Origin of the sequence: Sphingobacterium psychroaquaticum (genome assembly GCF_004421025.1) — a bacterium.
Lineage (GTDB): Bacteria > Bacteroidota > Bacteroidia > Sphingobacteriales > Sphingobacteriaceae > Sphingobacterium > Sphingobacterium psychroaquaticum.
Genome location: NZ_CP038029.1, coordinates 1,614,800 through 1,730,142 on the forward strand (window position 1 = coordinate 1,614,800; position 115,343 = coordinate 1,730,142).

Annotated in this window: 105 protein-coding genes, 4 tRNA genes and 1 riboswitch (2 of these 110 running past the window's edge); of the genes, 60 read left to right on the top strand and 49 right to left on the bottom strand. The window is 41.6% G+C overall.

The genetic code is table 11. From position 1 onward, the window contains the following. On the top strand, positions 1-159 hold the 3' portion of the coding sequence (locus tag E2P86_RS06615) for an aminotransferase-like domain-containing protein (RefSeq protein WP_085472656.1). 1,317 nt of this gene lie to the left of the window's left edge; the window shows 159 of its 1,476 coding nt (coding positions 1,318-1,476); its start codon lies off the left edge, out of view; it ends in the stop codon at positions 157-159. 2 nt (positions 160-161) lie between these two features. Here the strand turns inward: E2P86_RS06615 and E2P86_RS06620 are convergent, their stop codons facing one another. After that, on the bottom strand, positions 162-1,100 hold the full coding sequence (locus E2P86_RS06620) for a zinc dependent phospholipase C family protein (protein WP_134431738.1): 939 nt from the start codon (positions 1,098-1,100) through the stop codon (positions 162-164). Positions 1,101-1,242: 142 nt separating this feature from the next. Here E2P86_RS06620 and E2P86_RS06625 point away from each other — a divergent pair, with 142 nt between their 5' ends. The 4 genes from E2P86_RS06625 to E2P86_RS06640 all read left to right on the top strand — a co-directional run bounded on the left by E2P86_RS06625 (position 1,243) and on the right by E2P86_RS06640 (position 4,974). After that, entirely contained in the window at positions 1,243-2,229 is a 987-nt protein-coding gene (locus tag E2P86_RS06625; RefSeq protein WP_134431741.1) for a glycosyltransferase family protein, read from the top strand. Continuing rightward, positions 2,229-2,963 carry an FKBP-type peptidyl-prolyl cis-trans isomerase gene (locus E2P86_RS06630; protein WP_134431744.1) on the top strand — a complete coding sequence of 245 codons (735 nt, stop codon included), beginning with the start codon at positions 2,229-2,231 and terminating at the stop codon, positions 2,961-2,963. The genes E2P86_RS06625 and E2P86_RS06630 overlap by 1 nt, the downstream gene beginning before the upstream one ends. After that, positions 2,950-3,855 (top strand): aldo/keto reductase, encoded by a 906-nt coding sequence (locus E2P86_RS06635; protein ID WP_134431747.1) that lies wholly within the window; start codon positions 2,950-2,952, stop codon positions 3,853-3,855. The genes E2P86_RS06630 and E2P86_RS06635 overlap by 14 nt, the downstream gene beginning before the upstream one ends. A gap of 402 nt (positions 3,856-4,257) precedes the next feature. Then, positions 4,258-4,974 (top strand): pirin family protein, encoded by a 717-nt coding sequence (locus E2P86_RS06640; RefSeq protein WP_134431750.1) that lies wholly within the window; start codon positions 4,258-4,260, stop codon positions 4,972-4,974. Between the two features lie 50 nt (positions 4,975-5,024). Here the strand turns inward: E2P86_RS06640 and E2P86_RS06645 are convergent, their stop codons facing one another. Continuing rightward, on the bottom strand, positions 5,025-7,031 hold the full coding sequence (locus tag E2P86_RS06645) for a M13 family metallopeptidase (RefSeq protein WP_085472661.1): 2,007 nt from the start codon (positions 7,029-7,031) through the stop codon (positions 5,025-5,027). Between the two features lie 107 nt (positions 7,032-7,138). On the opposite strand from E2P86_RS06645, the gene E2P86_RS06650 reads away from it, so the two are divergent. The 3 genes from E2P86_RS06650 to E2P86_RS06660 are packed head-to-tail and all read left to right on the top strand — an operon-like array spanning position 7,139 to position 9,322. After that, positions 7,139-7,801 carry a hypothetical protein gene (locus E2P86_RS06650; RefSeq protein WP_085472662.1) on the top strand — a complete coding sequence of 221 codons (663 nt, stop codon included), beginning with the start codon at positions 7,139-7,141 and terminating at the stop codon, positions 7,799-7,801. Beyond that, positions 7,758-8,129, top strand: a complete 372-nt coding sequence (locus tag E2P86_RS06655) for a hypothetical protein (protein ID WP_134431753.1) — start codon at positions 7,758-7,760, stop codon at positions 8,127-8,129. Before E2P86_RS06650 ends, E2P86_RS06655 begins: the two co-directional genes overlap by 44 nt. A 29-nt stretch (positions 8,130-8,158) precedes the next feature. Beyond that, positions 8,159-9,322, top strand: coding sequence for an oxygenase MpaB family protein (locus tag E2P86_RS06660; RefSeq protein WP_134431757.1), 1,164 nt, complete (start codon positions 8,159-8,161; stop codon positions 9,320-9,322). 338 nt (positions 9,323-9,660) lie between these two features. Here the strand turns inward: E2P86_RS06660 and E2P86_RS06665 are convergent, their stop codons facing one another. Genes E2P86_RS06665 through E2P86_RS06685 form a run of 5 tightly spaced genes read right to left on the bottom strand, consistent with a single transcriptional unit; the run spans position 9,661 to position 16,164 of the window. Continuing rightward, on the bottom strand, positions 9,661-10,989 hold the full coding sequence (locus E2P86_RS06665) for a TolC family protein (RefSeq protein WP_134431760.1): 1,329 nt from the start codon (positions 10,987-10,989) through the stop codon (positions 9,661-9,663). Next, positions 10,982-13,396 carry an ABC transporter permease gene (locus tag E2P86_RS06670; protein ID WP_134431763.1) on the bottom strand — a complete coding sequence of 805 codons (2,415 nt, stop codon included), beginning with the start codon at positions 13,394-13,396 and terminating at the stop codon, positions 10,982-10,984. The genes E2P86_RS06665 and E2P86_RS06670 overlap by 8 nt, the downstream gene beginning before the upstream one ends. A gap of 24 nt (positions 13,397-13,420) precedes the next feature. Next, positions 13,421-14,170 (bottom strand): head GIN domain-containing protein, encoded by a 750-nt coding sequence (locus E2P86_RS06675; RefSeq protein WP_134431766.1) that lies wholly within the window; start codon positions 14,168-14,170, stop codon positions 13,421-13,423. Between the two features lie 13 nt (positions 14,171-14,183). After that, on the bottom strand, positions 14,184-14,885 hold the full coding sequence (locus E2P86_RS06680) for an ABC transporter ATP-binding protein (protein WP_085472668.1): 702 nt from the start codon (positions 14,883-14,885) through the stop codon (positions 14,184-14,186). A gap of 40 nt (positions 14,886-14,925) precedes the next feature. After that, positions 14,926-16,164, bottom strand: coding sequence for an efflux RND transporter periplasmic adaptor subunit (locus tag E2P86_RS06685; protein ID WP_134431769.1), 1,239 nt, complete (start codon positions 16,162-16,164; stop codon positions 14,926-14,928). 159 nt (positions 16,165-16,323) lie between these two features. On the opposite strand from E2P86_RS06685, the gene E2P86_RS06690 reads away from it, so the two are divergent. Both E2P86_RS06690 and E2P86_RS06695 read left to right on the top strand, forming a co-directional pair. Further along, positions 16,324-17,661 (top strand): sigma-54-dependent transcriptional regulator, encoded by a 1,338-nt coding sequence (locus E2P86_RS06690; protein WP_134431772.1) that lies wholly within the window; start codon positions 16,324-16,326, stop codon positions 17,659-17,661. Positions 17,662-17,667: 6 nt separating this feature from the next. After that, entirely contained in the window at positions 17,668-18,999 is a 1,332-nt protein-coding gene (locus tag E2P86_RS06695) for a sensor histidine kinase (protein WP_134431776.1), read from the top strand. A 48-nt stretch (positions 19,000-19,047) separates the two neighbouring features. Here the strand turns inward: E2P86_RS06695 and E2P86_RS06700 are convergent, their stop codons facing one another. From E2P86_RS06700 to E2P86_RS06720, 5 genes are all read right to left on the bottom strand, one after another. Continuing rightward, positions 19,048-19,857 carry a murein L,D-transpeptidase catalytic domain family protein gene (locus E2P86_RS06700; RefSeq protein WP_234991183.1) on the bottom strand — a complete coding sequence of 270 codons (810 nt, stop codon included), beginning with the start codon at positions 19,855-19,857 and terminating at the stop codon, positions 19,048-19,050. Positions 19,858-19,974: 117 nt separating this feature from the next. Further along, the gene (locus E2P86_RS06705; protein WP_134431779.1) at positions 19,975-20,919 is read right to left on the bottom strand and encodes a L,D-transpeptidase; all 945 of its coding nucleotides are present in this window, start codon (positions 20,917-20,919) and stop codon (positions 19,975-19,977) included. 248 nt (positions 20,920-21,167) lie between these two features. After that, on the bottom strand, positions 21,168-21,749 hold the full coding sequence (locus E2P86_RS06710; protein ID WP_085472673.1) for a Crp/Fnr family transcriptional regulator: 582 nt from the start codon (positions 21,747-21,749) through the stop codon (positions 21,168-21,170). 71 nt (positions 21,750-21,820) lie between these two features. Next, positions 21,821-22,618, bottom strand: coding sequence for a S1/P1 nuclease (locus E2P86_RS06715; protein WP_085472674.1), 798 nt, complete (start codon positions 22,616-22,618; stop codon positions 21,821-21,823). 29 nt (positions 22,619-22,647) lie between these two features. Then, on the bottom strand, positions 22,648-23,112 hold the full coding sequence (locus E2P86_RS06720; protein ID WP_240775585.1) for a DUF4268 domain-containing protein: 465 nt from the start codon (positions 23,110-23,112) through the stop codon (positions 22,648-22,650). A 163-nt stretch (positions 23,113-23,275) separates the two neighbouring features. On the opposite strand from E2P86_RS06720, the gene E2P86_RS06725 reads away from it, so the two are divergent. Then, positions 23,276-23,812, top strand: coding sequence for a lipocalin family protein (locus E2P86_RS06725; RefSeq protein WP_085472675.1), 537 nt, complete (start codon positions 23,276-23,278; stop codon positions 23,810-23,812). A gap of 40 nt (positions 23,813-23,852) precedes the next feature. On the opposite strand, the gene E2P86_RS06730 is transcribed toward E2P86_RS06725, so the two are convergent. From E2P86_RS06730 to E2P86_RS06740, 3 genes are all read right to left on the bottom strand, one after another. Then, positions 23,853-23,926, bottom strand: a tRNA-Ala gene (locus tag E2P86_RS06730). Beyond that, positions 23,917-24,237: a hypothetical protein gene (locus tag E2P86_RS06735; protein WP_134431782.1), complete on the bottom strand. Its 321-nt coding sequence runs from the start codon at positions 24,235-24,237 to the stop codon at positions 23,917-23,919. The genes E2P86_RS06730 and E2P86_RS06735 overlap by 10 nt, the downstream gene beginning before the upstream one ends. Positions 24,238-24,311: 74 nt before the next feature. Beyond that, positions 24,312-25,586: an OmpA family protein gene (locus E2P86_RS06740; RefSeq protein WP_085472677.1), complete on the bottom strand. Its 1,275-nt coding sequence runs from the start codon at positions 25,584-25,586 to the stop codon at positions 24,312-24,314. A 258-nt stretch (positions 25,587-25,844) separates the two neighbouring features. Here E2P86_RS06740 and E2P86_RS06745 point away from each other — a divergent pair, with 258 nt between their 5' ends. After that, entirely contained in the window at positions 25,845-27,251 is a 1,407-nt protein-coding gene (locus E2P86_RS06745; protein WP_134431785.1) for an alkaline phosphatase, read from the top strand. A gap of 353 nt (positions 27,252-27,604) precedes the next feature. Here the strand turns inward: E2P86_RS06745 and E2P86_RS06750 are convergent, their stop codons facing one another. Then, positions 27,605-27,970 (bottom strand): single-stranded DNA-binding protein, encoded by a 366-nt coding sequence (locus tag E2P86_RS06750; RefSeq protein WP_085472679.1) that lies wholly within the window; start codon positions 27,968-27,970, stop codon positions 27,605-27,607. Between the two features lie 167 nt (positions 27,971-28,137). Here E2P86_RS06750 and E2P86_RS06755 point away from each other — a divergent pair, with 167 nt between their 5' ends. Then, a complete protein-coding gene (locus E2P86_RS06755; RefSeq protein ID WP_134431788.1) occupies positions 28,138-28,494 on the top strand; it encodes a hypothetical protein in 357 nt (118 codons plus the stop codon). Positions 28,495-28,955: 461 nt separating this feature from the next. Next, a complete protein-coding gene (locus E2P86_RS06760; RefSeq protein WP_085472680.1) occupies positions 28,956-29,264 on the top strand; it encodes a hypothetical protein in 309 nt (102 codons plus the stop codon). Between the two features lie 123 nt (positions 29,265-29,387). Here E2P86_RS06760 and E2P86_RS06765 read toward each other — a convergent pair whose 3' ends face one another. Then, positions 29,388-31,301, bottom strand: a complete 1,914-nt coding sequence (locus E2P86_RS06765; protein WP_134431790.1) for an ABC-F family ATP-binding cassette domain-containing protein — start codon at positions 31,299-31,301, stop codon at positions 29,388-29,390. 51 nt (positions 31,302-31,352) lie between these two features. On the opposite strand from E2P86_RS06765, the gene E2P86_RS06770 reads away from it, so the two are divergent. Beyond that, the gene (locus E2P86_RS06770; RefSeq protein WP_085473032.1) at positions 31,353-32,381 is read left to right on the top strand and encodes a quinone-dependent dihydroorotate dehydrogenase; all 1,029 of its coding nucleotides are present in this window, start codon (positions 31,353-31,355) and stop codon (positions 32,379-32,381) included. Positions 32,382-32,423: 42 nt separating this feature from the next. On the opposite strand, the gene lysS is transcribed toward E2P86_RS06770, so the two are convergent. Beyond that, positions 32,424-34,130: a lysine--tRNA ligase gene (lysS, locus tag E2P86_RS06775; RefSeq protein ID WP_134431793.1), complete on the bottom strand. Its 1,707-nt coding sequence runs from the start codon at positions 34,128-34,130 to the stop codon at positions 32,424-32,426. A gap of 298 nt (positions 34,131-34,428) precedes the next feature. Here lysS and E2P86_RS06780 point away from each other — a divergent pair, with 298 nt between their 5' ends. From E2P86_RS06780 to E2P86_RS06805, 6 genes are all read left to right on the top strand, one after another. Then, entirely contained in the window at positions 34,429-34,677 is a 249-nt protein-coding gene (locus tag E2P86_RS06780) for a type B 50S ribosomal protein L31 (RefSeq protein WP_085472683.1), read from the top strand. 84 nt (positions 34,678-34,761) lie between these two features. After that, entirely contained in the window at positions 34,762-35,967 is a 1,206-nt protein-coding gene (locus tag E2P86_RS06785; protein ID WP_134431796.1) for a putative sugar nucleotidyl transferase, read from the top strand. 7 nt (positions 35,968-35,974) lie between these two features. Beyond that, positions 35,975-36,739 (top strand): triose-phosphate isomerase, encoded by a 765-nt coding sequence (tpiA, locus tag E2P86_RS06790; protein WP_134431799.1) that lies wholly within the window; start codon positions 35,975-35,977, stop codon positions 36,737-36,739. Next, positions 36,739-37,581, top strand: a complete 843-nt coding sequence (gene prmA, locus E2P86_RS06795; RefSeq protein WP_134431802.1) for a 50S ribosomal protein L11 methyltransferase — start codon at positions 36,739-36,741, stop codon at positions 37,579-37,581. Before tpiA ends, prmA begins: the two co-directional genes overlap by 1 nt. Before the next feature lies 1 nt (position 37,582). Then, positions 37,583-38,953 carry a Mur ligase domain-containing protein gene (locus E2P86_RS06800; protein ID WP_085472687.1) on the top strand — a complete coding sequence of 457 codons (1,371 nt, stop codon included), beginning with the start codon at positions 37,583-37,585 and terminating at the stop codon, positions 38,951-38,953. Positions 38,954-39,020: 67 nt separating this feature from the next. Then, positions 39,021-39,353: a helix-turn-helix domain-containing protein gene (locus tag E2P86_RS06805; RefSeq protein ID WP_085472688.1), complete on the top strand. Its 333-nt coding sequence runs from the start codon at positions 39,021-39,023 to the stop codon at positions 39,351-39,353. Between the two features lie 113 nt (positions 39,354-39,466). On the opposite strand, the gene E2P86_RS18135 is transcribed toward E2P86_RS06805, so the two are convergent. The 3 genes from E2P86_RS18135 to E2P86_RS06815 form a co-directional block, all read right to left on the bottom strand. After that, positions 39,467-39,622 (bottom strand): hypothetical protein, encoded by a 156-nt coding sequence (locus E2P86_RS18135; protein WP_166785158.1) that lies wholly within the window; start codon positions 39,620-39,622, stop codon positions 39,467-39,469. 131 nt (positions 39,623-39,753) lie between these two features. Continuing rightward, positions 39,754-40,314 carry an SMC-Scp complex subunit ScpB gene (gene scpB / locus E2P86_RS06810; RefSeq protein ID WP_085472689.1) on the bottom strand — a complete coding sequence of 187 codons (561 nt, stop codon included), beginning with the start codon at positions 40,312-40,314 and terminating at the stop codon, positions 39,754-39,756. An 11-nt stretch (positions 40,315-40,325) separates the two neighbouring features. After that, complete coding sequence (locus tag E2P86_RS06815) at positions 40,326-41,447, bottom strand: CofH family radical SAM protein (protein WP_134431805.1); 1,122 nt, start codon at positions 41,445-41,447, stop codon at positions 40,326-40,328. Between the two features lie 154 nt (positions 41,448-41,601). Between E2P86_RS06815 and ispE the strand changes: the two genes are divergently transcribed. Next, a complete protein-coding gene (ispE, locus tag E2P86_RS06820; RefSeq protein WP_134431807.1) occupies positions 41,602-42,414 on the top strand; it encodes a 4-(cytidine 5'-diphospho)-2-C-methyl-D-erythritol kinase in 813 nt (270 codons plus the stop codon). Positions 42,415-42,737: 323 nt separating this feature from the next. On the opposite strand, the gene E2P86_RS06825 is transcribed toward ispE, so the two are convergent. The 5 genes from E2P86_RS06825 to E2P86_RS06845 all read right to left on the bottom strand — a co-directional run bounded on the left by E2P86_RS06825 (position 42,738) and on the right by E2P86_RS06845 (position 47,035). Continuing rightward, positions 42,738-43,919 carry a homoserine dehydrogenase gene (locus E2P86_RS06825; RefSeq protein WP_134431810.1) on the bottom strand — a complete coding sequence of 394 codons (1,182 nt, stop codon included), beginning with the start codon at positions 43,917-43,919 and terminating at the stop codon, positions 42,738-42,740. A 9-nt stretch (positions 43,920-43,928) separates the two neighbouring features. Beyond that, positions 43,929-44,987, bottom strand: coding sequence for a homoserine O-acetyltransferase family protein (locus E2P86_RS06830; protein WP_085472693.1), 1,059 nt, complete (start codon positions 44,985-44,987; stop codon positions 43,929-43,931). A gap of 43 nt (positions 44,988-45,030) precedes the next feature. Next, the gene (locus E2P86_RS06835; RefSeq protein ID WP_134431813.1) at positions 45,031-46,341 is read right to left on the bottom strand and encodes an O-acetylhomoserine aminocarboxypropyltransferase/cysteine synthase family protein; all 1,311 of its coding nucleotides are present in this window, start codon (positions 46,339-46,341) and stop codon (positions 45,031-45,033) included. 241 nt (positions 46,342-46,582) lie between these two features. Next, a riboswitch (SAM riboswitch) is annotated at positions 46,583-46,696 on the bottom strand. Between the two features lie 150 nt (positions 46,697-46,846). Next, positions 46,847-46,922, bottom strand: a tRNA-Phe gene (locus tag E2P86_RS06840). A gap of 40 nt (positions 46,923-46,962) precedes the next feature. Continuing rightward, positions 46,963-47,035: transfer RNA gene (locus tag E2P86_RS06845), tRNA-Phe, on the bottom strand. 185 nt (positions 47,036-47,220) lie between these two features. Here E2P86_RS06845 and mnmA point away from each other — a divergent pair. Continuing rightward, complete coding sequence (gene mnmA, locus E2P86_RS06850) at positions 47,221-48,312, top strand: tRNA 2-thiouridine(34) synthase MnmA (protein WP_085472695.1); 1,092 nt, start codon at positions 47,221-47,223, stop codon at positions 48,310-48,312. Positions 48,313-48,353: 41 nt separating this feature from the next. Here mnmA and gap (E2P86_RS06855) read toward each other — a convergent pair whose 3' ends face one another. The 3 genes from gap (E2P86_RS06855) to pfkA are packed head-to-tail and all read right to left on the bottom strand — an operon-like array spanning position 48,354 to position 51,208. Then, entirely contained in the window at positions 48,354-49,349 is a 996-nt protein-coding gene (gap, locus tag E2P86_RS06855; protein ID WP_085472696.1) for a type I glyceraldehyde-3-phosphate dehydrogenase, read from the bottom strand. A gap of 4 nt (positions 49,350-49,353) precedes the next feature. Further along, entirely contained in the window at positions 49,354-50,202 is an 849-nt protein-coding gene (locus tag E2P86_RS06860; protein WP_085472697.1) for a hypothetical protein, read from the bottom strand. A gap of 10 nt (positions 50,203-50,212) precedes the next feature. Continuing rightward, on the bottom strand, positions 50,213-51,208 hold the full coding sequence (gene pfkA, locus E2P86_RS06865) for a 6-phosphofructokinase (protein WP_085472698.1): 996 nt from the start codon (positions 51,206-51,208) through the stop codon (positions 50,213-50,215). A 138-nt stretch (positions 51,209-51,346) separates the two neighbouring features. Between pfkA and E2P86_RS06870 the strand changes: the two genes are divergently transcribed. The 8 genes from E2P86_RS06870 to E2P86_RS06905 all read left to right on the top strand — a co-directional run bounded on the left by E2P86_RS06870 (position 51,347) and on the right by E2P86_RS06905 (position 62,550). Continuing rightward, positions 51,347-52,009 carry an NUDIX hydrolase gene (locus tag E2P86_RS06870; protein ID WP_085472699.1) on the top strand — a complete coding sequence of 221 codons (663 nt, stop codon included), beginning with the start codon at positions 51,347-51,349 and terminating at the stop codon, positions 52,007-52,009. Between the two features lie 134 nt (positions 52,010-52,143). Further along, positions 52,144-52,749 carry a TetR/AcrR family transcriptional regulator gene (locus E2P86_RS06875; RefSeq protein ID WP_085472700.1) on the top strand — a complete coding sequence of 202 codons (606 nt, stop codon included), beginning with the start codon at positions 52,144-52,146 and terminating at the stop codon, positions 52,747-52,749. 21 nt (positions 52,750-52,770) lie between these two features. Continuing rightward, positions 52,771-54,114, top strand: coding sequence for a TolC family protein (locus E2P86_RS06880; RefSeq protein ID WP_085472701.1), 1,344 nt, complete (start codon positions 52,771-52,773; stop codon positions 54,112-54,114). Positions 54,115-54,153: 39 nt separating this feature from the next. Further along, positions 54,154-55,212, top strand: a complete 1,059-nt coding sequence (locus E2P86_RS06885) for an efflux RND transporter periplasmic adaptor subunit (RefSeq protein WP_085472702.1) — start codon at positions 54,154-54,156, stop codon at positions 55,210-55,212. A 15-nt stretch (positions 55,213-55,227) separates the two neighbouring features. After that, on the top strand, positions 55,228-58,401 hold the full coding sequence (locus tag E2P86_RS06890; protein WP_134431816.1) for an efflux RND transporter permease subunit: 3,174 nt from the start codon (positions 55,228-55,230) through the stop codon (positions 58,399-58,401). Between the two features lie 153 nt (positions 58,402-58,554). After that, entirely contained in the window at positions 58,555-60,105 is a 1,551-nt protein-coding gene (gene guaA, locus E2P86_RS06895; RefSeq protein WP_134431819.1) for a glutamine-hydrolyzing GMP synthase, read from the top strand. Continuing rightward, positions 60,062-61,366, top strand: a complete 1,305-nt coding sequence (locus E2P86_RS06900; protein WP_234991188.1) for an ABC transporter substrate-binding protein — start codon at positions 60,062-60,064, stop codon at positions 61,364-61,366. The genes guaA and E2P86_RS06900 overlap by 44 nt, the downstream gene beginning before the upstream one ends. Further along, the gene (locus tag E2P86_RS06905) at positions 61,366-62,550 is read left to right on the top strand and encodes an RsmB/NOP family class I SAM-dependent RNA methyltransferase (protein WP_134431822.1); all 1,185 of its coding nucleotides are present in this window, start codon (positions 61,366-61,368) and stop codon (positions 62,548-62,550) included. Before E2P86_RS06900 ends, E2P86_RS06905 begins: the two co-directional genes overlap by 1 nt. Here the strand turns inward: E2P86_RS06905 and E2P86_RS06910 are convergent. Continuing rightward, on the bottom strand, positions 62,547-63,014 hold the full coding sequence (locus tag E2P86_RS06910) for a universal stress protein (RefSeq protein WP_085472706.1): 468 nt from the start codon (positions 63,012-63,014) through the stop codon (positions 62,547-62,549). The two genes, E2P86_RS06905 and E2P86_RS06910, sit on opposite strands and share 4 nt — an antisense overlap. A gap of 72 nt (positions 63,015-63,086) precedes the next feature. Between E2P86_RS06910 and E2P86_RS06915 the strand changes: the two genes are divergently transcribed. Further along, entirely contained in the window at positions 63,087-63,860 is a 774-nt protein-coding gene (locus E2P86_RS06915; RefSeq protein ID WP_240775586.1) for a C40 family peptidase, read from the top strand. 298 nt (positions 63,861-64,158) lie between these two features. After that, entirely contained in the window at positions 64,159-65,151 is a 993-nt protein-coding gene (locus E2P86_RS06920) for a tetratricopeptide repeat protein (protein WP_134431825.1), read from the top strand. A 38-nt stretch (positions 65,152-65,189) separates the two neighbouring features. Here the strand turns inward: E2P86_RS06920 and E2P86_RS06925 are convergent, their stop codons facing one another. From E2P86_RS06925 to E2P86_RS06935, 3 genes are read right to left on the bottom strand one after another with little or no spacing between them, the layout of a single operon-like run. Then, a complete protein-coding gene (locus tag E2P86_RS06925) occupies positions 65,190-65,339 on the bottom strand; it encodes a FeoB-associated Cys-rich membrane protein (RefSeq protein ID WP_085472708.1) in 150 nt (49 codons plus the stop codon). A 7-nt stretch (positions 65,340-65,346) separates the two neighbouring features. Further along, a complete protein-coding gene (feoB, locus tag E2P86_RS06930) occupies positions 65,347-67,449 on the bottom strand; it encodes a ferrous iron transport protein B (RefSeq protein WP_134431828.1) in 2,103 nt (700 codons plus the stop codon). Further along, positions 67,446-67,691 carry a FeoA family protein gene (locus E2P86_RS06935; RefSeq protein ID WP_085472710.1) on the bottom strand — a complete coding sequence of 82 codons (246 nt, stop codon included), beginning with the start codon at positions 67,689-67,691 and terminating at the stop codon, positions 67,446-67,448. Before E2P86_RS06935 ends, feoB begins: the two co-directional genes overlap by 4 nt. A gap of 127 nt (positions 67,692-67,818) precedes the next feature. On the opposite strand from E2P86_RS06935, the gene E2P86_RS06940 reads away from it, so the two are divergent. Continuing rightward, entirely contained in the window at positions 67,819-68,289 is a 471-nt protein-coding gene (locus tag E2P86_RS06940) for a MarR family winged helix-turn-helix transcriptional regulator (protein WP_085472711.1), read from the top strand. 6 nt (positions 68,290-68,295) lie between these two features. Here E2P86_RS06940 and E2P86_RS06945 read toward each other — a convergent pair whose 3' ends face one another. Both E2P86_RS06945 and E2P86_RS06950 read right to left on the bottom strand, forming a co-directional pair. Next, positions 68,296-69,117, bottom strand: a complete 822-nt coding sequence (locus tag E2P86_RS06945; RefSeq protein WP_085472712.1) for a ZIP family metal transporter — start codon at positions 69,115-69,117, stop codon at positions 68,296-68,298. Next, positions 69,114-69,710, bottom strand: a complete 597-nt coding sequence (locus E2P86_RS06950; RefSeq protein ID WP_085472713.1) for a phosphatase PAP2 family protein — start codon at positions 69,708-69,710, stop codon at positions 69,114-69,116. Before E2P86_RS06950 ends, E2P86_RS06945 begins: the two co-directional genes overlap by 4 nt. Positions 69,711-70,018: 308 nt before the next feature. Here E2P86_RS06950 and glmM point away from each other — a divergent pair, with 308 nt between their 5' ends. Next, complete coding sequence (gene glmM / locus E2P86_RS06955) at positions 70,019-71,401, top strand: phosphoglucosamine mutase (RefSeq protein WP_085472714.1); 1,383 nt, start codon at positions 70,019-70,021, stop codon at positions 71,399-71,401. A gap of 44 nt (positions 71,402-71,445) precedes the next feature. Here glmM and rlmF read toward each other — a convergent pair whose 3' ends face one another. Next, the gene (gene rlmF / locus E2P86_RS06960; RefSeq protein WP_085472715.1) at positions 71,446-72,351 is read right to left on the bottom strand and encodes a 23S rRNA (adenine(1618)-N(6))-methyltransferase RlmF; all 906 of its coding nucleotides are present in this window, start codon (positions 72,349-72,351) and stop codon (positions 71,446-71,448) included. A gap of 110 nt (positions 72,352-72,461) precedes the next feature. Between rlmF and E2P86_RS06965 the strand changes: the two genes are divergently transcribed. Next, positions 72,462-73,241 (top strand): TIGR02757 family protein, encoded by a 780-nt coding sequence (locus tag E2P86_RS06965; RefSeq protein WP_085472716.1) that lies wholly within the window; start codon positions 72,462-72,464, stop codon positions 73,239-73,241. Here the strand turns inward: E2P86_RS06965 and gap (E2P86_RS06970) are convergent. The 4 genes from gap (E2P86_RS06970) to E2P86_RS06985 all read right to left on the bottom strand — a co-directional run bounded on the left by gap (E2P86_RS06970) (position 73,218) and on the right by E2P86_RS06985 (position 78,756). After that, positions 73,218-74,228 carry a type I glyceraldehyde-3-phosphate dehydrogenase gene (gene gap / locus E2P86_RS06970; protein WP_206367998.1) on the bottom strand — a complete coding sequence of 337 codons (1,011 nt, stop codon included), beginning with the start codon at positions 74,226-74,228 and terminating at the stop codon, positions 73,218-73,220. The genes E2P86_RS06965 and gap (E2P86_RS06970) overlap by 24 nt on opposite strands. Further along, on the bottom strand, positions 74,228-74,833 hold the full coding sequence (locus E2P86_RS06975; protein WP_085472718.1) for a TlpA family protein disulfide reductase: 606 nt from the start codon (positions 74,831-74,833) through the stop codon (positions 74,228-74,230). Before E2P86_RS06975 ends, gap (E2P86_RS06970) begins: the two co-directional genes overlap by 1 nt. A gap of 156 nt (positions 74,834-74,989) precedes the next feature. Further along, the gene (secDF, locus tag E2P86_RS06980) at positions 74,990-77,980 is read right to left on the bottom strand and encodes a protein translocase subunit SecDF (protein ID WP_134431834.1); all 2,991 of its coding nucleotides are present in this window, start codon (positions 77,978-77,980) and stop codon (positions 74,990-74,992) included. A gap of 296 nt (positions 77,981-78,276) precedes the next feature. Further along, complete coding sequence (locus tag E2P86_RS06985; RefSeq protein ID WP_134431837.1) at positions 78,277-78,756, bottom strand: hypothetical protein; 480 nt, start codon at positions 78,754-78,756, stop codon at positions 78,277-78,279. Positions 78,757-78,969: 213 nt separating this feature from the next. Between E2P86_RS06985 and guaB the strand changes: the two genes are divergently transcribed. Further along, positions 78,970-80,445, top strand: coding sequence for an IMP dehydrogenase (guaB, locus tag E2P86_RS06990; protein WP_085472721.1), 1,476 nt, complete (start codon positions 78,970-78,972; stop codon positions 80,443-80,445). Positions 80,446-80,604: 159 nt separating this feature from the next. Here guaB and E2P86_RS06995 read toward each other — a convergent pair whose 3' ends face one another. Genes E2P86_RS06995 through E2P86_RS07015 form a run of 5 tightly spaced genes read right to left on the bottom strand, consistent with a single transcriptional unit; the run spans position 80,605 to position 86,577 of the window. Then, complete coding sequence (locus tag E2P86_RS06995; protein ID WP_134431840.1) at positions 80,605-81,357, bottom strand: succinate dehydrogenase/fumarate reductase iron-sulfur subunit; 753 nt, start codon at positions 81,355-81,357, stop codon at positions 80,605-80,607. A gap of 9 nt (positions 81,358-81,366) precedes the next feature. Then, positions 81,367-83,283, bottom strand: a complete 1,917-nt coding sequence (locus E2P86_RS07000; RefSeq protein WP_085472723.1) for a fumarate reductase/succinate dehydrogenase flavoprotein subunit — start codon at positions 83,281-83,283, stop codon at positions 81,367-81,369. A gap of 12 nt (positions 83,284-83,295) precedes the next feature. Then, entirely contained in the window at positions 83,296-83,949 is a 654-nt protein-coding gene (locus tag E2P86_RS07005) for a succinate dehydrogenase cytochrome b subunit (RefSeq protein ID WP_085473035.1), read from the bottom strand. A gap of 11 nt (positions 83,950-83,960) precedes the next feature. Then, positions 83,961-85,391, bottom strand: coding sequence for an anion permease (locus tag E2P86_RS07010; protein WP_134431843.1), 1,431 nt, complete (start codon positions 85,389-85,391; stop codon positions 83,961-83,963). 25 nt (positions 85,392-85,416) lie between these two features. Next, entirely contained in the window at positions 85,417-86,577 is a 1,161-nt protein-coding gene (locus E2P86_RS07015) for a porin family protein (RefSeq protein ID WP_134431846.1), read from the bottom strand. Positions 86,578-86,714: 137 nt separating this feature from the next. Here E2P86_RS07015 and E2P86_RS07020 point away from each other — a divergent pair, with 137 nt between their 5' ends. Both E2P86_RS07020 and E2P86_RS07025 read left to right on the top strand, forming a co-directional pair. Then, on the top strand, positions 86,715-87,290 hold the full coding sequence (locus E2P86_RS07020) for a Crp/Fnr family transcriptional regulator (RefSeq protein WP_085472726.1): 576 nt from the start codon (positions 86,715-86,717) through the stop codon (positions 87,288-87,290). Positions 87,291-87,350: 60 nt separating this feature from the next. After that, positions 87,351-87,794, top strand: coding sequence for a carboxymuconolactone decarboxylase family protein (locus E2P86_RS07025; RefSeq protein WP_085472727.1), 444 nt, complete (start codon positions 87,351-87,353; stop codon positions 87,792-87,794). A gap of 13 nt (positions 87,795-87,807) precedes the next feature. On the opposite strand, the gene E2P86_RS07030 is transcribed toward E2P86_RS07025, so the two are convergent. Together E2P86_RS07030 and E2P86_RS07035 are read right to left on the bottom strand one after the other, a co-directional pair. Continuing rightward, entirely contained in the window at positions 87,808-88,434 is a 627-nt protein-coding gene (locus tag E2P86_RS07030) for a chloramphenicol acetyltransferase (protein ID WP_134431849.1), read from the bottom strand. A gap of 4 nt (positions 88,435-88,438) precedes the next feature. Then, positions 88,439-89,128: an HAD family hydrolase gene (locus tag E2P86_RS07035; protein WP_200811775.1), complete on the bottom strand. Its 690-nt coding sequence runs from the start codon at positions 89,126-89,128 to the stop codon at positions 88,439-88,441. A 79-nt stretch (positions 89,129-89,207) separates the two neighbouring features. Between E2P86_RS07035 and E2P86_RS07040 the strand changes: the two genes are divergently transcribed. After that, the gene (locus E2P86_RS07040) at positions 89,208-89,792 is read left to right on the top strand and encodes a Crp/Fnr family transcriptional regulator (RefSeq protein WP_085472730.1); all 585 of its coding nucleotides are present in this window, start codon (positions 89,208-89,210) and stop codon (positions 89,790-89,792) included. Here the strand turns inward: E2P86_RS07040 and E2P86_RS07045 are convergent. Continuing rightward, positions 89,776-90,240, bottom strand: coding sequence for a hypothetical protein (locus E2P86_RS07045; protein ID WP_134431852.1), 465 nt, complete (start codon positions 90,238-90,240; stop codon positions 89,776-89,778). The two genes, E2P86_RS07040 and E2P86_RS07045, sit on opposite strands and share 17 nt — an antisense overlap. Before the next feature lie 162 nt (positions 90,241-90,402). Here E2P86_RS07045 and E2P86_RS07050 point away from each other — a divergent pair, with 162 nt between their 5' ends. From E2P86_RS07050 to E2P86_RS07135, 18 genes are all read left to right on the top strand, one after another. Further along, positions 90,403-91,575, top strand: coding sequence for a Pycsar system effector family protein (locus E2P86_RS07050; protein ID WP_134431855.1), 1,173 nt, complete (start codon positions 90,403-90,405; stop codon positions 91,573-91,575). 105 nt (positions 91,576-91,680) lie between these two features. Beyond that, positions 91,681-92,577 (top strand): SdiA-regulated domain-containing protein, encoded by an 897-nt coding sequence (locus tag E2P86_RS07055; protein WP_166785159.1) that lies wholly within the window; start codon positions 91,681-91,683, stop codon positions 92,575-92,577. Next, positions 92,577-93,659 (top strand): metallophosphoesterase, encoded by a 1,083-nt coding sequence (locus E2P86_RS07060; RefSeq protein ID WP_134431861.1) that lies wholly within the window; start codon positions 92,577-92,579, stop codon positions 93,657-93,659. The genes E2P86_RS07055 and E2P86_RS07060 overlap by 1 nt, the downstream gene beginning before the upstream one ends. A gap of 54 nt (positions 93,660-93,713) precedes the next feature. Continuing rightward, positions 93,714-96,032, top strand: coding sequence for a hypothetical protein (locus tag E2P86_RS07065; RefSeq protein ID WP_134431864.1), 2,319 nt, complete (start codon positions 93,714-93,716; stop codon positions 96,030-96,032). A 14-nt stretch (positions 96,033-96,046) separates the two neighbouring features. After that, complete coding sequence (locus E2P86_RS07070) at positions 96,047-98,608, top strand: BamA/TamA family outer membrane protein (RefSeq protein WP_134431867.1); 2,562 nt, start codon at positions 96,047-96,049, stop codon at positions 98,606-98,608. Positions 98,609-98,725: 117 nt separating this feature from the next. Beyond that, positions 98,726-99,622 carry a helix-turn-helix domain-containing protein gene (locus tag E2P86_RS07075; protein WP_085472737.1) on the top strand — a complete coding sequence of 299 codons (897 nt, stop codon included), beginning with the start codon at positions 98,726-98,728 and terminating at the stop codon, positions 99,620-99,622. Positions 99,623-99,776: 154 nt separating this feature from the next. Beyond that, positions 99,777-100,928 (top strand): efflux RND transporter periplasmic adaptor subunit, encoded by a 1,152-nt coding sequence (locus E2P86_RS07080; protein ID WP_085473036.1) that lies wholly within the window; start codon positions 99,777-99,779, stop codon positions 100,926-100,928. 32 nt (positions 100,929-100,960) lie between these two features. Continuing rightward, complete coding sequence (locus E2P86_RS07085; RefSeq protein WP_085472738.1) at positions 100,961-104,113, top strand: efflux RND transporter permease subunit; 3,153 nt, start codon at positions 100,961-100,963, stop codon at positions 104,111-104,113. Positions 104,114-104,123: 10 nt separating this feature from the next. Continuing rightward, entirely contained in the window at positions 104,124-105,557 is a 1,434-nt protein-coding gene (locus tag E2P86_RS07090; RefSeq protein ID WP_206367999.1) for an efflux transporter outer membrane subunit, read from the top strand. A gap of 96 nt (positions 105,558-105,653) precedes the next feature. Beyond that, on the top strand, positions 105,654-105,926 hold the full coding sequence (locus E2P86_RS07095) for a hypothetical protein (RefSeq protein WP_134431870.1): 273 nt from the start codon (positions 105,654-105,656) through the stop codon (positions 105,924-105,926). Between the two features lie 519 nt (positions 105,927-106,445). Beyond that, a complete protein-coding gene (locus E2P86_RS07100) occupies positions 106,446-106,724 on the top strand; it encodes a GNAT family N-acetyltransferase (RefSeq protein WP_085472740.1) in 279 nt (92 codons plus the stop codon). Positions 106,725-106,775: 51 nt separating this feature from the next. Further along, positions 106,776-107,519, top strand: coding sequence for a 3-deoxy-manno-octulosonate cytidylyltransferase (kdsB, locus tag E2P86_RS07105; RefSeq protein ID WP_134431873.1), 744 nt, complete (start codon positions 106,776-106,778; stop codon positions 107,517-107,519). 61 nt (positions 107,520-107,580) lie between these two features. Beyond that, positions 107,581-108,240 (top strand): HAD family hydrolase, encoded by a 660-nt coding sequence (locus E2P86_RS07110; protein ID WP_134431876.1) that lies wholly within the window; start codon positions 107,581-107,583, stop codon positions 108,238-108,240. A 9-nt stretch (positions 108,241-108,249) separates the two neighbouring features. Then, a complete protein-coding gene (locus tag E2P86_RS07115; protein ID WP_085472743.1) occupies positions 108,250-109,014 on the top strand; it encodes a sulfite exporter TauE/SafE family protein in 765 nt (254 codons plus the stop codon). Between the two features lie 73 nt (positions 109,015-109,087). Continuing rightward, positions 109,088-110,434, top strand: coding sequence for a sigma-54-dependent transcriptional regulator (locus E2P86_RS07120; RefSeq protein WP_134431879.1), 1,347 nt, complete (start codon positions 109,088-109,090; stop codon positions 110,432-110,434). A 180-nt stretch (positions 110,435-110,614) separates the two neighbouring features. Further along, positions 110,615-111,139, top strand: coding sequence for a YceI family protein (locus E2P86_RS07125; RefSeq protein ID WP_134431882.1), 525 nt, complete (start codon positions 110,615-110,617; stop codon positions 111,137-111,139). Between the two features lie 90 nt (positions 111,140-111,229). Next, positions 111,230-111,314, top strand: a tRNA-Ser gene (locus E2P86_RS07130). Positions 111,315-111,486: 172 nt separating this feature from the next. Beyond that, positions 111,487-112,413 carry a DUF6268 family outer membrane beta-barrel protein gene (locus E2P86_RS07135; protein ID WP_134431885.1) on the top strand — a complete coding sequence of 309 codons (927 nt, stop codon included), beginning with the start codon at positions 111,487-111,489 and terminating at the stop codon, positions 112,411-112,413. Here the strand turns inward: E2P86_RS07135 and E2P86_RS07140 are convergent. Continuing rightward, positions 112,410-113,207: a helix-turn-helix transcriptional regulator gene (locus tag E2P86_RS07140; protein ID WP_134431888.1), complete on the bottom strand. Its 798-nt coding sequence runs from the start codon at positions 113,205-113,207 to the stop codon at positions 112,410-112,412. The genes E2P86_RS07135 and E2P86_RS07140 overlap by 4 nt on opposite strands. A gap of 80 nt (positions 113,208-113,287) precedes the next feature. Between E2P86_RS07140 and E2P86_RS07145 the strand changes: the two genes are divergently transcribed. Together E2P86_RS07145 and E2P86_RS07150 are read left to right on the top strand one after the other, a co-directional pair. Further along, positions 113,288-114,430: an Atu1372/SO_1960 family protein gene (locus E2P86_RS07145; protein ID WP_134431891.1), complete on the top strand. Its 1,143-nt coding sequence runs from the start codon at positions 113,288-113,290 to the stop codon at positions 114,428-114,430. A gap of 8 nt (positions 114,431-114,438) precedes the next feature. Continuing rightward, positions 114,439-115,343, top strand: the 5' portion of a protein-coding gene (locus tag E2P86_RS07150; protein WP_134431894.1) for an MFS transporter. Its footprint extends 280 nt past the window's final position; the window shows 905 of its 1,185 coding nt (coding positions 1-905); it begins with the start codon at positions 114,439-114,441; its stop codon lies off the right edge, out of view.

Consider the following 115,343-nt stretch of genomic DNA (forward strand, 5'->3'; position numbering starts at 1 on the left):
CTCTTGCGAGTAGCGGGTCAATGTGCTAAAAATGATCTCTTGATTCCTAAGACGCTGCTCTATCAAAATCAAACGGTATCTGCTATGCGAATCGGTTTTGGGCATCTTAGCGTAGCCGAAATGGAGGTCGCCGTAGGCATCTTAAAGCAAAGTATCTGAGGTTAGTGCCATTCTTCACGTCCGATGATCTTGTGCTCTTTTAAGGTAGGACTATCGCCGAGGTTTACTTTTTTTAATGGTGCAAGCGTCGGCTGTCCCGCAGCGACCCACGCCGAGAACCAATAAGATCCCAAGCGTTGGATGGATTGCCGCATCCGTGCTTCTACCATACCGTTCATGTTGTTATGATAGGCCGTTGCATAGGGATCCGAATAGGTGTAGGTCAGTATATGCTTTCTATTGATGTAGCCTTTTTGTTGGTGCTTGGGGAAGGTTTGGGATAGTTCTTTTTCAATAAGCAGCACACTATCTACGTGGGCATTGCTCTCTCGAACGATCTGCCATGCCATAGCTAAAGGGTCACTGATGTATTTTGCTTTACCAACATGGAGATTGTAGGTCTCGCTAAACATTTCAGGAAGCCGACTTTCCCAAAACGCATGAATGCCTATTTGATCGCTGTACTGTCCGTTGTAGTTCGCGGTGGTGTGCAGGGGGACATGCGCATCCGCAACATAGTGCCCCAGGTCGGCGGCATACCTAATGATCCGTTCGGGATGCTTATCATAGAAAGCTTGAACTAGTTTTTGGTAAGTCAAGTAAATTTGCCATGGCACAACGCCACGAGCCAGCAGCTTGCGTTCGCCATATTTTTCCTTGGCGTTGCTCCAGTGTACCGGGATAGGGCCGCCCGATTCTTCGCTATATCGGTCTATGTCGATGTAATGCCGAGGAGACTCCGCGCTGTCGACATAACAACGCTTGTCGGCATCGACCGCTTTTTCTGTAATGTGATGGATATGCATTTTGTAAAAACCGGATAGGGGTGCAGGGAGCGTAAAAACAGCCGACTTATTAATAACGCGATGCGCGTAAAAGCCCCAGGAACAACACAACATCCAGATACCAAAGCATAAAGCAAATGGTTTTCTGGCTTTCATATCTTTTTAAATTACAGTTTATTGTTTAGAATCCCATGGAAAAGCGGTTAAATTTGAAATTGAAGGAAGAATGAATCACGAAATAAACATTACAATTCGATAAAATTTACTATTTTAGGCAGGCAAAATGAGCTAATTCAATATGAAGATTTTGTATGCTGTGCAGGGAACCGGAAACGGTCATTTATGTCGGGCCCTCGATATTATCCCAATACTCAGAGAAATGGGAAGTGTGGACGTCTTGGTGAGTGGTATACAAGCCGATATTGGCTTACCTTTTGAGGTGAAGTATAAGCTCCATGGGCTTAGTTTTATTTTCGGTAAGTCCGGTGGGGTAGATCTATGGCGCACTTTTATGAGTTCCACCGTGCGTAAATTCATGCAGGAAATAAACAGTTTGCCTATAGAAGCGTATGACTTAATCATTAATGACTTCGAACCCATCTCGGCGTGGGCTTGTCAAACGAAGGATATTCCATGTATTGGATTAAGCCACCAGATAGCAGCTTTGGATGCAGCCAGCCCAAAGCCCGATGAATCGGATATGCTGGGTAAATTTATCATGAAGAATTATGCACCCACCAGTAGTTCGTACGGATTTCACTTTAAGTCGTATAGCAATCAGATATTTACACCTGTCATTCGGCAGTCTATTCGGGAATTGGAACCGCAAGACAAAGGGCATTATACGGTATACTTACCTTCCTACGATGATGCGCACCTTCTGAAGAATCTATCTAAATTTCCAGATGTACGGTGGGATGTTTATTCCAAGCACAATAAAAAACCGTTTACCGTAAAGAATGTGTCTATTAATCCGATCCAGAGCGAGACTTTTGTGAAAAGCATGGCGACTTCGTCTGGTGTTTTATGTGGTGCAGGTTTTGAGACGCCTGCGGAAGCTTTATACCTAGGCAAGAAGTTGTTGGTTATCCCGATGAAGAATCAATACGAACAACATTTAAATGCAGCCGCCTTAGAACAAATGGGCGTCCCTGTTATCAACAGCTTAAAACGTAAGTTTGACTACGCAATTGAATCGTGGTTGAATAGTAAAAATACAGTCCATGTAGATTATCCGGATATCACCCGTGCGGTGGTATCTTCTATTGTAGAAAACCATAAATAATGAATAAATATTGTAAAATAGCGGCAGCATTGTTGTTTGTAACAGGAATGTATACCCTGCCGACCTATGCCCAAGCAAAGAAAATGGCTGCAAAGCCGGCAGCGAAGGCAGCTGTTAAAACCGCGCCTAAAACGGTCGTGGATTCTGTTTCCTACGCCGTGGGGATGGATGTGGCCAAATCATTGGCCTCGAGCGGTGTGAAAATACAATCAGCGAGTTTTATGAAAGGGTTGGAAGATGTGTTGCAAAGTAAAACAGCGCTCTTTGGAGTAGAAGAGAAAATGCGTATCATAAAAGATGCATTTAATAAAGCAGCAGATCTGAAAATGGAAGCCCTGAAGAAAGAAGAGAATGCTTTTTTTGCTACCCTAAAGACCAAACCTAATGTAAAGCATTTGCAGGATGGCTTGTATTACGAGGTGATAGCGGAAGGGAATGGACCTAAGCCCACTGTCGATGATGAGGTAAATGTACACTATAAAGGTACGTTAGCCAATGGTAAGGTTTTTGATAGCTCTTATGATCGGGGAACACCTTTGGATCTGTCATTGGCACGCGTTATCCGTGGCTGGCAACTGGGGATCCCATTGATGTCGGTAGGTGCGAAATATAGATTGTATATTCCTTCAGACTTGGGTTACGGAGAGCGTGGTGCGGGAGAGATTCCTCCTTTCAGTGCGTTGGTATTTGATATTGAATTATTAGGAATAAAAGCAAAAGATGCAACAAATTAAACTTGGAAAAAGCGACCTCCAACTTTCGGCAATTAGCCTGGGAACGATGTCTGTGCGGGGAGGAGCGACCAAGTTAAATATTGATATTATACGAGAGGCCGTCGATTTAGGCATGACCTATTTCGATACGGCCGATCTGTATGAACGGGGTTTGAATGAAGCATTGGTCGGACGTGCCCTGCAAGGTGTACGTTCTCAGGTCGTATTGGCGACCAAGGTAGGGAACCAGTGGAACTCTGATGGGACCACGTGGAGTTGGAAGGCTTCTAAGCCGTATATTTTAAAAACAGTAGAGTCTTCACTTTCTCGCTTAAAGACAGATTATATCGACCTCTATCAGTTGCATGGGGGCATGATCGAAGATCCCATCGATGAGATTATTGAAGCCTTTGAGTTGCTTCAACGGGCGGGGAAGATTCGGTATTATGGGTTGTCTTCAATTCGTCCAAACGTAATCAAGGCGTATGCTGAGCGTTCGAACATAACCAGTGTCATGATGCAATACAGCTTATTGGATCGTAGACCGGAATCGCTTTTTAAAACCTTATCGCAGCAGGGGATTTCTGTGATTGCACGTGGTGCCTTGGCGCAAGGTTTGTTGCTGGATAAACCGGCGCAGAATTATCTGCAGCTTCGCTCTAGTGAGGTGGCGCATGCCAATAGAAATGTGGAACGTTTGGCCAATAAGTTGGGCATTAATAAGCTGACATTAATTTTGGCCTATGTCCTGTCGAACCCCGTTGTGGCGACTGCAGTGCTAGGTGTACGCACCTTAGCGCAACTACATGAGGTAAAAGAATCGATTGTGTCCTTCCGTAAGTTAACCGCTGAAGAAAAGGAGATCCTCGAGCAAGGGTTGCGCGCTTTGGTTTACACAGACCACCTTGTCTAGGTTATAAAGTAAGTGCTATAGATATAGTTCCGCATCTCGCTGAACCCTTCAAGGTTTGTGACTCTACAAAACCCTTGCTGGCCTCTTGCTGGCGCGAGCCTTCGGCTAGTGTCCTGCTTAGGTTAGCTATATCTAAAGTAAGTGCTTTAGATATAGTTCTAAATAAAAGTCTGAGCTACAATATTTAGCTTCTAGCAATCAGCCACAAGATCTTGTGCCTCTACTTCGTACTTCCTACACTCTACTACGAACCAAGAACTCCCCACTAGGAACTCCCCACTACAAACTAAACCACTACTTACCATACATCAATGTTTTTCATGTTCTAATTGAGCACCTTTGTCAAACATTGTTTACACCAAGTTGTTGTTTTAGACAGTTTGGGCTTAAAATTATATGATTATGGCAAATTTTGTTTTTCATGCAGCAGATTCTAGAGGCGATGCAAACCACGGGTGGTTACATTCGAGACATACATTCAGTTTTGCTGGATACTTTGATGCAGAACGTATGCATTTTGGAGCGTTACGTGTTCTGAACGATGATGTCGTCGCTGCCGGCATGGGTTTTGGCAAACACCCGCACGATAATATGGAGATTATCTCTATCCCGTTGGAGGGAGACTTGGAGCATAAGGATAGTATGAATAATGTTGCTGTTATTCGTCATGGTGATGTGCAAGTGATGAGTGCGGGGACAGGAATTACACACAGTGAGTACAACAAAAATAGCGACCGTCCGGTTAAGTTTCTCCAAATATGGGTGATTCCAAACAAGGGGAACGTCGAGCCCCGTTACGACCAGATTACATTGAATCCGGCAGATCACGTGAATACATTTCAACAAATTATTTCACCAAATCCCGATGATGCGGGGGTGTGGATTCATCAGGATGCTTGGTTCCACTTGGCTAAATTTGATGCTGGGCACGAAGATACATATACCTTTAAAAGAGAAGGAAATGGTTTGTATATCTTCAACCTAAAAGGAAAAATTACGGTTGAAGGAAAAGAGATGGTAGACCGGGATGGCCTAGGGATTTCTGATACAAATGCGGTAACAATTAAGGCAGAGAGCGATGCCGAGTTCCTGTTGATGGAAGTACCGATGTTAAAATAAAACCATAAAAAAACGAGGATGATTTCATCCTCGTTTTTTTATGGTTAACCTTACCAGATTTTGATACGATCTGCTTTTGGTTTGTATAATTTATCTCCCGGTTTGGTTTGGAATGCTTCATGAAAGGCGTCCAAATTGATAATCGGTGCGAAAGCACGATACTGAGCCGGTGAGTGAGGGTCTGTTTTAACTTGATTCACAACAAACTCATCTGTTGTTTTCGTTCTCCAGATTGTCGCCCAAGAAAGGAAGAAACGTTGCTCTGGTGTAAATCCATCGATTAAGCCTGGTGTTCCTTTATCTTTTAGGTACATTTTCAAGGCATCAAAAGCAACGGACGAACCACCCAAGTCACCAATGTTTTCACCCAATGTAAATCGGCCGTTCACAAATACACCTGGTACAGGTTCATACGATTCAAACTGCGCAACCAATGCATTTGCTGCTGCTTCAAATTTCTCTTTGTCCGCAGGCGTCCACCAGTTGTTTAAGTTTCCATTTCCATCGTATTGCGACCCTTGGTCATCGAAACCATGAGATAATTCATGCCCGATCACAGCACCGATACCACCGAAATTAACCGCAGCATCTGCTTTATAATCGTAGAAAGGAACCTGTAAGATTGCAGCAGGGAAAACGATCTCGTTGAATAACGGACTGTAATATGCGTTTACAGTTTGCGGCGTCATGCCCCACTCTGATTTATCAACCGGTTTATCTTGTTTTGCTAAGTTTTCGTTGAAAGCCCAGTGGTTTGCATTTTTGATGTTTTCAAATAATGAAGTTCCCACTTTTAGTTGTGAATAATCTTTCCATTTGTCTGGGTATCCGATTTTCACTTTAAACTTAGAAAGCTTTTCAATAGCTTTTACTTTTGTCTCATCCGACATCCAGTCTAAATCCTGGATATGAACATGAAAGGATTTAACTAAGTATTGTACCATCTCCTCACAAGCGGCTTTCGCTTCAGGAGGGAATGTTTCCTTTACATATAGTTTACCCAATAATTCACCTACGGAACCATTTACAAATTCTAAACCACGTTTGTCGAGCGCACGTTGCTCTTGTTGGCCGCGCAGTTTACGTCCGTAAAAGTCAAACGATAACTCATCCAGCTCCTTCGTTAAGTAGCTTGTTCCATCGTTCATGATATTGAACTTTAAGTATTCCTTAATCTGTGGAAGATTTTTAGGCGAAAGAATCTTGTCTAGATTTTGGTAATACTTTAATTCGCTGATAATCACAGTGTCGGCTTTGAAGCCTAGTTGTTTGATGTACTTCGCGATATCAATGTTTTTTACCATCTTGCCTAAGTCAGCTACAGCTACCGGGTTATATCTTTTTTGTGCATCACGCGACTCTTCGATTGTTTTCAGATAGGAAGCAATCTCTTTTTCGAAAGCAAGGATCTTCGGTCCCTTAAGATCACGCGTACGCGGATCTACTTTACTATAAAGGGTTGAAATAAAAGTCGCATATTGCCCAAGTGTTTCCGTGTTTTTTTCGTCTACTTTTTGGTAATAGGAACGACCTAATCCAAGTCCACCACCACCGAGATAAACCGCGTTTTTATCGCTGTTTTTCATGTGCGAGTACACATATCCGCCAAAGAATGGATTTCCCCCTTCGGGACCTACTTCCAGTAGATAATTGTATAGGTCATTAAAGTTTTGGATGGCATCAATCTTCTTGAGGTACGGTTGGATTGGTGCTAAACCGAGTTTGTTGCGCGTGTCGAAGTCTACATAAGATTTATATAGATCAGCGATTTTTTGGCCGTCGCTTCCAGCTTCAAATTTTTGATTTAACGATTCGTGAAGAATTTTTAGAACGGCGATGTCCGTGTTTTCTCTTAACTCATCAAACGAGCCCCAACGTGCTTTATCTGAAGGTATTTTAACCGTTTTCATCCAGTTCCCGTTCACATAATTGTAGAAGTCATCTTGTGGACGAACACTGTTGTCCATGTAGGATAGGTTTATTGCTTGGTGGGTCTGTGCAATTCCATATCCTCCCGTTGCAACCAGCATAGTGGCCATGGCAAGAATTTTTTTCATTTGTTATAAATTTTAGTCATTACAAACATAAGAAAAGTAGCGCGGAAAAACGGTTACTGAGGAAGAAGGATAAGAAAAGCTCGCTTTTTTTTCATTATTTTGGCGGCATGGTATGGGAAATCGATGGCTTTGAGGTTGAGATCCTTCTGCAGGCGGAAGAGGGGATTCGAATTGCACGCTGGGATGAAACGGTGAAGCAGGTTTATGTACAAGCGACACTTCCGCAGCAAGAGGCTATTTGGAGTATCCGACGCTTATGTGAAGGCGATAGGGGTACAACCGAGGAATCGTTGTATGATACCTTAGAGCTTTTTGATCGCTCTTGGCCGGTAAAGATCGAAAGACAGAAAATTAGACCTTATATCGATAAAAATATAGTACATTGCTATGTGCTAAAAGGACCGCTTACCGCACGTCAACGGGTATCCTTACAAGAGGAATTATTACGGAGTACAATGCTTCGGTTTGTAGGGGTCTGGGAAGAGCGATTAAATGTCTTGATTTCGGAGATTGGTTTTCGCAAATTAAAAACAAAACCATTTTCTGTTTGTCTTAGAAAGAGTGGGATAACTTTTGACAAGAACCTGCATCGGTTGAAACTTGAGGTGTTGGAATATAGCGTCTTTAACGCTTTATCTACTTATGTTAATTTGGAAGAAAATGTATATCTGTCGCTGCGCGATCGATGGTTTCTTGCCTATAAAAATTGTGATAGAATTTTAAACTATGAATACAGATTCAGCGATAGCAATAACAGTGCATTTACCTGATTTCCTGTTTCAGTCGATTGTAGAGAGACCGCAGCTTTTATTTGAACTGTTCGCCACACGGCAACAGGAGGATTTGAAAGCTTTTCTGTTCGAACAATTAGTGGATAAGGATGGAGCGCCAGATTTTGAAGATTTTCAGGTGCACTTGTTTCGATATAACAATTTAGCAAGAAAGGGAACTTTCAGGCTTAAATTTGCTATTAAAAGACAATTTTGTTGCGCCGATACAGAATCCTGCAGTTTTGATTATTTAGATTTTGACTTTGTTTACGAACATGAGCGAATCGTTGCGCAAGCACATTACTTTAATTGGAACCTTGATAATTGATTGAAACCTTGGTAGTACCGTATAGATATATGCATAATACTTCTTCCTTTGCGCATTATTGGCGTGAAGGTATCGGTGTTACGCTATTGGCGAAGCTCGGTAAGGCACTCGATTTGGAACAAGCCGAACAACACATTCCCTTGTTTTATCAGGCCGATCGTGAGGGAGATCAGTTAGTTACTGATGTTCATCTAAAGTTTGGCTTCGCGGCAGGAAATCGGATGCTTGCCGATTATCTGGGTAATCGTGGCCTGTCTCAGCATGTTCGTCTTATTTTTGATGACTTCTTTGCCAAGATTGATGTTAATCCGACGTGGTTGGATTGGGACTTATTACAAGTAGGGCAGGAGCTTTGTCAGCGACCTGGTTTAACGTCACTTATTGTCTTGCGAGACTATTGCCTAATGGGCGGTTATGAATCCGCCGCGATCAACAAACCCCTGGTTTATACCGGGGCGCTGAAGAAAGGTGCGGTGAAACGACTAACGGATACGGTTGAGTTTTGGGTGAATATTACTAAACCAGGAAATCTTGGGTTTCGAGAAAATGGATTTCAGGAAATCATATTGACACGTTTCATTCACTCTTTTTCACGAATCAAAATTCTAGAGAAGACGGAATGGGAAACGGAAAAATGGGGGGTGCCACTTAATACCTGGGATATGTTGGCGACCCATTTGGGGTTTACGCAGGTTTTCTTGGTGGGGTTACGTAAAATGGGGATCAATCCGACGGCTCGAGAAGTGGCGGGGTTATTTCATTTTTGGAAATACGTTGGTTACCTTTTGGGGATCCCTTTGAGCCTGTTACCGGCTAACGAAGCTGAAGCGATCGAACAGCTATATTACTGGACGATGACGCAGCGCGATGGGGATGAAGATAGTCGTAATTTGGCACATGCCTTACAGGAGGAGCCTGTGCATGCATTCTACCCAAAGACGGCTCTCATGCGCAAGATGATGCGTGAAATACATCTCTTTTATAATCATTATTTGTTGGGTGATTTTTCGTGTGAGGTCCTTGGACTCGCCAAAACAACGGTTGGTCGATTGGCTATGGCCAATGTATGGCGTAATCGGAGACAGGAGCGTGCTATCCAGTCGGAACAGGATCGTGTACAATTTGTGAAAAAGGGAGCGGCAGAGCAAGAGCATGTCCGACAGATCTATCAACAGTATAATAAGAGTACCTAGACTCCTTTAACATTTCTTTTGACTTATTACATACGTGTTATGAAGCATTTCATATGAGGTACACTTTATGTGGTATCATTCGCATGGTGTTTTAAACGAAGGATAGCGTATGCGACATATGAAATGCTGTAGTTAATAGTACTAATAGACTATTTGTTATATAAGATGTTGCGATTTGTATGGAAGATGCTGTAGTTTGTTTGCAAGATATTGTTGTTCCGTTTTAGAAACAAGCCTATTTAATACCAAATGCATTATTCTGATTCTAGGTTCTCCTATTCTTAATAAGAAACGCATCGTTTTACATTTAAAATAGAGCGGCCGTTTTTAAGAGTGCCCTAGTTTGAAGCTGTTTCGTTCGACTTCGTATCCATCTCTTTCAATAATGAATTACTCATGGCATAATAGAGGTTGTTTTTAAGTAAATCGTAAGAGGCAACGAGCACCTGATTCTTCGCCATCCGATACGCGGATATATCGATACGTCCAAATTCAAACTTGGCCTGTGTTGTTTGTAACGATTTTTCTGCAACTTCCAATCCTTCTCGTAAAGTTGGTGCCAGCATCTCATACTGTCTTTTTTTCTGTTTCTCCAAGCTGTAGCTGTTTTCAAAGTCGACACGTGTTTTTTCTACCAACTGTTGCTGCTCCTGGATCTCGATTGTTTTTAACTGCTGTGCGCGCTGTCGATCCCCGCGTGAGAAGATAGGAACTTGGACATGTAGTCCCAGAAACTGGTTTTTGTTGTTCCGTAGCTGGCTTCCAAATTGCAGGGACGTATCGAAAATTCCTTGTATGGTGCTGGAGTAAAATGTACCGTAGCTGTAAGACAGTGTTACACGTGGTAGATAACCGGCAAGTAGCTGTTTGTACTCATGGGTCAGCTTTTGCGCTTTTAGTTCTTCTAATTTTACGTTGGGGCTATATCCTGTACCTATAAATACTTGACCGTTTTCTGGGGGGATGAAAGTTAATGTTGTGGAACTATCGATCGAGCTGTTAATCCAGTGGGATAAGAGTGCTTTTTTGTTCGCTTCCTCTTGCGCTGTCTGTAGGGCTATCTTCTTTTCTTGTGTATATAAGACTTGTATATCATACAGATCACTCACAGGTTTAGCGCCTTCATTTACTTCGTTTTCGATACGCTCTAATTGCTCCTTGGAGTGCTCCAGTTGTTTGCTGACTACTTTTTTCCATTCCTGTGCAGCGTAGGTGTCGTAATAAAGTTGAATAAGTTGGAGGGTATAATCGCGTGTGAGAACCGCTTTGTTTTGGAGCGCTAGGGTACGGTCATCTCCCAATAGTTTACTTTCCCATAATTCAGAGAAATTAAATATCGAAACATTGGCATCCACGGTGAAATTGTTGGATTGGATATTGGAACTGACGCGGGCATTCGAAGCCGGATCGATGGTGGAACCAAAGGAATAGTTGTGTGTTAATCCGCCTGCCACCTGTGGTAAAAAGCGACTTCCTTTGCTTCGCTGTGCTTTATCTGCATAGGCAATCTTAAGTTGCTGTATCTGAAAATCGAGGTTGTTCTCCAATCCTTTTTGGATACAAGTTTCCAAGCTGATGTTTTGTTGAGCGACTACCATTTCTGGTAGCCACATCAACATCAACAACATGATTGAATTGAAACAAATATATAGAGACTGGTTATTCATATTTCAGGTAGGTTAACGCATTAATGCGTGTTGCCGAATATGCTTTTGAAACAACAATCAACAAAGTCAGCGCCAGCATCAGCCCAAAAGCAATTAGATAGGCACTAATAGGAATGTCGATACGAAATGCGAAGTTGTTTAGCCAGAGCTGCATGAGGTAATAGCTCGGGACGATCGCCAAAGCAAAGCCGATCAGCAAGAGCAGAATATATTGCCTGCTTAGGCTGAATACAAGCTCACCACTTTCGGCCCCCAGTACTTTTCTGATGGCAATTTCCTTGAATCGGCGTTCAATGGTGTAGGAAGCCAAGGCAAACAAGCCCAGGAGTGCTATGCTGATAACGACGACATTCAGGATCGCAAAGAGATTACGTTGATTGACATAGTTCTCGTATGTTCGCGCAAATATTTTATCGATAAAATCATATGTAAATGGACGTTCGGTGTCCACTTTCTGGGTCCAGTATTGTTGGATTGCTTCAATCGTCTGTTCCATATTGTCCGCCTTTAACTGTACCGACAGGGAGTTGATATTGCTGTGCATCCATTTCACTGTTTTAAAATGAAAGAAGGTCATCGGCGGAATTTTACCATCTAACCCAAAGAGGTGGAAATTATCCACAATACCTACCACCTTCAGATCTTCTCCATTCCAGCTAATCGTTTTTCCGATCGGGTCTTTTTCACCCATCATTTCAACGGCGGTCATGTTCAGTAGAGCTGAAGTGACTGTGTCGGAAGCTAAATGGGGACTAAGATCACGGCCCTTAACCACTTTGATCTGAAGCAGGTCGAGGTACCCGAAATCTATTCCCATATTTTGACTCTGTATATTTTGTTCTTTGTACTGAAAACTGGAGGATGAACCGGAGCCTTGGCCAGGTACAAATGTGCTTACATTCACAGCTTTAACGCCTGGTATGCGCATTAAATCTTGCTTTATACGGAGGTAGTTTTGGAACTTCTTTTCGCTGGATTCCTGCCAGTTAATATTTAAGATCTGATCGGCATGAAAGCCTAAATCTTTCTCCATCGTGTAGCGTACCTGACGCGCAATGATGATACCACCCACGATAAAGAAGGAAGCAATACAGAATTGAAGGACAATCATGGTGTTGCGTATCCAGACGCCCGATTGGCTGCGGGAGAGGTTTCCTTTCAAGACTTTGAGGATATCAAACTTAGCGATATATAACGCTGGAAAGACCCCTGCTAGTAGGATAACAACCAATAGAAGACCAATAAAGTAAGGTAAATAGGTGAGTAGACTGACGCTCATATCCTTTTTAAGGAGCACATTGTAATATGGCAGTAATAGTTCTACGAGTGCAAAGGAAACACACATCGCAATCAACGTTGTGATACTTGTTTCTAGAATCTGTTGCCAGACAATATCGTTATTCGTTGCGCCGATTACTTTACGAACGCCGATCTCTTTTGCCCGCTTAATGGCATAGGCAGTCGAGAGGTTGATATAATTGAACAACGATATCACCAGGATCAGCAAAGACAAACCGATATTGATAATTAAGAAAGTAATATTTCCTTTGCCCTCCGGCATTCCTGTGGGAAGCTTGCCGGCCTGCAGTCGGGTGTTTGCCAAGGAAACGAGTTCAAAGGAAAAGTCTCCATATTTATTGATGAACTCTTCCACTGAGATGCCGGCTTCCTTCGCAAATTTGGTTGCCCGAATATGGTAGAAGACATCGTACAATTGTTTCTCTACAACGGGCGCATCTTTAGGGTCTTTCAGTTTGAGCATCAAACCGTAGTTGAAATCACCCCAAGCACCGTAACTAATACCGTTTTTAATATTCTCTTCTACAGATTTAATGAGGACGTTGGGTGCAACAGATGACTTGTTATCGTTTTTAAAGACGGTCGTGACAACATACTGTTGCTCACCATTGGTCAGTACTTTACCTATCGGATCGACAGTTCCAAAGTATTCTTTGACCGCATCTGCCGATATGGCTATGGCATTAGGCGTGCTTTTGAATTGTGTGGCGCTTCCTTTGCTGATCTCGAAGGGGAAGAACTCAAAGAAATTACCTTGGGTGTTAAAGGCCTGCTTAAGGAATAATTTTGTGCCCTGAAAGTTCATCGGCAAGCTGATATAGGATGGCTTATAGTAGAGTGCGGCCTCCACTTTATCATTCTTTTCGAGCAGGTGCGTCGCTAATGGAGCCACTTGCCATGCCCATGTGTTATCCTTCAGGTGAATTATCGTCTCAAATACACGGTCTTTATTGGGGTTCCAACGGTTGTAGGCATGCTCGTCTTGCCAATATAACATGGACAGGATAACACCGGTCATCCCAGTCGCTAATCCGAGGACCGTAAGCAAGAAAAAAAGCTTATTGTGCAAGGAATTATATAAAAATACTTTAAACCAATTTTGTAACATAGTGGATGTTTTTCGAAAGTGAATTTATTTTTGGGTAACCCGACCGCTCGAAGACTTGCTTACCGAGATGGTTTTTGGGGTGCCAATATGTTCTATTTTTGCAGAAGATGATACATCTCCACGGATTGATTCCGTTGCCTGAATGCTGAGGTAAGCGGAAGAACTACCGTCTACTTGCACCGATTTTGCTTTTAAGCCGCTTAGATCCAGGTTTGCCGAAGAGCTCATGTCGACTGAAACTTGATCTGCTTCGCCTGTAAGCGTTAGCTTGCCAGAGCTGGAAGCGTCAATTTCTAAATGCTGTGCGCGGATGGCTCCGGTAAAGCGGCCTGATGATCCGATATCGATGGATGCCTTGGCTGCCTGGATACGTCCAGCTTGCAGCTTGCCTGATGAGGATACATCGATGTCAAGACTATTAGTTTGGATCGGATCGTTGATCGTCAAGGAGCCGCTTGATGAAACTTCAATGCTCTTCAGGTCTGTAGATGCATACACGGTGATGCGGTTGTTCTTTCTGCCTACGTTGGTCGTGTTGCGCTTGTACCGGATGTACAGTACATTGTCTTTGACCACAGTTTCGATCTGCTCTAAATGCTTGGCGTCTTCCGCTTCGACAATTACTTCATTCCGGTTGGAGCGGATATACTCCGTTTGCAAAGATGTCGCAACGGAGACACCACTCGGGGTGGAAATCTTACGCGTTTGTTTGTGTTGCGCTTGTAAACCTAGCGTTAAGCAGGAGACAAAGGCAATGGTTAATAGTTTTCTCATGTTGTTGCATTAATTATGATTGAAAAACATCCACTGTTTTTTGGTTCAATTTCTCTGTCAATATTTCGCCGTCTTTCATCGTAATGATTTTCTGCGAAAAAGAAGCATCATGTGGGGAGTGTGTGACCATTAATATGGTTGCACCACTTGCGTGTAAGCTGGTAAGGAGTTCCATGACCTCGTTTCCATTGGTGCTATCGAGGTTTCCGGTGGGCTCATCGGCTAAGATTACTTTGGGGTTATTGATGAGCGCACGCGCCACCGCCACCCGTTGCTGCTGTCCGCCCGACAGTTGTTGGGGGTGATGCTGTAAACGGTGTACAATATTGAGCTTTTCTGCAATTTCATTGACACGTTTTTTTCGCTCTTCGGCTGGTATTCTGTTGTAAATTAATGGCAGCTCGATGTTGTCGAATACATTCAGTTCATCGATCAGGTTAAAATTTTGGAAGATAAATCCAATGTTCGCTTTACGGATTTGTGAACGTTGTTTTTCGTTCATCCCCGAGACTTCCTGGCCCACTAATTGGTAAGAACCCGATGTAATGTCGTCTAATAAACCTATGATGTTCAATAGCGTCGATTTGCCACAGCCAGAAGGTCCCATGATGGAGACAAACTCGCCTTCACGGATATCTAAATTGATATTGTTCAGCGCTCGGGTTTGTACTTCTTCCGTAACAAACACTCTATTGAGGTCTTTTATGGTAATCATAATGTGTTTTTTAGTATTGTTAATATAGTTTAATTATCCGTTATTTTAATTCTAATTTTTCCACGTGTTTGTAGTCTTCATAATTGGATACAATAATCTCTTCGCCTTCTTTTAAACCGGTGCGAACTTCATAGTAAACGGGGTTTTCCCGACCGAGTTCAATCTTTCGTTTTGTTGCGATACCGTTTTCGACGACAAAGATCCAATTGCCCTGCGTGACGCTGCTAAAGCTTCCCTTAGGTATAACGAGTTTTTGCATAGCACCGGAAAGAATAAGCTTGACACCAAATGAAAGTCCTACTTGAAGACCTTGTGGTTGGGCGCCCAGGAATTCTAGTTCTATTTTAAACTGTCCATTTTTTATTTCAGGTAGAATTTTGGTTACCCGCACCTCTTGGGATTCTTCCTTGACTTCAATCGTTCCCGTTTGCCCGGTGTTTATCTTGTCCAGATAAAACTCATCGACATTGGCGGTTAGCTTGTAACCTTTCATGACATCGATTTTTCCGATGGCGGTTCCCGCCAGGATATTAAGTCCCAAGGTCGCTTCAAAAGAGCTTAACCGCCCGGTAGCCGGAGCGGTGACCAGAAAGTTCTTCTTGTTATTTCGAAGTGTTTCCAAGCTTTTTTCCATGATGCCGAGGGCTTGGTTGATCTGGCGGATTTGCAGTGCGTTGGTTTCACGCTCGCGCTGGATACTGTTTTGAATAATATTTTTACGTTCTTTTTGATAACGTAGTTTCTCGGCTGTTACTTCATATTCATTCTTCGCAAGAATCTTACGATCGTATAGTTTATTATTAAGCTGGTATTCCATCTGGGCACTGTTGTAATCATGTTCGATCAGCACAAGTTCTTTCGAGAGTTCGAGCTCTTGGTTGCGAAGGTTGAGTTTGGCGACATTGAGTTGATTTATCTGTTCGATAATACCCGTTTCTTGGGCGAGGTAATTGAATTCAGTGTTCGGATTGTAGAGTCGAGCGAGTGGCGTACCCTGTGTGACCATTGCTCCATTTTCTACATAGAGCTCTTGCACGGAGCCCCCCTCGATGACATTTACCAGGAGCGAATGCAAAGGATCTACCTGTGCCTGGAAAACCACAAAATCCTCGAAATTATCCTTTTTTACTTTTTTGATTAAGATTTCTGCGCGCTTAACATGCAAGGTGCGCGGCCGATTGGCCAGGTATATACCCAAAGCTGCAAGCAGGAAAAATGCAAGCAAACTTAGGGCTATGTATTGTTTTTTTCTATTTTTACGAGGTACTGTGGTATCCATTTGATATGTAGTTTCTTATGTATTTTATGCCGTAATATTTGTGCCACAGCGCTTATGGTGTGTAATTGATTGTTTTTCAGACCTTCTTGTTTTTGGACTGTTTGGTAATTGTCCGTTAACGGACAGTTTGTGTACGGAAGTGTACAGTTGGGCATTTTTATGAAAAAGATAAATAGTAGAATTTTAGTAGTTGATGACCAAGTCGAAGTATTGATTGCGGCAAAGATGATTCTTAAACGAACCTTTGAAACGATTGTTACGTTAGATAATCCGAAGGATATTTTGCAGACCATCAATGACCATTCGATAGAGATTGTGCTCCTGGATATGAATTTCAGGGTAGGATATGAGGATGGTAAAGAAGGAATTTATCGGTTAAGAGAAATTCAAGAGCATTTTCCGCAGGTAAAGATTATTCTGATGACATCCTATGGACAGGTGGAGCGCGCGGTAGAAGGGATTAAGCTTGGTGCGATTGACTATATGATGAAGCCTTGGGATAATGAAAAATTGGTGCATACGGTGAAAGAGACTGTTCAGCTCGTACGCAAGGGGAGGGGAAAGACGGTTGCGGAGAAGGAAACATCTTTTAGGGGAACTTCACCGGCTATTTTAGCGGTATATAAGGTGGCGGAACGGGTAGCGAAGACCGATGCGAATGTATTGATCTTAGGCGAAAATGGTACCGGTAAATTTATACTGGCTTCTCATCTCCATAACCAGTCGGCGCGCCGGGCGAAACCTTTTATACATGTTGATTTAGGGGCTTTACACGAGAATCTATTCGAAAGTGAGTTGTTTGGCTATGCCAAGGGGGCTTTTACGGATGCGCGTCAGGATACCGCTGGACGGTTTGAAGCGGCCGAAGGAGGGACAATTTTTTTAGATGAGATCGGTAATGTTCCACTGCATTTGCAGTCCAAGTTATTGCAGGTGTTACAGAACAGAACAGTGACGCGCCTGGGTGAGAGCAAAGCACGTCCGGTGGATGTACGGATCATTACGGCAACGAATACCGACATGGAAGCTGCGGTAGGAGAACGTTTGTTTCGGGAGGATTTATTCTATCGGATCAATACCATTTCCCTTTCGTTACCACCCCTGCGCGAACGGAAGGAAGATTTGTTGGCAATGTTTGATTATTTTGTGGCGCAATATGCGGATAAGTATGAGGTTGGTTCATTGGCTGTAGAGCAGGGGCTCTCTACTTATTTAATGCAATATGAATGGCCTGGAAATATTCGAGAATTACAAAACCGCGTAGAACGTGCGGTAATCTTGGCTGAAGATGGGTTGATCCGTTGGGAGCATTTGGGACTAACGGTGCCTATGTCTACCCAATCACAGGATAATGTGCTGTTGGATTTTGAGCGTAAGACGATTGAGGAAACTTTGGAGAAATATAGTGGGAATGTATCTCGGACGGCGACTGCATTAGGACTTTCGCGGCCAGCGTTGTATCGTAAAATGGAGAAGTACCATATTCGGATCAAATAGAATTTTATGAACCAGAGAAAAGATGCGATTGCGATCGTTTGGCGGATAGCCGTGCTGTTAGCGGTGCTGTTTTTTGGGATGTGGTTCTTCCAAAAGGAGCTGCAATATACAGGTGCTGTTTTGCTACTTATTGGAGGTGCATTGATTTATGAACTGTATACCTATGTGCGAAGCCATTTTATGCGCATTGATAAGATCGTTTCGGCACTCCTTTATGATGACTACAGCATGGATTTGGGTGCCGATACAGGCAAGCAAGGTGCGATGGAAAACGCTGTGCGCTTGTACGAGAAAATCAGGACAAAGGAGGCGGCTTCGGTGTCGCAAAAGATGATTTATGATCAGCTCTTGAATGGTATTGATTCCGGGATTTTAATCGTAAAAAACCCGGAGGGAGATATGGAGATCACCCTGATGAATACTTTCGTAACCAATTATTTCGATATTCCGACCACCAGCAATTGGGCGTTCCTACGCAAACGTATCGCGAACTTTTGTTCGGTTTTTGAAACACGGAATTTTACTGAGTTTAAAACCACGATCGATATCCAGGTGGATAAGGAGGAACGACAGACATTCGTAATCCAGACTTCACGTAGCTTGTTACAGGGACAAGTGTATTATATTATTTTGATGGACTCGATTCAGCGTGTAATTGATGTCAAGCAGAACGAGGCTTGGCTTTCTATAATGAAAGTAATTGCGCATGAGTTGATGAATTCACTGACGCCAATTCATTCGTTGGCTAATAATATGAAAGCGATTCTCGAACAGGACGACTTGTCGGTGGAAGATAAGGCCGATTTGGCGATGAGTTTAGAGACAATTGTAAACCGAAGTGATCATTTGCAGGAGTTCGTGGATCGTTACCGCCGGTTAACGATGTTGCCTACGCCGGTGCTGAAGCATGTACATCTAGCGGAGATGGTGCAGGGCGTGGTGCGGAACTATCGAGCGCTTTTAGCGCAGCAGAACATCCAGGTGTTGTTACATCTGGATGAAGGACTACACGCGGCGGCGGATCGTTCCCAGTTTGAACAGGTTTTAATCAATTTGCTGACCAACAGTGTGTATGCTGTTTCTGCGTCGGAGAATCCAACTATTACGATCGACTTGTATCAAGAAAATAAACGGATTTATTGTGTTTTTTCGGATAACGCGCCCCTTATTGACAGTACGATTATCGATAAGATATTTTTGCCCTTTTATACCACGCGGAAGGAGGGGGCTGGAATTGGACTTTCTTTGTCAAAATCTATTATCAAAGCCCATAATGGCTATCTGTACTACCAAGAGAAAAATGGGCGGAACTGTTTCGTTATCGCCTTACTGTTATAAACGAAGTAGGGCTTTTCTATTCGAAAAGCCCTACGTTTACAATCTTTCTTAATTTAAATTCTTTAAATCATCAGCTGTTCCTTTGTCATGCTGTGCAAGCATTGTTTTGGGTTGTTTGTTGACGATTTTGGTCTGCGCTAGATACGCATCGTTTTTCGCATAGATGTAGAGCAACGTTCCATTCTTGATCGTGTTGATGATCGGTTTGTTCAACTCCCTCGGTAATGCAGGACAGCCATAACTGCGGCCTAAGCGTCCTGTGTTTTTGATCATAGATTGACTGACATAGTCAGCGCCATGAATAACGACCGCACGTGCTTTTGCTTGATCGTTAATGCCTTTTTCTAACCCGTTTAACACCAGTGAATATCCATTTCCTCCTTGATAAGTGTTGTCTGTGGTATAGAAGCCCAAAGAGCTCTGATATGATCCATGTTTGTTCGAGAACGATACCGCATAATTTTCGCCGGAGTTACGGCCATGTGCAACTACGGTATGATAAAGCACTTTATGTTGATTCATGTCCAGTACGACCATACGTTTTTTTGTCGATGGAAGGGTGAAATCAATGATGCTTAATATATCGCGGTTGCGGGGGTGGAGGGTATTGTATCCCTGTAGGGCTTGTTCGAATGCTTCGAACTGTATCATTTCGGCTAATGCCATTTCTTCGTATAGCTTTTCAGCTACTGATTTTTCTGTTTTTGCTGGAGCAACAGCCGTTGCTGCAGGCCTGTTTTCCTTCGGTGCTGTGGCCGTTTCTTCGCTTTTTAAAGCATTGGTTTTGGATGTAACAGTTAACGGTACGTAACTGATAAATAATAAAGCAGCCAACAGCACACCTACTAAACTACGCATACTTACAATTTTTAAATCCGCTACAAAAGTACTACTATTTTGATATTCAAAGTGTTAAACAAATGTTAATATCGCTATTTATGTGGTTGTAAGCTGTTTTTAGTAGGTTTTTTTAAATTAATCGATCACAATAACTAAGGCATTTAACGATTTTGTCCAGTCATAAATATGTTTGGCGTGCGAAGAGGCGTTACGGACGCACATGTGTGATCGGGGCGTTGTTCCAAGAGACCAGCTGAATTCTTTGATGGCTCCTTTGGGGTTGTTAACAGGGACGCCATGTACGTAAGCGCCATTGGTAAATCTATTCGCATAGGGCGCAAACCCTTCAATCGTTGTGGTACCATCTCTATAATAGTACATTTTTGATTTTTTTTCCTGTAACACAAAGGCTCCCAGTGGTGTCTCTTGTGCGTAGGGAGGGTGGTGGCGGCCGCTGGTCGCAGGGTTCATGCTGCGTATGAGCCATTCGCTGTCCCGTTGACGTTCGACGGTCATGATATTCTGATTGGTTACATCCACGATGATTACCTTATGGAAAGTTACGGTATCTCCAATTGCTTTTACATAACGCTTTGGAACTTCCCATTCCCCGTCCAGGGAGATGCCACTAATTTTGACCATGGGTAATGTATCTGTGCTCAGCAGCTTTACGAGGGAACCGTCACGCCCGTAGAGCGTTGGCGTTTTTGTCTCCCCAAAATGATAAAGAGGAACAGACTGATACCGTTCGGTGCCCAGCGTATCAGAAACCCGTTTGTAGGCATTTCGATGATAATCTTTGACTAAAGGGGCTTCGCCGTTTTTATTTTTGTAGTTCTGCAGCACCGCATAGTTATTTTTTACACGTTGAAAGTTTTCTACCCAAGCCAGTTTTTCTTTAATCTTATCCATTTGGAAAACACGGGTTTTCTTGCCATATGGATAACTCTCTGCTAACGTGTGCTGATCGTAGGTAAGCGCTTTGGTCAGTGTGATATCGGCAGCGGTCTTTGGAGCGGCCTTTTTTTCCTCTTCTTGCTGCTTAACAAAAGCTAGGGAGTCTATTTTTTCCTTTCCCATCACCTCAATACTATGGGAAGTACTCTTATTATTACAAGATAAGAGTAAGATGCATAAGACGGTTAAGCTAATTTTCTGACATATCCCTTTATGGGTTATTAACCGTATGCTGTGCTTTTTGTGTTCCTGAAGTGGATATTTTTTATTTAAAAGCGAACTAATTTTCTTGTGCATAAAAAGTATCGTCGTTTTTTTATAGTCTTTATGGATATTTACAGCCGAGAGATATACAAGAAGTATGCCTTTATTTATCGAAAGGCTTCTTTTCTTATTCGACTGAGCGATGTATCGGTTATCCCAAGGAATGAAGCGATGTATTTTAAGGGAGCTTGTTGTATGATTTGCGGTTTTTGTACCATAAGTTGCTTATACCGGTCTAACGCAGAAAGACTTATCATGTCAAGGTTTCTTTTCTTTGTTAAGAACAATTGATAGGCCATCCATGCACGTCCCCATTCGGTTAAAGTAGGGATACATAAAAATAGTTCCTGAAAGGCATCGTAGTTTATCTTCCATAGGGTACAGTCGGTTAAGCATTGCCAATTTTCACTGGTGGGCATCTGATGAAATATGGAAGCGACCTCAATAACGACCTCATCTTCACAAAAGAAATCCGTTGTTATATCATTCCCGTTGAAGTCGTAGATAAATGAACGAACCATACCGGACTGTAATATGTAGTAACAATTGCTGACTTCTTCAGCTTGTAGTAGATAGTCGCCCTTTTTGTAGAAAACCTGTTCGTGTTGATGTACAATTTGTTCGAGTTCGACAGACGTCATTCCCGGGTACTGATAGGTTCCTTTTAGCTTCTCAGGGTAGTTCTCCATAATGGGGGGCTGTATATAAAAAGAGGTGTAAAATGATTGATAATCTCTTTTACACCTCTCTTTGATATTGTTTATTTACCGTAGATTTCGTTCAACTCATGTGCTAAGCGTACGCCTGCTTTTAACAGGCAGTTCTCCATACGGTATTTGTTTTGATAGATATACTCATAGCGTAGGTTTGCATTTTTAGCCACATCATCATAAATGCTGTTGGCTACTTGATGTGACTCATAAAGCCATTGCTCAAAGCTGGTTGACGTAAATTGCTTGTAGTAGTTGTTGTCGTAAATATCTAATACACGTGCATACTCGGTATAGCTGTATTGTTCATTATCAACAAGGTCTGAATCCCAAACACGGTGAATATTCGACTTGCGTCCAAAGAATTCAACTTCAATTTTATTTCCGCCTTGATCTGCAGCACGGCTCACATGCATTGGCTGGTGCGCATCCCCAATTAAGTGAATGATAAAGTAGAGGTTTTGTTGCTGTTGTAGCAGAGGAAGGTTTGTGTTTTTGGCTTCTGCTTTTATACGTTTGTAGGTTTTATACAAGTTATGTTCCGGACTAGCCCCTAATGCAGCAACAAAAGCATCAAAACTTAAATTAGCTTCGGTATTAACGAAATGCGAAGAGCCTGTACGATTCAGTGCGGGATCAGGATCGGATTTGATAAAATCTGCCCAGTTAGACCAGTAAGCTAATTTTTGGTTTCCAATAATTTTACTGATGTTTTTTTTTGTTTTTTTGCTCAGGTGATTTTCTGCTATTTCAGAAATAACACGGTGGCCCGTCATTCCCCAAGCACCTGCAAATTCATACTGCAACGCAAGGACACAGATAAGAGCAAGTTTAATGATATTTTTCATGCACTATTTTTTATAAGTTGGAGGCAAAGTTACTTAAAAATCTCAAAAGCATACTTCGCCGTGGACCAAAAGCTATCTAAAGCGAGGAGACGCGGTTTGAAGAAACTGATTAAATCGGGCCAATCTTCTTGTTTAAAGATGGATGTCTTCCGGTTGATGGAGAAGCTTATTCTAGCGGTTTTCCGTTGATTGTCATCATAATAGACAGGGTCCCATTCCCAGGTTTCTCCTAAACTATCTTCTAAAAGGAGACGGTACTCCACGAATTGGTCGTACATAAGCTCGCGGATGCCTGCATCGGGATGGCTTATCTCAATGTAGATCTGTGCTGTCTTATTATCGGCATCCATCCGGAAATACAGGTGTTTGACGCCTGTTTTGTAATTGATCCAGTTTACTTTAGTTCCTTCTTCCGATGTAGAAAGTGCCATAAACTGACCAAAACGTGTCCAAAATTCTTCTTTTATTCGCTTTGCTTCTTCTCGTGTATACACAGATCTGTTTGTTTTTTTAATAGGGCGATATCCTCGTATTGTGACGTGCAATAAATGATGAGGTTACAACGTTGTTTTTGTAGTGCAAAACTAAGGAATTTTGTTTCAATATAATCGGTCATGTTTGGGGCAAACTTTCATTCACCCTAACTGTTAAGGAGATATGGATAACAAGAAGAAATCATTATTACTGTTGACGGCGGTGGCTGCAGGCACGGCGCTGTATAGTATCTTAAAGCCGGTCAAGTCGGCTGTCGTTGTGGTGCCTGATTTTGATATGGAGCGGTTTGTTGGTGAATGGTATGAGATTGCTCGTTTGGATACCAAATGGTCTCGCAATTTAAAGAACGTTTTGCTTTCTTTAGCATGGAACGATGATGACAGTTTGCGGTTGAATATACAAGGTTATGATATGGTACAGGAAAAGTATAGACAACGTATTGGTCGTTTGCGTTATCTGGATGATCGTGAATCGGGGGCTTTAAAAGTATCGTATATAAACCCTTTCTATATGGGGTATAATATTGTTTCGGTTGACGGGGATTATAGTCAGGTGCTGGTTTTTGGTCAAAATTTAGATTATATGTGCATCTTGTCTCGAGAAAAGAAAATACCAGAAGCCCTTCGTGAGCAATATTTACAGTATGCGGAAGAATCGGGCTATGCGCTAGAGGCATTGGTATGGACCGTGCAGGACTAATAAAAAAAGCACAGGGCTGATAAGCCTGTGCTCTTGTACGTGGAGAATATCGGAGTCGAACCGATGACCTTTTGGCTGCCAGCCAAACGCTCTAGCCAGCTGAGCTAATCCCCCGTTTGCTGTGCAAATATAATATTAAGAATGGAATAATCAATAGTCGTTTCCGAAATTATAAGGTGAGCTATTTCTGTGAGGTCGGAGTCCGTTATTCGGTTGCCGATTCCCGCATTAAATGCCTTTAATAGGAGCGATGCGGTCTCTACGCGTTCTGGAATAGTGATCAAGTTGCTGCCTTCATAAAAGTTGACGAGCGAGGTGGCTAAAGCGATAAATTTATCGAAAGTAAAGGCCTCCTGTTGTTGAGTCAGGTAGCGCATGTAGCGTTCAAAATCGCCAATAATCATTTCTTGTTGCTGCGTTGTCATGGACAGCAAAAATAACACTTAACAAAAAAAAAGCACCATCACGTGGTGCTTTTCTTTCAGAATTAAATATATTCTTATTTTCGGATGCTAATCGATACTCTTCTATCTTGAACGCGATCGCTTTCTGGAGCAGACGCATCGAATTTTGCAAATTCAGATCCGTAACCTTCTGTGTCGGTAACTTGCGCTCCTAAGCCTTGTTTGGTCAAGAACTCCTTAACGGCAGCTGCTCTTTCGCCAGATAGCTTTTTATTGAACTCCTCATTACCTGTTTTATCGGTGTATCCACCGATTTTGATTTTTACATCAGGGAATGCTTTTAAGATCGCTGCAATATTATCGAGTTGTACTTGGCTTTCTGGTAGAACGGTTGCTGTACCGGTCTCAAAGTTCAAGTTATCAAAGTCAAACCATTTCGCTTTTAGGTTGTCGTCAGAAAGCGTTTTGTACTCGCCCGCCTGCAAGAATTTAATTAACTGATCCTCGATACCTCCCGTGAAAGCAGAAAGCTCTTTGCCATCGGGAAGTTTTAAGTTCATTGATTCACGTACGGTGGTTGTTACGGTTTCTACCGTTGAGTCTCCTATGGCAACTGTTGTCGTTGTATCTGTTGTAATGACGGTTTTGTCGCCACTTCCACAGCCCTTACCAAAGAGAAGCCAGCCAGCGATCAGAAGGAGGGGGATGAGAAGCCACCATAAACCAGCACCTTTTTTCTCCTTTTCGATCGTGTGCTTGGTATGTACGACAGGGGGGATTTCATGGGTTACTTTAGAGATGGTTTTTGTAGCGGTGTCAGTCATATCATTTACCACACCTTTAGCGCTACTTGCTATACCTCCTAAACTTGCTAAACCTAGTCCTGCAGGAAGAGCTCCCAAGAGACTATCTTTATTTGTGTTTAGCAGCGAAGTAATGCTGCCTACGTTCCAATTGGTTCCCTTATCGGTTAAGCTAGAGAATACAGCCGGTAAGCTAACGCCTAGTAATTTGGTTACTGAATCACCTTTTATACCTAGAAAACTCGTTAAGGAGCTGACAATACCACTTAATCCGCTGCCAAAAATACTACTTAAAAGGTCCGAGCCTGCCGAGCCTTCTTTTTGTTGATCTGCGTCAAAGAAGCTGTTAAAATTAAAGCTGCTAAAATTGAAGAAGCTTTTTGCTTTATCGAGAATCGATGTAAGACCAGATTGACCTTGTGCCTGCATGCCCAACATAACAGTTGGAATAATGGCATCCAATCCTTTTTTTACGGTATCTGGGCTTTCACCAGTATTGCTGCTGAGTAAGTTCAGGATTTCTTCGTTAAAGAAGCCCTTAGCTGAGTTTAATAGTAGATTTTCCATAATTATGTTATATATTACCTTAATTGAACAAACCGCTGTGTTTTTTGTTTTTCAGTATTGAAAATATTGACAGTAATGTCTTTAGCCCTTGTTTGTTAAAGAATAATTCTATCTTTATAGGGTGGAATCATTGACCTATACAGACCTTAATTAACATTGAGTTCATATTGATATTTTATTTTTGTAGCTATACGAGCTTTAGTATTTTATTTGAAGCGGGTAGCTAGTTGTTCTATTTTATTTTTTATAATTATTTACATGAAGAAATTATCTTTTTTTGCTTTTCTTTTTTTATTCCATCTGTTGTCGTTTGGCCAGAATCGTCCCAAGTATATCTTTTTTATGATTGGGGATGGTATGGGGCTTAATCAGGTTAACTTAACCGAGATTTATCTTGCGGCCCAGGAAGATAGGAACACGGTATTTCCATTGGTATTTTCAACGTTTCCACATGCTACTTTCGCGACGTCCTATTCGTTGTCGCATGGCGTAACGGACTCTGCCGCTGGAGGAACCGCATTGGCCGTAGGAAAGAAAACTAAAAATGGGGTATTATCTATGGATAGTACAGGGAGCGAATCTTATACGAGTATTGCGTATGCCGCGAAAAAAGCAGGAATGAAGGTTGGAATTACGACTTCCGTTAGTATTGATCATGCTACTCCAGCCTCCTTCTATGCCAACCAGTCTAGTCGGAGTAAATACTATGAAATTGGACAGGATATTCTAAAGTCGGGTTTTGATTTTTTTGCGGGTTCCGGTTTCTTAAGCCCAACGAAGAATGCGAAGAAAGAAGAGGTACCCTCGTTGTTCCCGCAGTTTGAAAAGGCCGGCTATCAGTTGGCGTATGGCTTAGAAGGCTATCAGAATTTAAAAGATAAAGGAAAGAAGACTATTTTGATGAATAGTAAAGGGACAGATCCTGAATCGTTGAAGTTTGCTATAGATCAGCAAAAAGGCGATTTAAACTTACGAGAGATTACCGATGCGGCAATTACATCGTTGACGAAAGATAACGATAAAGGTTTCTTCTTAATGGTAGAGGGCGGTAAGATTGATTGGTCCTCGCATGCGAATGATGCAACAACCACGATTCGCGAAGTACTGGATTTTAATGAAGCGGTAAAAAGTGCCTATGCATTTTATTTGAAACACCCAGAGGAGACGCTAATTATTGTGACCGCAGATCATGAGACAGGTGGTATCGCTGTTGGTAACGGTGGTAGCCGATTAAATACGAAGCTGCTTAGTCATCAAAAAGTGTCTTTGGGTGAATTGTCTAAAGAGGTTTCAGCGTTACGTTTAGCAGGTAGAGAGGTTAGCTGGCAAGAGATGAAGGATTTACTATCCAAGAAGTTGGGTCTGTTTGGGTCTGTGAAGGTCAGCCAGGAAGAGGAGGATCTATTGTTTAAGATTTATGAGAAAAGCTTTGTAAAGCATGAGGATGAGACTATAAAGAGCCTGTATGCGACAGATGAGAAATTAGCGGCAACAGCTATTCAACTGTTGAATAAAGCGGGTTCTATCGCATGGGCATCTAATAATCACTCCGCAGCATACATTCCGGTTTTTGCCATCGGCGCAGGAGCACAATCGTTCTCGCATAAGATGGAGAATGTAGATATTCCTAAAAAGGTCGCAGCGGCGGCTGGCTTGGATTTTTAAGCAGCTGGATTGGGCTTTTAAGAGGATCGTGCTAAAGAAATTGCAAGAGATGTCTAGAAAGAAGTCCGAGCTATGAGCCTGCCTACCGCAGACAGGTTCGAACTAGCGAGAGAAAGGTTTGTTCATAGATACCTCCTGTCGTCGGTATGACGATAAGAGGTATTTATGAGCTGTATCTCCCGATGCTGGCGCGAGCCTTCGGCTCGTGTCCTCTTAAATTAATACGAAGCATATAGTGGTAGGTATTCCGTATTCCCTATTCTGTACTTTATACGCGTTACCAACTACCAACTCCCCACAACAAACTACCAACTACCAACAATGAACTACCAACAATGAACTACCATTTCCCTCTACTCAAATTCTTCTTCAGGAGAAGGTGTCTTCCGGTTGTCCAGTACAATAAACTGATTGATTTTGATTTCTGTGCGTTCTCGTTTGATATCATTGGTGTCGGTGTACTCGCTGTAGGTAATAGATCCTTGAAGCAATAGTCGACTTCCTTTTTGTCCCGTTCTTTCTAATTTTTCAGCTAATTTCCCCCAAAAGATTAAGGAGTGCCAATACGTTGTTTCCAACCATTCTCCGTTAGTATTACGGGAGTATTCGTTGGTCGCTAAACGTATGTTACACACTTTGGTGTCTTTTGTTGTTGTTTTTACTTCTACATCGTTGCCTATTCGGCCGATTAGCTGTACTGAATTTGTTAATGCATTCATAGGATTAATTTTTAATGTGAATTTTTTTTATTATTTTCAAAACTGTTTATATACAACCATTTATTGTAGCCACTACAAAGATGCAAGACAATTTTTCTGCGATTCGGTAGATAACTGATTATATACAATTATAAACGATTTTAAATGCTTGTAAACGGATGGAGTTTATGGAAGAAAAGTGCTGTGTGTGGTGTGGACAATTCGTGAAGGGTCGTTCGGACAAAAGGTTTTGTGATGATGGATGTCGGAATGCGTATAATAACAAGATGAATCGTGTTTCAAATCAATATGTGCGTGAGGTGAATAACATATTAAAAAAGAATCGAAATGTTTTGTTAACGGTTCTGGGTGAAGAAAAGACGACACGTATATCGCGCGATCATTTGTTGCGTGAAGGATTAGATTTTGATTTTTTTACAAATTTGCTGGAAAATGGGAAAGGTCAAACGTATTCATTTGTGTATGAGTATGGTTATTTACCCTTAGGTAATGAATTGTTCTTAATTGTTAAGAGAGGGGTTTGATCAGTGTTCTTTTGTTTTGTTTGAATGTATCTATTTGATATGATGGTTGTTACATAGTTTTTGTTAGCATATTTTGTACGGGCTCTTTACCTGTTTTTTATTCCTTAAGCATTTAAAATATAGTTGTTTAGACTTTTATTTTTTAGCTATTTTTTACATTGTAAAGAGCTTTCGTTTTGAGATAATAATAGGTTTATACTTAAGGTAGATTATTTTTTGATAATTTTTTCGAAAATATTTTTTTGAATTGTGGATGAATATCTACATTTTTTTAATATCTTGAGGCATTATTTGTTATGAGACTAACCTTTGTGCTAATTATTTGATAATGTGATTAGTACAATTATTATGCATGTTTATTTATTTTTTAGGAGCGATGTCCGATACAATTATCTTTACTACAATTGAAGTATTCCTTGCAAGACAAGAAAAATTAGAGGTTGCATTTAACTTTTTTAATCATGGTCTATAGAAACAGGGTAATTGAAACATTGCACTTGTTAGAGGATATCCGAACTCAGGTTTTTGTTCAGTTAGTCAATTTAGCATCAGATGGTGAGATGCGGGAAACAATGGAACTTTTCGAGGATGGTGATTATTACACCTTCGAGCTTGAGCACTTTGAGAATCTAAGTGATGCAAATGTGAATAAACTACTATCACTTTGTAAAGATCTAGAGACAATTTTTGAAAGCATTCAGAATATGAATGCGGTTCGTTATGAGGAGATTCAGCGGGGAGAAGATAGCTTGCCCTTTGAAGGGTTTTAGCCTTCCACAAAGCATAGGCTGTACGCGTTCTTAGTGATCACCCCATGTGGTTACTTAAAAAGGAGTACTTTTTTCTCTTTATGTATAAAAACAAAGGCCGTACGTGGGTACGGCCTTTGTGGATTAATTTTCTAATCCCATTATTTCTTCTGCGAGCAATTCCCAATCTGTTTGCAGCTGATCAAAAGTCGCTTTAATCGAATTGTATTGCCTTGTTGTTTCTTGCAGCTTTACAGCATCTGAATAGACCGCTTCCTGAGCGAGTTCGACTTCTAAACTTTTGACTTGTTGTTCGGTCGTGTTTATTTTTTGCTCGAGTGCCGATAGTTCTTTATTCTTTTGTTGCAGGATTCGGAATGTGTCGTCGGTTGGTTGTTTTTTCTCTTTAGGAGCTTCTTCCTTAACCACCTTTTTCTCGACTTTCTTCTCCGGTTTTATCACCCGTTTACTATTCCATTCTTCAAATTCCTGATAGGTTCCTGGGTACTCCTTAATCTCTTTTTCTTCGATGTACCATATCTTGTTGGCAATATTGTCGAGGAAGTAACGGTCGTGGGAAACGACGATAAATGTTCCTTCATATTGCTGAAGTGCTTGGATCAAAATATTTACCGAAGCCATATCCAAGTGGTTGGTCGGCTCATCGAGCACCAAGAAGTTGGCGTCCGCCGTTAGGGCCTTCGCTAAGGCTACACGTGATTTCTCACCACCGGAAAGAACCTTAATCTTTTTAAAGACATCGTCGCCAGTGAACAAGAAACAACCTAAGATCGAACGTAGCTCTGTTTCAGTGTGTTTTGGTGCAAAGGCTACAAGCTCTTGTAGGATGGAATTTTCCAAATGAAGCGCTTCTAGCTGGTGTTGCGCAAAGAAAGTTTGCGATACATTATGTCCCTTTATGCTGGTGCCGCTAAACTCTTTATCCGCATCGGCAACGATACGTAAGAGCGTTGATTTTCCTTTTCCATTCGCTCCGATGAGGGCAATTTTATCACCTTTCTCAATTAAGCCGCTTGTGTTTTTTAAGATTTCTAAGTTGGGGTACGACTTAGAGATATTCTCTAAAGTAACGACATGGCGCCCGGAAGGCTTAGAAAATTTAAAGCTGAAGTTTACCTCGGGGTTGTCATCATCGACAGCATCGACTTTGTCCATACGATCCAATGCTTTGATCCGTGATTGAACCATCTTCGCTTTACTCGCTTTGGCTCGAAAGCGCTCAATAAGTTTTTCTTCCTGTTTGATTTTTGCCTGTTGGTTCTTGAACTGATTTCCTTGAATCTCCTCTCGCATGGATTTTTCTTCCAGGTAAAACGTGTAGTTACCCGCATATACGTTAAGTTTACCTTTGCGGGATTCCACGGTTTTATTGATGATTTTATCCAAGAAATACCGGTCATGGGAAACAATCACAATTGCTCCTTCAAAGGCATGGAGATAAGTTTCCAACCATTTGATGGAAGGTAAATCCAAGTGGTTGGTTGGCTCATCGAGTAATAAAATATCTGGCGTTTGCAGTAATATACGTGCAAGCATAACGCGCATACGCCATCCTCCTGAAAAGGTTGCCAACGGTCGTTTTTGTTCGTCATCCGAGAAACCTAGTCCAGCGAGGATTTCATGTGCACGAAACTCGATACTATAACCATCCAGAGCTTCAAACTCCATTTGCTTATCGCTCAACTTATTCAGGATCTCTTCGGAGTAGTCGGTCTCGAGTTTCTGTAATAAGGTTTCTATTTCAGTATGTAGTTGGTTCTGGCGTTCAAAAGCCTCCATAGCCACATGTAATATGCTTTTTTCCGAATGATAAGACAAAAGATCCTGGTTCAGGTAGCCTATTTTAAGGTCTTTAGCCATGGATATCGTCCCTGAAGTCGGAGCGTAATCGCCTACGATCAGTTTTAATAACGTTGATTTACCAGCACCATTTGCACCGATCAAACCAGCCTTATCTCCCGGTTTTATATGCCAATTGGCTTCGTCATAAAGTGCACGAGAACCAATTTCGAATGTTAAATTATTTATTGAAATCATTTGCTGACAAAAGTAATGAATATTTCTGCTTCTTTGGCTACCTTTGCGTTTATGTACAAAATAGTCAAACCTTTATTCTTTAGTATGAGTCCCGAGACGGCTCACCATAACGTTACTGGTGGTTTACGTCGGTTCAATAAGATATGGGGGGCACAAGCTCTCCTCAAAGCGTTGTATACCGTGGAGGATAAACGGCTTGAGCGTGAGGTTTTTGGATTAAAGTTTAAAAATCCGGTAGGCTTGGCTGCGGGTTTTGATAAAAATGCCGAGTATATCGATGATATGGCGAAGCTTGGTTTCGGTTTTATTGAGATCGGTACGGTAACCCCGCGTCCACAACCTGGAAACGATAAGCCTCGGATGTTTAGATTGGTGCATGATGAGGCATTGATCAATCGTATGGGGTTCAATAATCAAGGGGCAGATGTGGCTGCAGCACGATTAAAAAACTTGAAAAATAAAGAGGGGCTTATTATCGGCGGAAATATTGGTAAAAATAAAGTCACGCCGAATGAAGAAGCTGTAAGCGATTATATCTATTGTTTTAACGCTTTATTTGATTATGTAGACTATTTTGTCGTTAATGTGAGCTCTCCGAATACTCCGGGACTGCGGGATTTGCAGGAAAAGGAACCTCTAACGAAATTGTTGAATACGTTACAGGAACTGAATCTTAAGAAAGCCAACCCAAAGCCTATTTTATTAAAGATAGCGCCCGACTTAACCGATTCGCAACTGGATGATATCGTTGAAATTGTAATGAATACAAAAATTGCCGGCGTTATTGCTACAAATACAACTATTGTGCGGGAGGGTTTACAAAGTGATCCAGCTATTGTGCAAGAGATGGGAGGGGTGAGTGGTAAGCCGCTAACGAAACGTTCTACCGAAGTAATTCGTTATTTGGCAACAAAATCTAACGGTGCTTTTCCGATTATTGGCGTAGGTGGCATTCATAGTGCGGAAGATGCATTGGAGAAATTGGACGCCGGCGCTTCATTGATTCAAATCTATACGGGCTTTATCTATGAAGGGCCTGCTTTGATTAGTAAGATATGTAAAGGCTTATTGAGTAAATAACATAAAAAAAGGAGGATTAAAAATCCTCCTTTTTTTATGTGTTTATTTTTTAACGATCATTTTATTATCCCCTTCGGTAATAATATCGATCAATTCTTTTTGTCGTAAACCTTTAGTTGCGATATCCCATTTTTTACCGCTTAAGGCCGTTGCTTCCTTTACTTCACCAAGTGATTTTGGTTTGTCGCCTAATAGTGCAAGCACTGCTTTTTCTTCTTCGGTAAGTTCGATCACCACCTCTTTTTTCTCTGGGCGCATTTGTGGGAAGAACAATACTTCTTGGATGGATGGGTTGTTCGTTAAGAACATAATCAAGCGATCCATACCAATGCCTAAGCCTGATGTAGGTGGCATACCGTACTCTAAGGCACGTAGGAAATCTTGATCAATGAACATGGCTTCGTCATCTCCCTTTTCAGATAGTTGCAATTGATGTTCAAAGCGTTCGCGTTGATCGATCGGGTCATTAAGCTCGGAGTATGCATTGGCAATTTCTTTACCACATACCATCAGTTCAAAACGCTCTGTCAATTCTGGGTTATTGCGGTGCTTTTTCGTTAATGGAGACATCTCGATAGGATAGTCCGTGATAAAGGTTGGCTGAATGTAGTTTCCTTCACATTTCGCACCAAAGATTTCATCGATCAGTTTACCTTTACCCATCGTGTCATTAACAGCGATGCCCATTCCTTTTGCTGCTTCACGAATCTCATCTTCCGATTTTCCAATAATATCAAAGCCCGTGAAATCGATGATCGATTGCGCCATGGTTACGCGTTTAAATGGTGCTTTGAAATCAATGTGGTGCTCGTTAAATGTTGCTTTTGTTGTTCCGTTTACGGCAACCGCACAATGTTCCAACAAACGTTCGGTAAATTCCATCATCCAGTTGTAGTCTTTATAGGCCACATAGATTTCCATTGCCGTAAATTCGGGGTTGTGTGTGCGGTCCATTCCTTCGTTACGGAAGTTTTTCGAGAACTCATATACTCCATCAAAACCACCAACAATCAGTCGTTTCAAGTAAAGTTCATTGGCAATACGTAGGTACAAAGGAATGTCCAATGCATTGTGATGCGTGATGAAAGGGCGCGCTGCAGCGCCACCCGGTATGGATTGCAGGATAGGCGTTTCTACTTCCATGTATCCCGCACTGTTGAAGAAATCACGCATCGCATTGAAGAGCTTGGTTCTTTTAACAAAGATGTCTCTGTTTTGTGGATTTACGATCAAATCAACATACCGCATACGATAACGCTGCTCCGGATCAGTGAAAGCGTCGAATGTCTTTCCTTCTGCTTCTTTTACCACAGGTAGCGGACGGAGCGACTTTGTCAATAAGGTAAGTTTCTCTACGTGAATAGAGATTTCTCCCGTTTGTGTTGTAAAGACATAGCCCTCAACGCCAACAATATCACCAATATCAAGTAATTTTTTGAAAACCGTATTGTACAAAGTCTTGTCTTCACCAGGGCAGATATCATCGCGCTTTACATACGCCTGTATACGTCCGCTCGAATCTTGCAGCTCCATAAAAGAGGCGCTACCCATCACGCGGCGACCCATAATACGTCCCGCAAAGCGAATGTTCTTATAGTTAAGCTTATCGCGTTCGTAGTGTTCTAAAATATCAGCGGCAGAAACGTTTACCTTGAATTCGTCAGCAGGGAATGGGTTAATACCCAGGTCTATAATCGCTTGAAGATTTAATCTGCGTTGTTGTTCCTGTTCAGAAAGTACCGTACTCATGGTTTCTATAAATAAATGTATATTAATTAAAGACAAAAATCGGGAGCCGATCGCGAAGCACACTTTATGTATGGCTAACAGGAAGTGGAGGAGTCGTTTGTCCCGGTTGTTAAGGAGGCAAAAATAGGAAAAAACTTTCAGGATTCCATTGGAAAACGTACCTTTGCACGTACGATAGAGGGCACTACATCGAAATGATGTCTGTGTGAATAATATTCTTTTGTTTTTTTTGAAAATAAAAATTATCTTTGCACCTCAATTGTTGAATATTTGAATATATAGTAATCATAAAGATAAAATGAAAAAAGATTTGCATCCATCGAACTACAGATTAGTTGTTTTCAAAGATATGTCTAACGAATATTCTTTCGTAACTAAATCATGTGTAGATACTAAGGAGACTATTACATGGGAAGATGGTAATGAATATCCATTAGTGAAATTAGAGATCTCTCACACTTCACACCCATTCTATACAGGTAAAATGAAATTGGTTGATACAGCAGGACGTATCGATAAATTCCGTAGCCGTTACAACAAAAAGTAATCCGTATAACGGTTATAGATTAACACGAGATTATCCCGATGAGTTCGCCTTATCGGGATTTTTTTATGTACTTTTATCTTTGCTATGATGGAAGTTGTTTTACACGATCGCGCAACATGGCGGGATCATTTATTGCCATTGTCCTATACCCGACCTGTAGGCAATTTACGGGTTGGCGCACTGACCTTGCAGGAAAAGTGGTGCCTTATTTTTGATAAACCTGTTTTCTACCATACCGAAACCTATCTTCAAGATAAATTTAAAGCACCAGATTATGATGCAACCTCATCATTCTTGGTTATTCGCGGGAATATTTGTCCGTCCGTCGCTCTAATCGAGGTGTTACGATCATTACCTGTTGGAACATTGCTTGTAAAAGATGACTTGTGGATTGCCTATCATACACAATCCTGGAATGACGGACATCATCTGAAGCATCTTAAGTTGGTCCAGTACGAGGACATCGTTGATGTCGTTGCTTTTCCAGAGGATATCTTTCTTTTGAATGCTGCACAAATCGTGTTTGATTATAACTTGTTGACCGATGGTAAACAATCCGCCGGCTTGTCGGGAACCAACGTGGTGCTGGGTACGGATCTCTTTATTGGAGAGGGGGTCGAAGCGGAGTGTTGTACCTTCAATACAACGACGGGGCCTATTCTTATCGAAGACGGGGCTAAGATCGAGGAGGGGAGTCACCTTCGTGGACCAATTGCGATTGGTAAATCCGCTCGGGTTAAGATGGGGACGAAGTTGTACCCGAATGTAACGATCGGACCGGGTTCGGTTATTGGTGGTGAGGTAAACAATACGGTGTTATGGGGAAATTCGGCAAAAGGACATGATGGTTATCTCGGTTGTGCGGTTCTCGGAGAGGGGTGTAATCTCGGTGGAGGCACAGGTAATTCGAATATGCAAAACAACTGGAAAACCGTTTCTTTGTTTGATTATAAGAACAGTGCTTATCGGGATACGGGACAGCGGAAGGTCGGTCTCTTTATGGGAGATTATGCGATGTGCGGGATCAATTCTACGCTTACAACAGGATGTGTAATTGGTACAGGAGCACAGCTCGCAATTTCAAATATTATTCCGAAATTTGTGCCAGATTTTTTGTGGTTAACAGACTATAAGAGTGAAGGCTATGATTGGGTTAAATTTGAAGAAATGTTGGCACACCGGATGATTGTGCGTGGCGATGCGGCCGATGAAACAACATTAAAAATTTTGTGGGAGGTTTTTGTGCGGACGAAAAATAGAAACGAAGAATTTATTAAACAGAGAAAATAAAAATATTATGCGTAAAAACATTGTTGCAGGAAACTGGAAGATGAATTTAGACTATGAACAAGGATTGAGCCTGTTCTCGGAAATTGTTAATATGGTTAAGGATGAGGTTGTGGGTAATCAAGAGGCTGTCGTATGCAGCCCTGCGATTCACCTTTCTAGCTTGGCTAAGTTGTCCACAGCGAAAGTCGCTGTTGGGGCACAGAACATCCATCAAGCAGCATCGGGCGCTTATACCGGAGAGATTTCGGCAAGTCAGGTTAAATCAGTAGGTGCGTCGTATGTTATTTTAGGTCACTCTGAACGCAGAGCGTATTTTGGTGAAACGGATGCTCTTTTGGCGGAGAAAGTTGATGCAGCACTAGCGCACGGTTTGAAACCTATTTTTTGTATTGGTGAAACAAAAGAAGAGCGTGAAAGTGGTGAGTTTTTTGCTGTTATAAAAACACAATTAGAACAGGGGTTGTTCCATTTATCGGCTGATGCTTTTCAAGCAGTTGTTTTAGCATATGAGCCAGTTTGGGCGATTGGTACAGGCTTGACCGCTACACCCGCACAAGCACAAGATGTACATGCATTTATCCGCCAAACTTTAGTGGAGAAATACGGACAGGAGATTGCTGAGAATACAACAATCCTTTACGGCGGTAGCTGTAATCCAAGTAATGCGAATGAGTTGTTCTCGCAAACAGATATTGATGGCGGATTGATTGGTGGTGCTTCTTTGAAATCACGTGATTTCCTTGAGATTGTAAAGGTTTTTAATTCCAAGTAATGAGATATTCATCGGTGACTTTTATCACCCCTTCTATTGAGGATTGGCAAAAAGATTTGTTGATCGATGCGTTGGGGGATATCGGTTATGATACATTTGAAGATGTTGCAGGTGGTTTTGCTGCCTATATTCCGACCGCAAACTATGATTTACAAGCGCTAGAGACCACTTTGTTACACCATAGTGAAGGTTTTGATGTGCAGTATACCGTCGCGGATCTGGACGATCAAAATTGGAATAAACTATGGGAAAGTAATTTTAATCCTATTGTGGTCGATAATCGTTGTTATGTGCGTGCGACATTCCATGAGCCACGTCCGGATATGGCTTACGAGATCGTTATCGATCCCAAAATGTCATTTGGTACGGGGCATCACCAAACAACGTCTATGATGCTTTCTTATATTTTAGAAAACCAATTTACGGGTACAGCTGTTTTAGATATGGGCTGCGGCACCGGAATCTTAGCTATTTTAGCGATTAAGCGCGGTGCAGATCATGTTTTGGCAGTCGACTACGATGATATTTGTGTAGCTAGTGTGGAAGAAAACAAAGGGCTTAACAATATCGATACGATAACAACAAAATTAGGGTCGAAAGAAGTGATAGAAGGATCGAAGTTTGATATAATTTTAGCGAATATAAACAGGAACATTTTACTTGACCAATTGGAACAGTATAGTCTTTGTTTAGGAGAAAACGGACAATTGTATATCAGTGGTTTCTACGATGGAGAGGATCTCTCTATTTTGAGCGAAAAGGCACAGCAATATGGCTTTTCTTTCGAAAGTAAAAAAGTGCTGGATAGTTGGTGTTCGGCAAAATTTGTAAAGAACAGTTAAGATGCGCATTCATTTTATTGCCATAGGAGGTGCTGTGATGCATAATTTAGCTATTTCTTTAGCTGAGCAAGGGCATCAGGTAACAGGATCCGACGACCAAATCGTTGAACCATCGCGATCTCGATTGCTAAAAGCAGGTCTTTTACCCGCTCAATTGGGGTGGTTTTCGGATAAGATTACCGAAGATATCGACGCGGTGATCCTAGGTATGCACGCGGAGGAAAATAATCCAGAGCTCAAGGCGGCACAGGAGCTAGGAATAAAAATTTACTCTTTTCCAGAGTTTATACATGAGTTAAGTGCCAACAAAACACGTGTGGTAATTGCTGGTACCTACGGTAAAACGACCATCATGAGCATGGTTATGCACGTGTTGAAAGCTTTAGACCGTGATTTTGACTACCTGGTAGGCGCGCAATTGGAGGGATTTGATTCTTTGGTGAAGTTGACCGCACATAATAAAATTATTTTGATCGAGGGCGATGAATATTATGCATCGGCCATCGATCATCGTTCTAAATTTCACCTTTTCCATCCGAATATTGCACTCATTAGTGGTATCGATTGGAACGAAACAAGAACTAACATTTCAAAAGAAGATTATTTATCGTTGTTTGATAGTTTTATTTCTACCATTGTGCCCAAAGGGACCTTGATTTACAATAAAGATAGTGCGATATTACGTGATATTGTGGAGCAAACATTGGACTGTAAGATTAATCGACATGGTTATAAAATGCCCGAATATTCCATTAACAAAGGCGTTACGTATTTGCATAATGGAGAAGAACGTATCCCTTTGCAAGTTTTTGGTAAGCTGAACCTCTCTAATATTGCAGGGGCTTACACGGTCTGTGAATGGTTGGGCGTGAAGCGTACCGATTTCTATAAGGCTATTGTAAGTTTCCAAAGCTCCATTCGATATTTGGAGTTTGTGGCGAGTGTGAACGGTAGTGTCGTGTATCAAGACTTTCTTTTTTCACCTTATAAATTACGTACAAGTATCCATGCGGTGAAGGAACAGTTCCCCGGTCAAGGATTAGTTACAATCATGGAGCTTAATCCATATGATGTGCTAAATGAAAACTTTCTTGACCAATACGCATCCTCTATGGACGAATCGGATCATGCTGTTGTTTTAGTTAATAAGGATTCAATTAAAGATAAAAACATTTTGCTAAACACGCTTGAAAGCGATATAAAACAAGTTTTTAACCACAAGAATTTTGTTTTTTTGACTGATTTGAATGCGTTAGAGGGTTATTTGGAGTCTTTTAAATCGTTAGGTTTCAATCTTTTGTTTATGGTTTCGCCTAAACATAACACGATGAATATCGTCAGTTTCTCCGATAAATTCTTTAAAAATTTTTGATTTCTTAATTTTAATTTTTTACCTTATGGTTTTTTTTCTTACTTTTGGAATAAAGTAAAATTTACCCATGAACGCATTAGGAAAAAAAATCCGCTTATTAAGGCATCAGAAAGGTTGGAGTCAAGAAGATGTGGCCAAAAGGCTAGACATTTCTATTCCAGCATTCTCAAAAATCGAAACAGGTATTACCGATGTAAACTTGTCTCGTTTGAATCAAATCTCTAAACTATTTGGCTTGACTCTTGTGCAGCTATTGTCCACTTCAGACTCTGAAGAAGAGAAACAAATTCAAGACGAAATTGATAATTTGAGTAAAAAACTTCAATTGAGAGAAGTTGAAGTAATCGATTTACAGAAAAAAGTAATTGACTTGTACGAGCAATTACACCGAAGTAAATAAGAATTGAGTCGAGCGGTAATGAAAAAAGAGGCAGAATGAACATTCTGCCTCTTTCGCTTTACATTAATTTCTTTCTGGTGTCTATTCTCAATAGGTAGATTATTGGTAATCGACTAGAAATCGTCATCATCAAAATCCTCAAACTCTCCGATTGAGTCAATTTCTTCAATTTCGAAATCATCATCATAGACATCATCTGCATCATCTTCCGGACCGTTAAAATTGATTGTTTCATCAATAAGAACTTCTTGTACTGCCTCTTGCGCCATAGCCTTTACTTGTTAAAAAATGATTAATATGCTGTTTCTTACTAGGGGTAAAAATAATCAAGAATATTTGAACTTGAAATTTTTTTTGTTTTTTTTATCCTTGTAATTCAGTGGGTTATGATGGTGCGGTGCTATTCCGTAATTTCTCCAATCGTATTTTCTTCTGCTATAATATCTTTTAGCTGCGGAAGATCTTTTGTTGATTTTATACCGAAATGATTCATGAATTGATCACTCGTAGCGTAGAGTAATGGCTTCCCGATTGTCTCCGCTTTTCCTGTAATCTGGATTAGTTTCTTTTCGAGCAATCGTTGGATAGAATAGTCACAATTAACACCTCGAATTTGTTCAATCTCCAACTTCGTGATCGGCTGTCGGTAGGCAATAATCGATAAGGTCTCTAGGCCGGATTGGCTTAATTTCTTTTTGTCTTTATGTGCCTGTAACTGGTTGACCGTTTCGTGGTAGATGTCTTTCGTTAAAAACTGGTATTGTTTACCGATAATTTTTAAGCTGAAGACTTGGTCTTCGCGGTTGTACTTCTCAAAGATTTTTTTCATGAGTTCTACAACCTCTTGGTTGGTTACATCAACCGCTAATGCATCGTGCAAAATCTGTCGAATATCATTCGCTGAAATACCTTCCTCACTTGCAAAGATAATCGCTTCGATATGTAGTAATATGTCGTTCAACGCTTAAGATACTAGTAGTTAATGACTTGTTCTTCCATTTGCGGCAACTCTCGGAAATCGTACTTCTGTGTACGCAGCTGAGGCTCGAAGCCTGCTTCTAAGATTGCTTCCTGTATCGATCTCGAGGTAAAGCGATGTGGCGCGCCAGCGGCGGAAACAACATTTTCTTCGATCATGATCGAACCAAAATCATTTGCACCGGCTTGCAAGCACAACTGCGCCGTACGTTTACCGACGGTTAACCAGGACGCTTGGATATTTTTAATATTAGGGAGCATAATACGACTTAAAGCTATCATGCGGATATATTCTTCACTCGTTACATTGTTCGTAATGCCACGTAAACGTTTTAGAAGGGTTCCGTCATCTTGGAATGGCCAAGGGATAAAGGCGATGAATCCATGGTTATCCGCTGGTTTTTCGGCTTGTACTTCGCGAATCCAAACCAAGTGTTCGAAACGTTCCTCGATAGTCTCGATATGACCAAACATCATCGTAGCTGAAGTTGGTAAGTTAATCTTGTGTGCTGCACGCATCACATCTAACCACTCTTGTCCGCCACATTTTCCTTTGGAGATCAAACGACGTACACGGTCGTTTAGAATTTCTGCTCCAGCTCCAGGGAGTGAGTCCAGTCCGGATTCCTTTAGTGCGGTTAGTACCTCTAAATGCGACATCCCTTCAAGTTTGGCAATATGCGCAATTTCGGGCGGCCCTAACGCATGTAATTTTAGCGCTGGGTAAAGCTCTTTGAGCTGTTTGAAAATGGTAGCATAAAATGCTAAACCTAGATCAGGATGGTGTCCCCCTTGTAACAAAAGCTGATCACCACCGTACTTAAAAGTCTCTTCGATCTTTTGTTTGTAGGTTTCTATATCTGTGATGTAGCTGTCTTCGTGCCCCGGTCGACGGAAGAAGTTGCAGAATTTACAGTTCGCAATGCACACATTGGTCGTGTTTACATTCCGATCTATCTGCCAAGTTACCTTGCCGTGTGGTACTTGGATCTTGCGTAAAGTGTTGGCTACATATGTCAAATCTGCGGTTGCAGCATGGTGATATAAGTGGATGCCTTCCTCTTTGCTCAAGAACTCAAATTTGAGCGCGCGCGCTAATAATTCATCTACATTCATGGTAAGCAAACTTAGATAAAATTGCTTTTAATTGCAATTTTAATCGTATCGCTGACACCATCTTTTGTTCACGGAATAGGAGGGCGGATGGTACGGAGGGGGCAATGTTTTTTAGGATGCTTCCAAGTATTCGGGAAGTTGCCTATTATTGTATATGATTTCGTATGCACACGCTAAAATAAACATCGGTCTCGATATTACGGAGAAGAGAAAAGATGGTTACCATAATTTGGAAACGGTATTCTATCCTTTTCCCCTGTATGATATTATCGAAATATCGGAAAAGGAAAATGGAGAAACTACGCTCGAGATTACGGGTTTAGATTTAGCTGTCGATGCGGACAATTTGTGCCTAAAGGCTTTTCGATTACTTCAATCACGGTTTGATATTCCAAACCAACATATTCATCTACATAAGCAAATCCCATTTGGAGCAGGCTTAGGCGGGGGCTCTTCGGACGCTTCTACGTTGTTGAATATGCTAAATAAAAGGTATGGTTTGGAGATTCCGGAGATTGAATTGGAATCTTTAGCTGCAACCTTAGGCGCTGACTGTCCTTTTTTTATTCGTGATGTGCCAGCATATGCGGAAGGTATCGGGACGGAGCTGGAGGATATTGCATTGGACCTTTCGGCGTATTATATGGTTTTGGTTAAACCTCCCGTTAGTATCCCAACGGCAGAGGCGTATCGGCATGTTCAGCCACGCAAACCAGAACGTAATTTACGGCAGTTGGTTCGATTACCGGTTCAAGAGTGGAAGTATCATATCAAGAATGATTTTGAAGAGTCTGTGTTTGCGCAATATCCATCTGTTCGGGAACTGAAGTTGGCACTCTATGCACTGGGAGCGGTCTATGTTTCAATGTCGGGCTCTGGATCCGCAGTTTTCGCGATTTTTGATGAGAAGTGTAATATTGATGAACTAGCTCCCTTGGGAACGATTTATTATCCGGTGACGTTGTAGGTAGTTGGTAGATAGTTGATCGTAGTTGGTAGATAGTTGATAGTTTTTTATAGGGCCACAAACCCCGAAGGGCTCAGCGTAGCTAAATCTTGTGTCTAGTAGTTAAGTGGGGTGCCTTTGTTATCTTGAGCTTGCCTGCAGTAGGCCGGTCTGTTGAAGGATTTATTCGTTGTTTAAGAGAGACGTTCATTCTTTACGATGTTTCAATGGGTCTATATGACCGAAAAAGGCTCAGAATGAAACTAACGTTGTCATCCTGAGCCTGTCTGACTGCCGTAGGCATGTCGAACGATCAAAGGTTCCTATAAACCAATAACCATGTGTTAAATTAATTCAGCGATAAAGTTTCCAGCTTGATTAATCAGGTCTCGTTTTTCAATGATCTCTTGGAGGTTTATCTCCCCAATAACATACTTGAAGTCTTCGCTATAATAACGTTCGGAGATATTATTGAACTTAATATTCTCCAGTGTTGCCTCGTCCGTGTAACGTAAATAAACACGCAACACGTAATCTGTGCTGTATTGTATCTGCGTTGCATCGAGGTGTTTCTTATACTCGTATCTGTAGCCGTAACGGAGGGCCGTGATATCTGATAATACCGCTGATCCAGTCGGGTGGCCACCAGCCCCCTTACCAAAGAAGAATTGTTCATCGGCAAAGGCTGCTTTCACAACCACACCATTGTTTTCGTTCTCAACATTGTACAGCAGGTTATCTGCGCTTATAAATTTCGGAAGCACATATAACACTACACGATTGTTGTCGATTTCTTTCGCTAAAGGGATAAGCTTGATTTTGAAGTTCTTTTCTTTTGCGAAGCGAATATCTTGTGTGCCAAGCTTGTCGATACCAAGATTTAAGATTTTTTCCGGATCTACATAAATACCGTAGGCGTGTGATGCTACAATAGCTAACTTGTATTTTGGATCATAACCTCCGACATCTAAAATGGGGTCGGTCTCTGCAAAACCTAGCTCTTGTGCCTTTTTTAGCGCTCCCTCGTAGCTTTGGTTCTCATTAAATATTTTCGATAAAATATAGTTTGAGGAACCGTTAAATATACCACTTACGGAATGCAAGAGCTCATTGTCGTAATATTCTTCCAGGTTACGAATAATTGGAATACTACCACATACGGCGCCTTCATAGAGTAGAGAGGTGCCATGTTCTTGTTGTATAGCCGCCAATTCCTCGAGGTGACAAGCAATCATTTTCTTATTTGCGGAGACCACATTCTTACCCGAACTTAAAGCACGCTTCGTGATCTCGAAAGCTGCTTCGGCATCGTCGATCAACTCGACAACGGTGTTGATCTCTGGGTCATTCAGGATAACATCAGCTTCTGTCGTAAATAACTCTGCAGGGAGACTTCTTTTCTTATCTGCATTTTTGATGACGAAGCGTTTTATTTCGAGGTTTAATTTTTTTGTCTTAATTATATCATACAGTCCTTGTCCTACGACACCAAAACCGAACATCCCGATGATTATTTTTTTACTCATTTTAAAGGTCTAGTTATATTGTTCTTTTATTGATTCATTAGTTGTTTTCGGTGTACGCTGAAGAAATTGTCCAATCACTTCAGTGAGTGTCTTGGTTTCAATAAGAAAACCATCATGGCCATAGAACGAATTAAGTTCATAGTAGGCCGCTCCAGGGATATTGTTTGCAATAAATTCCTGCTCTGATGACGGAAACAATACGTCTGTCGGTATACCAACAACAAGTGTCTTTGGGGTAAAAGACTGGAGCGTTTTGGCAACAGAATCTCTGTTTCTACCCAAGTGATGGCTATCCATTGCTTTGGTCAGGTACCAATAACTATACGCGTTGAAGCGCTTCACCAGTTTATCGCCTTGGTATTGTTGGTACGAAGATGCTTTATAGCTATCTGATTTCTCTGCGTCTGTTTCTTCTTGGGTTTTGGTATAAGTCTGGTAGTTCCGATAGGAGAGGAGCGCTATACTACGTGCGGCTTTTAAACCGTTCACCCCTCCATCTACGGTGTTACTAAAGAAGGTTGGATCAGCTGCAATAGAAAGCCGTTGACTTTCATTGAAGGCAATTCCCCAAGGCGACGATTGTGCGCTGGTGCCGATTACAATGAGTTGATTTACAGCAATTGTTTTTGCGGCAACCCATTCCAGTGCTTGCTGTCCGCCCAGAGATCCACCAATCAATATTTCAATCTGTTGAATCCCAAGATAATCGGCTAATCGCTGATTTACCGCTACGATGTCACGGATTGTAAACTGTGGGAAATCTAAAAAATATGGATTTCCCGTTTGCTTGTTTATGCTCAATGGGTTTGTCGTACCGTAGTGCGAACCCAACACGTTGGCGCAAACAATAAAATAATCATGTGGATTGAACAACTCATTTTCACCAAACAATCCCGGCCACCAATCGAATACATCGGAGTTTGCGGTTAGGGCATGGCATACCCATACCACATTGTCTTTCTTCTCGTTTAAGGTGCCATAGGTATGATAAGCTACTGTTAGCTCATCAATCGTGGCGCCATTTTCGAATTGGAAGGCTGTCTCCGATTTATAATATTTTAAACTCATTCTTTACCTTAATCTTTCCCCTTTACTGTAAATTGTAGTTTTCTTATTTTAGTTTATCAAATGCTTGTTGCAGATCGGCTTTGATATCATCGATATGCTCAATACCTACAGATAAACGCAGCAAACCAGGATACACACCTGCGGCTTTTTGTGCTTCTGCCGATAGCTGTTGGTGTGTCGTCGCCGATGGGTGGATAATCAATGTTTTCGCATCCCCTACATTGGCCACATGACTGATTAGCTCTAGGGCGTCGATGAAATCATTAGCTTTTTGTGCGCCACCTTTAATCGTGAAGGACAGTACAGCTCCATATCCGTTCTTCAGATATTTCTGTGCATTTTGGTGGTATGGGTGACTTTTCAAACCAGGGTAGCTTACTTTTTCTACCTGTGGATGTGCTTCTAGCCATTGTGCAATCTCCAAGGTGTTATCCACGTGTCTCTGTACACGCAAGGATAGGGTTTCTAAGCCTTGTACCAGCAAGAAGGAGTTGAACGGTGATAGGGCAGGACCAAAGTCACGTAAGCCTTCTACACGTGCACGAATAGCAAACTGAATATTCCCGAAAGGACCATTGACTCCAAATACATCGGAGAATACTAAGCCATGGTAGCCTTCTGATGGTTCAGAGAATTGTTTGTATTTACCATTTCCCCAATTGTATGTTCCACCGTCGATTATGACACCACCGATACTAGTACCATGTCCACCGATCCATTTTGTTGCTGATTCTACAACAACATGGGCGCCATGTTCCAACGGTTTGAAAAGATAGCCACCGGCACCGAATGTGTTATCTACGATGATAGGCAGGTCATGTTTCTTTGCTAAAGCAGCAATTTTTTCGAAATCAGGAATGTTGTAGCTCGGGTTCCCGATCGTCTCCAAGTAGATTGCTTTTGTCTTATCGTCAATAAGTGCTTCGATATTTTCGACCGTGCTATCTAATGCAAAACGCGCTTCGATGCCTATGCGTTTGAACGCTACCTTGAATTGATTGTATGTTCCGCCATAAAGGTTCGATCCGGCAACGAAGTTCTCGCCACTTTCGACGATATTGTTGATCGTAATAAATTGTGCGGCTTGTCCGGAAGCAACAGCTACAGCCGCTACACCGCCTTCAAGGGCTGCAATACGTTTTTCGAAGACATCAGTCGTCGGGTTCATGATACGGGTGTAGATGTTTCCGAACTGCTTTAGCGCAAAAAGATTAGCGCCATGCTCGGCATTTTCAAACGCGTAAGATGATGTTTGATATATCGGTAATGCACGGGATCCAGTTGTAGGGTCTACTTCTTGGCCAGCGTGAACTTGTAATGTTTCGAATTTTAGGTTTTTATTATCTGTTGACATAATGGTGTTGTTTTTGAATTTTGTAAAATACGTGTTAAAGCCAACCTAAGGGATGAAGGAGTGGTCGTTCTATACGAATGATAAGGAATGTAAAAAGAGGTTGGGTTACAATTTATCCATTATCACGAACGACTAGCGCATTCGCATAGCCGAAGACATCGTACAACATGTTGTTGTTCCGGTCGGATACAATAAGGACGTATTTGCTGAAATTTGTTTGATCGCTATCATTGTCTTATTTCATTTATATGCTCCAAAGCGATATTGCTTTGGACAGGAATTGGCACCTTTTCAACTTCTATTGAAGGTTGCCAGTGGGTCATAGAGCCAGTCTCTCGCCACTTCTTTATAAATCAAGACCTGATAAAAGGTGTTGATTAGTGTACCACTAACGAAGTACTCCGCAAATATATGTTTTTTTGAAACATATGCAAAAGAAAAAAGTGTTTTTTTGAAATAGGTTAAAAAAAGAAAAAGCCCATCTCGTTATGGAGACGGGCTTTTCTGGTGGTGCCAGCTGGATTCGAACCAGCGACACAAGGATTTTCAGTCCTTTGCTCTACCGACTGAGCTATGGCACCTTTTAGCTTTGTTTTGAACCTGTGCTAAGCAGGTTTTGGGTGGTGCCAGCTGGATTCGAACCAGCGACACAAGGATTTTCAGTCCTTTGCTCTACCGACTGAGCTATGGCACCTTTTTACAATAATTGTTTTCCTTTATTGTGTTGCAAATGTAGGTTCTTTTTTTGAATTCTAAAATTTTTGAGACAATTATTTTCGAGGTTTATTTCAACCTCTTGATTCTTATTGAGATAAAATTACATCAAATAAACATACCAATTACTCAAATTAGGCTATCTTTGCACTTCACAAAAATAATATGAGTAAAAGAGGTAGAGTTTTAGTGGCAATGAGTGGTGGGGTTGATAGTTCTGTCGCTGCTGTGATGTTACATGAACAAGGGTACGAGGTGATCGGTATCACGATGAAAACTTGGGATTATGCGTCGGCAGGCGGATCGTCCAAGGAAACGGGATGCTGTAGCCTGGATAGTATCAATGATGCCCGCTCTTTAGCCGTAGGTTATGGTTTCCCACATTATATATTAGATATCAGAGATGAGTTTGGCGATTATGTGATCGATAACTTCGTCGACGAGTATATTGCCGGACGGACACCAAATCCATGCGTCTTGTGCAACACGCATATCAAATGGTCTGCATTGATGAAGCGTGCGGATAAGCTCGATTGCGAATTTATCGCGACGGGGCACTATGCGAATATCCGGATGCACGATAACGGCCGATACGTCATCTCTAAAGGAAGAGATGAAAATAAAGACCAGTCTTATGTGTTGTGGGGTGTTTCACAAGAGAATCTCGCGCGCACGCAATTTCCATTAGGGAATTTCACCAAAAAGGAAATTCGCCAAATGGCATTGGATATGGGGCAGGCGGAATTGGCACAGAAGTCAGAAAGCTATGAGATATGTTTTGTGCCGGAGAACGACTATAGAGCCTTTTTAAGACACAAACGTCCGTCCCTTGATGAGGAAATTGGTCCAGGAAATTTTATCTTGTCTGATGGAACCGTAGTTGGTAAGCATATTGGTTACCCTTACTTCACGATCGGACAACGTAAAGGGCTAGGTATTGCATTGGGAAAACCAATGTTTGTAATCGAAATCCTTCCAGAGAGCAACTCGGTCGTGTTGGGCGAGGAGCATGAGCTCGAAAAATCACAGGCTTTCGTTCGGGATATCAATCTTGTTAAATATGCATCCTTAGAAGAGCCGATGGAAGCGATTACAAAAATCAGATATAAAGATGCTGGTGCGCAGTCTATTTTGACGCAACAAGGCAATATTATGCAGGTGGATTTTACGCACAATGTAAAAGGGATTGCCCCAGGGCAGTCGGCTGTATTCTATGAAGGAAACGATCTCCTTGGAGGCGGGTTCTTAATGAAGTAAAAAAAAGCGGCAATCTAGATTGCCGCTTTTTTTATGTGATATTATAATTTACCAATCTCTTGTGCTAGATCGATAATCTTGTTCGAATAACCCCATTCGTTATCGTACCATGATACTACTTTCACGAAGTTATCGTTCAAGGAGATACCAGCTTTAGCATCGAAAATTGATGTGCGTGCATCACCTAAGAAGTCTGTAGAAACAACCTCATCTTCTGTGTAACCTAAAATTCCTTTTAATTCGCCTTCAGAAGCTTCTTTCATCGCTTTTTTGATGTCTTCATACGAAGCACCTTTTTCTAAGCGTACTGTTAAATCTACAACAGAAACGTCAGCCGTAGGAACACGCATCGACATACCTGTTAGCTTACCTTTCAATTCAGGAAGTACAAGACCTACAGCTTTAGCTGCACCTGTGGATGAAGGGATGATATTTTGGTATGCGCCACGACCACCTCTCCAGTCTTTCGCTGAAGGACCATCAACTGTTTTTTGTGTTGCTGTAACCGCGTGGATGGTAGTCATCAAACCTTCGATAATTCCGAATTTATCATTCAATACCTTAGCGATAGGAGCTAAACAGTTTGTTGTACATGAAGCGTTAGAAACGATTGTGTACTCTGCTTTTAGATCTTTGTGGTTAACACCCATTACAAATGTTGGGGTATCATCTTTCGCAGGGGCAGACATAACAACTTTCTTCGCTCCAGCGTCGATGTGTTTTTGTGCTGTCTCTTGTGTAAGGAAGAAACCAGTAGATTCAATAATTACTTCAGCACCTACTTCATTCCATTTTAAGTCTGCAGGATCTTTCTCCGCTGTAACACGGATTGTTTTTCCGTTTACAATAAGGTTACCGTCCTTAACTTCTACCGTACCGTCGAAACGACCGTGTGTAGAATCATATTTAAGCATGTAAGCTAGGTAATCTGGCTCTACTAAGTCATTGATACCTACTACTTCAATATCACTGCGGTTGATGGCAGCTCTAAATGCTAAACGGCCAATACGGCCAAATCCGTTAATTCCAATTTTCATTTTATTAGTTTTTGTTAATGTAATACTTTACGAGGTTTTGAACAGGCTCTTTTATAATAGAACCAATCTGCAGCCCCTGTTCCCGACAAATTTCTTTGAGCCAATCTGCATAATTATTTGCGACAGACCCCGTGAAGTTAAATTGTGCATCGGGATAGTTTTCTGACAAGGGGAGGAGATAGGTCTTTACATAAATTTCCAATCCCTTTTTTATGTGTTGACTGATATAACTATCGTCTTTGTTCTCAAATATAAAATCGGCAAAGCTGGTCAAGAAAAGATTTGGGTTGGGGTTGTAGTACACGCGATCTAAGATCATACGGCGATCGAGGTTGTATTTTTGAAGCAGTTTCTCCCGGATACCGAAGGGCATGGCTTCGGTCAAGAAGTCTTTCAGTAACCGTCGCCCTAACCAATTTGTCGATCCTTCATCCGCTAAAATATACCCTAGCCCGTAGTTATTAGGAATAATTTTTTTTCCATTGTAGTATGCGGCATTTGATCCACTACCAATAATCCCCACAATACCCTTTTCATCGCCGAATGTCGATATGGCCGAAGCCAATACGTCATGACTTGCCTTTACACGTGCATTTTTGAAAAATTGTTTAAAGACACGTTCTATTTTCTCTTGACGCTCCGGCGAGGATGCGCCAGCACCAAAGAAATATATTTTGCGAATTTTTTCCGCATTGTTGATCAAGTGATTGCTTTTGTTTAAGAGTTGCAGGATGTACCTTTCGTCCTGGATATACGAATTTATACCCGATGTGCGAAAGCCATGAAGCACTCTATTTTTGTCGGCAATACGCCAATCGGCGTATCGAGAACCACTGAAAACAACAACAATCATATTTATTATACTAAAAAGCCATAATTTTTGCAATTTCCACTAGGTCTTCATTAAGCTTCAATTCTTTTTTACTCAATGCTTCTTCCAGTGGGGTGGTCACCATATTCGAACCACGGATTCCGATTGTTACCCGATTGTTCCCTTTAAGGAGTTCGTTTACAGCGGTGTATCCCATGCGCGTAGCCAGTACACGATCGGCGCTACTTGGTGAGCCGCCACGTTGCAGGTGTCCTAATATACTAACTTTTGTATCATAGTAATCGAATTTTTCGTTCACCCTTTTGGCCACATTGCTCGCTCCACCGTTTTTGTCCCCTTCGGCAACAATAACAATCATGGATGACTTATTGCGGTCTGCAGCGTGCTCCAACATCTCAATAAGCTCATCTATAGCGGTATCTTTCTCCGGAAGTAAAATAGCTTCCGCACCTCCCGCTACACCGGCATTCAGCGCGATACATCCAGAGTCACGCCCCATTACTTCGATAAAGAAAAGACGGTTGTGCGAAGCCGCTGTATCTCGTATTTTATCGATTGCATCAATCACTGTATTATTTGCTGTATCGTAACCGATAGTCAAATCTGTTCCGTTTAGATCGTTATCGATCGTGCCCGGAATACAGACAACAGGTATGTCATACTCCCGGGAGAAAATCTCTGCTCCCGTAAATGTTCCATCACCACCAATAGCTACTAACGCATCAATACCTGCTTTTCTTATATTCTCATATGCTTTTGCTCTTCCTTCTTCGGTTCTAAATTCCAGACATCTTGCTGTTTTTAAAACCGTACCACCTTTTTGAATGATGGAACTAACCGATCGGCTGGTCATGTCAAACATGCTATCTTCAATCATCCCTTGGTAACCGTGATAGATACCGGTGACCTTTTTTCCGTTATACAAAGCTGTTCTTACCGCTGCGCGAATGGCCGCGTTCATGCCCGGGGCATCCCCGCCAGAAGTAAAAACGCCAATTCTATTGATTTCTTTCACTCGATTGCTCATTTTAGGTTTTACGAATATAGTGTGTATTTCTTACACTATTAAATTTTTTTTGTTTTTTTTTAGGTTTTAGTAATATAATTAAGGTAGTTTTGTTACTAGTTAACAGGTAGGTAATACTAACTTAAATTTGAGATTGTTTTGCAGACACATTTTACCATCGACTGCGTAGTTTATAGTTTTTTTGAGGGGGATTTACAGGTATTGCTCACGGAGCGTAATGAGTATCCATACAAAGATTGGTGGGCTTTGCCCGGATTTTTTGTCGGGAATCTGGAAGAGATGGAGGATGCTGTGAAACGTATTTCTTATGAACTTACTGGACTGAAAGATGTCTTTATGGAGCAGCTTGGGGCATTTGCAGGTGTAAAGCGTCATCCACAAGGACGTATTCTAACGGTTGCATATTCTACTATTGTGCGCTATGATGATGTGAAGTCACAGATTAAACCTGTTACTGACTATATGCGACAAGCAAAATGGTTTCCGGTTAAAGAGCTTCCAGAATTGGCTTTTGACCATAAGGAAATTATAGATAAGAGTTTGCAGAAGTTAAAATCTACTGTTAATTATTCTACAGCGGTGTACGAGTTATTGCCGGAGAAATTTACGCTGACCCAACTGCAACAAGTGTATGAGTCTATTCTAAATAAAGAGCTGGATAAGCGGAATTTTAGAAAAAAAATAGCCAATCTTGGTTTTTTAAAAGAACTTCCCGAGGTTCAAAAAGGAGTTTCCTACCGGGCAGCTCGTCTTTACAAATTCGATAAAAGAAAATTTCAGAAGTCTTTTGGTGTAGAGTAATGTAGCTAATAGCCTGCTTTTATTACTTAAATTACGTTAAAATTACAATTTGCGCTTGATTCTTTGTGCGTAAACCATTTTGTTTTTATATTTTTGAACGTTTTTAGAAAAAAGTCAAAAAGTTTAAAGTAAAAATGGATAGCAAAAAGGAACAAATTGTTCGAGCAGCACTGAAGCGTTTCGCCCATTTTGGTTTTCAAAAAACCACGATGAATGAAATTGCTGTGGACTTGAACATCACAAAGGCTAATCTGTATTATTATTACCCAGATAAGAATGCCTTGATCATCGATGTACTGGAGTGTATCGCTGGTTCTATTTCTGCAAAGGAAGAAGAATTGGTCGATGGGTATGACGGGGACCTGTTAAAGGTGATCAACGAAATGTTGGACTTAAGAGCGGAGTATATGAAAGAGTACTACGTGTTGCACCTCAATGAAAGTATGGAATGGGTTAAGGGTGAGGGGGTAGCCAATATTTTAGTAGAGCTCCTGCTCAAAGATATTGCTGTGGTAAACAAATTGTTTACAAAAGCTGTCGAATATGGTGAGTTACAGCTTGCAAATATTCAACAGGCGGCAGCCTCTTTTTGTGAGATTGTGCGTGGCCTTGGTTTGATACGTAGTATTACGGATATCATTTCAGGTATGCCAAACCCGACTAAAGTAGACGAAATCTTAGTAAGCCAGAAGGCGGCAGTAAGCCTTATTTTTAGTAATAAACTTAACATCACACAATAAAAGCAGATAATTTTCGAACCGATGAAATTGAAATATCTAAGTGTTTTAGCCATTGGACTTGTGCTTCAGCTAAGCCGAGTACAAGCACAAGAGTTGCTGACCTTGCAACAGGCCATTAAATTTGCATTGGAAAATAAAGCGGATGCAAAAAAATCCAAGCTGGATGTCATCAATGCGCAGAATAAGATTGACGAGGTTCGCTCTGGAGCATTGCCTCAGGTTAACCTCAGTGCCGGAGTAACGTACAACCCGATTATTCAGCAGGTTGCGTTGGATGGTGCCTTGATGGGGAAACCGGGAGAAACCGTTTTGGTAACCATGGGGCAACGTTGGCAGTCGACACCGACACTTTCTTTGAATCAGCAATTGTTCAACCAGACCGTATTTACCGGACTTAAAGCCGCGAATACAACGCGCGAGTTTTATATTATAAACGATCAATTGACGGAAGAACAATTGATTGAAAAGGTTGCTAATGCCTATTATGATGTGTATACATCGCAGCTGAATTTGCAAACGGTACAAACCAATATCGATAACGCTTCAAAGAATCAGAAAATTATTGAAGGTTTATTTCAGGCAGGTTTGGCGAAAAAGATCGACCTAGATCGTATCGTCGTAAATATCAATAACCTGAAAGCGCAAAAACAACAATTGATCAATGGCCTGGAGCTGAAGGAAAATGCGTTGAAGTTTGCTTTGGGGATGGACATTACGAAACCGATCGAAATGCCGAAGGAGACCTTTAAGATCGATGCCGAAGTGCTTCATGAAGTGGCTGATGTGAGTAACCGTACGGAAGTTAAGGTCTTGGAAAAACAGTTGGAGTTGTTGGATCTGAATATGAAAGCTGAAAAATCAGCTTACTATCCAACATTATCGCTTACTGCTAACTACGGGTATACCGGGTTTGGAGCACAGTTTCCGATCTTCAATAATCACCCTTCTGTTAACTGGGCTAACTTTAGCTCCGTGGGCTTGAATTTAGCATTTCCGGTATTTAATGGTTTTAAAACACGTTCTAAGGTGAGACAGGCGAATGTGGATATCAAGAAAGCAGAGATTGACTTGATGGATACCAAATTGGCGCTTAGCTTAGGCAATGAGAATGCAAAAGCGCAAGTGAAGAATAGTTTGTTGACGGTTAATACCAATCAGGCAAACGTTCAGTTGGCAAAAGAGGTGCTCGATAATACCTCGAACAACTACCGTAATGGATTAGCAACACTTACTGAATTGCTTGATGCAGAGCAAGCTTATGCTGATTCCCAGAATAACTTAAATACGTCCTTGCTAAACTATAAAGTTGCTGAAATTCAATTGGTGAAAGCAAATGGAAAATTAAAAACATTAGTAAACGAATAAGAGAATAAACGTTAAGACCTTAATAGACAAACAATATATATGAAACGTATAATAATAACCGTAGTAATTATCGCAGCAGCATTCGCTGGTATTATGTTTCTTTTAAATAAGAACAAGGCTAAGAACGAAGAGGAGACAGCTGTCGTAGCGATCCAAAACGCAGCAGTAGCTGTCCGCGCTGAAGTGGTCGATCTGAAAGAGGTTAATGCGGAGTATATCACCAATGGTGTGTTTGCCCCAAAGCAAGAGGTGAAATTGTCGGCTGAAGCTTCTGGTAAAGTAATTCGTGTACTCGTGAGTGAAGGTTCGTATGTGAAAGCAGGACAGACACTCGCTGTAATTAATGGCGATAAGCAAACCGTAGATGTTTCCAATGCACAAGCGGTGTACAATAACGCAAAGGCTGAAGTAGCTCGTTTTGAAAGTGCCTTCGCAACAGGCGGGGTAACAAAACAACAATTGGATCAGGTTAAGTTACAGCTTGAAAATGCACGTAACAACCTTAAATCTTCACAGATCAAAGCTTCTGATGTTAATGTTACAGCTTCTTTTTCAGGGGTGGTAAATAAACGCAATATTGAACCGGGATCTTATGTTTCTCCAGGCAATGAGCTATTCGAAATTGTAAATGTTTCTACCCTAAAACTGAAAATTAGTGTAGATGAGAAAAATATCTCACAAGTGAAATTGGGGCAGTCTATTAAAGTTCAGTCGCCGGTACTTCCGGAGAAGACATTTACGGGAAAAGTGAGCTTTATCGCGCCTAAAGCAGATGCCAGCTTGAACTTTCCTGTAGAGTTGGAAATTCAGAACAATGCATCGAATGACTTAAGAGCAGGTATGTATGGTACAGCTTATTTTGGCGCAGATCAGCGTGTTAATTTATTAGTCATTCCAAGAAATGCTTTTGTTGGTAGTGTGAGTTCGAATCAGGTTTTTGCGATCGAAGGAGGTAAAGCGGTATTGAAAGAAGTAGTTTCTGGACGTAGCTTTGGCGATTACATCGAGATTGTTTCGGGACTTGAACAAGGAACACAAGTTATTACATCCGGACAGATCAATTTGTTGAATGGAACACCTGTAGAAATTATTAAGTAAGCTGAAATCTAATTCATGAAAATATCAGAAATTTCAATAAAAAGACCAAGTATAATTATAGTACTCTTTATTATACTTACGCTTGGTGGTATTTTCTCGTATTCGCAAATGGGATACGAGCTGGTGCCAAAGTTTGAGGTAAACGTAATTACGGTACAGACGTTGTACCCGGGGGCAGCGCCGTCCGAGGTAGAGACGTCGGTTACCAAAGTGATTGAAGATGCGGTCGCCTCCTTAGAGAACGTAAAGAAAATTGAATCAAAGTCGATGGAGTCTGTTTCCGTCGTCATGATTACACTGAATACCGGGGCGGATGTCAACTTCCTGTTGACGGATGCGCAACGGAAAATAAATGCGGTAGTCAACGAGCTACCCGATGATGTGGAAACTCCCGCTTTATCAAAATTCTCGTTGGATGACGTTGCGATCATGAACTTATCGGTGACGTCTAATTTGTCAGAGAAGGATCTGTACGATTTATTAGACCAGAAGATACAACCCGTTTTTGCCCGTATTAATGGGGTTGCAAAAGTAGATATGGTTGGTGGTGAAGAGCGTGAAATCCAGGTGAGTGTAAGCCCAGATAAACTGGAAGGTTATGGGTTGACGATTACACAGGTACAGCAGATGATTGCTGCAGCTAACTTGGACTTCCCGACGGGTAACGTAAAAACACGCGACAACCAGACAACCTTACGTTTGTCGGGTAAGTTTGCTACGCTTGATGAATTGCGTAACCTGCCAATATCAACACCGCGTGGGGTTATGATCCGTTTGAGCGATATTGCGGATGTACAGGATGGTATTAAGGATGTAGAGAAGATTTCTCGTATTGACCGTAAAAACACCATCTTAATGCAGGTGTTTAAGCAGTCGGATGCGAATGCCGTAGCTGTATCAGAATTGGTGAAGAAGACCGTTGATGTGGTAAAGAATGATTACAGTAAGCAAGGTGTTGAGATTATTGTTGCAAACGATACAACAGATTATACCCTAAATGCAGCGAGTAACGTAATCCACGATTTGATGATTGCGATCGGTTTGGTAGCATTTATCATGTTGTTTTTCTTACACAGTTTACGGGATGCTTTTATTGCAGTTGTTGCGATTCCGTTATCCTTGATTGCTACGTTCATTTTCTTGAATATGATGGGGTATACGCTGAATCTGATGTCGCTTCTAGGGCTATCCTTGGTCGTTGGTATTTTGGTGGATGATGCGATTGTGGTAATTGAGAATATTCACCGCCACATGGAGATGGGTAAGAATAAGGTGCGTGCTGCGTTTGACGGAGCGAAAGAGATCGGGTTTACCGTAACTGCGATTACATTGGTAATTGTGGTGGTATTCTTGCCGATCGCGATGTCTTCCGGATTGGTGTCCGATATTTTGCGTCAATTCTGTGTGACGGTCATGGTGTCTACATTGCTATCGCTTGTCGTATCGTTTACTATAGTGCCTTGGTTGTACTCCCGTATCGGTAAACTTTCGCATATCAATAAGGATAGTTTCTTTGGTCGTATCTTATATGGCTTTGAAGCAGGGTTGAGCAAATTGACCCATGGAATTTCAGGGTTGTTGGAATGGGGCTTGAAAAGTAGATTAAATAAGTTTTTAACGCTCTTGCTTTCGTTTGTGCTATTGATTGGAGCATTTATGTTGGTTGGTAAAGGCTATATTGGGTCTGACTTCTTTCCAGGTAATGATAAAGGAGAGTTCTATCTACAACTAGAGATGAATAAAGATGCCTCTTTGGAGCAAACGAACTTCATGACACAGAAGGCTGAAAACTATTTATCACAGAAGCCAGAAATTGAGCGTATGATTACGACTGTTGGACAAGCATCCGATGGTATGGTTAATACATCTGGAACAAAATATAAGTCTGAAATTCATATTATCCTGAAGGACGGTCACAATAAAAAAGAGGCAACAAAAGTTTACTCGGCAAAATTGAGACGGGAGATGGAGAATGTGCTGGTCGGCGCGAAAGTGAAAACCGTAAATATGGGTTTGATGGGAGCCGAGCAAGCACCACTGACACTAACTGTAATTGGTGCATCTCAAGCAGAAGCGCTAGAGACTGCGCGTACATTTGCGGATCTATTGCGTAAGGTTTCTGGTGCATCCGAGGTGAAGTTGACCTCGGAGGATGGTAACCCCGAAATTAGTGTCAAAGTAGATCGTGATAAGATGAACTCTTTGGGCTTAAATGTGTCCACTGTAGGTATGACCATGCAGACTGCGTTCTCTGGAAATACAGATACTAAATTTAGAGCAGGGGATACGGAGTACGATATTAATATCCGTTACGATGAGATTGGTCGTGGTAATATCAATGACGTGAAAAACTTGAAGTTTATCAATCAAGATGGACAAGCGATTACATTAGAGCAGTTTGCTGATGTAGAGTTCAGCTCTGGTCCGTCATTATTGGAGCGTCGTGATAAGTCACCTTCGGTATCAGTACAAGCACAAGTGGTGGGTAAGCCAGCCGGTACGGTTGCTGCAGAATGGCAAAAAGAGTTTGAGAAAGTCGAACTTAAACCTGGTGTTTCCTACAAATGGGGCGGTAATATGGAGAACCAACAAGAAGGTTTTGGTACTTTAGGTGTGGCTTTATTAGCCTCTATCATCTTAGTGTACTTGGTTATGGTTGCTTTGTATGATAACTTTGTAACACCTTTCGTGGTTCTTTTCTCTATTCCGTTATCATTTATCGGTGCGCTTCTGGCATTGGCATTAGCAAATCAAACATTGAATATCTTTACGATCCTCGGTATCATTATGTTGATTGGTTTGGTTGCGAAGAATGCGATTATGTTGGTGGATTTTGCGAACCACAAAAAAGATGCAGGAGCAAGTACCTACGATGCGTTGATTGCGGCGAACCATGCACGTTTCCGTCCTATCCTGATGACCACCATTGCGATGGTAATCGGTATGGTGCCTATTGCGATGGCTACGGGAGATGGAGCAGATATGAACCGCGGTTTGGCCATTGTAATTATCGGGGGGCTTCTTTCCTCTCTATTCTTAACATTGGTTGTCGTTCCTGTGGTGTATTCTATCTTTGATAGCTTGGGGAGACGCTTTGGCAAGAAAGAAAAAACAAATTATGCGGAATTAATTGTTGCTGATTATGTGCCAAATGAAAATTATGTAGACGAAATGGATGCTAAAAATTAAGGCTTAGCTCCCTTCATATATACGATACGCACTACCCTCGGGTGGTGCGTATTTGTTTAATGGGGTTTTGTTCATTTTGTTAGGTCGTGATAAAATGCAAAGTTTTGCAATGTTGGATGAATAAAATACAGGACGAATATGTAACTTTGCGCCATGTCTGAAAAAATTATCATCCTTGATTTTGGCTCGCAGTATACGCAGTTAATTGCGCGACGCGTTCGTGAGCTTAATGTGTATTGTGAAATACATCCGTTCAATAACTTGCCTACGTTTGACGATAGCGTAAAAGGTGTTATCTTTTCCGGTAGTCCATATTCGGTAAGACAAGAGGATGCGCCACAGGTAGAGTACAAATCTATTCAAGAGCGTTTTCCGTTGTTAGGTGTTTGTTACGGGGCACAATATTTAGCACAACAATCGGGCGGTGAGGTTTTACCATCAGAGATTAGAGAGTATGGTCGTGCAAATCTACAGTTTGTAGATCATGATAATCCCCTTTTAAAGGGAGTCCCTGTACAATCGCAGGTATGGATGTCGCACGGCGATACCATCAAAGAAGTACCTTCTAACTTTAAGATTATTGCGAGTACGGATAAAGTTCGTGTTGCGGCGTATCAGGTCGAAGGAACGCAAACGTTCGGTATTCAGTTTCACCCGGAGGTGACACACAGCACAGACGGACAAGTTCTATTGAAAAATTTCGTTGTTGATATTTGTGGTTGTTCACAAGATTGGACCTCAACAGCGTTTGTAGAAACTACAGTTGCAGAGCTTAAAGAACAATTAGGTGATGATCACGTAATCATGGCACTATCAGGTGGTGTAGACTCTACAGTTGCGGCGGTGTTATTGCACCATGCAATCGGTAAAAATTTACATTGTATTTTTGTGGATCACGGCTTACTTCGCAAGAATGAGTATGAGCAAGTATTGGATTCCTACAAAAATATGGGACTTAATATTAAAGGTATCCATGCAAAAGACCTATTCTACGGTAAGCTAGCAGGTTTCTCTGAACCAGAGCAAAAGCGTAAGATCATTGGTGGCGCATTTATTGATGTCTTTGATGAAGCGGCTAAGGAAGTGCAAAAGGAACTACCAGCTGGTTTGGAAGTGAAATGGTTAGGTCAAGGAACAATTTATCCGGATATTATCGAATCTATTTCCGTAAAAGGTCCATCGGCAACAATCAAATCACACCACAATGTGGGCGGTTTACCTGACTTTATGAAACTTAAAGTCGTAGAGCCATTGAAGACGTTGTTTAAGGATGAGGTAAGACGAGTAGGAAAGACATTAGGGGTTGATCCTAATATCTTGGGTAGACATCCTTTTCCAGGTCCAGGCTTAGGTATTCGTATTTTAGGCGATATAACGGAAGAAAAGGTACGGATTTTGCAAGAGGCTGATGATATATACATTCGCAATCTAAAGGAAAGTGGATGGTACGATAAAGTATGGCAGGCAGGTACGATCTTTCTTCCTGTTCAATCCGTTGGCGTAATGGGCGATGAGCGTACGTACGAACATGTTGTTGCTTTGCGCGCCGTAGGCTCGTTAGATGGAATGACAGCCGACTGGATTCACTTGCCATATGATTTGTTAGCGAAAATTTCAAACGAAATCATCAATCATGTTAAAGGAATCAACCGAGTTGTTTATGATATCAGTTCAAAACCACCAGCAACGATTGAGTGGGAATAAAATTCTTACTGGTTTAGGTATTATCCTAGCTTTGGGCGCTTGTTCGCCCAAAACTACGGGTGTCCTACAGTCTCCGGGCCATCAGGGTGGAATGGTGAGCGGACAACCCGTAAAGAAAGAAGATAATAAGTCTACCTCAGCACATAAAGTAGAGTTAACGAAGGAGGAAAGAGAGGCGAAGTTTATCGCTGAAAAACGATCGAAAAACAACAGTATTACACTGGTACTTCCTTTTCAGTTGGATAAAGTGAATCCGGCAGCTCTTTCAAAAGCTGATGTTACACGTTCTTCGATTGCGCTTGACTTTTATCAAGGCTTTCAGATGGGATTGGATGAGGTGGCCAAGCAAGGAAAGTCTTTTGTGCTTGATGTGGTTGATTCTCGGGATGACGAATTACATAATAGCCGGATTGCAAATTCATTGGATGTCCGTGGGGCATCGTTGATTGTTGGTCCCGTGTATCCAAAAGAGATACGTTCCTTTGGTGAAGGCTTGGTGGATAAGTCCGTGTTACAGATTAACCCTTTGGCAGCGTCACGTGCTACGGATTATAATTTGTCCAACTTAGTATCGCTGACGCCATCGATAACGATGCATACCCGTGCCATGGCGAGCCAGATGGCGCGCGACGCTGGGAGTGGGGATGTGTTGATTATTTACAGTACGGGAGATGCTGATGGAAAACAGTTTTTGACGGGCTTCGCAGGTGAGATTCGTAAAGTAAAACCAAGTGCACAAATTAAAACAGTTTCTTCTCTTGCGCAGTTAAATGAAGCAATGACTACGACCGGTTCTAATTTAATTGCGGTCGGAACAACCGAGAAAACGGAACTACGTTCTTTTTTGAGCAATTTAGATAAGAAAGTGAAAGAGGGATACTATACTTTTAAATTGTATGGACACCCGCTTTGGGATCGTATCGATTTTAGTGGTTTTGAAAATTTTGAAAATTACAGCCCGATAATTTCCGCGGAAGCACATATTAAATCTTGGTCTAGTGCGGTTAAAGATTTTAGAGAAAAATATACCGCTTCGTTTGGAGTAGCACCTTCAGATCATGCTTTTAAAGGTTACGATGTAGCGCGTTACTTTGGTAATTTAATGGCGAAGTATGGTGCGGATTATGCGAACCATGTTACGAAAGAAAGTTATGACGGAATATATAGTTCGTATAACTTTGAGAAGAATAACACAGCAGGCTATCTTAATAATGCCGTTTCGTATAAAGTATACCGCGGCAATACCTTTCAATTGAATTAATGGCGGAAGTAAATCCACGTCGAGTTGAGTTGTATGTTCGTAATTTTGAGCGTGCGCTCGAAGAGTATACTGCTGAAGAACCCTTCGCTCGGTTTTTAACACGTTTTTTTAAAGAAAATAAACAAATGGGATCATCCGATAGACGGATGACCTCCCGTTTGTGCTATAACTTTTTTCGCCTGGGGCAGGCTATCCCAACAGCGGAACCAATGCAGCGCTTGATTGTTGCAGAATTCCTATGTGAATCAAGTAGTCCTATTGTTAGCCTATATGAACCCGAATGGCAAACGGTGTCTGGCGAATCATTGGAAACCAAGATTACTTTTCTACAAGGTTTAGGAATAGAGGTTTCTCAGACGATCTTCCCGTATACAGAAAATCTTTCCGCGACGATTGAACCGACATATTTTTCGTTAAGCCATCTCATTCAGCCGGATTTGTTTATTCGTGCAAAAAAAGCAGAAGTAGAGCAGGTAGAGCGTGCCTTACTGAAACATAAGATTTCTTTTTTGCGCGAAAGTGATACAGGGTTCCGATTAGCAAACGGCAGCCGTTTGCAGGATGTGCGCGGTATTAAGGGGCGTTATGAGGTGCAGGATTTATCTTCTCAGGAAACGATTAACGCCTTCCAGATATCGGGAAAGGAAAGTTGGTGGGACGCCTGTGCCGCATCGGGTGGTAAATCGTTGATGTTACTGGATATGTATCCACAATTAGATTTGCTCGTATCCGATATACGCTTAAGTATCTTGCGCAACTTGAATGAACGATTTGAGGAAGCTGGCGTCAAGACGATGGCTTATCGACAAAAGATTATTGATCTGACAGGCGATGTATCCGCGATATTGGGAAGTGAGCAGTTTGATGGCATCTTGTTAGACGCACCATGTTCGGGCTCGGGTACATGGGGACGCACGCCTGAAATGATACAACAATTTAGTGTCGGTAAGATTAAGCACTTTGCTGACCTACAGAAAAAAATAGCACGCAATGTGGTCCCTTATTTAAAACGTAATGGTACCCTGATCTATATAACCTGTTCTGTTTTTAGCGATGAAAACGAAGCTGTCGTTGCCTACCTAGAAAAAACATTTGGCCTTGTCGTCGAGGAATCGCGAACAATTAACGGTTACACAAAACGAGCGGATAGCATGTTTGTGGCCCGGCTCAGGAAGATAAACTAGTCACATTTGTTGGGAACTACCAAGACCGGACAACTCGCTTTACGAATGACGGACTCGGATACACTGCCCGAAATAAAATGTTCAAATCCGGTTCTTCCGTTGGATCCGATGATAATGAGATCGGCTGCCCATTGTGTTGCAGTTTCTAAAATTTCGTCCCGTATGTTCCCCACTTTGTTGAACGTGAATACTTCATTCGCGCTGTTGAACTCGGCCGCCAGCTCATTTAAATATTTTTGCGTTGCCTCGAGTTGTATCTGTGCTACTTCAGGTACAATGATGGGTTGCTGACCCAGTAAAGGATCGGCGCCATAGCTGGCAGGTGAGGTCGGAGGAATTACAGTGATCAGTGCCAAAATGGAGTTAAACTCTTGGGCAAGGTCTTTTGCATAGGCAATTGCCTTTTCTGTGCATGGGCTATCGTCCACCGCAAGCAGAATTCTATTAAATCTGTTATACTTCATAATTACAACAATTTTAAACTTATCTTCGTATGTACAAAACACGTACCGATTCTTTATTGTTTTATGGATACTATGGATATACTGTTAGGACGTTGTAATTTAACTGTTGTGCCACTGCGGGCTGAAGCATCTCATCGTAGTGAGATGGTAAGTCAAGTGTTGTTTGGTGAAGAGTTTGTGATACTTCAGGAGGAAGCTGATTGGGCTTTTGTGCGCTTGCATGATCCTGTCTATGAAGGATGGATCCAAAAAGGACAATATGTTTCTCTGGAGCCGATGCCTGGAGGGACAGCGTCCTTGATCGAATCGTTGGTTGTTGATGTCGAAGGTGCTACAGCCCGTACAGCGGAGCGTGTGGTCCATTTAGTTCCCGGAACGAAGATTATGATTAATGATTACCGGGCTACAACAACGGAATGGTTCGAGATTGAAGGCAGGCTACGGAAACCCACAATTGACGATTTTGATGTTGAATTAAAACGACTTATAACACATTATAAGGACACACCTTATCTATGGGGGGGGCGTTCCGATGCAGGGATTGATTGCTCGGGGCTTACGCTGGCTTGTTATCGTCATTTTGGGATTGATCTCCCACGGGACGCTTATCAACAAGCAGAATTAGGCGAGGTCGTTGATTTTCTACCTGAGATAAAAGCGGGGGATTTGGCGTTCTTTGATAATGCGGATGGAAAGATTACGCATGTTGGTATTATGCTGGATGCTGAAACTATTATACATGCCTCCGCTCGGGTACGTATCGATAAAATGGATTCCGAAGGTATCTTTAATAAAGAGTGGAATCGGTATACGCATAAGTTACGTATTGTTAAGCGTTATTGGTAGTTGGTAGAGAGTACAAAGTATAGAGTACTTTGTACTTGCTATTTACGACTAATTTAGGAGGGCACGAGCCAAAGTCTCGCGCCAGCGATGGGAGGTTCGTTCTTCGGTGAAACCTTGTTAGTCCTTCGATGACGCTAGGTTAATCTTTCGGCGAGGACTGACTGAATTTTCTCGCGCTGTGAGGTTGAGCCTGCAACGATGTTTGGTTTAGGTTTTAGCATAATCGTCATCCCGACAGAGGAGGGATTTACGGACCTTACACGTACGTGCTTGTTTTTTTATGAACGATGAATATTGAATGATGAATAACCCTTTTTATATATTACCCAGTAGTCAATTAATACCGGTATTGACGACCACAGTTCCAGATCGATTTTTAGTGGAGGAGCAAACCATGGAAGAGATTCGCTTCGCTGTCCAGGGACTGCAACATTATATGACAGGGAATCTGTCGGAGGCTGTTGCCTGCTATAGCGAAGCGATTGAGCAATTTCCCACATTGCCATTTTTCTTTGCTTGTCGTTCGATCGTCAATGAAGAGTTAGGCGATAGTGAAGGGGCCTTTTATGATTATCAAGTTGCAAAGAAAATCGATTTTAATTATCATATCTTTTTAGAATGGGTAGAGAATAAACCAGCCTTCGCTACAGGAGACTCCACTATTTTTTCTGATTTAAAATCTTTGTTGGACGCGGCATTACATTCGGTTCAGCAGTTTGATTATGCGCATGGGCTAGCACTTTATAGCGATGCTGTTGTTCGGTTTCCAGCGGAAGTACAGGTCCTTGTTTACCGGGGCGCGCTATACATGCGATTACTACAATATGATCTTGCCTTAATGGATTTCAATGCGGCTATTGATCGGGACGCTACTTTATTTCAGGCTTTTGTATCGCGGGCAAAGCTGTATGTTGCGATCCGCGAACATGATTTAGCCCTAAAGGATTTTGGAGTGGCAGTGGCTTTAGATCCGGAGAATAGTTTAGTATATGAAGAGCGTGGGAATTTCTTGATGGAAATCGGAGCATACGAGCGTGCTGTTGCGGATTTCGATAAGTTGACAATGTTGCTCCCGGAGGATTTTTATGTCTTTGCACTGCGGGCTGATCTTTATGAAAAAATGGAAGCGTGGACGGAGGCCCTAGCAGATTATGATCGCGCAATTACGTTTAACCCATATTATGCAGATTTATACGCTTATCGGGCGGATATAAAGGATCGCTTGGGCGACCAGAATGGAGCAGAAGAAGATAGACAACGTTTTGCTGCGATAGAAAATGATGAAGATTAAAAACAAAGCCCTGTCTACAAAAAGACAGGGCTTTGTTCCTATTTCTTAGATTGGTCTACGGCACAGCCGCATCCCTTATTACATCCGCCCGCTTTACCTTTACTCGGAAACAAGCGCTTTACCACAAAATAGACGGCAACAATAAAGACTATTGCTATAATAATATATTGTATGGTTAATGTATCCATGATATTTTTATTTTAAGAATTGATACGCAAGGAACGCAACGATATACGCTAATCCCGTCATCATTCCTGTTTGTATTAGTGTCCATTTCCAAGAACCTGTCTCGCGCTTCATTATGGCAATTGTACTCATGCATTGCATTGCGAACGCATAAAACAAGAGTAAGGATACTCCCGATGCCAAATTGTATGCTGGCAGCCCTGTATTTCTGTTTATTTCAGATTTCATCTTTGTGAGCAAGGTTTCTTTTTGGGCATCGTCCTCAATATCTACATCTTCCCCTAGACTATATACCGTCGCCATGGTGGCAACAAATACCTCACGCGCGGCAAAGGATGAAACAAGACCGATACCCATCTTCCAGTCGTATCCTAAAGGCTCTACAATAGGTTCAATACCCATGCCAATGTAACCGAGGAAAGAGTGTTCTAGTTTGTATGATGCAACCTCTTCGGCTAAATGATCCTCACCAATTGTTGGGTTAGCCTCGAGGATATATTTCTCCGGATTGTAGAATTTGTCGTTCGGGCCGAAACTTCCAAGTACCCACAATACAATAGCCATTGATAAGATAATCTTACCGGCACCAAAAAGGAAGCCAGAAGTTTTATCCCAAACATTGGTTACTACATTTCGCCAGTCTGGCGCTTTGTATGATGGTAATTCAAAGATTAGGAAAGAACGGTGTTTTGTCTTGACTATTTTACTTAAGATCCATGCCGATGCTAAGGCAGCGACCACACCTAATACATAGAGTAGGGCCAGGGTTAACCCTTGGATTCCAAAGCCTAAGAAGGTTTCATTCGGGATAACGAGTGAAATTAAAACGACATATATTGGTAAGCGTGCTGAGCAGGTCATAAATGGCGTAACCAACATCGTAATCAAGCGTTCTTTTGTGTTCTCGATATTACGCGCCGACATGATGGCCGGTACGGCACAGCCGATCCCTGACATCAACGGAATTACGGACTTACCGTTCAGTCCGTAAGGACGTAACCAGCGATCCATCAAGAAAACAACGCGGCTCATGTAACCCGTTTCTTCCATTAAGGAAATCAGGATAAATAAAATAGCAATTTGCGGAACAAAGATGACGATACCGCCAATACCAGATAGGACACCTTGTGTAATAAGGTTTGATATTGGTCCTTCAGGCAGGATACCTGCCACCAGATCTACTAAACTGGCAAAAGATTCGTCAATCCAGTCCATGATGGGGGTCGCCAAGATGAAGACCAATTGGAAAATAATAAGCAGAATCGCAAAGAAAACAATATACCCCATTACTGGATGAAGTAAAAGCTTGTCAATTTTATTCGTTTTAGTCAAGTGTAGATTTTCTTTGCGAACAGCAATTTCATCTATCTCTTTATCAATTTGCTTGTTTCGGGAAATAGATTCCCACCGTTGGAGATCATTTGCTGTAAATCCGTGTGTGCTTCTGATATTCTTAAGAGCAAGGCGTTGGTCCGCTGATAGGAAGGAAACATCCTCTTGCGCCAAGTATTGCCACGTCTGATACTCCGTCTGTAATGGGAAGAGCTTTTTGGCTTCCTCAAGCGCTGGAACGAACCTGCTATCAATCGTAAATTTGCTGCTATAATAGCCCGGACGTTCGTCAAATGCTTCGATCAATTGGTGTATACCATGCCCGTTTCGCGCATCGGTGGTGTATACTTTTGTGTTTAGGTATTGTTCAAGTTTTTGGTAATCAATCTCTAAACCTTTGCCTTTTGCTTCATCGATCATATTGATCACAAATAGCGCCGGTACACCGAGCTCACGTGCTTGCTGATATAAGATAATTGACCGCTTGAGGTTGTTGGGCTCACTCACGACAACAACTAAGTCCGGGTGTGATTTATTTTCTTTATTTCCAAGGATTTGGTAAACGATATCTTCATCGAGCGATGTTGGAAATAAGGTGTACGTTCCAGGTAAATCGATAATCGAATAGGTTTTTCCATTAGCTTTAACGGTACCTTCTCTTTTTTCAACGGTAATACCTGGGTAATTACCAACATGTTGGTTTAACTTTGTAATACGATTAAAGACGGATGTTTTTCCGACATTTGGGTTGCCTAACAGCGCGATAATGGGATTACTCATAGGGAATTTTTTTCAACTAAAATATGATAAGCTTCAGATTTACGAATAGCTATTAATGTGTTTGAAGTATGGATGTGAAGGCCGATAGGTCCATTAAAAGGAGCTTTGTGTTTGATCTCTACAAGGCAACCTGGAAGCAGGCCCATCTCTAGAAATTTAGAAGGTAATTCGGTGGCGTTTACTTCGCTAATACGGGCACATTCACCAATGGTAAGGGTATCTAGACTGAAACTTTTTTGCATTTTTTCTGTTAAAAAAATTATAAAATCTATATTCGGGATATATTTGTTGTCTTTGCTTCAAAGATAGCTAATTTAGATTGATTCTACGTTTAAATGTTGTCACACTTTTGTTTTAATTAAGAAAACTATGAAAATTGAGGAAGAGATAAAGGTAAAGAGTTTTAGTAGTGATTGGCAGCGCGCCTCAATAAACATTATGTATACGGGGAATTGGCTGAACTTGATTCTGGAAAAACGTGCCGCTAAGAAGCAAATTACTTTGCAGCAATTCAATGTTTTACGAATTTTGCGCGGACAATTACCTAACCCGTCAACGAATAATTTGTTGAAAAATAGGATGATAACCAATACGCCTGATATCTCTCGCTTAGTCGATCGAATTGTGGCTAAAGGATTGGTTTCTCGGTGTAAAAATAAGGAGGATAAGCGTGCTGTGGATCTCTTTATTACGGAAAAAGGGTTGGCTTTATTGGAGGAGATTGAGGACGATATGATGCTGAATGATCTTTTACCACAGAATTTATCGGAACAGGAAGCTTTTCAGCTGAGCGAGTTGCTCGATAAATTCCGTGGTTCTATACCGCCAGAGGAGGTTTAATATCTTTTAATGATCGTGATCATGACCGTGGTCGTGATCATGGTTATGCTGTTCTTGCTGATGGTTATGCCCATCATGACCGTGACCGTGGTCGTGGCTATGCCCTTCAAAAAGGAAGTTTGAAAGCGAGACCAATACGCCGAGGAGCACGGCGATCATTTTCTTTTTATTGAATTTGTGATGGTCTGCTGAACCTGATTCGAATAGGATGGTAGTCGAAATATGTAAAAAGATACCTATAACGATTGCCATAATCTTATCAAAATATTGTGATATATTACCGATATCTCCTTGACTTATTCCTTTACTGGTTAAGAAACCCATGGGAGTCATCGCGGCAAAAAGAAGGATGAAAAAGCCGATTTTCCCTTTCGTTAGTTTTGTATTGATCAGTAAACTTCCCAAAGCGAAGGCTGCCGGAATGTGGTGGATAGCAATACCAAAAACAAGCTCTGATTGATGTCCTGCCGCCAGTGGCATTCCTTCCAGAAAAGCGTGCAAACACAAACTAACCATGATACCGATAGGGAATACATTATGATCATGTGCGTGTAGGTGTCCATGCTCTATCCCTTGTGAAAACTGCTCCAGGATTAATTGAAATAAGAATCCACCTAAGATGTATAAACCAATAATTTCGGGACTCGTATTGTTGCTTAAATAGACATGCGGTATAAGGTGTAGTACTGTAATACTGAATAAATAAGCTCCACTGAAAGAAAGTATTAGTTTCAATAGATTTGTATTGTCGCGTTTGACAAAGAAAACTGCCAATCCGCTGACAAGAGCAGAAACAAATAAAATAGTTACGATTAAGAATGAACTCATGATGTTGTTATTGGGGGAATATCGTTAGCAAAGAAGCTTGGGAAAAATCTCTTAAATAAATAACCAGTGCCTAAGCCAATAAGAATGCCTAATAGGGCTCCACAGATTACATCGACAGGGTAATGTACACCCACGTATATTTGTGAAAAACTTATCAGGGAAGCCCAAGTGATACAGAGCCATAAGGCGTGTTTCCATCGCCTTCTAAACAAGGCTATCCAGAAAAATGCCATAGCAAAATGATTGGTCGCATGGGACGAGGTAAAGCTAAAGCCGGAACCACATCGAACACGTATATTGACATGTTCTTTAAATACTAAATCATTACAAGGTCTAACCCTTTTTACATTCTTTTTGATCAGGTGCGAAGAAACAGCGTCTGATAACGCAAAATTCGTCAGGGTGAATGCGACAATAATAATTCCCATTTTACCATAATGCTTAATAAAGAAAATTATCAAGAAGAGGTATAGGGGCGCCCATGTGTATGGATTTCGAAGAATAGGTAAAAGCCAATCAAAAAAAGGATTACTTAATCCTTGGTTGATCGCTAAAAATACCTCTTGGTCAAAATGTATTAACTGATTCAGCATAAATTCTCTTAATGTTTGTCTACTTCAAACTTACATAAATTCACTTTTATGTGCAATGTAATAATGCCTATATACGAGCGCTTATCGTTTTATCCCCTCTGCTTGCAATCCCTTTTTATTGTGATTATAATAAAGGGAAAATTCAGCTGGCGTAAGGTAATGAAGTAAATGAAACAATGTTGCAACAAAGATAGTATTTTTTTTAACACTTACACAAACGGTAGCGTATAATTTTCTTGTTTATATCCTCGGTATTGTATTGCGTATACAGGCAAATTTATCTATGTTTACCCTATAAATATTGAATCATGACACTTATAAAATCGATATCCGGTATTCGGGGAACGATAGGTGGTCGCGCTGGTGAGGCGTTGACACCCATCGATATTGTGAAGTTTACAGCAGCATTTGGGAAAATATTGATGCAAAAAACGGGTAATACAAAAATTGTGGTGGGCCGTGACGCGCGTTTATCGGGCGAGATGGTTAGCAACCTTGTTGTAGGAACCTTGCAGAGTATTGGTGCGGATGTAATTAACCTTGGATTGTCTACAACGCCAACGGTGGAACTTGCTGTTCCCCTTGAGGAGGCTGCGGGTGGAATTATTTTGACAGCATCTCATAACCCTGGTCAATGGAATGCTTTAAAGCTTCTTAATCATAAGGGTGAGTTTATCAATGATGAAGAAGGGAAAGAAGTATTAGCTTTAGGTGAAAGTTTGGACTTTGACTTTGCTGAAGTAGAGGCATTAGGCGTAGCGCGTAAAGATGATAGTTATTTACAAAAACATATTGACGCTGTTTTGGCTTTACCATTGGTGGATCGCGAGGCAATTCGTGCTGCTGGTTTCAAAATCGCCGTCGATGCAGTAAACAGTACTGGTGGAACTTTTATTCCGGCTTTATTGGAAGCTTTAGGCGTAGAGACGATTTACAAAATCCATTGTGAGCCCAATGGTCATTTTCCACATAACCCGGAACCACTAAAGGAGAACCTGACGGATTTATCTGCGGCGGTGTTAGAACACCAGGCAGATTTGGGTATTGCTGTAGATCCAGATGTTGACCGTTTGGTCTTTATGATGGAAGATGGTGAGCTTTTTGGTGAGGAATATACATTAGTGGCGGTAGCGGATTATATCTTAGGGCATACCAAAGGAAATACAGTTTCTAATTTATCCTCTACAAGAGCGCTGCGTGATGTGACCATTAAACATGGTGGGGCTTATTTTGCTGCCGCGGTAGGCGAAGTGAATGTTGTGACAAAAATGAAGGAAGTGAATGCGGTGATTGGTGGAGAAGGTAATGGAGGTGTTATCTATCCTGAATCGCATTATGGCCGTGATGCATTGGTTGGTGTGGCTATTTTCCTTACACATCTTGCTAAGTTAGGCAAGAAAGTCTCGGAATACCGTGCGGAGTTACCGCAATACTTTATGTCTAAGAATAAGATTACGCTTACACCTGACCTCGATATCGATGCTTTGCTGGCTAAGATGGAAGAGAAGTATAAGCAGGAGCAGTATACCACGATCGATGGGTTGAAGATTGATTTTGCAGAAGAGTGGGTACATTTACGGAAATCGAATACAGAGCCGATTATTCGTATTTATTCCGAAGGACCGACGGAAGAAGCGGCAACTAAAATAGCACAAAAGATAATGGATGATATCCAAGAAATTATTGGTTAAAAAAGCGGACGGCTACCCTAGGGTAGCCGTCCGCTTTTAATATTTTACCACTTCCAGGCTAGAATGCGAATAATCTTGTTTCCATGCTGCATCCCGATCACTTCCACCTTTGCCGCTTTGTTATATTCTAATACTGCAATTAACGGTTTCAAATTGTCTTTATCAGATATTAGTGTGGTGATCCAACCGAGCTGGTTTTTAAAGTTCATGCTCTCATAAATCATCGTACGCACAAATTGGCGTTCTCCGCCTTCGCACCAAAGTTCATTGGGATGACCTGCAAAATTTTGTACGGTATGTTTATCCGGACGCTTATTTAGGTTGTTAAATTTCTTTGATGTTTTTTGCCAGTTGTCTTCTCTGGATTTAAAGAAAGGAGGGTTACACATGACGGCATCAAAACGATCAGCTTTATTTAAGACACCGTCAAATATTTTCTTGTTATCCGGTTGGAAACGAAGTTCAATTTGTTTTTTTAAACCGCCATTAGATTTCGCAATAGATTGAGCATGGTTTAGTGCCGACTCATCAATATCAGTCCCTACAAAGCTCCATTGGTAAATCCGTTGCCCCAGGATCGGGTATATACATGATGCTCCTGTACCGATATCTAAAATACGGACATCCTCACCTGTAGGAATCTGCCCCTCTTTTTCCGAGGCCAATAGATCCGCTAAGTAATGGATATAGTCCGCACGCCCGGGAATAGGAGGGCATAGGCTATTCTTTGGTAACGTCCACTGATCAATTTTGTAGTATTGTTTAAGTAAACCTTTGTTCAGTTCTACTACGGACGCTGGGTCGGCGAAATCTATCGATGTAGTTCCTGCTACAGTTTCCACAATATAATCCTTCAATGCAGGATTAATACGAATTAGTTTTTGAAAATCATAACCCGTATTGTGTACATTTCGCGGGTGCAATTGTTTTTTCTGTTCGGTACTACGCATAATAGCTTTTTTCTTAGCTTGCAAAGTTACTATTATTCTACCGGATACAAGACGATGCACACAAACAAAGCATTCTTTCCGAAAGATTTGATAGTTTTGCAGGTACAGCTATGGCAGATTTCGATATTAAAGATTTTTTAGATAAAAAGGTTGAACAGTTTAATCAACCCTCATTTATAGCGCACGACCCAATTTGTATCCCACATCTATTCACTAAAAAGCAGGATATTGAGGTGATGGGTTTCTTTGCTGCAATCTTGGCATGGGGGCAACGGAAGACGATTATCAATAAGTGTAAAGAGCTTATTACGCGTTTTGACGGTGCGCCTTATGATTTTATGCGGAACCATCAAGATAGCGACTTGAAACAATTGCTCGGTTTCAAACACCGTACCTTTAATGATACGGATCTGCTATTTTTTGTTTCTTTCTTTCGTGACCACTACCATCGTTTTGATAGCTTAGAAGATGCCTTTTTGTTGGGCAGCCAAGTGGAAACGGGTCGTCCCTTTATGGAAAATGCCCTAAATGAATTTAAGGCGTATTTTTTTTCCCAACCGGACTATCCGATTCGAACACGTAAACATATTAGTTCACCGGTTCAAAAGTCAAGCTGCAAACGACTGAATATGTATTTACGATGGATGGTGCGAGCGGATGATCGTGGTGTTGACTTTGGTTTATGGAAGAGAATCCGTCCGGCAGATCTGGTATGTCCCTGCGATGTACATGTAGAGCGGGTCGCACGCCAATTTGGGTTGATTACTGCCGATAAGCTCCATTGGAAAACTGCGTTGGAACTTACCGACAATCTAAAGGCCTTTGATCCGTTGGATCCTGTCAAATATGATTTTGCACTCTTTGGATTAGGCGTGGTTGGTGAGTTGTAAACGCGCCAAGAGGTCTACCATCCGATTGGAATAACCGTACTCATTGTCATACCAGCCGACCACCTTTACCAAGCCGCCGACAATCGATGTTAATTCCGAGTCGAAAACACAGGAATATGGGTTATTGATAATATCTACGGATACAATTGGATCCTCGGTATAGTATAAGACATTCTTTAGTATACCATTCGCTGCTTCTTTAAACTTTTCATTGATCGCTGCAACTGTTGTCGGCTTGTTCAACGTACAGGTAAAATCGGTGAGCGATCCATTTAGAACAGGCACACGAATTCCAGCACCACCAAGATTTCCTTCCAAATGCGGGAAAACATTGGTAATGGCCTTGGCTGCGCCCGTGGTCGTCGGGATAATGGAAGAAGAGGCGGCACGAGCTCTCCGTAAATCGCGATGTGGCGCATCATGTAGGTTTTGATCCCCGGTCATGGAATGTACAGTTGTGATGTATCCATCCTTAATACCCCAGTTTTCATCCAATATTTTTACTAATGGAGCGACATTATTGGTCGTACAAGAAGCATTCGAGAAAATAGACGTATGCCAATCAAAATTATGATCGTTGATTCCTAGGACGATTGTAGGGACTTCCTTGTCTGGCGACGGAGCGGATATAATGACCTGCTTTGCTCCGGCGTCGCGGTGCAATGCCGCTTTGGCTTTGCTTGTAAAGAAACCGGTGGATTCAACAACGACATCTATTGCTAGAGCAGCCCACGGGAGGTTTTCAGGAGCTGATTCCCGAAATACTTGAATAGCCTTTCCATCGACATAAATATGTGCATCATCGTGCGTGATTTCTTTTTCAAAAGGACCGTGAACCGAATCATACTTTAGTAAGTGTGCCAGTGTTTTGGTATCTGTCAGGTCATTGATGGCTACCACCTCGAGCTCTGTTTCCAATCCGCGGCGGTATATATTACGTAAAGTGTTTCGGCCAATCCGACCGAAACCATTTATAGCAATTTTCATTATTTTGTAAATTCTGCTAGCACGAAATCAAGAGGTTTTTCACCATCCCAGTTGCTCTTAAGGGATCCATCAGCACCATAAACGTAGTTCGCTGGAAATTGCTTTGGCACATGGAATTTCTGAATAAATTCCTGATTTCTGTCGTACAATACTTCAATATTGGGTTTGTCTACAAGTTCTTTTCCAAACGTATCAAGGAAGGAAGCCATAAGCGCAGGATCATTCATCGAAACGAAGTAGATGTTTACGTCTTTTATCTTACTGTAGTTTTGTGCCAAGTTTGTTGTCTCGTGTTGACAATGACCACAGCTTGGATCAAATAAGATAAACACAGAGTTTTTGTTTTTTGCGATATCCTCGTTTGTAAAGCTTATACCAGACTTCACCTTATAAAATTTAAATGCCGGAATTTGAGCTGCTGCTTCGGACGCTAGGGGCGGGGCTTGAGGTGTTTTTGTCGCACCTGCTGCATGCGGGTTTTCAGCTGTCGCAGGTTGGGTTGTTTCTTGCGTCTCTGTTGCCGCTTTCTCTGTATTACTGTTCGATTGGCAAGCGGTTAAATTAACCAAGCCGCAAAATGCAATAGCACTAAATATATATTTCATTCCAAGTATATTTTATAAGTTCAAAATTAGCTAAAAATAGGGGAATCATATGTATGAAATGATTTAATGATGATAAAATGAAATAACCTCCCTTTAAAAGCAGAATAGCTCCCATTTGGGAGCTATTCAATATACTATAACAAATTGTAGTTTATGTTAGGGCGTTACCACTTTCGCCACTTCTTTTTTCTCTTCTGTGATGTGTTTTCCTCTTCCAAGGTCATACACAGAAGGAGCAGCTAAGATGATCGACGAGTATGTTCCCACTACGATACCAATTAAGATCGCAAATGAGAATCCACGAATAACATCACCACCAAAGATAAATAATACAACAAGCACGAAGATAATGGTCAATGATGTGATCACCGTACGGCTTAACGTTGTATTGATAGCGTGATTGATGACATCACCAAAGTTTTTACTGTGTGCACCTGGCTTATTCAAGTCTTCACGGATACGGTCAAATACAACCACCGTGTCATTTACAGAATAACCCAATACCGTTAAGATAGCAGCCACAAAGTGTTGGTCGATATCTAAAGAGAACGGTACTAATCCATCCAATAAAGAGAATAGACCCAACAAGATAATACCATCGTGAACCGTTGCAATAGCAGCTCCGACAGAATACTGCCATTTGTGGAAACGTACTAAGATATATCCGGCAATAATCAAGATAGAGAAAATACCAGACCAAATTGCTCTGTCTTTAATATCAGTCGCGATAGACGGTCCAACTTTTTGAGAAGATAAAATCTCATGCTTGTTGCCTGATATTTTAGATAAACCAGCGTTTAGCTTGTCTAATACCTCTTTATCAGCTTGATCACTTGTTTCTTCGATATGGTAAGTCGTTGTTACGCGTACTTGGTTCTCGCTACCAAAAGTTTTTACTTCTGTCGTTGATTTGAATGTTTCATCTAAGTGTTGACGAACTTCTTCCAAATTAACTGGCTTTTCGTAAGCAATGGTATAGGTACGTCCACCTTTGAAGTCTACACCTAATGTAAATCCTTTGGTGAAGATCGAAGCCACACAGATAATTACCGCTACAACAGATATCGCGTAAAATACTTTACGTTTTTTGATAAACTGGAAGTTGGCATTTTGTAAGGTGTTTGCTGACCAAGGGAAAGAAACAGATATCTTCATATCCTTATCTAACATGTATTCGAAAATCAAGCGAGAGATAAAGATTGAGGTAAACAATGATGTAATAATACCGATCATCAACGTCGTTGCGAAACCTAAGATTGGTCCACTACCGAAGAAGAAAAGAACTAAACCAACCAAGAAGGTTGTGATTTGCGAATCCAAGATAGAAGGCATCGCATGTTTGTAACCATCGGCGATTGCTTGGCGGATACCTTTACCTAAGCGGAGTTCCTCCCGAATACGCTCGTAGATAAGTACGTTGGCATCTACTGCTGTACCCATTGTTAATACGATACCGGCAATACCAGGGAGTGTCAATACTGCACCTAAAGAAGCCAATATTCCCATTAAGAAGAATACGTTGAACAATACTGCAATATTTGCTGCAATACCAGCACGGTTGTAATATGCAACCATGAAGATCATAACCACGATAATACCGATTACCGCAGAGTTAACCCCTGCATCGATCGCAGCTTGACCCAAAGAAGGACCTACGATCGCTTCTTCAACAATTTTCGCAGTAGCTGGAAGACGACCTGCTTTTAATACGTTCGCTAAATCTTTTGTATCCTCAATAGTAAAACTACCAGAAATCTGTGAGCTACCATTCGGAATCTCTTCATTTACGGAAGGAGCGGAGTAAACAACACCATCTAATACGATCGCGATTGCTTCTCTATTTTGTGCTGCTTGTGCTGTAACTTTTCTCCACTGACGTGCACCGTCTGTGTTCATTTCCATAGAAACAACAGGGTTGTTCTGTTGGTCAAAGTTGTCACGAGCATCGGTTACAACATCACCTGTCATAACAGCCCCCGTTTCTGTACCGGATAGTTTAATCGCATAAAGCGATAACATGTTTGGTGTACGTTGTTCTGGTTTAACAGCCCATAAAAGTTTTAAGTTTCCAGGGATGTTTGCTTTTACTTCCGGACGGTTTAAGTAAGCGTTTACACGCGCTGTATCTTTTAGGTTAGCGCTACCCACCATTGGGCCAGGCAACAGCTGTGGCTGACCATTCTGCTCCATATAAACAGCTGGGTTCAATACACTGAACAAGGGGTTGCTCGCCGCTACTTCAGGGCTAACGGCAGTTGAGTCTTTCTTCTCGTTTTTACCGGCACCTAAATTCGCTAATAAATTGTCATCTTTTTTCGTTGTATCCGTCGCAACACTATCTTTCTTAGCTGCTGCTGCTGGCGCATTGGATTTTAAAGAAGAAGCAAGTAGGTTGTTTACATTCTCTAAAAGCGGATATACTTGTAAGTTACTGTGTGTTTCATAGAATTCTAGCTTCGCTGATCCTTGAAGTAATTTACGAACACGAGCTTCATCATTTACACCCGGAAGCTCAATAAGGATACGGTTTGTACCTTGTTGAATCTGGATGTTAGGCGATGCTACACCAAATTTATCGATACGTGTACGTAATACTTTGTATGAGTTTTGGATGGCGTTATCCGATTCTTTACTCAAGAACGAACGAACCTCATTGTCAGAGCTTGTCGCTTTGATTAATGAAGAGTTATCTTTTGTTGCGAAGAAAGAAGCTAATGGTGTACCAGCACCTGAAGCTTTATATTCATCAACAAAAAGCTCTACCACACCTTTATTGACAGATTTGCTTTTCTGTACAGCACTTGTTAACGCTGCATTAAACTTTTCGTCCTTTGGATTGTTTGCCAAGTTTTTTATTAACTCGTCCAACGAAATCTCCATTGTAACGTTCATACCACCTTTAAGGTCTAGACCTAAAGCCAGTTCGTGTGCTTTGGCTTCGCGGTACGTAAATTTAGCTAGTCCTAAATTGTACACCTCTTCACCTGCCATGGAATCTAAATACGCTTTTTCTTTGGCCATATCGCCTTTAGCGTAGTTAGCAGCATCGCTTTCTACTTTACGTGTAACAAACGTAAATGATAGGGAATAGAGGCATGCTATTGACACCACTATTACCAAGAATTTAATCAGCCCTTTACTCTGCATTGTCTCTATTCGTGTGTTTATTTGATATAGTTTAAATTTTACTCGATTTTAAGCTTAATAATATGTAGCCAAGATTCGCAAAGGTATAAAAATTTTGTAGAATGAAAAGATAATTGACAATGAATCCAAATAAAACCCATTTTTTTTGTTAAGGGGCTTTCTTTACGATTTTCGGAGTGCGGTGGAACGGTGGGAAATAGGGAGGTGAATGCCTATGTTGGGGAGCGTGTAGGGCTATAAATGAAGAACGGTCTTACCGTTATAGGGTAAGACCGTTCTATACATTCTGATACGGTTTATTTCAAGATATATTTAATACCGAAAGTGAATCCGTCACCATTGAATCCAGAATCATTGTTCAATCCTAAATATGGTTTATAGTCTAAGTGTAAACCGAAAGGAATTGTAGGGATTTTGTATTCAAGACCTATTTGCGGACGTAAACCGATGAATACTTTATCATCTACGTGTTTTGAGGTAACGAAACCTAATTGTGCACCCACACCAGCATACCATGCTAATCCTTCTGCGCCTGGGATTAATTTTTCATATTGCCAATCACCGCCAACAGAAATCCAATTGTCACCGAAAGCTGCTTGGAACTGTGCTGCTGTTGTTGATTTCAAAGCAGTTTTGTATTGTATACCTACATTTGCGCCATCGCTGCCATCAAAAACAACACCTAAAGCAGATTTGAAAGGTGTTTGTGCTTTTGCTTCATTTAAACCAACTGCAACCGCAGTGATTGTCATTAGGGATAAAAATACTTTTTTCATGTTTTGTAATTTTGTAATTTTTGATTAGTCGAGTATCGATAATAATCTTGGGATGCCTTTGTACAAATAGCTTGCCAAAATTTTTTTGAGGAAAAAATGTTTCTTGATAATAATCTGAATGTCATTCTTTAATAAAAAGATACTTTGTTTTGATTATTTGTATAATTTTCGTAGATTTGCCTGGCAAATAGAAACTCCAAACATATTTGCCCTATGCAGTTAGACCCACAAAAATTCGTAGCCGAAGGCCTTACATACGACGACGTTTTATTAATTCCTGCTTATTCAGAAATTTTACCACGTGATGTCGATACGAGTACAAACCTGACCCGAAAAATAAGATTGAATATTCCTTTAGTATCCGCGGCAATGGATACGGTTACTAGCGCTGATTTGGCGATTGCTATTGCACAAGCAGGTGGAATCGGTATGTTGCATAAAAACATGACAATCGATCAACAGGCCGCTGAAGTGCGCAAAGTGAAGCGTTCCGAGAGTGGTATGATTCAAGATCCAGTAACTTTATTGGAAGGGTCTACAGTAGGGGATGCTTTTAAAATCATGAAAGAGCATAAGATCGGAGGTATTCCAATTATTAGTGCGGAAAGTAAATTGGTAGGTATTGTGACCAACAGAGATTTACGTTTCCAGAAGGATATGACGAAGCCAATCAATGAATTGATGACGAAAACCAATTTGGTGGTAGCGCCAGTTGGTACAGATTTGATTCAGGCAGAAGAGATTTTACAGAATCAGAAGATTGAAAAACTACCTGTCGTTGATCAGAATGGTACGTTAAAAGGTTTGATTACCTTTAAAGATATTCAGAAGTATAAGCATTATCCAAATGCAGCTAAAGATAGCCATGGCCGTCTTTTGGTTGGTGCAGCAGTAGGGGTTACTGCAGATACATTGGAGCGAGTGGAAGCGTTAGTAAAAGCTGGCGTAGACGTGGTAACAATTGATACGGCACACGGGCATTCGAAAGGAGTGATCCTTAAACTTAAAGAAGTAAAAGCAGCTTTCCCGGAATTGCAGGTAATTGTAGGAAACATTGCTACAGGTGCTGCAGCGAAAGCATTGGCTGAAGCAGGAGCAGATGCCGTGAAGGTTGGAATTGGTCCTGGTTCGATTTGTACAACACGTATTATTGCTGGGGTTGGAGTACCGCAATTGTATGCTGTTTATGAAGTAGCGAAAGCGTTGAAAGGTACAGGTGTTCCATTGATTGCAGACGGCGGGATTAAACAAACAGGTGATATTGCTAAAGCTATTGCCGCTGGAGCAGATACGATCATGGCAGGTTCTTTGTTTGCAGGCGTAGAAGAGGCTCCTGGAGAGACTATTATTTACGAAGGCCGTAAATTCAAATCTTACCGTGGCATGGGCTCGTTGGAAGCAATGGAGAAAGGATCCAAAGATCGTTATTTCCAAGATGTGGAGGAAGATATTAAGAAATTGGTGCCAGAAGGTATTGTTGGAAGAGTACCATATAAAGGAACACTTGCTGAAGTAGTGTACCAGTATATCGGTGGTTTGCGTGCATCAATGGGCTATTGTGGTGCTGCGACAATTGATAAGTTGAAAGAAGCACAATTTGTTCGTATCACGGGAGCGGGTTTACGTGAGTCGCATCCACATAATATTTCAATTACGAAAGAAGCGCCAAACTACAACAGTAGAGGTTAGAAGTGTTTTATTGAAAATTTATTCAAAAAAAGCACAACAATAAATAAAATATAACGTTATTAACTTAAACGATAGATTTAAATATTCATAATTTAGGTTAATAATTGGTTTGGTAACGTCTGGAGCTCCCCGCCCAGACGTTCCTTTTTTAACAAACTCTTATTTTTCTTTCTCAAAGATCTTCGCACGTATAAATTCATAATTCATCCGGGCAATCTGTAAGACTGATATACCTTGTGGACATTCTACTTCGCAAGCTTCGGTGTTGGTGCAGTGTCCAAAACCTTCTTCATCCATAGCATTAACCATGTTTATGACCCGTTCTGCTCGTTCTTCTTTTCCTTGCGGCAGTAAGCTTAGGTGACCTACCTTGGCGGAGGTGAACAGTGCGGCGCTACCATTCTTACATGTCGCCACACAGGCGCCACAGCCTATGCAAGCGGCCGCATCAAAAGCGGCTTCTGTTGTTTGGTGCGTAATAGGGATCGCATGCGCATCTGGCGCTTGTCCCGTATTTGTTGAAATATACCCGCCCGATGAAATAACGCGGTCGAGTGCCGAACGATCTACACTCAGATCTTTGCGTATGGGAAAGGCTCCTGCCCGGAAGGGTTCAATGATAATGGTATCATTGTCGGAGAAGGAACGGATGTGTAATTGACATGTTGTTGTATTTTCTAAAGGACCATGGGCAATGCCGTTGATCATCATACCACATTGTCCGCAAATACCCTCCCGACAATCGTGATCAAACGTAACCGGGTCTTCGTTGGCCAAGATGAGTTGCTCGTTTAAAATATCTAACATCTCCAAAAAAGACATGTGCGAATTGAGATCGTTTAAGGTATATGTTTTTAATTCACCTGCTTGTTGTTGGCTCTTTTGGCGCCATATTTTCAATGTGAGTTTCATAGCTTTTACTTATTTGTAACTTCTTACCGTCGGTTTGATGAATTCGAAAACGAGCTGCTCCTTATGTAAAATCGGTTCTTGAGAGAGACCATTCCAACCCCATGCAGAAATAAATTGATACGCCTCATCATTGCGCATCGCTTCGCCTTCCTCCGTCTGATATTCCTCGCGAAAATGCGCACCACAAGATTCATTGCGGGTTAACGCATCATAGCACATCAGTTCGCCAATTTCTAGATAATCTGCAACACGCCCAGCTTTTTCTAATTCAATGTTAATCGAGTCTACATCCGCGGGGATTTTTACGTTTTGATTAAAGTCAGCACGAAGGAGCTGAATCTCTTTAATTGCTTTCTCAAGGCCCTCCTTATTACGACTTAATCCGCAGTAATCGTACAGGATTTTACCGACAGTTTTATGGTAATAGTCCACCGTTTTAGTACCTTGGATACCCGCTAGTTGGTGAAGTTTGGCTTTAACCTCCTCCTCCGCTTTGGCAAATGCAGGATTGTCAGCATCTATTTTTCCGGTATGTATTTCGGTGGATAGATAGTTGGCGATGGTGTACGGCGCAATAAAATAACCATCAACGGATGCCTGGAGCAAAGAATTTGCGCCGAGACGGTTCGCGCCATGATCCGCAAAGTTGGCTTCGCCTAGCGCGAATAGGCCTGGGATTGTGCTCATCAACTCATAGTCTACCCACAATCCGCCCATAGAGAAGTGAGCAGATGGAGATATCATCATAGGCTCTTCGTAGGCGTTGTATCCTGTAATTTTGAGATACATATCGAAGAGGTTTCCATATTTTTCTTTAATCTTCTCGATCCCCTGTTCCTTAATCGCTTTACTAAAATCGAGATAAACCGCATTCTTTAAGGGGCCAATACCAAAACCGGCGTCGATACGCTCTTTGGCCGCGCGGGAGGAAATATCGCGTGGAGCGAGGTTTCCGAATGAAGGGTAGCGCCGTTCCAGGTAATAATCACGTTCTTCCTCTGGGATCGTATTTGGCGGACGTTCTTCATTTTCCTTCTTAGGTACCCAAATACGACCGTCGTTCCGCAAAGACTCTGACATGAGTGTCAGTTTGGATTGGTAATCGCCCGATTGAGGTAAGGACGTTGGGTGTATCTGTATCCAGCTTGGACTGGCCATTAATGCGCCTTTCTTATGTGCGCGCCAAATAGCGGAACCGTTGCAACCCATCGCTAATGTGGAAAGATAGTATATTTTGCCATAGCCACCTGTCGCGAGGACGACGGCATGGGCGGCATGTCTTTCAATTTCGCCTGTATCCAGGTTACGTGCTATAATACCACGCGCTTTGCCGTCAATGAGTACAAGGTCCAGCATCTCGTGACGTGCAAATAATTTCACAGACCCTTTATCGACCTGACGCATTAACGCTTGGTAAGAGCCTAATAGTAACTGCTGCCCCGTTTGACCACGGGCATAAAAGGTGCGGCTTACCTGGACGCCACCAAAAGAGCGGTTATTGAGATATCCACCATATTCGCGGCCAAAGGGAACACCTTGTGCGACGGCTTGATCTATCAGGTTCAACGAGCATTCTGCCATGCGATATACATTAGCCTCACGTGCTCTAAAGTCACCTCCTTTAATGGTGTCTACAAACATACGGTAGACACTGTCGCCATCATTTTTGTAATTCTTTGCTGCGTTTACACCTCCCTGTGCGGCGACGGAGTGCGCTCGACGAGGGCTATCTTGAAAGCAAAATGATTTTATATTATACCCCATTTCACCTAAAGATGCGGCGACTGAAGCTCCGGCAAGCCCTGTTCCGACAACGATTACGTCGAGTTTTTTTCGGTTTGCTGGGTTTACCAGCTTGGCATTCTTCTTATAGTTTTCCCATTTCTGCTCTAACGGCCCATCAGGGATTCTTGCGTTTAGTTCCATAGTCATAGCGTATTATGAAGTGAAAAATATGTAGATAGGCATAAGTGCAAAACCTGTACATACCACCACAGAAAATGTGATACCAATATATTTTACCCACCGTACATATTTGGGGTGGTATAACCCGAAGGTGCGTGCAGCACTATAAATACCGTGAATCAGGTGGTAGCAAAGAGCAATCATGGAAATAACATATATAACCACATACCACCACTCTTGAAAGGTTGTGACCACAATTTCGTACAGGTCTTTCTGCCCGTTACTATCTAAGGGGGCATGTCCAAATTTATAGACGTACCAGAAGTTTTTGAAATGGATAACCAGAAATATTAAAATGATGGTGCCTAAAATGCCCATGTTTCGGCTGTACCATTTACTGGCCCGCTTGCGCCGATCTTGCTGGTATGTGGTACCAGCTTTCTTGTTCTTTATCGTGATAAGGATAGAGTCGATCAGATGGACAATAATACTCAGGTACAATACATAAGAGACCAGCTTTATCAATGGGTTGTTCGATAAAAAATGAGAGTACGCATTAAATTGAATACGCGCATTCTCAGGGGCCATGAAAAGCTGTAGGTTACCCAAGAAATGAATGGTTAAGAATAGACAGAGGAACGCTCCTGTTAGCGCCATGATCATCTTGCGTGAGAGTGTTGTTAACATAACTTTTCTTCTTAATAGTAACCGATAACTTTCATCCATAGTCCACCAACTCCCATGTATATTACGAGCAGGACAATACCAATCATGAGTCCGTTTATCCACCATGATTTTAATTCAACATAACCACTTCCGAAGAAGACGGGAGCAGGACCGTGACCATAATGGGTCAGGACCCCGTAGATAGATCCCATAAATCCCAACATCATAGCAAGCAACATTCCAGGGATTCCCAATGACACACCTACGCCAAGTAGAGCAGCATACATGGCTGCCACATGTGCTGTTGCACTAGCAAAGATGTAATGGCTGAAGAAATATACCAGTACAATAACAGGAAAAGCAATAGACCAGCTGAGCGTGCCAATCTCCTTGCGCACAAGCTCACTAAACCAACTCATAAAGCCAAGTTCATTAAGCGAACTGGCCATCATGACCAGTACGGCAAACCAAACGATGGTGTCCCAGGCTCCTTTTTCAGATTTAATATCTTCCCAAGTGAGAACAGAGGTAAGCAGCAGTATCGATAACCCCACGAAAGCCGTAGTGGTGGCGTCAATAGATAACTTATCACCAAAAATCCATAAACTCAAGAGTACAGCAAAAGCAAACAACATAAGCCATTCGGTCACTTTCATTGGTCCCATCTGGCGCAGTTTGTCTGCCGCCATTTTAGGGGCATCTCCTGTGCGTTTTAATTCTGGTGGATATATTTTATACATGACCAATGGGATTAAGAACAGGGCCAGTAAGCCCGGAACAATACCCGCTGCCGCCCATGACATCCAAGAGATGTCGATACCCAGGTCGGCTGCAAATTTTTGACACATTGGATTACTTGCAGTACCTGTCAAAAACATAGAGGAAGTAATCAGGTTCATATAATAACTGGTCAAGGTTAAGTATGATCCCAGTTTACGATGGGTTGCTACCTGATCTGGGACCGAGCCAAAGTTCATGGCCATGGATTTCATAATCGGATAGATAATACCACCGCCACGTGCCGTGTTACTCGGAATAGCAGGTGCTAAGCAAAGGTCTGCAAGGCCTAAACCGTACGCAAGTCCCAAGGAGCTTTTTCCGAACAGACGAATAAAGATGAAAGCGATACGGTCACCTAAACCTGTTTTAATAAAACCACGAGCAATAAAGAATGATATTCCAATCAGCCATATCACTTTATCCCCAAAACCACTTAAGGATTTTACGATCGAAGCACTTGCGTTGCCAGGGGCAAGTACTTGGGTTAAGGCTGTACACGCAATAGCGAGCATACACATTGTCCCCATAGGGGCAGCTTTAAGAATGATTCCGATGATGGTGGAAGCGAAGATGGCAAAAAGGTGCCAAGCTTCTACTTTAACACCTTCGGGAGCAGGAATTAACCAGAGAATAATCGCAATCACTAATGTGATACCTGCGTTGCGGATGTTAACTTCTTTCATATAGTATATGTTTGGTGGTGTCAATTTATAGCCTACTCTGTACTTGGATAATAAACAAGTTACCGTTGTAGGTGGTGGTGTTGCTTATTTGATGCTTGTAGCGGTCTATTTGTAGCCCCAGTTGAATACGAGCACCGTAATTTTTTAAGAATTCAAGCCCAACCATAGGCGTGTAGGTTTGCCGTGGATTGGAATTGAGATGAAAGTTATTGTCGAAGTATTCATATCGGCATGATGCTTCGATCGAGGTTAAGTTTTTATACTTGATATCATAGCGGAAGTTGGGAAGGACATATACGCCTCGCATACGGTAGTCTATAAGTTTCGATGGGTTTTCTGTTGCGCTATACAGGGCATGGTTTATGGCCTGCTTTCCTTCCACCTGGACGTCGAACGACCATTTTGGTGATAGAGGGATGGTGCTCGTTGCATCTACACCCCAGGCCCAAACCTGTCCGGCAGGTGCAGAACCTACACCTGCATTAGCACCGAGATTTACCTTGTATTTTTTAGAAACCATCGCGACGGTTCGCGCGAGATATTGTTTGCCGCTGTTGTTGTCTTGAATTTGATTTTTACCATTACCGTTGACAATGGATAGGGCATATTGGAAAGGCATATTTCCAATTTCTGCTACACCACCGGCCGAAATTCCTAATTGAAAGCTTGTCCATCCATTTTTTCCAAATTCACTGTATTGGTTAGACCAATCCAGTGATTTAATAATATCCACGGGGTAAGTCTCCTCGATACCGAACCAGGGCCTAAACTGACCGGCGGTAATACCCAGGTAGGGTCCAAAGGAATATTTGATGTAGGCATTTTCCAGTACTCTGGTTTTGGGGTCGTTCTTGAAGTCTGCTAAATTTACTAGGGCAACGACCTCGGTACGCTTGCTGATTGCAGCCTGCACCTGTACACGCATATATTTAATGGAAAAAGCATTGCTTGTAAGCTTTCCCTCACTGTGGTGAAGTCCCGTTACATCGACGTCTTTAGGAAGACTTGTTGTGAATCTACTCTGGAATAATCCTTTGAATTTAAAGGTTGGGTAGTTTTCGAAATCCACCCCCCAAGTACTGTCGGGAACCTGGGCATAGGTGTTTATAGCCAATAAACTTAAGCCTAAGGTGAATAAATAAATTAAGACGCGCTTTTTCATATAGGTAAATGGATGGTTGTTCATATATTCCTCCTGTATAACAATAAAAATTTTAAAAAGTTTTCGAAGGAGTTAAAGATATTTGTTGCATTTATCCATCATGGTAGCCTACATTTTCAATTTTCATATCTTTAGCCTGTAGGAATCAAAAAAGTAAGTGGATGAGCAAGCCCATTATAACGCATTTTAGGAAATATATTTCGATCGATGAGACGGAGGTTAACGAAATATTAAATTTTTTCAACACCGTCACCGTATCTAAAAAAAGTAATCTGTTGTCGCTGGATATGGTGTGTCGAAATCATTATTTTGTAGAATCTGGTTGTCTTCGCCTGTTTTATATAGATCCAAAGGGTGCGGAGCAGACCGTTCAGTTTGCCCTGGAGAATTGGTGGATCACAGATTATGACGCGTATGCTAAACAGAAGAGGAGTTCCTTTATGATTCAGGCGGTGGAGGAAACGACCGTGCAAGAACTTAGTTTTACCAATCAGGAACTGCTGTTGGAGCGATTTCCAAAATTTGAACGTTACTTTCGCCTTATATATGAGCGAGCGTATGCCGCATCGCAGTTTAGGACGCGATATTTGTATGATTTTTCCAAAGAGGCATTTTATAACCACTTCAATACGAATTTTCCAGAATTTGCACGAAGGGTGCCTCAACAGTTTCTAGCTTCCTACTTGAATATGACACCCGAATACCTTAGCGAAATAAAAGCAAAAAGACGTTCTTAAACCAGCTTAAGTTTTTTGAACTTTTCTCCCTTTACCTTTGTTGTATACAAAAAAAAGGAAATGGAAAAAAGAATTGATTTACAGGAATTACAACCTAACGGTTATAAGTATTTATTGGGATTGGATCGGTATGTACATAGTAGCGATGTGTCCCATACCCATCTGCATTTGATATACATTCGCGCCTCCCAAATCAACGGCTGTTCGTTTTGCGTGAGCAAGCATAGCCTCGATGCATTGGCTGATGGTGAAAGTACACAACGTTTATTTTTAACGAGTGCCTGGCGGGAAACAGATCTCTTTAGTGAAGAAGAACGTATAGTACTGGCCATGACGGAAGAGATAACGCTTATTCATCAAGATGGTTTAACAGATGCGACGTATTTGTTGGCTGTGGAAGCATTTGGCGAAGTATATGTGAGTGCGTTGATTATGGCTATTGTTATGATTAACGCCTGGAATAGAGTGGGGGTAAGCACACGGTTAAAGGTGGAGAAGGTGTAGCTACCTTCTCCTGCTATTCATTTAATAACGCTTGAAGCTGGTCCAGAAAGAGCCCAACATGCATTCCATCTACTAGCGCATGGTGTACATGTACGGAGATAGCCATGGTTTTTCGGTCTCCTTCAGACACGACTTTTCCTACAGAAATTTTGGGACAGCTATCTGATGTCGAATATCTACGGGCATGTGATAACCCTGTGAAATCGATCCATGGTAAGGCCGAAAAGTGTATGAGGTTTTCGTCAGAATCGGATGTAAATAAGGTGTTTGTGTTTTTTACCTTATCTATTTCTTTATTTGCGTTTGCGATAAAGAGCTCTTCATCCTCTTCGTAGTCTATAATGGCAAAACCGAATGTTTCGTTCGCTCGACCTATCGTGGGAGAGATTGTTAGTTTTTCGAAACAATATGGTTGCTCTTCTATAATTCGATATCGAAAATTCTCGATCGCGTTAGCTGCTTGAAGCACGCGGTACAGATAGTAGAGAAAAAAGGATTTATTCTGCGCTTTGGCGCGATCGTACGCCTGTGTACAGTCTACCTTTGATATGATCCCAAAGAATGGTTCTTCGAATGTAGAGAAAAAGAGGTACTGCTCGCGCCGCGACCAACTGTTGATGTCTATGATATGTTTTTTCATTTAGTTATAGTAGGTGATTAAGTATATTTTCTATTTTGTTGATTTTTAAAAAATTATGTTTGTTGTTGATTTCCGTATGTTCCTCATGAGCCCAAGTGATTTCATATGGTATATGTGCCGCAAACCCACCAAGTTCCAATACCGGAAGCACATCGGATTTGAGGGAGTTTCCCAACATAAGGAAGTGTTGCGGCAAACACTTTTGCTGGGTTAATAGCTTACGGTAATCGTTTGTTGTTTTATCACTCATAATTTCTACATGTGAGAAATATTCTTCCAGACTGGAATTACGTAACTTCCGTTGTTGATCCAAGAGGTCACCTTTTGTTGCTACAATAAGGTTATAGCGCCCCTGTAACGCTTTTAAGGTTTCTAAAACACCGTCGAGGAGCACCACCGGTTGTTGTAGGAGGCTATGTCCGATTTCTATGATACGACTAACGATGTTTTTATCGGTATACGGTCCAGTTATAGCATGAGAAGTTTCAATCATGCAAAGTACGAAACCCTTAACACCATATCCATACAGGGGAAGATTTTTTATTTCTGTTTTTAATAATAACGCAGAAACTTGATATGCCGGCAGATAGGTGTCTAGTAGTTCGCAAAACTGTTTTTCAGCCTCTTGAAAGTAGTTTTCATTGATCCATAAGGTGTCATCCGCATCGAATGCGATTGTTTCTATTTTATCCATCGTCGTTTTTATCATATACTGTCGACAAAAGTCAATATCTTAGATTGCATAATAAAGGACATTTGTCCCGATGACATCTATGATACGTACGAACGAAGATTTTCTATCTTATGCCAAGCAGCTTTACGATGACCAATCGCGTAAAGACGATATTGTCATAAAGCATTATTCTAAAGGTAGTTTACTACTTATGCAAGGAGAAGAGCTGACGCGGGTTATGTTTATTTGTCGTGGAATCGCAAAAGTTTTTTTTAGCGAGGAAAATGGAAAGCAATTTATCCTGGAGTTTTTAGGGAAGGGAGAGGTTATTGGAGAGATTGAACTTCTTCGAAATATTAGTTGTCTTTGTTCGATCGAAGCTATGACAGATATTTCTGTCTACTCTTTTTCTCTGCCTTATTTTAGATTGCTGATCCAAACAGATATGCAGTTAAATAATATGTTACTTCAGGTCTTTGCAGAACGCATAATTAACACTTCAAGCAGAGCTTCATATCAACAGTTGTATACCGTTGATCATAGCTTGTCTAAATTGTTGGAGTTTCAGGAAAATCACCAACTAGGAATTACCAAGGAAGATATGGCGGCGTATCTGGGTATTACTATTCGTACGCTCAATCGTTCACTTCAAAAAATTGGGAAAGACATTAAAAATATCGGATAGACGGTCTGCTGGTTAAGGGAGAAAATTCCCAAGGAACGGAGGACAGAATAATTAATAAACCAATACTATACCAAATCGTCATGGTTTTGAATTTTTCAGCCGACGTGCTCTTTCGTTTGGCTTTAGCAGACCCGATGGTCACCACAACGACCGCTATGAGCATCATCAGGCTATGCTCCATTCCGAAAAAGCGGATTTCACGCATCCGCACACCTTCTTGAAAATTTTGTATAAAATAGCGGACGATTGGGCTGATACTGTACAGCCATAGACCTAATATTAACTGAATATGTAGAATTGTTGCCGTCCAGTGCCGCAAGGCATTATCGGTTTTGGTATATTCCTTTTTATGACGCCAAGCATAGTACCCGCGAACGATTGCCACGAGAAGAGCCGCTAACACAAACCAGCGTATCCAGGAATGTAAAGGTAAGAGATACGTAAACATTATTATTTGCTTTATCGGCGCTAAGGTAGGAATAACTATAAAAGTATTGGGTATAAACGATGTACTATAATATCGTGTTTAGCCTATGAAGTATTACCTGTAAAGTATTATATTTATTGTTGATTAAAGAAAACTGACGCTTTATACGAAAAAAATAAATTAATGGACTTCAGAGATTTAACCTGGCAGGTAGAACAATTTGCTCAAGCTTATCTTGAGAAAGGCCAAAGTGCACCGTATTGTTTTCACGATAGAACACATACACAAGGTGTTGTAGATGCGGTCAAGGAAATGGTGGCGCATTATCAACTAAGTGAAAGAGAAGAGTTTATACTCGTTGCTGCCGCTTTTTTTCATGATTTAGGGTATCAGAATGGAGGGGCTTCGGGACATGAAAAGAGGAGTGCAGCCTTGGCGACCGATTTTCTTCAATCTTTATCGGTAGATGTCGAGATTCAGGAAGCCGTAGCTCGCTGTATTTTGGCCACGCAGATGCCGCAGGCCCCGAAGGGTCTTTTGGAGGAGATTATTTGTGATGCAGACCTTTTTCATCTAGGGAGCTCGGATTTTGACGTACGTAATAAGTTGATGCATCAGGAAATCGAAAAGGTGAATGGTCATAAAGTGGATAAGTCTCTTTGGCGTACTTTTACGATCCAACTGATGAAAGATCACCGATATCATACCGCGTATGCGATTGATAAATTGAGTGTTGGTAAAGCAGCTAATCTCGCTGCCTTGCTCAAGAAGCAGAAAAAGGACGAAGGTAAACAAGACAAACCCCAGCTGAGCGAGCGAAATGGAAAGCCGGAGCGCGGTATTGAAACCATGTTTCGCATTACATCCTCTAACAGTCAGCGTCTGAGTGATATGGCCGATAATAAAGCAAATATCCTACTAACGGTAACCTCAATTATTCTATCGTTGGTGGTATCGGTATTGCTTCGGAGTTTGGATAATAATCCGCATCTCATTTTTCCGACGATATTGTTGATGGTCGTTGTCGTGACGGTTATGGTTTTTGCTATTTTGGCGACGATTCCTAAGATTCCTGAAGGTCGGTATACGGCTGAAGATGTCGAAAATAAAAGTGTAAACTTACTTTTCTTTGGTAATTTTTATCGTATGCCACTATCAGACTATAAACGAAGTATGGAGCGTGTGATGGACGATAAGGATTTCTTGTACGGTATGTTGACCAAGGATGTTTATTCGCAAGGCGTGGTCTTGGGCCGTAAATATCGGTTGTTACGGTACGCCTACGGGATTTTTATGTTTGGTCTGGTCGTTTGCGTACTTACTTTTGTGGTTTCTATTTTAACATTAGGGAAGTAATAAAAAGGTTGTTTCTGTCTTCTTGTTGTTCGCCAAGTATCGAGTAGATAAATGGTGAAAAACTACATGACGGTTAGATTGTTGAATGAAGTAAACAAGTTATCTATGAATATTTTTTTAGTGCCATATATGTTTGCTGTAACGCTGCTTTTTCAGGGCTGTCAAATGCAAACCAAAGAGAAGGGTGAAGGAGGGAAAGACAAGCAAACGCAGTCACAACCCCAGATCGGCGACCAGATTCCTTATAATTTGAGTGATCGGGTAACGTATGCTTTACCGCCAATTCTGGATGAGATTTCGGGTCTCACTTTTGTGGGGGGAAACGCAGATGTAGTCTATACGATACAAGATGAATCAGGTATTGTATATGTGTATGATTTGAAGAACAGGAGAATGGATCATGAGATACCTTTTGCTGGCAAGGGAGATTTTGAGGATATTGCAAATGATGGCAAGCAACTCTACGTGTTGAAGAGTAATGGCGCGGTGTATAGCTTACCTATTGATAAAAAACATCGTGCTAACGCAACAAAAGTATATGAAGGTTTACTTCCGAAAGGTGAGTATGAGTCTCTGGCTTACAATTCAATGTTAAATGAACTTTATGTTTTATGCAAAAGTTGTAAGGTAGATCAAAAGAAAGGACAGGCTACTGGCTATCGGTTAACTGTAAATACCGATGGCACCTTGACATATCGGAATGAATTCATCGTAGATTTATCTCAGGCCACGACAGTTGACGAGAAACAACGACGTAAGTTTAGCCCGTCTGCAATGACATGGCGTGCTTCGACAAATGAATGGTACATAATTTCATCCGTCGATAAGTTGATGCTGATTACGGATGCTGATTTTAATCCGAAAGAGGTTGTTCGCTTTTCGAGAAAGGACTATGAACAACCAGAAGGGTTGGCTTTTGATGGTGCGGATAATTTATACATAAGCAGTGAAGCAGGCGATACAGGACAAGGTGTTATTTATCAGCTTAAACCGACTAAATAATGCGCAGACTGTTTACATGGATACTTCTGTTCGGTACACTGGTACTTTCGGCGCAAGAAAAATTGGTTCAGCGCCTTATTCTCATCGGAGATGCTGGTGAGATCAATGTGAAACAGTCGGCAATCCTGGAAGCGGCTGCCCAGATGACTGTTGCGAACAAAACGGTCGCCTTTTTTCTCGGGGATAATATCTATCCGGTAGGAATGGGCTTAGAGGGCGTCGAGCGGGAGGCTACGGCGGCTCGTTTACAAGCACAATTTACGCCGTTCCGAAGCAAGGAAACGCCAGTATATTTTATTGCTGGTAATCACGATTGGGATAAATCGGGAGTCGATGGATTGAAGAAAATTCAAGAGCAGGAGCGCTATATTCAGGAATTGAATGACCCCGGCCTGCATTTTGTACCTCAAGCAGGCACAACTGCTATTTTTGAACTTTCTCTAGCTGAAGATCTAGTCGCATTGTTATATGATAGCGAGTATTGGTTGTTTCCTTATCATGAAGACGCGGTTCAGGCAAGGCTTGAAAGTGATCGCAGCGTATTCCGTGCCGCTCTCGCAGAGCGCATTGCAAAAAATGAAAACAAAACGCTACTCTTGTTGTCTCATCACCCCATGCGGTCTTATGGCGAGCATGGTCTTTCCTTTTCATGGAAACAACACATATTTCCGTTGACGGCTAAATGGCCAGTTGCATATGTGCCGCTCCCACTTGTTGGCTCTTTATATCCCCTGTTGCGGTCTACAGCTTTTAAAACAGCAGAAGACCTCAAACATCCTTTGTATAGAGGGTTGACGGATGCCGTTACAAAAGCTGCTGGCGAACACCGCAATCTACTATATGTGTCGGGACATGATCACGGTTTGCAATATATCGAGGATGAAAATTTTAAACAAATAGTGAGTGGATCAGGGTCTAAAAGCTCGCATATAAGGAACAGTAAAGACTTGCTTTATAAATATGAAAAACAAGGATTCTGTATGCTGGATTATTGGGAAAATAAGAACCTTACCGTGACTTTTTTTATTTATGAGAATGGTAAGGTGCACCAAACTTTTGAATATATTATTGCACATCAATAAGGTTAAGAGAAATGAGGTGGTGTATCGAAAGTAAGTGACTAAGAAAGTAGAATTATGCTAATCAAGAGCGTAGCAATAAATAGCAATATTAAAGAAACCTTAGGCTTGGAACAGCGTTTATCATTAATGCCGTTTCAACGCTTTTTATTAAAAAATATAGCTGATCCGGTTCAGCAGAGTAACATTATTCCTAAACTTGTAATGGAATATTTGGAAGGTGTTTTGATGGAGCGCGGGGAACCGACTCCTGAAAATTTATCGGAGTTTACAGATGTTTTTGGATTGATTCATCGGTTGACAAATAGTATTACGAATCTGGATGATCGCTTTTGGGGCTTGGCCTTTCCTGTTCCGGATAAAGCATTTTTTGGACGGGACACTTTTTATGACCTACTCGATAGCGATCTGACGTTGCTGCCCGATAGCGGGGGAGCCCCTTTTTATCCCGATATAGCCTTTACGAATAAACTGTTGTACATTCTTGTCTTGGAGCGCTTTTATGGGATCAAAGGAGTTGACTCCAATATGCGCTATGTTTATTTTAAGCATGGTGTACCACAATATGTGGAACTGAAAGTCGATTTTTCCTTTGTGGAAGTCGCCTTAAAAGGTGAGCTTCCCAGATTAGATTTTAGCTGTCTCCGGGATAAAAATGTGGAAGGGTTTGATGATATAGAACCGCTACTTTCTTCCATTAATCTCGAAGCTTTTAGTTTTACGGGTATCTCCATCTTACGTTTTGTGGATTGCAATCGGGAGCAGGTTTTTAATAGAGTGCAACAAATTGTAGCCGATCTGAGCCGGTTTGAAAAGCAATCCTTCCATCGGGATGTCTCGAGTATTTTGTCTACGATGGTGGGAACGACTGCTATTTCCCATTCTTTTTTTCCTGTTTTGGAGTTAAATGGCTTTCCTATCCTGAAGTCAGATTTAGTGAAAGACAGTATCTTTTTTGGAGAATTGATATTGAAGGAACGCGAAAAATGTCAGAGTGGAATTTTTGATTACTTGAAAGCCCCTTATACCATTTCCTATGGTGTGGAAACAGGGATGGACAGTTTTGATGAGACTTTAATAGCGCATTTAAAGCAGTTGAAACTTGCCTCATACGTGTGTTTTCCTTTACGGCATAATGGTGACCTGGTCGGATTTTTGGAGCTTTATAGCCGAGATTTAAAATTTGATAATGAAAAGGTGGTAAGTATTGCGCCTTATATGCCGATGCTAACTTTATTGGCTTACGAGCTCGCGGTCGGCTTTAAAGCAAAGTTGAATCAAGTTATACTCCAGAATTTCACCTCCCTGCAAGAGGCCGTTCAATGGCGATTTAATCAGGTGGCAGCCCATTACCTGTTGGAACCAAAGCTTGAAAAAATTCTCTTTGAGAACGTGTATCCACTCTACGGGGCCGTTGATATTAAAAATTCAACTTTACTACGCAATCTGGCTTATAAGAAAGATAGTTTATACCGTATTAACCAACTGGATCAAATCCTCAGAACAATCCCAGTTCATCGTGCTACAGAGCAACAGTTTATGATGCGCTTGGAACATATCACACAGTGGTTGAATGAGGGGTATATAGATAAGTATCTTGTTGATATTTTATCTTTCTTTCAAGAAGAGGTTCCTGTTTTTATGGATAATTTACCGCTCGATAACGCCGAGATACAGGAATTACGCGATATGTATCGCGAAGGTGAGGATATCGTTCGTGGAAAGAACAATCGTTTCGCTATGGCCTTTGAACAGTCCTTATCTACACTAAACCAGATGATCAATAAGGAGCTGACTACATTTAACCAATATATACAGGATCGATACCCTTCATATTTTGAAAAATTTCGTACCGATGGGGTGGAGTATGATGCGTATGTTGGCCAATCTATTACACCCGCGAAAGTCTTTAATGTGGAATTGCTGCGAGAGTTTAGGAAACAGCAAGTCATATCGATGGCAGAAATCGGACAACAGGCGCACGCGATTATTGATGATCTGCCCATTGCTTTGGAAACAACCCAGCTCATTTTTATTCACCCCAATCCGATTGCCATAAGTTTTCGACAGGATGAACGCCGTTTCGATGTGGAAGGTGGATATAATATCAGATACCAGATGATTAAAAAACGTATTGACAAGGCGCTTATTAAGGATACGAAAGAAAGATTGGTCCAACCGGGATGTATTGCCTTGGTATATGCGACAAGACGTGTAGAGGAAGAGTTGAAAGGTATTCTGAAGGAAGTTCATGAAATGGGACTGATCGGTGCAAATATTGAGAGTCTCGTGCTGGAGGAATTACAAGGTTTGAATGAATTACGTGCATTGCGGGTTCGTATAGCTGGATTTGGACAAACAGCTTTATTCCGTTAAATAGATACAAAACTATGGACAAATGTTTCCGTCTTTTCTGTTTGTGGTTTTGCTTCGTTTCCGTCGCAGCCGCGCAGCAAACCGATAGTATTACCACTATAATTGCCGCTGAATATGATCAAGTTGGTGCCACGCACCGGTTTTGGTTAGGCGATAGTTATCGAAAGCTATATAATACGCCGGTCAAGATGCGTGTAGCAGATTTGAGTACAGAAAAGGGAGGTTTAACAGTCATCAAGCTTGGTGGGGGGATGCAAACGCAGTCCTTACGGATGGTAGACCCGACCGGCCGTGAATGGGTTTTGCGTTCTATTCAGAAGTTTCCAGAACGAAGTTTGCCAGAAAGTCTGCGTAAAACAATTGCAAAAGATATTGTTCAAGATCAGATTTCTATCGCGCATCCTTTTGGAGCGTTAACAGTTCCTCCATTTAATCGTGCACTGGATATTCCGCATGTTGTGCCGGAGCTTATTTATGTTGGAGACGATGCGCGACTAGGAGAATATCGTGATATCTTCAAAAATAGGCCATACATGTTTGAAGCGCGAATGCCTTTTGCAGATGAGAAGACGGATAATACGGAAAAGGTTATCCGTAAGTTACAAGAAGATAATGATATTGAGGTCGATCAGAAGCTTACTTTGCGGGCTCGTTTTTTAGATATGCTCTTAGGGGATTGGGATCGACATGAAGATAACTGGCGCTGGGATCCCGAGAAAGATAAAGGGAAGAAGATTTATACACCTGTACCACGAGATCGAGATAAGGTTTATTATAAAACTTCAGGTGTTTTCCCTGTACTTTTATCTTACCAATGGCTGAAAGCACACTTACAGCCCTTCAGTCCGCATATTCGTAATGTGGCACACTGGAACTTCAATGCCCGGCATTTTGATCGCTTTTTTCTCTATAAAATGGATAGGGAAGGCTGGGAGAAGGAGATTCGCTATATGCAGGCTGTGATGACCGATTCACTGATTCATGAAGCTATGTTGGCCATGCCGGATACCATAGTGAAGCTGAGTGCTGCCGAGCTGGAACATAATGTAAGGTCACGTAGGGATGAGTTGCTTGTGACCGGACTGGAATACTATAGCGCGCTAAGCCGCGTAGTGGACATACCTTTGTCAGCGAAGACAGAGTTTATCGATGTCACGTATCAGGAGGATGGAGCCGTGCGTGTACTGGTTCGTAATAAAAAGAAAGACGGTAGTGTGGGGCGAACATTAATGGATCGTAAATTTAGTCCGACTGAAACCAAGGAAGTACGTATCTACGGTCTTTCGGGTGAAGATGAGTACCAAGTCCAGGGGGCTGGAAGATCACCGATACGCGTACGACTTATTGGTGGCCAACAAGACGATCGTTATTCTGTTTCCGAAGATTTTAAAAACGGTAAGCGACTATATATATACGATAGTAAAGATGCTTTAACAGACTCCCCTGTTTCAGGCAAGTCTATTCGTTACCGACTCGATAAAGACACCGCTGTACATCGGTTTGAATATGACAACTTTGTTTACGACCGGAAAGGTGTGTTGGTAAATTTTAACTATGGTATAGATCGAGGATTAATTCTTGGCGCAGGGTACGTGATAGAAAACCAAGGGTTCCGCAAGTCTCCATTTGCATATAGACATACCATTATGGCTAATTACCTCACCGGTCGGAAATCGTTTATGTTCGATTATAAAGGAGAGTTCAAACAGCTGGTGGCGGGACATGATCTTGTTGTTAATGTTTCATCGTTGGGGCCAAAGAATCTGAGTAATTTCTTTGGCTATGGTAATGAAACCGTGTTTGAGAAAGGTGAGGACCGAGGTATTGACTATTATCGTAATCGTTATGATGTTGTTTCTGGGGATATCTTTCTAGCGAAGCGCTTGCTCAAAAATATGATTTTCTATTACGGTTCCTCTTCTGAATTTTACGCTAGCTCCGTAAAGAATAATGAGGAACGATTCTTGGAAGACTACCAGATAGCGCATCCCGAAGAGGCCTTTTTTGGGAGCAAATGGTTTACCGGTGCATCCGTTGGAGCGGTTCTCGATACGCGAGATCATAAGACCAATCCGAAATCCGGGATCTATATGGAAACAGCTTTTAACTGGAACGCAGAGTTAGGTGGTGATCATAAGAGCTATACCAGTTTAAAAAATGTCGTTAATTTTTATCATACGTTTGGAAAAGATCGGTTGACTATCGCCAATCGGACTGGTCTAGATGCCGTTTGGGGTTCGCCATACTTTTTCCAACACGCCCAGATTGGTGGAGAAAATAGCCTTCGCGGTTATAATTCGCGACGGTTTACAGGGAAAACAGCATTGTATAACAACCTAGAGACAAGGTTGAAGCTTCTCAGTTTTAATTCCTATCTCATTCCCGGGACAATGGGGCTTTTAACTTTCTATGATGTGGGACGCGTATGGATGCGTGAAGAAAAGTCTAATACATGGCATAGTGGTTACGGTGGAGGCCTTTATTTTATGCCTGCGGATCTGTTGCTTATACAAGCGGCATTCGGATTCAGCAGAGAAGCTACCTTACCGTATATTCGGGTAGGGCTGAGTTTTTAATTTTTTAGAAAAAGAAGTGGATACGAGGGTACTCTAGTCACACTAAAGCAATAAATATTACGGGTTCACTTTTTTGAAAATTAAAGTACTATTTTCGTTGCTCACTTTTTTTCTTTTATGTCCGACGATATAATTACGTTCCTGAAATTAGAAGATCTAACCGAAACAGCTGACCCGCCGCTTCGGAATAAGGAGTATTTTGTGTTAGATGGAAACAGTAAAAATCTACGTATCCAACCGAAGAAACTTTATCGTGCTGGATATTTTGGATTGATGCTGTTGCAAGAAGGAAGCTCGTATTATAGTATCGGCGACCATGAATACCAAATTACAAAGGGTGATATTCTTTTCTGCGTCCCGCAGGAAGCGTTTAAACTGATTTATGTATCACCGGATGTGCGTGTTAAGCAGATCTTCTTCTCGATAGATATGATTTCAGATGCTGGATTCAACTACCGGTCTAATGACATTTTGAAGAGCTTTTCAAATAACCCTTCCTATATTATCCGCCATGAGTCAGATCTCTTTAGACGTCTTTCCTTTCATATGGACGAATTGGCTACGCTTAATAAACGTACCACAGAAAACTACTATGGCAACGATATGATGTGGCATCACTTCTCGTTGTTGATGTATGATGTTGAGAACTATATTCGAGGATCTGAAGAAGCAGTGATCAATACCTCACGGGAAGAAGAATTAACCACAACATTCTTTGGTTTGGTGCGGGAGCACTATATCGCGCACCATGATGTACAGTTTTATGCGGATCAGCTTTATGTGAGTAGAAAATACCTCAGCCGAATCGTGAAGAAGACCATGTGCAAATCGCCCAAGGATATTATCAATCAGGTGCTCCTTATTGAAGCCAAAATTTTGCTTCGCAATTCCACGAGTAATGTAAGCGAAGTGGCGCATAGTCTCAATTTTTCTGATACGGCTGTCTTTAGTAAATTTTTCAAGAAATTAACCGGACGGAAGCCTAGTGAGTACAAGATGGATGACCTGTTCTAATAGACGGTAAAAGCTCTGTCACGTTTGTGTCTAATTGTATTTTTCGAGCCTTCGAAGTGTCTTTTGGACAAATTTTGGCGTCTTAGCGTTTGATTTGTACGTTTCCAAAATGATGACTTTTGCATCACACAAAATTATTAAAGCAAAATTCATTATGAAGCGAAATCACGTTTTTACGTCATCGTTATTTTTCATCCTTTCCCTCCTCGTATTTGTCGGCTGTCGACAAAATAGTCAAGGTGGTGCTTATGAGCAAGGACCTGCCGAGGTGCCAATGGGCACTGTAACTACGGGTAATGCCGTTATGCAAAGTGAATATGCTGCTTCGATCGAAGGTGTTTCCAATATTGAGATACGTCCGCAGGTGTCTGGCTATTTAAGCAAGATTCTTGTCGACGAAGGCGACTATGTCCGTGCCGGGCAACCTCTTTTCAAAATAGAAGACCGCGTGTATCAGGAGCAGCTGAACAGTGCGCGCGCTAGTGTGGCTGCTGCTGAAGCAAACCTGGTAACCGCAAAGATCAACCTGGACCGGAAGCAAGAGTTAGTAAAGAGCAAGATTGTTTCGGACTTACAGGTTCAAGAAGCAGATGCCGCTTACAATGCTGCTCGCGCATCGGTAGCGCAGGCGAAATCGGCAGTCGAGTCGGCTCGTATTAATGTAGACTTCTCGGTTATAAAAGCACCAGTTAGTGGTTACATTGGAAGATTCAATTACCGCTTAGGAAGTTTGTTGTCTCCAACCAATCAATTGCCTATTACCGTGGTTTCCGACAATCATCAGGTCTACACGTATTTTAGTTTAAGTGAAAATGATTTCGCTACTTTTCAACGTGTCAATGCCGGAAATACGATAGCGGAGAAACTGCGCAATACAGCACCGGTAAGTTTACTCTTGTCAGATGGCCTTGCTTATGGTCTAAAAGGAAAGATCGATGCGGTAGAGGGGCAGTTTAATAAAAGTACAGGTTCGATTACACTACGCGCTAAGTTTGATAATCCCAAAGTGGAACTGCGAAGCGGCAACACTGGAAAGATCGTGATGGAAAGAGAGATGGTTGACGTTGTCTTATTCCCAATCGCATCTACGGTTACAGTACAAGATAAAGTATTTGCCTACACGGTTGACAAAGAGAGTAAAGTACTACAGATTCCGATTGGAGTGATCGGGAAATCAGGTGACAATTTTATTATTACCGATGGTTTGAAAGCTGGCGATAAGTTTATCGCAAAAGGTTTTGAACGTTTACAAACTGGAATGCCTGTTGTGGAACAAAAGCAGGTTGCAGCAAGTAAATCGGAATAAAGTAGGGTAGCAAAAAATAAAGAACACTTTTCATGTTAAAGAATATTATAAAACGCCCCGTACTGGCGACGGTGATTTCCGTATTGCTGGTTATCCTCGGGGTGGTGGGTATGCTGAGCTTACCTATTACTAAATTTCCAGATATCGCGCCACCGACGGTTATGGTTACGGCAGTATATCCTGGTGCAAATGCCGAAACGATTGCTCGTTCGGTAGCCCCTCCGTTAGAAAATGCGATTAACGGTGTGGAGAATATGGATTATATTACCTCTACGGCGAGTAATGATGGTACGCTACAGATTACTGTTATTTTTAAGCTAGGGACAGATCCCGATCAAGCAGCCATCAACGTGCAAAATAGGGTTGCACAGGTAACCAATCAGATGCCGGCAGAGGTAATTCAGGCTGGTATTACAACGTTGAAACGCCAAAATAGTATGATCGCGATGGTAACGTTGACCAGTAAAGATGGATCTATGGATGACCTTTTTCTGGAAAACTACGGTAAAATCAATGTTGTCCCAGAACTGAAACGTATCAAAGGTGTGGGGGATGCGATGGTTTATGGCAACAAGGATTATTCGATGCGGGTGTGGTTGGATCCAAATAAGCTCAATTCGTATAACCTGACGCCAAACGATGTTGCGCGTGCAATTCAGTCCCAAAACTTAGAGGCAGCACCGGGACGTTTCGGAGAGATGACCACCGAGGTGAAGGAATATGTGATGCGTTATAAAGGTAAGTTCACCGAGCCGGAAGAATACGAAAATATTGTTGTCCGGGCACAGAGTGACGGGTCAGTTTTGCGTTTGAAAGATGTCGCTAAGGTTGAGTTTGCAGCCTACAGTTATAATGTTACTTCGCGCTATAATGAAAAACCTTCGGTTACGATGGCAATTTTTCAGATGAGTGGATCCAATGCTAATGAGGTTCAGATCGCTTTACAAGAGCGTATGAAGGAATTGGAAAAATCATTCCCGGGAACGATGGAGTATAAGATTCCATATGCGACGAAAGATTCCCTAGATCAATCCATCAGTCAGGTAATAACCACCCTGATTGAGGCATTTATTTTGGTATTCATTGTTGTATTTATCTTCTTACAAGATCTTCGATCGACCTTAATCCCGGCGATTGCGGTTCCGGTCTCTATTGTAGGTACGTTCTTCTTTATGAAGATTTTCGGATTCTCTATCAATATCTTGACGTTGTTCGCGCTGGTTCTGGCGATCGGTATCGTGGTGGATGATGCGATTGTCGTTGTCGAAGCAGTACATGCCAAGATGGAGAAGAAGCGATTGAATGCACGCGCGGCAACCATGTCGGCGATGGGCGAGATATCTGGCGCGATTGTTTCCATCACATTGGTGATGGCGGCGGTATTTGTTCCGGTAGCTTTTATGGATGGTTCTACGGGGTTGTTCTATCAACAGTTTGCCTTAACCTTGGCTATTGCGATTGTAATTTCCGCTGTTAACGCATTGACCTTAAGTCCGGCATTATGTGCAATCCTACTGAAGCAACATGATGCAGACGGACACGGACATAAAAAGCTAGGTTTTAAAGAACGTTTCTTTGCGGGCTTCAATGCTTCCTTTGATAAGTTAACGTTCCGTTACGGAAAGGCTATATTATTAATGTTGAAACGCAAGTGGATAGCTTTCTCTATTCTAGCCATTTTTGGTGGGTTGTTCGCTTGGTATTCGATGACAACACCAAAGGGGTTTATTCCTGACGAGGATCAAGGTTTTATCATCGTTACCGTTAACTTGGCACCAGGTGCATCGAAGGACCGAACGGAAAAAGTTGTCGCTGATGTGGAAGGCATGTTGATGAAGAATCCGGCGGTGCATGAAATTATGTCTGTAGATGGGTTAAACCTGTTTAGTGGTTCAATGTCCTCTTCTGCGGCTTCGCTTTTCGTGAAGCTTAAGGATTCGAAAGATCGCGGCGAGGTGCGTGATATCAATGCTATTATTGGACAGGTGCAAGGTGCGCTGATGTCAGATAAACGCGCTAATTTCTTAGTTCTGAATACACCTACGGTAGATGGTTTTGGAAATACCAGTGGTATGGAATTGGTGTTACAAGATCGTAATAATGGTGATTTACAAAAATTAGGTCATATCTCTTATGGTATGATGGGCGCCTTAATGCAGCGTCCGGAAGTTGCACTTGCCTATACCACTTTTGATGCCTCTTATCCGCAATTTGAGGTGGTCGTTGATGAAGTAAAAGCAGCACAATTGGGTGTTACGGTAAGTGATGTCATGAATGTGATGCAAGGTTATTATGGAAGTATCCAGGCTTCTGATTTTAATAGATTTGGAAAGTATTACCGGGTATTGGTACAATCTTCACCGGATAAGCGAGGAGATGAAAAAACCTTACAAGGCGTCTTTGTGAAGAATGCGAGCCAAGAAATGGTACCCTTAAGTACGTTGGTTACCTTAAAGCCTATTACGGGACCCGAGGTGGTGGAGCGCTTTAACCTATTCAATGCTTCGAATTTAACGGTTATGCCAGCGCCTGGCTTCAGTACGGGGCAAGCAATGGCTGCAATTGAAGAGGTGAGTCAGCAGGTTCTTCCTCCGGGATACACCTACGATTATAAAGGAATGAGTCGAGAGGAAAGTCAAGCGACATCGCAAACGACGGTAATCTTTATTCTGTGTATTGTGTTTGTATACTTTTTGTTGTCGGCACAATATGAGAGTTATATTTTACCATTTGCAGTTTTACTCTCGATCCCTGCGGGTCTGTCGGGCGTATTTATGGGGATTGGTATGGCCGGTATTGCGAACAATATATATGTGCAGATTGCGATGGTCATGTTAATCGGTCTACTGGCTAAAAACGGTATTTTGATTATTGAGTTTGCGATACAGCGTCGACGTGCAGGAAAAAGCCTTATTGCAGCAGCAGTGGAGGGAGCTAAAGCACGTTTACGTCCAATTCTGATGACTTCGCTTGCTTTTATTACCGGTATCATTCCTTTGGTATTTGTGGTAGGTCCTTCTGCACTTGGAAACCACTCTATAGGCTATGCGGCTATTTTTGGTATGCTTGTCGGAACTATTTTAGGTGTTTTCCTGACCCCGATTTTGTTTGTCGTGTTCCAATATTTCCAAGAGCGTGTTAGTGGTAAAAAATTAGAAGATGCCGACTGGGAATATGAAAATTAGATTTGATACAATGATGTTTAAAAGAAATATAGGATATGCATTTGGCGGAGCGCTCTTAACCACGGTGTTATGGAGCTCCTGCGCCGTGCAACAACATAACCCAGCAGCTGATCTTGTTTTGCAGGATACATTCCGAAATGAAAATGCCGCTTGGTTGCAAGACAGTAGTATCGCGAAAATCAGTTATGCTGATTTCTTTCAAGATCCTGTCTTGGTGCAGCTCATTGATCGCGCAATGTTGAATAATAATGATTTGCAGGTTGCGCTTAAGCAAATTGAATTTGCCGCACAAGGGTACACCCAAGCAAAGTGGCTTTATGCACCTGTGGTGAACGCTAATTTGGCCAACGTTACGGTTAACCGACCTTCGAGCAACAGTATGAACGGTATCATGGCGAGTGAGTTTATGGGCCAGAAATATACCATGGATTATACGTCTGTCGTAAACCTATCGTGGGAAGTTGATGTCTGGGGAAAAATCAAAGGACAGAAGCAGGAGGCGCTGATGGACTTGTTGAAAACACAAGAAGCCAGTCGTGCGGTCAAGACACGTGTGGTTACGGAAGTGGTGCAGGGATACTACAATCTGTTGATGCTGGATAAGCAATTAGAGATTACGAAGGAAAACCTAATATTCGCTGATAGCACACTGGCTATTTTGGAGAAGCAGCAGGTGCTGGGGCTGATTAATTCGTTGGCTGTACAGCAGCAGCAACTGACACGCGATCAGATTGCTAAAAATATTCCTGCCGTAGAGAGCGCCATCAGTATTCAAGAGAATGCGTTGAGCATTTTGGTGGGTGTGATGCCCGATCGGGTGGAACGAAAAGCTGGATTAAATCAGGTATACGTTCCGCAAGGGTTAGCGACAGGTGTGCCTGCTGAACTTTTAAGTTATCGACCGGATGTACGGACGAGCGAATTGGATGTCCGTCGAAGTATGGCATCGATCCATGTCGCTAAAGTTAGTATGTATCCTGTGTTAAATATCACGGCACAAGGAGGATTGAACGCGCTGAAAGCCCACAATTGGTTTAACATACCAGGGTCTTTGTTTGGTGTTGCAGCAGGTGCCATAGCGCAACCAATCTTAAATGGACGTCAATTGAAGACACGTTATGAACAAGCCAAAATTGTTGCGGAACAAGCCGAAATCAATTTCAAGCAATCGGTGCTTAAAGCAGTAGGAGAGGTCTCTGATGCATTGGTACAAATTCAAAAGCTCGACGAACAAGAGAAAATTTCGGATGGAATGGTTGCGCAATCCGGACGGTTGGTGGATAATGCACTGTTGTTATATAAGTATAATGATGCGACCTATTTAGAAGTTATTGTTGCACAAACCAACAAGCTTCAAGCGGAGCTGGACCTTGCGTCCGTCAAAGCGCACAAGCTGCAGGCGATTACAATGCTGTATCGATCGCTGGGTGGTGGTTGGCAATAATGTTGCTGTGTTAATTTGGGTGCCTCCTTTGTTCCGTTTATGGACGGGAGGCATCTTTTTATCGTATTGATAAGATAAGTTAGTTAGAAAGTATGTATGGAAACAATAAATACATTAGTTGTTATCAATTTTAGTGCCGTTGGCTCAGAAGCATTGCACGAAGATAAAATCGCCCAGTATGATCGGTTTATTCTTATTGATCAAAATATTGATGTTTTGAACGATGTTGCACTTCTATTAGAAGCGCGTAAGAAATATGTCGTTATTTTGGATAAGTTAGAAGGATTGGTTCAATTGTTTAAAAGCTATGGAACCAAGAAGAGACATCATGTCGTTGTCGATTCTTACCCTCTTCAGCAAATTGTTTAAACCCAATCGTTGCGACCACAAGGCAACTGATTGTAGTGAACCAATTGTATTAACTGAGATTATTTTTAATATTTTCCTATCTTTTTATTGATACAAACTTAATAAGAGAGTCGTACTTTGCTTCTGTTTATTTTTTGTAGGTCTTTCCTCTTGCGATGGATATTTTTTGAGGTTTTACCTTGATCACGAGCTATAAAATTTAAACAGTTTCTAAGTGTTAGTGGTTTATAGTAATATTTTTTTGTTATATTTATCGTGAAACGACGTAGATCAGTGATTTAACCTTGTTTTTGCACCTAAAAATTCCCTGGATATGTTGCAGAAACTTTTGTTTTTCTAGACAGTATCTACACTTCTTGTTGTTTTACTCTTATTGTTTTTTTGCTGTTTCAGGAAAATAGATTCTGAAATAGTACGTTTTATTAAGTAGCGTTTTTATCCAATATATAAACGCTATGACGTAGTGAAGAATGTAAATTACGTTCCCCCAGGGTAACGGATAAAGATAAACGAAGTACTATGGAAATAACACACATTAAAGAGAAGAAAAAGTGGCTCGCTTTAAATGATGAAGTACAGATTGGCGAATTGAACTATAACATTAACGGTGATATTCTGGTTATAGATCATACCGAAGTGGAGCCCCATTACCGAGGTAATAGTATCGCTGCTGATCTCGTGCAGGCTGCCGTAGACCACGCGAAGAAAGAACATCTGAAAATAGACCCCAAGTGTTCGTTTGCCGTCACATTTTTTGAACGTTTTCCGGAGTATAGTAATTTGTTGACTAAACGGTAGTTGAATCTATTTTTTAAAAAATAGGAACAAGTTAATTGCTATTTTTGTGCCATGAAAATTATAGGCATTATTCCGGCGCGTTATGCATCGACACGTTTTCCAGGTAAACCATTGGTCAATATCGGGGGGAAATCCATGATACAGCGTGTTTATGAACAGGTGAAAAGCTGTAAATCGTTAACGGAGGTTGTGGTCGCAACAGATGATACACGTATACAACAGCACGTAGAAGCTTTCGGGGGCAAGGTTGTGATGACCTCTTCGGATCACCCGTCAGGAACGGATCGATGTGCGGAGGTTATTCAATCCTATAATGATTATGATGTTGTAATCAACATTCAAGGTGATGAACCTTTTATCAACCCGGAGCAGATCGATATGTTGGCTATACTTTTTCAAGAAAGCGATACCGAAATAGGTACACTTGTTAAACGGATTGAAACGACGGCCGAACTCTTTAATGAAAATTCGCCTAAAGTTGTTTTTAATTCGAAGAGACAGGCGCTTTATTTTTCGCGACAAACTATTCCTTTTCAACGAGGAGTGGCACGCGAAAACTGGTTGGATCATCAAGCATATTACAAACATATTGGAATCTACGGTTACCGACGCCATATTCTACAAGAGATTACGAATTTGAATGCTTCCGCTTTTGAGAAATCTGAATCACTGGAGCAACTCCGTTGGTTAGAAAATGGATATATTATTAAAGTGGCGGAAAGTACGTTTGAAACTGTTGCTGTGGATACTCCGGAGGATTTGGAGCAGATCCAGCGTATCTATTTTAAGCATTAAGCGAGGAATTATTCGCTGTTAAAGTAACTTAGTAAAACTATTTGTTTTGTACCTTTGCTGCATGAACAAATACGCCGTTATTTTTGATATGGATGGGGTAATCTGTCACACGAACCCATATCACGCCAAGGCATTCGAAGCTTTTTTTGATAAATATAAAATCGACTATACCGAGAAAGATTTTGAAGAACACATGTATGGCAAGCATAACAGCCATATTATGACTTATTTTTTCAAAAGACCTATACATGGGGAGGAGCTCCTTGCATTGGAAAATGAGAAGGAAGCACTTTTTAGGACAATTTATAAGGACGCTGTCGAAACTATTCCGTACTACAAAACCTTCTTAAAGGATTTGAAGGAAAATGATTTTCATACAGCGGTAGCTACTTCTGCGCCCCAGGCTAATATGGATTTAATTCTCGATCAATTGGATATTAGATCGCAGATGGAATCTCTTTTAGCCAGTGAAAATGTGAACTTGCATAAGCCTCACCCCGAAGTTTACCTGAAGTCTGCGTCTAATCTAGGAGTTGATCCAGCACAATGCTTGGTTTTTGAAGATTCATTTTCTGGTGTTACGGCTGGATTAAATGCCGGTATGAAAGTGGTCGGTGTGTTAAGCTCACATACCAAAGCGCAGTTGCCTCCCTGTTCTTTTTATATTGATGATTACAGTCAAGTTGATGTAGAAAAGGTGCGTCAGCTTATTCGATCTTAACGTGCACTGATGCAAGAAGCGCTACAGCTGATCTCGTCCCCACAGGGTTGGGTTCTTTATTTTACTTGTGCCGTCTTGATTGGTATGTCGAAGACTGGAATTCAAAATATAGGGACATTAACTGTACCGCTTTTTGCCTTACTTTTTGGTGCGAAGTACTCGACCGGTATTGTCTTGATTCTTCTGTGTTTTGCGGACCTCACAGCGGTCCTGTACTACCGAAAAGCTTTTCTATGGAGCGAGGTCAAAAAGCTTCTTCCTCTGGCGGTAGTAGGGCTTATTGTAGGATTACTTCTAGGAAATGTAATAGACGATACCGCGTTTAAAATCACGATGGGCATCAGCATTATAGCAGGCATTATTGTTATGCTTTGGTTAGAACGTCTATCGGTCGAGAAGCAAAATTTAATTGTCGAAAATAAGTGGTATGCACCTTTCTTTGGGTTCATCCTTGGTTTCTCCACCATGATTGGTAATGCAGCCGGACCTGCCTTATCGGTTTATATGCTCTCTAAAAAGCTAGATAAAATAACCTTTGCTGCGACCTCCGCTTGGTTTATCATGATTCTCAATTTTACAAAAGTACCGCTCCAAGCTTTTGTGTGGCACAACCTTAGCTGGTCAGGCTTCTACTTGAACCTTATGGCTGTACCTTTTATTCTTCTAGGTGGTTTTATCGGTATAAAGATTGTCAAGGTTATTCCTGAAAAAACATTCCGTTACCTGATCATGACCCTGGTAACTATTTCTGCCATTTTACTTATCGTCCTGTAGCCTGAAGGGATGCGGTATCTCGCATAAAATTCCCTACTTTAGATTATTGTATTACATGTTAAAATAGGGAAGGGTGAACAAGATTCTTATTATTGACGACGAGGAAAAGTTACGCAGCCTCCTGGTACGTATTATTAAGTTGGAGGATGCTGCTTTTGACGTCTGGGAAGCGGGAACCATCAAGAAAGCCATGCAGCTTCTGGAGCAGCATGATTTCGATGTAATCGTCTCGGATGTCAAATTACCGGATGGTAATGGTATTGATATCATTCCCGAAATTCAAAAGCGACAACAAATTGCCGAAACCATCTTAATGACTGCCTATGGCAATATCGCGGATGGTGTCCAGGCAATGAAAAATGGTGCTTTCGACTATATCACAAAAGGTGATGATAATAATAAGTTGTTGCCTCTTATTTATAAAGCAATTGATAAAGCTCAACTGAAACGTCGGGTAAAACAATTGGAGCTTCAGGTGGGTAAGCAATATAGTTTTGATCAGATCGTCGGTACGTCTCCGGTGTTGTTGGAGGCTATTGATTTGGGGCGTAAGGTGGCTTCTACAGACACGACGGTTATGCTGCTTGGTGAAACCGGAACGGGGAAAGAGGTTTTTGCACAAGCCATACATGCGGAGAGCTTACGTCGCGAGCGTGCATTTGTAGCCTTAAATTGTGCCGCCTTTGGACGTGAAATTTTAGAATCAGAACTTTTTGGACACCGTGCCGGCTCCTTCACTGGGGCGATGAAGGATAAAAAAGGATTGCTAGAAGAAGCACATCGGGGTACCGTTTTTCTGGATGAGATCGGAGAAATGGCTTTGGATCTACAGGCTAAATTGTTGCGCGTTCTGGAAACAGGAGAGTTTCTTAAAATTGGAGACACCCAGCCTACAAAAGTTGATGTACGGATTATATCCGCGACGAACCGCAATTTAGAAACTGAAGTTTCAATTGGACACTTTCGCGCCGACCTCTATTATCGCTTGTCGGTTTTTGAAATCTCGCTTCCACCGTTGCGAGATCGTCGGACAGATATTCCTCTTTTGGCAAAGTTCTTTGCACAACAAGATGCATCACGTTTGGGTAAAAAGGAGATTAATTTCAGCCCAGCATACCTTCAAATATTACAGGATAATCCCTGGAAAGGAAATATCCGCGAACTCAGAAATACCATTGAGCGGAGCATGATTATTACCAACGGATCATTGCTTGACGTAGATAGCTTGCCTTTTGATATGCGGCGACGTAGCGCCGAAATTATCGATAGCGGAGGGGCAGATTATGCCATGACAACTATGGAACGGGAACATATTCAGCAGGTATTGAAACATACCGGCGGTAATAAAGCCGAGGCGGCTCGATTGTTGGGAATAGGCGTAGCAACACTGTATCGAAAGATTGATGAATATAAATTATAACCTCTAGCTGGGGCTGCTTTTATTACTATTTATTTTTATTGGTTAGACAAACTTTTTTGGTATACATATTGTTTTCTTAAAGTCGTGCGAAAGTAAATTAAAGTTTCGTACTTCCTTATAATTATGTAATTACAAGTTTTACTTGTATATTTATGTTACAACATTTAATTAAGAAAAGTAATGGCAAAATGGAGTTTAGACAAAGCACACAGCGAGCTTGAATTTCGTGTGAAGCACATGATGATTTCGAACGTTAAAGGACTGTTTGAAGACTTTGATGTGGAGGTTACCGGTAATCCGGATGACATTTCAAGTTTACATGTTGATGTTAGTATTGGAGTAGATTCAATTACAACGAAGAACGAGCAGCGCGATCAGCACTTACGTAGTGAAGATTTCTTCCACGGTGAGAAGCACCCGAAAATTACCTTTAAATCCACACACATCGCAACGGCAGGGAAGGATAAGTTTCATATTACAGGTGATCTTACGATTAAGGGGATCACGAAGTCCATTGTTGTTGATGCAGAGAATGGTGGAACAGCACAAGACCCTTGGGGAAATAAAAAGATCGGTTTTACGGTATCTGGTAAATTGAAAAGAGAAGATTTCGGACTGACTTGGAACACGGCGTTGGAGACTGGTGGGGTTATGGTAAGTAGTGAGGTGAAATTTGAAGGAGATATTCAATTTGCATTGTCTTAAAAATCAGTTTAATAGCAATTAGGCTGTGTTTTTTTGCAAGAAAAGTGAAATAAAATTTTGTACAAAAGGGAAAATTCGTACTTTTGTCGCGGAGAGTTGGCAGAGTGGTCGAATGCGGCAGTCTTGAAAACTGTTGACTGTCACAGGTCCGGGGGTTCGAATCCCTCACTCTCCGCAGAAAAATATAAAAAAGTTCAATCCACAAGATTGGACTTTTTTTGTGTAATAGTGTTAAGGGATGAGTACCCCCGGGTTCGATCCTTACCTTACCCTCTCTAGTACCAAAATACCAACACCATACCAAGGGTATCTACCATGTTAGTTGTCATAACTAAAACACAAATCAAATGATTGAGAATTTTAGTAGGAAGAAACTATCGTTGTTGCTGATTATGGCCCTTAGTTATACTATTAGCCCTGCCCAGGTCAGTGTCGAATTAAAGAGCGAATACATTGGAAAATCCAGCTATCGGTTTATGGAAAACGAAAAAAGCGAAAAAGTCGGAGACAGCAAGGGGGGCGCACTCATTCATCAAGGCAGTATCAACATACCTCTATCCTTTAAGCTCAATGAAAAGAAGCGTCCCACCATGTGGACATTAAGTGTTGCTGGCGCTTATGCTAAACTAGACAACGAAAACTTTACCGAGCCGTTAGTTGTGGATGAAATCGTAAACGCAGGCATCAACCTAAACCACTTAAGACCATTGAACGATCGCTGGTCTATGTTGGCAAGTATAGGAGGAGGGATCTATATGCCGAGCACCAAAATTTCGGATATCAGCTTAAACAATACCCTAGGTAATGCCGGTATAGTTTTCATCCGGCATCTAAAGCCCAATCTAGACCTTGGCGGCGGAGTTGCATTTAACAATTCATTTGGTACGCCGATGCTTTTTCCTGCGTTTTACTTAAACTGGAGAACCGAAGGAAAGTATAGCGTAAACATAGCGCTGATGAATGGACTCGCTGTATCGGCAGGTTACGACGTTGGCAAAAGCTTGCGCATAAGTGTAATAGGAGAGATGAACGGACAAGTCGCCCTTTTAGAGCAAGACGGAGAAGGCAAGATGTTTTCACATATGTACATGATCGGTGGCTTACGTCCCGAGATTAAGATTGGTAAAAAGCTCTCGATCCCCCTTACAGGAGGGATAAGTGCTTGGCGACCTGCACAAATGAACGATCGTACATTAAAAAGTATATTTAAGGAACAGAATTATTATTTCCAATCAGCTATCTACGCTTCCGCAGGTTTAAAAATGAAGTTCTAAGAAAGGTTCTTCTTTAGCCTCGGTTTTGTTTTCATGATTGCAAAGTATGATGCCGTAAATGCGGATAAGCTTTTGTACCCGACCTTAAAAGCGATCTCACTCAGTGTATATTGATTGGTATCGAGGTAGGCTATACTTTTAAGAATGCGTATCAGCTGCATGTATTTTTGAATGGTGATACCCGTTTCTTGTTTAAACGTTCGCTGCAAGTTGCGTACAGACATTTTAGCAACGTCAGCTAGATTCTCCATATCGAGATGATACGGATAATTTATATTAATTGTATTACATACCGGGATCAGACGACTATCGGTCGGAATAGGAATCTGTAACGCGTTATTTTCATTACAAAAAGAAGGTAAACTGGTTAGCATCGCTTGCAAAAAAATATCCTTCTCTTCTTCGTCGTACAATCTTTTGTTCCACTTTGAGGCATACAAGAGCATTTCTTTCAGGACTTTCGGTGCCGGAAATAGATGAACCTGCTTAAAAAAGTCATGATCCGGTACCGATTGAAAAAGAATAAGCATCAGATTTACCGTCTTCGCCTCCGTACTGGTTCGGTGTGGTTCACCCGAGGGAATCCAGATAACGTGATTTTGTGGTGCCAGATAGATTTTTTTACCGATATGGAAATATTGATACCCTTCTTCCACATACGTTAATTGATAACGTCGGTGAACATGCTCATTAGCCTCATGCTGCCAGTCTTCTTCATACCAAACGTAGGCATCAGCCGATAGGCCGTCCACATAACATCCTTCCTTTACCTCTGTTAATCCACATCTATTCATGGCGTTTTAAATGTTGTTTTTGGCAAAGTTAATAAAAACGACAGTATTAATTTTGTAATCAGATTTAAAACACAATATAGATGAAACAAATGTTTATGCTCTTAGTGAGTTTACACTTAGCACTTATGACTATGGCACAAGAAAATAAACCGACCGTTTTGGTTCTTATTCACTCCGATAATGGAGGCACTTATGAATTGGCAAAGGAAGTTGCTAAAGGGATTGAGGCAGAACAAGGGGCGGTAGCGATAATTAAGCAAGTGAAAGCATCGGATAATCCGAAACTACGTAGTATACCCCTTGTTACGGTGGATGAATTGGATACTTATGACGGTATTGCTTTTGGTTCACCGGTATATTTTGGAAATATCAGTACGGCTATGAGTGATTTTCTTTCTAAAACGGTGGATCTATGGACAAATCATCGGTTAGAGGGAATGCCAGCTATGGTTTTTATGTCCGCGGGTAGCGGTGCAGGCAACGAGCTGGCTGTGCAAGCTTTTTGGAATACGCTTGCGGTACATGGAATGATTTTAGTTTCCAATGGTATTCGGGGGGCAGAACAGATTGATCGCGATATCCCGCAAGGAAATACGGTTTTGGGAACAACGAGTTTAGCCTCTCATAAAGGCGTTGAAAGACCAAGTCCAAGCGAGCGTTTAGTGGCGGAGATGCAAGGTCGTAATTTTTCGAAGGTTGCGGCGGCGATGAAAGGCGTACGTACGGTAACAACAAAGAAGACATATGAAGGAAATCAACAGCAGATGGATATCAACGCCATATTGCAGAAAAAAAATATTGTACTACCAGAACTACCAAAGGCTGTCGGAAATTATGAGCTTTTTTCGCGATCAGGGAACTTAATTTTTATCAATCAGGTTGCGTTGAAGGATGGCAAGATTTTCAATGCAGGTAAGCTGGGTATTGATGTGAGTGAGGAACAAGTTAAGGAAGCGACGCGGGTAACGATGCTGAATGTACTGGCCATATTACGGGACGCATTAGGAGGAGATCTAAATCGAGTTGAAAAATGTGTACAGCTAATTGGCGCTTTCAATACATTAGAAATGTATACACAGCATGCTGCGCTGATGAATGCTGCTTCCGACCTTACGGTCGATATTTTTGGAGAAAAAGGGAAACATACACGTAACACATCGGGGGCTGCATCTTTACGATTAGGTTCTTCTGTTTCCATACAAGCTATTTTCGAGGTTCAATAAACTTTGCTATGATACATAAAAAATCAGGGATATCTGTTTTGGGTATCCTGGTCATTATTATGGTTGCGGGCAATCTGCGTGCACCAATAACCGCGGTAGGACCTATTTTAAGTGAAATAAAAACGGTATTGAGTTTGAATACCTCGGAGGCAAGTCTCTTGACATCCATACCACTTGCTGTGTTCGCTTTTTGTTCGATCATGATCAGCCGCATTGCTGGAAAAGGAAATATAAGACATAGTTTAATCTACACCTGTGTCGCACTTGTTTTAGGATTAGCTATGCGGGTATATGGAAATGTAACGATGTTGTATATCGGCTCTATTGTTATGGGGTTAGGGATATGCATCGGTAATGTGACCACGCCTGCTTATATCAAACAGGCCTTTCCGAATCATATCGGTCTGATGACGGGAATATTTTCTGTTTCGATGAATTTGATTGCCGCAATGGCCTCGGGTTTAAGCTTGTCCATCGGACAATGGACCGGACTAGGTTGGAAAGGATCACTTGGGGTATGGACTTTCTGGTCTGTTTTAGCACTCTTAGTCGTGCTGCTTGATTCTTTTATGGCCTCACCGGTACAGCGAGCGACACGCACGAAGCGGGTTGATTCCATCCGTATTTTTAGATCGAACCAGGCATGGAATATTAGCTTTTTTATGGGGGGGCAATCGCTGGTATACTATTGTTTGGTTGCACTTTTACCGGTTGTTTTGGTCGACTATGGCATGCCGAAAGAGGAGACCGGGATGGTCTTGTTTACCATCCAAATGGCCATGCTCCCTGTTATGTTTATTGCGCCTGTTATTGCCTCAAAAATGAAAGATCAAAAGGTGCTTATTTATGCCGTAGGTATCTTGATGTTCTCCGGAGTAGGTATGCTTATTCTATGTAAGCGTACATTTATTTA

What these genes read in the sequence shown, in the direction of transcription:
- E2P86_RS07075 (WP_085472737.1), top strand. Translation starts at nt 98,726, where the DNA reads ATGTCCGACGATATAATTACGTTCCTGAAATTAGAAGATCTAACCGAA.
- prmA (WP_134431802.1), top strand. Translation starts at nt 36,739, where the DNA reads ATGAGATATTCATCGGTGACTTTTATCACCCCTTCTATTGAGGATTGG.
- E2P86_RS06675 (WP_134431766.1), bottom strand. Translation starts at nt 14,170, where the DNA reads ATGAGAAAACTATTAACCATTGCCTTTGTCTCCTGCTTAACGCTAGGT.
- E2P86_RS07035 (WP_200811775.1), bottom strand. Translation starts at nt 89,128, where the DNA reads ATGGATAAAATAGAAACAATCGCATTCGATGCGGATGACACCTTATGG.
- E2P86_RS06705 (WP_134431779.1), bottom strand. Translation starts at nt 20,919, where the DNA reads ATGGGAAAGGAAAAAATAGACTCCCTAGCTTTTGTTAAGCAGCAAGAA.
- E2P86_RS06640 (WP_134431750.1), top strand. Translation starts at nt 4,258, where the DNA reads ATGGCAAATTTTGTTTTTCATGCAGCAGATTCTAGAGGCGATGCAAAC.
- E2P86_RS06645 (WP_085472661.1), bottom strand. Translation starts at nt 7,031, where the DNA reads ATGAAAAAAATTCTTGCCATGGCCACTATGCTGGTTGCAACGGGAGGA.
- E2P86_RS07065 (WP_134431864.1), top strand. Translation starts at nt 93,714, where the DNA reads ATGCTAATCAAGAGCGTAGCAATAAATAGCAATATTAAAGAAACCTTA.
- E2P86_RS07140 (WP_134431888.1), bottom strand. Translation starts at nt 113,207, where the DNA reads ATGAATAGATGTGGATTAACAGAGGTAAAGGAAGGATGTTATGTGGAC.
- E2P86_RS06695 (WP_134431776.1), top strand. Translation starts at nt 17,668, where the DNA reads ATGAACCAGAGAAAAGATGCGATTGCGATCGTTTGGCGGATAGCCGTG.
- guaB (WP_085472721.1), top strand. Translation starts at nt 78,970, where the DNA reads ATGCAGTTAGACCCACAAAAATTCGTAGCCGAAGGCCTTACATACGAC.
- tpiA (WP_134431799.1), top strand. Translation starts at nt 35,975, where the DNA reads ATGCGTAAAAACATTGTTGCAGGAAACTGGAAGATGAATTTAGACTAT.
- E2P86_RS06760 (WP_085472680.1), top strand. Translation starts at nt 28,956, where the DNA reads ATGGTCTATAGAAACAGGGTAATTGAAACATTGCACTTGTTAGAGGAT.
- E2P86_RS06910 (WP_085472706.1), bottom strand. Translation starts at nt 63,014, where the DNA reads ATGAAGTATAACAGATTTAATAGAATTCTGCTTGCGGTGGACGATAGC.
- E2P86_RS06900 (WP_234991188.1), top strand. Translation starts at nt 60,062, where the DNA reads ATGATATCAGTTCAAAACCACCAGCAACGATTGAGTGGGAATAAAATT.
- E2P86_RS07020 (WP_085472726.1), top strand. Translation starts at nt 86,715, where the DNA reads ATGAGCAAGCCCATTATAACGCATTTTAGGAAATATATTTCGATCGAT.
- glmM (WP_085472714.1), top strand. Translation starts at nt 70,019, where the DNA reads ATGACACTTATAAAATCGATATCCGGTATTCGGGGAACGATAGGTGGT.
- E2P86_RS07030 (WP_134431849.1), bottom strand. Translation starts at nt 88,434, where the DNA reads ATGAAAAAACATATCATAGACATCAACAGTTGGTCGCGGCGCGAGCAG.
- E2P86_RS06975 (WP_085472718.1), bottom strand. Translation starts at nt 74,833, where the DNA reads ATGAAATATATATTTAGTGCTATTGCATTTTGCGGCTTGGTTAATTTA.
- E2P86_RS06905 (WP_134431822.1), top strand. Translation starts at nt 61,366, where the DNA reads ATGGCGGAAGTAAATCCACGTCGAGTTGAGTTGTATGTTCGTAATTTT.
- E2P86_RS06915 (WP_240775586.1), top strand. Translation starts at nt 63,087, where the DNA reads ATGGATATACTGTTAGGACGTTGTAATTTAACTGTTGTGCCACTGCGG.
- E2P86_RS06825 (WP_134431810.1), bottom strand. Translation starts at nt 43,919, where the DNA reads ATGAGTAAAAAAATAATCATCGGGATGTTCGGTTTTGGTGTCGTAGGA.
- E2P86_RS06625 (WP_134431741.1), top strand. Translation starts at nt 1,243, where the DNA reads ATGAAGATTTTGTATGCTGTGCAGGGAACCGGAAACGGTCATTTATGT.
- E2P86_RS06835 (WP_134431813.1), bottom strand. Translation starts at nt 46,341, where the DNA reads ATGTCAACAGATAATAAAAACCTAAAATTCGAAACATTACAAGTTCAC.
- kdsB (WP_134431873.1), top strand. Translation starts at nt 106,776, where the DNA reads ATGAAAATTATAGGCATTATTCCGGCGCGTTATGCATCGACACGTTTT.
- E2P86_RS06755 (WP_134431788.1), top strand. Translation starts at nt 28,138, where the DNA reads ATGGAAGAAAAGTGCTGTGTGTGGTGTGGACAATTCGTGAAGGGTCGT.
- E2P86_RS06925 (WP_085472708.1), bottom strand. Translation starts at nt 65,339, where the DNA reads ATGGATACATTAACCATACAATATATTATTATAGCAATAGTCTTTATT.
- E2P86_RS06860 (WP_085472697.1), bottom strand. Translation starts at nt 50,202, where the DNA reads ATGATTGTTGTTGTTTTCAGTGGTTCTCGATACGCCGATTGGCGTATT.
- lysS (WP_134431793.1), bottom strand. Translation starts at nt 34,130, where the DNA reads ATGAGTACGGTACTTTCTGAACAGGAACAACAACGCAGATTAAATCTT.
- E2P86_RS07110 (WP_134431876.1), top strand. Translation starts at nt 107,581, where the DNA reads ATGAACAAATACGCCGTTATTTTTGATATGGATGGGGTAATCTGTCAC.
- E2P86_RS06660 (WP_134431757.1), top strand. Translation starts at nt 8,159, where the DNA reads ATGCATAATACTTCTTCCTTTGCGCATTATTGGCGTGAAGGTATCGGT.
- E2P86_RS06635 (WP_134431747.1), top strand. Translation starts at nt 2,950, where the DNA reads ATGCAACAAATTAAACTTGGAAAAAGCGACCTCCAACTTTCGGCAATT.
- E2P86_RS06815 (WP_134431805.1), bottom strand. Translation starts at nt 41,447, where the DNA reads ATGAATGTAGATGAATTATTAGCGCGCGCGCTCAAATTTGAGTTCTTG.
- E2P86_RS06685 (WP_134431769.1), bottom strand. Translation starts at nt 16,164, where the DNA reads ATGGATACCACAGTACCTCGTAAAAATAGAAAAAAACAATACATAGCC.
- E2P86_RS07145 (WP_134431891.1), top strand. Translation starts at nt 113,288, where the DNA reads ATGAAACAAATGTTTATGCTCTTAGTGAGTTTACACTTAGCACTTATG.
- gap (WP_206367998.1), bottom strand. Translation starts at nt 74,228, where the DNA reads ATGAAAATTGCTATAAATGGTTTCGGTCGGATTGGCCGAAACACTTTA.
- E2P86_RS07015 (WP_134431846.1), bottom strand. Translation starts at nt 86,577, where the DNA reads ATGAACAACCATCCATTTACCTATATGAAAAAGCGCGTCTTAATTTAT.
- E2P86_RS07095 (WP_134431870.1), top strand. Translation starts at nt 105,654, where the DNA reads ATGGAAACAATAAATACATTAGTTGTTATCAATTTTAGTGCCGTTGGC.
- E2P86_RS06665 (WP_134431760.1), bottom strand. Translation starts at nt 10,989, where the DNA reads ATGAATAACCAGTCTCTATATATTTGTTTCAATTCAATCATGTTGTTG.
- E2P86_RS06785 (WP_134431796.1), top strand. Translation starts at nt 34,762, where the DNA reads ATGATGGAAGTTGTTTTACACGATCGCGCAACATGGCGGGATCATTTA.
- E2P86_RS06880 (WP_085472701.1), top strand. Translation starts at nt 52,771, where the DNA reads ATGAAATTGAAATATCTAAGTGTTTTAGCCATTGGACTTGTGCTTCAG.
- E2P86_RS07080 (WP_085473036.1), top strand. Translation starts at nt 99,777, where the DNA reads ATGAAGCGAAATCACGTTTTTACGTCATCGTTATTTTTCATCCTTTCC.
- E2P86_RS06995 (WP_134431840.1), bottom strand. Translation starts at nt 81,357, where the DNA reads ATGAAACTCACATTGAAAATATGGCGCCAAAAGAGCCAACAACAAGCA.
- E2P86_RS06940 (WP_085472711.1), top strand. Translation starts at nt 67,819, where the DNA reads ATGAAAATTGAGGAAGAGATAAAGGTAAAGAGTTTTAGTAGTGATTGG.
- E2P86_RS06890 (WP_134431816.1), top strand. Translation starts at nt 55,228, where the DNA reads ATGAAAATATCAGAAATTTCAATAAAAAGACCAAGTATAATTATAGTA.
- E2P86_RS06690 (WP_134431772.1), top strand. Translation starts at nt 16,324, where the DNA reads ATGAAAAAGATAAATAGTAGAATTTTAGTAGTTGATGACCAAGTCGAA.
- mnmA (WP_085472695.1), top strand. Translation starts at nt 47,221, where the DNA reads ATGAGTAAAAGAGGTAGAGTTTTAGTGGCAATGAGTGGTGGGGTTGAT.
- E2P86_RS06710 (WP_085472673.1), bottom strand. Translation starts at nt 21,749, where the DNA reads ATGGAGAACTACCCTGAGAAGCTAAAAGGAACCTATCAGTACCCGGGA.
- E2P86_RS07135 (WP_134431885.1), top strand. Translation starts at nt 111,487, where the DNA reads ATGATTGAGAATTTTAGTAGGAAGAAACTATCGTTGTTGCTGATTATG.
- E2P86_RS06920 (WP_134431825.1), top strand. Translation starts at nt 64,159, where the DNA reads ATGATGAATAACCCTTTTTATATATTACCCAGTAGTCAATTAATACCG.
- E2P86_RS06965 (WP_085472716.1), top strand. Translation starts at nt 72,462, where the DNA reads ATGGCAGATTTCGATATTAAAGATTTTTTAGATAAAAAGGTTGAACAG.
- E2P86_RS07070 (WP_134431867.1), top strand. Translation starts at nt 96,047, where the DNA reads ATGGACAAATGTTTCCGTCTTTTCTGTTTGTGGTTTTGCTTCGTTTCC.
- E2P86_RS07090 (WP_206367999.1), top strand. Translation starts at nt 104,124, where the DNA reads ATGATGTTTAAAAGAAATATAGGATATGCATTTGGCGGAGCGCTCTTA.
- E2P86_RS07055 (WP_166785159.1), top strand. Translation starts at nt 91,681, where the DNA reads ATGAATATTTTTTTAGTGCCATATATGTTTGCTGTAACGCTGCTTTTT.
- E2P86_RS06770 (WP_085473032.1), top strand. Translation starts at nt 31,353, where the DNA reads ATGTACAAAATAGTCAAACCTTTATTCTTTAGTATGAGTCCCGAGACG.
- E2P86_RS07100 (WP_085472740.1), top strand. Translation starts at nt 106,446, where the DNA reads ATGGAAATAACACACATTAAAGAGAAGAAAAAGTGGCTCGCTTTAAAT.
- E2P86_RS06800 (WP_085472687.1), top strand. Translation starts at nt 37,583, where the DNA reads ATGCGCATTCATTTTATTGCCATAGGAGGTGCTGTGATGCATAATTTA.
- E2P86_RS06715 (WP_085472674.1), bottom strand. Translation starts at nt 22,618, where the DNA reads ATGAAAAATATCATTAAACTTGCTCTTATCTGTGTCCTTGCGTTGCAG.
- E2P86_RS07010 (WP_134431843.1), bottom strand. Translation starts at nt 85,391, where the DNA reads ATGAAAGAAGTTAACATCCGCAACGCAGGTATCACATTAGTGATTGCG.
- E2P86_RS06875 (WP_085472700.1), top strand. Translation starts at nt 52,144, where the DNA reads ATGGATAGCAAAAAGGAACAAATTGTTCGAGCAGCACTGAAGCGTTTC.
- E2P86_RS06630 (WP_134431744.1), top strand. Translation starts at nt 2,229, where the DNA reads ATGAATAAATATTGTAAAATAGCGGCAGCATTGTTGTTTGTAACAGGA.
- feoB (WP_134431828.1), bottom strand. Translation starts at nt 67,449, where the DNA reads ATGAGTAATCCCATTATCGCGCTGTTAGGCAACCCAAATGTCGGAAAA.
- E2P86_RS06830 (WP_085472693.1), bottom strand. Translation starts at nt 44,987, where the DNA reads ATGAGTTTAAAATATTATAAATCGGAGACAGCCTTCCAATTCGAAAAT.
- E2P86_RS06650 (WP_085472662.1), top strand. Translation starts at nt 7,139, where the DNA reads ATGGTATGGGAAATCGATGGCTTTGAGGTTGAGATCCTTCTGCAGGCG.
- E2P86_RS06985 (WP_134431837.1), bottom strand. Translation starts at nt 78,756, where the DNA reads ATGAAAAAAGTATTTTTATCCCTAATGACAATCACTGCGGTTGCAGTT.
- secDF (WP_134431834.1), bottom strand. Translation starts at nt 77,980, where the DNA reads ATGCAGAGTAAAGGGCTGATTAAATTCTTGGTAATAGTGGTGTCAATA.
- pfkA (WP_085472698.1), bottom strand. Translation starts at nt 51,208, where the DNA reads ATGAGCAATCGAGTGAAAGAAATCAATAGAATTGGCGTTTTTACTTCT.
- gap (WP_085472696.1), bottom strand. Translation starts at nt 49,349, where the DNA reads ATGAAAATTGGAATTAACGGATTTGGCCGTATTGGCCGTTTAGCATTT.
- E2P86_RS06750 (WP_085472679.1), bottom strand. Translation starts at nt 27,970, where the DNA reads ATGAATGCATTAACAAATTCAGTACAGCTAATCGGCCGAATAGGCAAC.
- E2P86_RS07005 (WP_085473035.1), bottom strand. Translation starts at nt 83,949, where the DNA reads ATGTTAACAACACTCTCACGCAAGATGATCATGGCGCTAACAGGAGCG.
- E2P86_RS07060 (WP_134431861.1), top strand. Translation starts at nt 92,577, where the DNA reads ATGCGCAGACTGTTTACATGGATACTTCTGTTCGGTACACTGGTACTT.
- E2P86_RS06935 (WP_085472710.1), bottom strand. Translation starts at nt 67,691, where the DNA reads ATGCAAAAAAGTTTCAGTCTAGATACCCTTACCATTGGTGAATGTGCC.
- E2P86_RS06765 (WP_134431790.1), bottom strand. Translation starts at nt 31,301, where the DNA reads ATGATTTCAATAAATAATTTAACATTCGAAATTGGTTCTCGTGCACTT.
- E2P86_RS07115 (WP_085472743.1), top strand. Translation starts at nt 108,250, where the DNA reads ATGCAAGAAGCGCTACAGCTGATCTCGTCCCCACAGGGTTGGGTTCTT.
- E2P86_RS06620 (WP_134431738.1), bottom strand. Translation starts at nt 1,100, where the DNA reads ATGAAAGCCAGAAAACCATTTGCTTTATGCTTTGGTATCTGGATGTTG.
- E2P86_RS06680 (WP_085472668.1), bottom strand. Translation starts at nt 14,885, where the DNA reads ATGATTACCATAAAAGACCTCAATAGAGTGTTTGTTACGGAAGAAGTA.
- E2P86_RS07125 (WP_134431882.1), top strand. Translation starts at nt 110,615, where the DNA reads ATGGCAAAATGGAGTTTAGACAAAGCACACAGCGAGCTTGAATTTCGT.
- E2P86_RS07000 (WP_085472723.1), bottom strand. Translation starts at nt 83,283, where the DNA reads ATGGAACTAAACGCAAGAATCCCTGATGGGCCGTTAGAGCAGAAATGG.
- E2P86_RS06670 (WP_134431763.1), bottom strand. Translation starts at nt 13,396, where the DNA reads ATGTTACAAAATTGGTTTAAAGTATTTTTATATAATTCCTTGCACAAT.
- E2P86_RS18135 (WP_166785158.1), bottom strand. Translation starts at nt 39,622, where the DNA reads ATGGCGCAAGAGGCAGTACAAGAAGTTCTTATTGATGAAACAATCAAT.
- E2P86_RS06805 (WP_085472688.1), top strand. Translation starts at nt 39,021, where the DNA reads ATGAACGCATTAGGAAAAAAAATCCGCTTATTAAGGCATCAGAAAGGT.
- E2P86_RS06735 (WP_134431782.1), bottom strand. Translation starts at nt 24,237, where the DNA reads ATGACAACGCAGCAACAAGAAATGATTATTGGCGATTTTGAACGCTAC.
- E2P86_RS06950 (WP_085472713.1), bottom strand. Translation starts at nt 69,710, where the DNA reads ATGCTGAATCAGTTAATACATTTTGACCAAGAGGTATTTTTAGCGATC.
- E2P86_RS06945 (WP_085472712.1), bottom strand. Translation starts at nt 69,117, where the DNA reads ATGAGTTCATTCTTAATCGTAACTATTTTATTTGTTTCTGCTCTTGTC.
- E2P86_RS07040 (WP_085472730.1), top strand. Translation starts at nt 89,208, where the DNA reads ATGATACGTACGAACGAAGATTTTCTATCTTATGCCAAGCAGCTTTAC.
- E2P86_RS06885 (WP_085472702.1), top strand. Translation starts at nt 54,154, where the DNA reads ATGAAACGTATAATAATAACCGTAGTAATTATCGCAGCAGCATTCGCT.
- E2P86_RS06700 (WP_234991183.1), bottom strand. Translation starts at nt 19,857, where the DNA reads ATGCGTAGTTTAGTAGGTGTGCTGTTGGCTGCTTTATTATTTATCAGT.
- E2P86_RS06740 (WP_085472677.1), bottom strand. Translation starts at nt 25,586, where the DNA reads ATGGAAAATCTACTATTAAACTCAGCTAAGGGCTTCTTTAACGAAGAA.
- guaA (WP_134431819.1), top strand. Translation starts at nt 58,555, where the DNA reads ATGTCTGAAAAAATTATCATCCTTGATTTTGGCTCGCAGTATACGCAG.
- E2P86_RS07050 (WP_134431855.1), top strand. Translation starts at nt 90,403, where the DNA reads ATGGACTTCAGAGATTTAACCTGGCAGGTAGAACAATTTGCTCAAGCT.
- E2P86_RS06780 (WP_085472683.1), top strand. Translation starts at nt 34,429, where the DNA reads ATGAAAAAAGATTTGCATCCATCGAACTACAGATTAGTTGTTTTCAAA.
- E2P86_RS07045 (WP_134431852.1), bottom strand. Translation starts at nt 90,240, where the DNA reads ATGTTTACGTATCTCTTACCTTTACATTCCTGGATACGCTGGTTTGTG.
- E2P86_RS06745 (WP_134431785.1), top strand. Translation starts at nt 25,845, where the DNA reads ATGAAGAAATTATCTTTTTTTGCTTTTCTTTTTTTATTCCATCTGTTG.
- E2P86_RS06655 (WP_134431753.1), top strand. Translation starts at nt 7,758, where the DNA reads ATGAATACAGATTCAGCGATAGCAATAACAGTGCATTTACCTGATTTC.
- rlmF (WP_085472715.1), bottom strand. Translation starts at nt 72,351, where the DNA reads ATGCGTAGTACCGAACAGAAAAAACAATTGCACCCGCGAAATGTACAC.
- ispE (WP_134431807.1), top strand. Translation starts at nt 41,602, where the DNA reads ATGATTTCGTATGCACACGCTAAAATAAACATCGGTCTCGATATTACG.
- E2P86_RS07085 (WP_085472738.1), top strand. Translation starts at nt 100,961, where the DNA reads ATGTTAAAGAATATTATAAAACGCCCCGTACTGGCGACGGTGATTTCC.
- E2P86_RS07025 (WP_085472727.1), top strand. Translation starts at nt 87,351, where the DNA reads ATGGAAAAAAGAATTGATTTACAGGAATTACAACCTAACGGTTATAAG.
- E2P86_RS06725 (WP_085472675.1), top strand. Translation starts at nt 23,276, where the DNA reads ATGGATAACAAGAAGAAATCATTATTACTGTTGACGGCGGTGGCTGCA.